Origin of the sequence: Shewanella morhuae (assembly GCF_900156405.1) — a bacterium.
GTDB lineage: Bacteria > Pseudomonadota > Gammaproteobacteria > Enterobacterales > Shewanellaceae > Shewanella > Shewanella morhuae.
Genome location: NZ_FTNN01000003.1, coordinates 1 through 115,343, shown reverse-complemented (window position 1 = coordinate 115,343; position 115,343 = coordinate 1). Strand labels below are relative to the sequence as shown.

Genomic DNA, 115,343 nt, shown 5'->3' with positions numbered 1-115,343 from the left:
AAACTGCATATTCTTACTGGTGGTCTAGTGATGACTCGTTACGGTCCAGTATTAATCGCGACTCGTACCGACAACTTAGCGACCTTAATTGATAAATTTATCAGCGCCGCAGCAACGGCGGTCATGCTTACCATAGTGCTGACTTTAGCGCTTGGCTATTTGTTTTCTAAGGCTATTTTACGTCGATTAGTACAATACAACCGTTTAAGTGAGCAGATTGAGCGCGGCCATTATGATACGCGTTTGCCCTTGAGTTGGCGTCAGGATGAGTTTGATATGCTGGCGCTGCAATTTAATAAGGTGCTCGATATCCTCGAAAATAACCTGATGGCAGTACGCGGCGCGACCGACAACATTGCCCACGATTTACGCACTCCACTTTCTCATATTCGTATTGGTCTTGAAGAATTAGCGAGCAAACCCAGTGATGAGATTAGCGAGGGTTGTGCCATTTTGACCGAGGAACTTGATCATTGTTTGGCGACATTTGATGCCATGTTGTCGCTCACTCGTATCGAAGAAGGCCAACAGACACTCGATTTACAGGAGTTGAGCCTAGCGCAACTTTGTACCGACTTATTGGATATGGCTGATGCCGTGGCTGAGTCCAATGAGCAAACCTTAAGCTTGTCGTTATTGTCTGACTATAAAGTATTTGGTGATAAGTATTTATTATTCCAAGCGTTATATAACCTTGTTGATAATGCGATGAAGTATTCAGGCCAAGGTGCACGCATAGAGATAGTTCAGTCTGGCCCGCAAGTTCAGATCCGCGATAATGGTCCAGGTATTCCCGACGACAGTAAAGAAAGAGTGTTCGAGCGTTTAGTACGCCTCGATCCTAGCCGGCATTTACAGGGTACAGGATTAGGATTATCTATGGTCAAAGCGATTATCTCACGGCACAATGCCAAAATTACTCTCACGGATAATCATCCTGGCTTAGTCGTTACTATTAACTTTTAAGCGGATATGCCACTTTTTAAGCGCCGAGCAACCCATGTATCGAATCATAGCCGATGAGGCTGATTTTATTATTATTTCTAAATCAGCCAATGTACATTTTCATAGTCAGGACGGCGCTGCTGGCGTGGTGGCGCAGGCAGAACAAGATTTCGGCATTAAGCTTTTTGCCGTGCATAGACTAGATACGCCTACCTCAGGCTTATTAATTTTGGCTAAAAGTGCTGTTGCTGCCAGACAATTTACCGAACTGTTTACTGCCCATAAAGTGCAGAAATATTACCTTGCCCTTGCTACAGGAAAACCTAAAAAGAAACAGGGCTGGGTGATTGGTGATATGGCAAAGTCGCGCCGCAGTATGTTTAAGTTATTACGGACAAAAGATAATCCCGCAATTACGCAGTTTTTTTCCTTGAGTGTTGGCGAGGGGTTACGCTTATATTTGCTTAAACCGCACTCAGGTAAAACCCATCAATTACGAGTCGCCTTGGCAAGTTTAGGCGTGCCGATTTTGGGTGATGCCTTGTACGGTGACGCGGCTGCTGATCGCTGCTATTTGCATGCCTATTGCTTACATTTTCGCTATGGCGATGCGATTACTGGCTGGCGTGATTATGCTTATAGGGATTTACCGACCCAAGGTGAGCATTTCGCCACTGATAGCATTACAGAAGCGCTAGTCGCGTGGTACAAGCCCGATACATTAGCTTGGCCAGCTAAAGGTGATTAATACGCCACCACTGTTTTAAAAGAAGTTTAACCTGCTTGGCAGATACGATCTCGACCCGCTAATTTTGCGCGATACATGGCTTGGTCAGCTTGAATTAATAATTTCTCGGGCTCGCACTCTGGATAAATAGTGGCATAACCTAAGCTGGCAGTTAGGCTGATGCTGTCTTTTTGCCAGCGTATGGGGTTTTCCCGCAATATTCGATGTAATTTCTCAGCAACGGCAAGGGCTTCTTGTGCATTTGTCGCGGGTAACAGCACTAAAAATTCCTCTCCACCGTGGCGGGATAAAACATCGTTTTCCCGTAATTTTGATGCAAACAATGTTGCGGCTGTCTGTAATGCTACATCTCCAACAGCGTGACCATATCGATCATTAATCGCTTTGAAATGGTCAAGATCTAATAGAATCACACTATATGGCACATGATCCCGCAGCCAGCGTTGATGGATATGAGTTAACATTTTATGCATCGCCCGCCGGTTCCATAACCCCGTCAGTTGGTCGCGGTCAGCTAATAAACGGATTTTACTTACTAGGCGTGTTATCGCATTGCCAATCATCACAATATTAATCAACAGAATTAAAAACACGTAAAACCACAGTACAGGTATGGCTTCTCGTGTATTTAGAGAAAGAAACGTATTGCTCTGCTCGGGTAAAAATAATGCAATAAACACTCGGATGATAAAAATACCGGCCATCGCGAGTAACGGCGTGACCATTACCATCGCAATGCGGCTCCCAACATCGCGTTTAATGGCAAAAAAGTTATCTTTAGTCAGCATTATAAAAAATAGCGCCGCAGTACTCGAGAATACCGCAGCAAGAAAATGTTCTGAGCTCGCATTTGGCGGTGCAGATAGCATGATGGCCGCAGTAATGATGAGTGCGATGGTGTCAAATTTAGTGCTGTTATGCAGTCTAAAAAGGTATTGGGTACCTCTACGTAATAGCATAAAGCCAAGTAACAGTGAGATATCGGAAACAAACCAGAAAAGATAACTGGATCCTTCACCACGCTGAGTATTCAAGATGACACCGAGCAGAACGCATAAATTCGCTAACGATAAGCGTATGCTGGCTTTGGAGGCAATATTAAGTGGGTGCGCAATTAATCCCCAAGCAATAGCAGATGTGCCTATAAGTAGGCAAATAAACTGAATTAAAAGTAAGGCTTGTGGATCAAATATCATTGGCAATAGGTCATATTTTTCTTTAACTATAGATGGTTTTTAACGCTTATGGCTAAGCTTATACACGTAGCAGGTAAACTGCTGCCTTAAGATACTTGATATCAGATGAGATCGGTGCTGAAAAACGTACATTTATCATTTTTCGGCTTTTGTTTGAAACATCAATATCACAAAAGTGATTGCAAATTCTGAGGCTTACTGCGAAATTAGACATGTATATTAGGATTTAAGTGATTTTAAGGAGACGCCATCATGGATACAAATAAACTACTTTTAGTGATTATTGCCATTCTACTGCCACCCGTAGGTGTATTTTTAAAGGCGGGAGCGGGAAAGGATTTGTTGATCAACATCGTCCTTTGTTTAATTTTCTGGTTTCCGGGCCTGCTGCACGCGCTTTGGGTGGTGACGAAGGACTAATTCCAATTGCTATGCAGATATAACGTTTGCGAACGATAGCGATATAAAATATAAAAAAGCGCAATAACATTGCGCTTTTTTTGCATTTAAAAACAGTAAATTAATTTAAAAAGGTAGTGTGTAGCCTATGGTCGCTGTGCGCCCCATGCCTTTAAAATAACGATCATTTGTACCCATAGTTTGTGAGTAATAGTTGAAATAATCTTTATTAAATAGGTTTTGTAATCCTAGGCTTAGAGTGCCGGTATAAAGCGGCATAGAAAAAGATGCATCTACTGTGGTGTAACCGTCAAATTCTGCATACTTGTTACCCGCGGCGTTTTTAAAGTCGCGATCCATGTAGTAATTGGCTTGCACACGGCTCGACATGTCATTGTCGAAGTTATGCGTCCAGAATAGGTTGATACGATTTGGCGAAATATTGGCACCATCGAGATCAGTGTCTACTTTGTTGTCACCGTTAGAATCATATTCACCCTGCTGAATAGCAATGTTCACACCTAAATCATCATTACTGCTGAGGTAAGCGGTGACATTAGCCTCAATGCCATCGATAACACTTTTTTCCCGTTTTACGTCGTAGAAACCATCATTATTTAACGCTAAACGTGAGCCAAAATCGGTAGCTGAGCGGTAATAAGCTAATTTAGCGCTCAAGTATTCACCTTGGTAATCGGCGCCGATTTCAACGTTGTCTGTGACAATTGGCGTGAGTGCCAGTGAATCATCGATGCTAGGGTTTGCATCAGGGAAACTCTTAGCATCACGTAGAGTTCGGCCAATATCCGGCATACCAAAACCTTGGTTATAACTGGTATAAACGCGAATGTCGGAAGTGATTTTGTAGGAAAGCCCAACGTTAACTAGGGTTTCATCGAAGGTTGCTGAGCCGCCTGCGATTTGTTTATTGCCCGCGCCCCAGAGGGTTTTGTAATCATCAACTGTCAATTCGGCATGTTCGTAACGGACACCGGTAGACAAGGTTAAATTTTCAATTAAATCATAATCTAACTGTAAATAAGGTGCGACATTGTCGTAGGTGCTTTCGGGTACCCATGAGAAGCCTGTTTTGACTAAATCTTGCTCTGTCGTGTCGCGGAAAATATCGACACCGTAGGCGGCATCAATTCCTAAACCAGCAATATCCTTAGCAATTAATGAGCTTTTTAAGCCCCATTTAACTGAAGAGTTGCGCGATTGGTCGTAGTACAAGCTTTCGCCTTTACTGCCAATACCACATTGGATCACTTGGTCGCTACCTTCGAAAGCTGGGTCATAAAAACTGTCGAAACAGCCGCCACCATAAACCGCTTTAAAATCTTGATTAAACAGTTGTAGGTTAAGTTGTTGACCGCCAAGGTTTGCGTGGGTATAAGTCAAACTGGTAGTGGTAACTTGGTTATTGGCCGCTTCCCAAGGTTGATTTTCTTTAACTGCGCCCGTGGGAACGCCATTGGGTTTGTCACCAGCAACCGCCATCCAGTCGCCATTGTTGTCTGCCTTGTAATGGTTAACCATTAACTCAAGACGTGACTCATCAAAATTATGCCCTAGCTTAATAAAGAAGTCGGTACTTTGGCTATCCATCGACTCACCCTGAGTCGTGTCTACTCCAATAATATTATGATTTGCGTCGTAATAAACCCCATTGTTGCGATAGCTGACCGAACCTATCATGTCGATAAGTTCAGACTCACCAGAAAACGCATAGCTAGCACCAAAGCTTATACCGTTAGATTTCATCGAATCAGGCACAGTTACATCAAAACTAGCCACGTGTTCGTTATCGCCCGTGGGCTTTTTAGTAATGTAATTAATGATGCCGCCTTGGGCACCTAAACCGTGCATGGCATTGGCGCCGTGAATGATTTCAATACGTTCAATCATGGCAGGGTCGATTGTTTGACCCGAGCGGCCACCACTACGTAATGGATTTGATTGAGGCACGCCGTCAATCATGATCAGCGGCGGACGACCGCGCAGGGTTTCGCCTGTGTTACTCATTTTTTGGCGGCTTGGTGAGAAGCTCGGGGCCAAGTTACCGATAATGGTCGATAAATCTTTAGTGGTGCGGAACTGTTCTTCTAATTGGGCACGGTCGATGATAGTGACAGTGTTGGGGATCGAGCTTGGCGATTTATCCATACGGCTCGCGGTAACTGTAATTTTTTCAATGTCTTTATTCTTGTTGGTATTGCTATCTAGAGCATCTTGAGCGGCTGCAGCTTGGGTTAGCGCTACAAATACGGCTAAGGCAACAAATGAGGTTTTGAATGGCATATAACTTCCAAATAAGGGCGAATGAGTTTGCTACACCGGCTCCTTTGGCATAAATAATATTCCATTAAACAGCATTGCAAATGATAATGATTTTCATTGTTGCGGATTCTAAGGCAGGAATTATTGCTTGTCTAGTCGCTGGTATTATAAATTTAACTAGGTATAGACCGCTCTTGTTGCTTTCGATTGTCTGCCCCGTAAGTGGAAGGCTATAATCGTGCTCCTTAATACTGCAATCCCATTGGCACCATAAATGAATCGCAAAAAGAAGATTAATCAAACCTTGAAAAACAAAGCGAAAAAGGCCAATGCTAAACTGCAATCGAGTAATAAACCTCAATATATTGCCAAGGCGGATAGGGCAGCATTAGCCAATACAGAGTCAACGGAGTTGCATGTTGTTGGCTCTGTCATCGTTGCATCTTAAGTGCGCTTTGTTATTGATTAAATAGCGGTTAGAGCAAAGCGGTTGCCAGTAGATAGCCGACAGTTGATGCTGTACCCACACCAATAAAGCCTGGAATAATAAAGCTGTGGTTAATGATGAACTTACCTATTTTTGTGGTACCCGAACGGTCAAAGCCGATACAGGCTAAATCACTAGGATAGGTTGGCAGTACAAAATAACCGTAACTTGCAGGAAGGAAAGCTATTAAGAGTTTTGGATCAACGCCAAGTGCTAGCCCCATAGGCGCAATGGCTGTGAGTGCTGCCGCTTGGCTGTTAACCAGTTTAGAGATTAAAAACAGCACTAACGCATAGGTCCAAGGCTGATTTTGTACTACATGTGACAGGTTCTCCTGCAACACATCCATATGGCTGATGAAAAAGGTATCACTCATCCATGCCACACCAAATACCGAAAATATCGCCACCATACCCGCTTTAAATACAGGGCCGTTAGAAATGCTCGTCGGTTTAACTTTGCAGGTCATCAGGATAAATGCCCCTGCAATTAACATCATCATCTGGATGACTAAGTTCATCGATAATAAAGTAGATTTACCTTTAACTTCAAAGGCTGGCCGCAGCTCGCTAAAGGAGCCTAGCAATACCACTGCGGCAATAGCCACAAAGAAAATCCCCGTCGCCCAGTAAGCTTCTTTCGGAAAGCGCTGATTTAACAGGGTTTCGCTTTTGTCATAAATAAAGGCTCTTTGAACGGGATCTTTAATGCGTTCTTGAAACTCCTCATCCTTATCTAAATCTTTACCGCGACGTAGGCTCCAAAGTGCCGCAGCTATCACGCCACAAAGTGATGCAGGTACTGACACCATTAAAATTTCGAGTAGATTGTAAGCGCGCCCTACACCTTGCTGTGCGGCAAGGATGGATACCATAGACACCACTGCGACTGATACGGGCGAGGCACAAATTGCCATTTGCGAAGCAATGGATGCCACGGCCATTGGGCGCTCTGGACGGATATTTTTCTTCAGCGCGATATCAGAAATAATCGGGAACATAGTATAAACAACATGGCCGGTACCGCAGAGGAAGGTCAGCGTCCAGGTTGTTAATGGCGCCAGTATGGTGATGTATTGTGGATGGCGGCGCAGTAGGCGCTCGGCAAATTGCATCATCACATCCAAGCCGCCAGCCGTTTGCAATACCGATGCGCAACCAATGACCGCCAAAATAGTTAACATCACTTGTACTGGCGGCTGTCCGGGTGCTAAGCCAAAGACAAAAATGAGTAAAAAAAGACCAATGCCGCTGATGAGCCCCAGTCCCATACCGCCATAACGCGTACCTAATAACAAGCAGCTAAGTACGATTATAAATTCCATTAAAATCATTTGATTTACCTCTGCGGAATCTACCGCTTAGCGAGTCATTGAGTGATTAAATATCCTTAGAATCATTCTGCTAAGTAAAAATGTAGAAAAAGTTGCGCTGGCGCATGCTGTCAATAAAAAAGTGTATGAGATTTGTTGGGAGTTTGATCTAGCGCTAGAAAATCACTGGGATGAGTGCATTCTGGTTAATAAATTTACTGGTTAGCAAGAAGGTGTTTACCCGCGGGTGAATTAGACGAATGCACTAACTAAAGTTGTCACACCGCTCGGATGATTAAAGCGCGAACACGCAGTGATGGATGGTGATGAGCTAAATTGATTTACTGTGGGGATATCTGTGCTAACTCACACAGTATAGGATCCATTTTTTGCTTAATCTCTAAAAACATGGACGATATCATGCTGTTGCTAGATGTAATAAAGGTTAATCAATAGCTAATGGATAATCGCTAAGTGATTAAATACCATGGCAAATCTAAATTTTTGGGCATGGTATTTATGCTGTTTTAGAGCCGTTTGTGATTGAGCCGCTCGATGATCTGGCAGGCGTTTAAATCGTGTACCACGTTAATCACCGTTGATGGTGCATCGGTAATCGCGCCAATCACCACTAAAATTGGGATGGTTTCCATCGGTAAGCCTAAGGTAGTGACGATAAAAATTTCCCCAAGAAAAGCACCGCCAGGCACACCGCCGATAATAAAAGCCGATAAAACTGAAATCAAAATAGTCACCATAAATACATCTACGGTGAAATCTAATCCGAGTAACGAGTAGATAAACACGATTTTTAAGGCCGTGATGATCGCAGCGCCGCCTTTATTTAAGTTAACCAACAAAGGCAAGCTGATATCGGCAATCTCGGGCTTGATACCCATCTTCAGTGCGGTTCTTAAGGTCACTGGTAAGGTCGCTAATGACGATGTAGTGCCCAGTGCCGTCACTGCGGGTTCTAGGGCGAAGCGCCAGAATTGTTTAATCCCTTGCGTGCCCCCGCCAACCCAAGCGTAAAAGGTGGAACCCACAGTGAGATAAATAAAACAGGCGACCATAAATAAGCCAACTGCGCGGGCAAAAGTAACCACAAGCTGCGGGTCTTGGCTGGCCATTGTCGAGGCAAAATAGGCACCCAACCCCAAAGGGGCGGCAACCATAATGATCGAGACAATCTTCATGATAACGGTATTAAAACTGTCGAGTAATGCCGAGACTTTTCTGCCGTCTTCCCCCGATTGACCTATGGCAACCCCTGCAATCACCGACATAATAATGAGTGCTAAAATATTGGATTTGGATAACAAACCTGAAAAGTCATTGGTAGTCAGCAGGCCGACAAAATCCATCGTCCCCGCAGTATCGCTAATGGTTTGATTAAGATCGAGAGTAACGCCTTGAGCGGGATCAAAAAATAAGGCCAGTCCGATAATGCCAACCGCGGGAATAATCGCCATCACAATCGACACCGCCATGATAGACACTAACAGCGCGCCGAGTTTCTTTAAATCCGTCATACGGGCAATCGATGAGGTCACGCTAATCGCGACCAGCGGCACGATAATCATAAACAATAAATTTAAAAAAATTTGCCCCAAAGGTTTGAGCTTAAGCGCCGCCTCTGGCCACACAACCCCCAGCGTACCGCCAAGTAGCAAAGCGCTCAGTAGCACTATCGAATCTTTATAAGGTTTTATCTTCTGCCACATAGGTAAACGCCTACTGTTATTTATAAATAAGATGCGTCCAAATGATAAGAATGAATCGTGCTGCATGGACATTCTCAAGCTAGCGAGTCGCGTGCTATAGCGCAAGAACTGATTGGTTATAAACCGCTTAAATCTACGAAAGGGAGTTGATAACCTTATCGCCGTCGGCCATTGATTCAACCCAGATTCATTGAAGCTTCCCACAAAGCTAGAACTTAAATACTGTCGCTTAGCTCGGCGTTAGTCCATGTAAACATTAATCTGAAATATGCCAAATAGAGCATTTACCCTCATATGTATTTTGTCTAAAAATAAGTTGTTTTTAAACTCGAAAAGTACCATTCAAGCTCACGTGAATAAACTCATACGAAGAAGCATTATCTAATGCTCGTGATATATAGCTAAGCTCTCAGAAATACTTAGTTATAAACACTTGGCTCAATTCAACATATTGCCTAATTGCCTAAATACATAAAAAAGCCCCGACGAGTCGGGGCTTAATCAATTTGCCAGTAAGGATTACAAGCTGTAGTACATTTCAAACTCTAGTGGGTGAGTGGTACGTGCTACACGCTCTGCTTCTGCCGTTTTCAGTACGATATAAGACTTGATAAAATCTTCACTGAACACGCCGCCTTTAGTCAGGTAATCATGGTTAGCTTGCAGATTTTCAAGGGCGTTTTCTAAAGACGTAGCTACTTGTGGTATTTCTGCCGCTTCTTCTGGAGGCAAGTCATACAAGTCTTTGTCCATTGCTTCGCCTGGGTGGATCTTGTTTTGAATACCATCAAGACCCGCCATCAACAGTGCAGAGAAACCTAAATAAGGGTTTGCATGTGGATCGGGGAAACGTGCTTCGATACGACGGCCTTTCGGGCTTGGTACCACTGGAATACGGATTGATGCACTGCGGTTACGGGCTGAGTATGCCAACATAACAGGTGCTTCAAAATGGGGTACTAAACGCTTGTAAGAGTTAGTGCTTGGGTTAGTGAAGGCGTTTAACGAGCGAGCATGCTTGATGATGCCGCCAATAAAGAATAATGCCATTTCACTTAAACCAGCGTATTTGTCACCAGCGAACAAGTTAACGCCATCTTTAGCTAAAGATAGGTGAACGTGCATACCGCTACCGTTGTCGCCAACGATAGGTTTTGGCATAAATGTCGCTGTCTTGCCGTAAGCGTGCGCCATATTGTGCACGACATACTTGAGAATTTGGATTTCATCGGCTTTTTTAGTGAGGGTGTTAAAGCGAGTGGCGATTTCGTTTTGACCCGCGGTCGCCACTTCGTGGTGATGGGCTTCAACCACTTGGCCTAACTCTTCTAATACTAAGCACATAGCGCTACGTAAATCTTGTGATGAGTCAACGGGTGCAACTGGGAAGTAGCCGCCTTTAGTAAATGGACGGTGGCCTGTGTTGCCGCCTTCGTAGCTAGTGGCTGAGTTCCATGCCGCTTCTTTCGCATCAATTTTCACGAAACAACCTGACATATCAGTGCCAAAACGCACGTCGTCAAATAGGAAGAATTCTGGCTCTGGACCCACTAATACAGTGTCAGCGATGCCAGTAGAGATAAGATAAGCTTCAGCTCTTTTAGCAATAGAACGTGGGTCGCGATCGTAGCCCGTCATGGTACCGGGTTCAAGAATGTCACAACGCAGTAGCGCAGTGGTTTCTTCGGTAAAAGGATCAAGCATGAAAGTGCTTGGATCTGGCATCATCACCATGTCTGATTCGTTAATACCCTTCCAGCCTGCGATAGAAGAACCGTCAAACATTTTGCCATCTTCAAAAAAATCGGCATTGACTTGATGGCTAGGAATAGATACGTGCTGCTCTTTACCTTTAGTATCGGTAAAGCGTAAATCGACAAATTTAACTTCTAACTCTTGAAGTTGCTGTAAAACAGATTCAACTGACGACATTCTCAAACCTCCGGTAGGGTAAAGGGTAAGCCCTTCTATAATCTTTTAACTCAAATGTTGATATTGAGCCAAACTGACAAGCTTTAAAGCGATATTTATGCCAACAATCTAAATCATTGATTAGCATTGACTATAATCTTTTTTGTTCGTTACTGATTTTGTGCTTGCACCTTAATGGTGCTTTCGTTTGTCGCATTTCAGTGCATAAGCCCATTTTGGTGCGCACTATACTGACTCATATCAACGGCATTCTTAGATAGACACTCCGATATAAACACTCTGAGCTGGCTAGACGCCTTTTGGCGATGATGAGTGCGGCTTCGTTTGTTCAACTATGCCACGTATTGCTAAGTGAATTAGAGTTTATCATCATGTTATCAGGTATTAATTGGTTCTGACGTGCGAAATGTCTTTGTAGTGTGCAAGCCGCGAGAAGTCAATAATGCCTAACCCGCCGTTAGGACGATAATCATATTCGTCTTTGTAAATACAGCGTGACTGAGCACTTTAGGCGCTTGATGTCACATCTGGGCCAAAGTTTATTACGATCGTGGGGTTGGATGATTGAAAAAAACCAAGATAGATTTAGTAGCTGTTTAAATTGTCGCCACTTATTTAGGCTTTGAGCATTAAAGATATCCAATTCATCGCCTTACCACCACTTTTTGTTATAGATATAGTGTTCTCCCTACACTTTTACTGTGGCTCTAAAGGATTTTACTCAATGGGATATTGAGGGAAACAAGCCAACGTTCGATTGATTTTTATATAAGTGTTCAAAAATAATCCTGTGCGCCAAGGCCGCGCTGGAGTAGAATGGCACGCTTTTTATTATGGAGGATCGAATTAGATCTCCATAACGAATTACTGAAATATCCCTATTTTGTTTGATGGTAAGAGGTTTATCCGTGCTAGAGAATTTACGTAACATCGCCATTATTGCACACGTTGACCATGGCAAAACGACCCTGGTAGACAAGTTGCTGTCACAGTCAGGTACCCTTGAATCCCGAGGAGAAGCCACTGAGCGGGTGATGGACTCCAACGATCTTGAAAAGGAACGTGGGATCACGATTCTGGCAAAAAATACTGCCATCAAGTGGAACGACTACCGTATCAATATCGTTGATACCCCTGGCCACGCCGATTTCGGTGGTGAGGTTGAGCGTGTTCTGTCTATGGTTGACTCAGTATTATTGATAGTTGATGCCGTTGATGGTCCAATGCCACAAACTCGCTTTGTAACAAGAAAAGCGTTTGCTCAAGGCTTAAAGCCAATCGTTGTAATCAACAAGATTGACCGTCCAGGCGCTCGCCCAGATTGGGTTATCGACCAAGTATTCGACTTATTCGACAACTTAGGCGCGACTGATGAGCAATTAGATTTCCCAATCGTTTACACTTCTGCGTTAAACGGTTACGCAACGTTAGATCCTGATGTCGTCAGCACTGAAATGACACCATTATTCCAAACTATCGTTGAAAAAGTATCTTTCCCAGATGCTGACTCGGAAGGCGCATTCCAGATGCAAATTTCGCAAATCGATTACAACTCATATGTGGGTGTTATCGGTATTGGTCGCATCAAGCGTGGTAGTGTAAAACCTAACCAACAAATCACTTTGATTGGCGCTGATGGCAAAACTCGTAACGGTAAAATTGGCCAAGTATTAGGTTACATGGGTCTGGACCGTACTGAAATTGGCATTGCTAACGCAGGTGATATTGTTGCGATTACAGGTTTAGGTGAACTGAAAATTTCTGACACTATCTGTGCCGTTGGTGCAGTAGAAGCGTTGCCACCATTGACTGTTGATGAACCGACTCTGACCATGACTTTCCAAGTCAACACTTCACCTTTCGCAGGTAAAGAAGGTAAGTATGTCACTTCACGTAACATTCTTGAGCGTCTGCAAACAGAATTAGTCCACAACGTGGCCTTACGTGTTGAAGAAACAGAAAGTCCAGATCGCTTCCGTGTTTCAGGCCGTGGTGAATTGCATTTATCAATCCTGATTGAAAACATGCGTCGCGAAGGTTTCGAGTTAGCCGTATCACGTCCAGAAGTTATTCTGAAAACTATCGACGGTGAATTGTGTGAGCCATTCGAAACGTTGACTGTTGACGTTGAAGAAGAAGATCAAGGCGGTGTGATCGAGAAGCTAGGTACTCGTAAAGCTGAAATGAAAGACATGCAGCTTGACGGTAAAGGCCGTGTGCGTATCGATTTCGTTATCCCAAGCCGTGGTTTAATCGGTTTCCAAACCGAGTTTATGACAGCGACTTCTGGTACTGGCTTAATCTACCATTCGTTTGATCACTACGGTCCGCACAAAGGTGGCGATATTGGTCAACGCGCTAACGGCGTACTGGTTTCTAACGCTACGGGCAAGGCTTTGACCTTCGCACTGTTCGGTCTACAAGACCGTGGTCGTCTCTTTATTGGCCATGCCGCTGAAGTATACGAAGGCCAAGTAGTTGGTATTCATGCTCGCTCAAACGATCTGACAGTTAACTGTCTGAAAGGCAAGCAACTGACTAACATGCGTGCATCTGGTACTGACGAAGCTCAAGTACTGACTACGCCAATCACCATGACACTTGAGCAAGCGCTTGAGTTCATCGATGATGACGAGTTAGTTGAAGTGACGCCAAAGAATATTCGTATTCGTAAGAGACACTTGACTGAAAACGATCGTAAGCGCTTTAACCGCGGTTAATGATTGCCTGACTTGCTTTAAGGTGAGTCAATCGGTTTAAAAGAAGCCTCGTATAGGAAACTATACGGGGCTTTTTTGTTGGTTTAATTTAGAGATAAGTAAGGCATTACCTCTCGTCCATAAAGCGTATACAGTTGCGCCCAGCCAATTTTGCGCGATAGAGGGCGGCGTCGGCTTGGCGAACTAACTCTAAAGGGTCTTGCTGGTTAGAGGGGGATAAATAGGCGACACCAACGCTAACAGTTACAATTCCAAGGTCGGTTTTCGCATGTGGAATAGCAATTGATTGGATCAGTTGATGAATATGCTGCGCTGCGTCGAACAAAGTTTGTTTGTCTATATTGGGCAACAGAATAACAAACTCCTCACCGCCGTAGCGAGCCACGAGTTCGTCGGCTCTTCGGCCCGACTGGGATAAAGTACTGGCCAGTTTTTTAAGGCAATCATCTCCCGCGAGGTGGCCATAGTGATCGTTAAATTGTTTGAAGTGATCAATATCTAACATGATGTGAGCCAGTAATGAATGGCTATGTAGTCCTCGATTTCATTCTGTCTGTAACATCAAATCAAACTGGCGACGATTGCCGATATTGGTTAAGCCGTCGGTATTACTGAGTATTTCGAGTTGTCTATTTGCGGCTGCTAATTCACTGGTGCGCGCTGTGATCATCGATTCAAGCTCAGAGTTACGCTTTTCTAAGCGCGTTATGGGGTAAATCTCCCCTTTGTGGGCTAAGCCGTAGGGGATAGATATGCCGCTATGGGCAATCATCCAGCAGTTATTTTCTAGATGGAATATCAACACGAGTCTCGCTGTTTCGTGTGAGAGTATTGGCTTTGGGATAGGTAAATGAATATGGAAAAAGGCCGTCACAACAACAATTTGTTCGGTAAGATCTTGTAAAGAAAGGTCTAGCATTTCGATATTTATACGATCTGGTACTTGTGCAAAATCTTGCCGAGTTATCCGTATCCATTCTTCCCTGTCGGTAACAAGTACGTCACTACTGCCCGCGTAACCGCTAAAATTGTGACTAAAGCGACACGTCAACCTATCATCACGGGATGAATACATTTCAATATATTCATCAAATAATGTACGGATCAGTTGCTGTCGGTCGGGCCGCATAGGCTAGCTCCATTGTGGAACATAAAACCACTTATCTGCTATTCACATAGGAATAGTATCAGCGATAAAATCGAGTGGTTGCCTGATTGTAATCAATGTTATGACTTATATATTTAAAATACTGCAGATAGTAGATAAGTCATTATCTGCAGTATTGTTAGTGCAACTTGCTAATGTCCAACCCTATCGATCACTTGAATAAGCTCCATGCGGATGTTATCTGGAGTTTGGCTATGCCAGAACCCTGATAAATAAGCGCCCAGAGGCAGAATAAATAGCGTGATTAGCACCAATGCGAGTAATCCTTTGTGGCCTAGTCTGTGACCCGATTTAAGCCCAAATCCGAGTGCAGCTGATTTTGGACAAGCCGCGACGCAGCGCATGCAGGCTTGGCACTCGTCAGTTCGTACTGTAGTTTTGGTATGTACTATGATGTTTGCTGGGCAAGCTCGAGTGCACTTGTCACATTTCATTCCTTTCGTTTCGATAAGGCAGTGCTGGGTATCTCGGCGGATTTTTAATGGGCTGGCAAAACTTAATATCCCCAGCATGGCACCATAGGGACATAAGTAACGGCAGAATCCCTGACGGCGCCATGCCGCTAACGCGAGGATCAGCGAAAATACTAATAATGCAATGAGGCTCGGTGTCAGGAAAAACAGTGCCATTTTTAAATCGGCAATCTTATGGTAATTACCGTCGAGGTAATTAGGGATTGACTGCGCGGGCATACCAATCACTATGTAGCATAGTGCTAATAGCAATAGATACTTAAGCATTCGTAGTGGCCAGTCTAACCAAGCCGGTGGTGTTAACTCAGCTTTGATAAAACGTTTTCTAAAGGCATATAGATATTCCCCAGCTAAACCCAAGGGGCAAGCCCAGCCGCAAAATGCTCGCTTGCAAAGTAGCCCAGTGATTAATACCGCCGCCAGCATTACCGCCGCCGCGGGATGTGTTTGATCCCATAAATTGAGGCTGATAATCGCTTTAAGCTCAATCCCGCCCGCTATTGGTAAAAAAGCATCAACCACGTCGGGGCGCATGAGCCAAGGAGTTATCCCTTGCTTAAGTAGCACGGTATTGATGGTGTATTGTACGGCAACCAGTAACAGCGATAGTGCCAACACATGCTGAGTCCCTTCACGCAGGGTATTGATTTTAATCTCCCCCTTGAACTCGTCGGGTGCAAATCTATGGACGAGTAATGCCAATGGCAGCGCAATAATAAGTCCTAGTGCTAACGGCCAATATAGGCTGATGGCAACCGCGCCGATACTCAGTAATAAAGTCACAACAGCGCCCCATTTTTTGCCGCTCCAATAACTAAGGGAGGCGAGATACATGAGTGCTAACATTAACGTTAGTGATTCGATAAAAGTCATAGTGGTTAGTACAGCAATGATCAACAAGTGCTAAGTCTGAGTGATTAAATGAGGATAAGTTTTTGAGTGCTAAGTGAAATTGTGTAGCAGATCTAATATTTTTATTAGCAATCAACTAAAGCGCGTTATAGCTCACAAAGCTAAGGATTCTGGGCTTGCACAAAAGAAATTTAGATTGCAGGGAAGATAAATATTATAGGTGAATAAAGCCCTAACAATCAGTATGGTTAGGGCCGACATGAGTTGGGCGTTTTTATCAACTCTTTGATTTTTCAAGAGACTCGATAAATTTATTGGATTCATCAATCGATGTGTTCATTTCTTTAATTAGCACTGAAATGTCGGTTTGTAGGCTGGCAAATTCACCTTTAATTGCGCCAATCGCTTGGGCGTTCAAGTTATGCTTGAGGTACAGCATGTTATCTTTCAAGGCTGTGAGTATTGGTGGCATTTTTGATTCAGCACGGCGCATCGTTTTAATCAATTGTTGATAAGAACGACGGGTTTCTTTCAGTTTGGTTTCGCTGTCTCGGCGTAAATTAGCTTTACTGATTTCGCTAATTTCAGTTTGCCATTCTTCAAATAAGGCATCGGCTACGCCTTCGACTTTATTGATACGATTACTGACGTTATCGGCGGCACTTTGGGCTGACTCATACTCATCTTTAGCCTTGTTATAGGCTTTCTCTAGATTGCCACCATCGTGATTGAGTAAGGCTTGCATCTCTTTGAGGGCATCACTAAATTCTTCTTGGGCTTCCTCTTGGGACTCTTTGGCTGCTTTAACTCTGTCGACCATAATATCGCGTTTATGGTAACCGACTTTTTCCATCGCGCCGTAGTAGGCACTTTGGCAGCCACTGAGCAAGAGGCTAGCGGCAATTAGGCTTGATATGAGCAGTTTTTTCATTTTGGGTTCCATTGCTGAGTAACATCGCCTTAATCGGCCTGAAATCGTGCAGCATCAATAATGCTCCACAAATGAAAAATAGCCCCGATAACAGCAGGTACAATCAACCACCAGAGGGCATAGCCGACAACCGTGATAACAAAAAACAGCAGCGCAGCCAGAATTCTACCTTGCAGCAGTTGGCCTAACCCAGGGAAAAATATGCTCGCAATTGCCGAAATAACGTTACCTGCAGATCCTTGTTGAGACATCAATTCACTCCTTAGACTTGTAAATTAAGTGTTTATTGTACGAAGATAACGAGTCTATACCCACAGAAGCAAGAGAAACCCGTGACTAAAAAGATAGAACTGGCTCAAATTCGCGTCCTATTCCTCGGGATCTGGCACTTTCTGCTGCATTTAAGACAGCGTCTGGTGGAAGACCAAATCAATATCCGTGCGGGGCATTTAGCCTATGTCACTCTGTTGTCGCTGGTGCCTCTGGTGGCGGTGACTATGTCGATGCTGTCAGCTTTTCCGGTATTTAAGGGCATTCGAGGGCAGATTGAAGGTTTTGTTTATCAGAACTTTTTACCCGCGGCTGGCGATACTGTACAAACGTATATTAATGAATTTGTGGGAAATGCCTCTAAAGGCACCGCCGTTGGGATCGCCGCGTTAGTTGTGGTCGCTATTATGCTGATTTCTGCCATTGATAAAGCACTCAATAATATTTGGCGTACTAAAGAAAAGCGCTCTATCGTAGTGGCTTTTTCTATGTATTGGATGGTGCTTACCCTCGGCCCTGTACTCGTAGGTGCCAGTTTAGTTGCCACTTCTTATGTGGTGTCGTTGAAGGTGTTTAATGGTCAGTTGTCGGGCGTTATGCCGTTGTTTATTGAACACTTACCTATGTTATTTTCGGTGGCAGCATTTTTACTATTGTACATAGTGGTGCCCAATAAAAAGGTGAAGTTTTTACACGCGTTATTAGGCGCGATTGTCGCCGCACTGTTGTTCGAGCTGGGTAAAAAAGCCTTTGCCTTGTATGTGACCCAATTTCCGAGTTATGAGGCTATTTATGGCGCTTTGGCGGTGATCCCCATTATCTTCGTCTGGGTGTATTTATCGTGGATGATAGTGTTACTTGGCGCTGAAATCACCGCTACGATGCCAGAGTATTTAGATTATGAATCGAGCTTTGATGATGAAACCGATCTTGATGGCCAGCCGTTAGCTAATTCAGGCTCAGTTGAGCCGTCGGCAATATTAACCCCAGCAGAGATGACGGCCATAAACGCAGTTGTGCAGTCAGATCAAAATGACGCGGCTAAATAATGAGAGTGTGGCGATAATATTAGATGATGGAATCAGTGCTTCAATCCTGCCCGCCTTTTATCCGCCGAGATTGGATTAGTGTTGGTAATGGCCAGCAATTACATCTGGCGCAATACGGTAATCCGCAGGGGATCCCCTTATTGTATTTACACGGTGGGCCGGGAGCGGGTTGTGATATTAGTGAGTTAGCCTTATTTAATGCTGAGCAATATTGGATTTTACTGTTAGATCAGCGCGGTGCAGGGCGGTCTTTACCTTTAGGCGATTTAACTCATAACCATTTAAATGGTTTGATCTGCGATATTGAAGCTATTCGTTTGAGTTTAGGTATTGAACGCTGGTGCCTAGTCGGTGGCTCTTTTGGTGCAACATTAGGCTTAATTTACAGCGGATTATTTCCTGAACGGGTGATAGCGCAAGTATTGTGGGCATTATTTATTCCCTCTAAAGCGGGCATCGATTGGCTTTATGGTTATGACGGTGCGGCTAAATTACAACCTGCGGCTTATGGTCTTTTTAGTGGCAATCCATCGACGATTACATCCTTGGCTGAACTGCTGGAGGATTATCAGCAGGGATTGTCATCGGTAGATACGGTGCCGCGACATTATTATGCTCGACGCTGGATCCAGTGGGAATTAAAGCTTGCTGGCGCTAGATTAGTATTACCAAGGCTGTTACCCGAAGCCGTATTGGCATTAGCCGATATTGAACTGCACTTTGCTAGGCATAATTACTTCAATGCTATGAGTGTATTACAGCGCGTGATGCCAAGGGTAACGGCGCGTAGTGTGTTATTGCAAGGCATGCAGGATGCAATTTGCCCAGCGGCGCTCTTACAGCATTTTTTGGCTGAACAAGAGCATGCTATAACGCTTATTACTGTTAACGATGGCGCACATATGCTCAATAGTGATAGTTTATTTTTGGCGGTTACAGCACAGATTCACGCCATGTGGATGTGGATACATCAAAGGGAAATAGCATGAAAATATTACTCATCAGTGCGGGTTTATTCGGGTTAACTGCCTGTGCAACTACGGCGCCATCTCAACCTGTTTCTATTAGTCAGTCATCCGCTCAGGAGGTCGTGAGTGCGCCTATAGCGCCTAAAGTGGTCGAACTAGGTGGCATGACTAATGAAGCCGCAGCAACGCATCTGTATCAAGCCCTGCTTAATGCAAATTATCTGGCCACCTTAGTTGCGCCAACGAAAGTGGCAGTACAGTTTGGCAATAATCAGTTTTTGCTTGAACCGAGTATTAATTCAATGGGCATTGACCGCATCTTAATGAATCGTTTTTATGCCGTACATCCACAATTGCAAGCCAGCCCAGAATTACTGGCGATGATTGGCACCTTAAACCAAAAGTTAAACTTTGCGAAGTTTGTCTTATTAGATCAAGGTGCTGTGATTCAAGTACAAGGTGTTGTGACCTTTGCCGAACGAGTTGAAATAGAAGAGTTACGCCGCTTTATGTTGTGGACTAATAACGGATTGGCCCAAGTTGCACAGTCATTACCTGAGGGTGTCGATCAACTTATTCGTCCTATTCCACTGATACCGCAAATGGTTCCCGTTAAGCCTTAATTTAGATCTAAACACGAAAAGGAAAAGTTGTGATTGCCTTAATTCAAAGAGTAAGTGGTGCCAGCGTAGTTGTCGATCGTCAAACCATAGGTGCAATCGACAAAGGATTGTTGGTTCTCTTAGGTGTTGAGCGGGAAGATACTCGAGAGAAAATGGAGAAGCTTGCCACTAAGGTAATGAGTTACCGTGTTTTTTCCGATGACAATGGCAAGATGAATCTTAACTTAGAACAAGTTGCTGGCTCCTTGCTGGTGGTATCGCAATTTACTTTAGCCGCCGATACTGACCGTGGTCTGAGGCCGAGTTTTTCGGGTGCAGGTACGCCCGAACAAGCATTAGTCTTGTATGAAGAGTTTGTAGCCTTTTGCCGTGCTAAGGGCGTCAATACACAAACTGGGCAATTTGGTGCCGATATGCAAGTGTCATTAGTCAATGATGGTCCAGTGACGTTTAATCTGCAGGTGTAGCCTTTAGTACAGGGTTTTATATTGGTAGTTAACTATCGAACCTCTTCAATATTGCAGTGCTCAAAGGCGGTAGCAAACTAATGGAACGAGATAAATTGCTTACTCACACAATCACGCAACTACTTAATCAATTAGGTCAAACATGGCATAGCACCATTCCCGCGAGCGCCTTTATGCAGATAACTCCGCTCAGTTATTGTGAGGGTGAGTTTCAAGCTACTGCGCCAATTGAGCCCAATATTAATCTGCACCAAACTATGTTTGCCGGCAGTATTTATACTTTGATGACCTTAACCGGTTGGGGCGCCGTATGGCTAAACCAGCGACTAGCCGGCGTTACGGGCGATATTGTGCTCGCGGATGCCCATATTCGCTATCTTGCTCCAGTGACGTGTAACCCTGTAGCCAAAGTGCAGTGGCCAGAAGTAGATCTGTGTCCATTAGAAAGGGGGCGCAGAATTAAGCTAAAGCTCGAAGTGCTGTTATATTGCGGTAATGGTTTGTGTGCGGTTTTTGAGGGCTTGTATGTGAGTGCGCCTAAAGTAGCCTTAGCTGTAAGCACTATAAAAGTAATTTAATACCTTTCTAAAAAATCGAAGTGAATCTCAAATTTTATCCACTTTATTTCTTTTTTATGGGCGAATACACTAGCGTTATAGAGTTGAGATATTCCATCTGGCTCTGAGTCATTTACCTATTTTCGGAGCAGATTATGTCTAAAGTCTTAATTTTAAAATCAAGCATTCTTGGCGGTTATTCTCAATCTGCCGTGTTAATTGACCACTTAGCTAGCCACTGGGAAAGCCAAGGCGCGGTTATCACTGTACGTGATTTAGGCGGCAAAGACGTACTGCCTATGGTAGACGGTGAAATTGCTTCTGGTTTACGTGGTGGTGCAGAACTATCAGATCGTCAGCAAGAAATGCTCGCAGTATCAGATGCCTTAGTTGCTGAATTACAAGCGAACGACACTATCGTTATCGCAGCGCCAATGTATAACTTTACGATTCCGACTCAGCTTAAAAACTGGATTGATTTTATTGCCCGTGCTGGTGTGACTTTCACATACACTGAAACGGGTCCAAAAGGATTGGTAGAAGGCAAACGCGCTGTGTTAGTGACTACTCGTGGCGGCGCTCACAAAGATGGTCCTACTGACCATGTGGTGCCTTACCTGAAAACGGTTTTAGCCTTTATTGGTATCACTAATGTTGAAGTGGTTTATGCAGAAGCACTAAACATGGGCCCAGAAGTACACGACAAAGGCATGAGCGAAGCCAAGCACAGCATCGATTTGCTGCAAGCTTAATGGTGTAGCCGATTTAGCAGAATAAAAAATGCCAGCCTTAAATAGGCTGGCATTTTTTTATGTTGATTTTAGGGCTTCTTAGCATGCTGTAAACTCAATCTTTGAGTGAACAGTCATCCATCAGACATTAAAACCCAATATGTCAAATGACAGGCTGGCATTTTGGGGCTATGTGCTGAATATTAGATTTTGTAGGCCGCCGCTTTAGTTTGGTAAGCCGTGGCGATTTGGCTCAGTGTGAGCGTCCCTTGGGATAGCTCTTGCACTTTAGCGGCTAATTGGTTAATTGCTGCAGCATTATCAATAATGTCCTCCCCTATATGCACTAACACTTTACTTTGGGATTGAGTGGTGTGGGCTACGCTCTCACTCGACACTGCAACATGGGTGATTTGTTCCGATCTTTGTGCAAGACCACTCGCAATTTCACTGGTGTGCTTTAAGTTTTCAATGGTGCTTTGCTTACTTAAATCCATTGATTCAACCGTTTTAATCATGCTGGTATTAAGGTGAGCTAACACTGTGGCAATATCATCAGTTGAGCGGCCAGTGCGTTGCGCTAAGGCTCTCACTTCATCAGCGACTACAGCAAAACCACGGCCGCTTTCTCCCGCTCTAGCGGCTTCAATAGCGGCATTTAGTGCGAGTAGGTTGGTTTGTTCAGATATGCTGCGGATAGCCTCTAATAATTTAGTAATCGCACTGACATCAGTGGTTAACTCTGTTAAAAACTCAGTCACCTCTGTGGTATTTTTCTCTAGCTTTTTCATATCGGCCATAATGTTAAGCGCACTTTTTCTATCTTCATCGCTCGAGTTAGCCGCTTGGCGTGCGCTTTGTGCTGAGTCGTTACTATCAACTGCGGCTTGGCTTATCTGCTGGATCACATTTTGTGCTGTATCGGCAATCTGTTGCGCCTGCTGGTTTTGGGTGTGTACGGCATGTTGGGTTTCATCACTAAGCTGCTTTAAGTTAGTAGTAGTTTTTGCCATATCGACGGCAATATCACGATAATCAGAGAACACCTGCGTCAGCTCTTCGAGCATAGTATTAAAGGCTATTTCAGCTTGCGTTTTTGCGGGTACTAATCGGATAGAAATATCTTTAAACTCTGAAATTTTCTGAATTGCATCAGCAATACGCTGATTCGCAGAGGATTCTACGCGCATCATCGAGGCAAGTAGGATTAGAATACCGGCTTCAGCAATAGCAAACAGAGCATGTACAAAGGTAATATCCCAAGAACACTGACCCGCAAAAAGCATAATAGCGACGTGATTTATTTCAATACTTTGCATTTGGATGTAGGTAAATAACACATGGTGTACAGCCACAGTGAGTAGTGCGGCAACGATCGGTTCCCAGCGTTGATAAATCAAAAATACGGCCATCGTAGCGAAGATATGGAAGTGCATTTCAAGCATACCCATTTGGGTCTGAATGAGTAGGGCTGACACTGTCATCATGATCACTGCTGCCACAATGGCAAACATTGGCGTATTTTTGAGTAGGCTGTAACTAATTTGAGTGATAAGCAAAACAGCGATGGCAGCCAGAATGGCAAAACTCATCATCTGAGCGCCAAAAAAACCACTCACAAACAGTATGGGGGCCTGCGCGAGGAGTATGCGATATAGGGTTTGATCGTTTTTAGCCGTTGTTGGTGTGTCGGGTATCTGATTCATGTTCGTTTGCCTAATTTGAAGACATCATAGTATTGAGATCGATGAGCAACTTTTCGGTAATAAGCTGCTGTTGAGTATAGGTTTGTTTTAGCTGTCCCGTAGGGGAAATTAAATAAAGATTGCCAGTATGTAGATTGATATCACTGCTTGCTGTCGATTTCTCTGCCAGTTTCCATTGCAGTTTTTCTAGTTGTTCTGGCGTTAATTCAGCACTAAAAAACTGTGCCGACTGGCTATCTATCATCTGTTGTCTAATCTCTTGTGTGTCATTTTGTGGGTCGATAGTGACAAACAAAAATTGAATATTTTGCTTTTCTGTTTCGGTCAGTTGTTCCATTAGCAGCTTCACCTGATGGGTCCGAATAGGACAAATCTGTGAGCAACTTAAAAAGCCAAGAAACAGATAACTAGGCCCTTTTTTCCAATCGCTAAATTGGTGCTGTGTGCCATTAACATCCTGCCAAGTAAAATCAATTGCAGTATTTTGGTGAGTTTGGATACCGTAACTGCCAGAGATGATTTGATTGAGGTAAGTCACCGCCGGAAGGAGTAGTAAAACTAAGATTACGATGAGTGTAGTGCTAACGAATACGCTAGGTTTTTTCATATACGTTTTATTTAATACTCTGAAATTGAATAATTGTGTCGACGAGCAATTCCATTGCATTAGATATTAATTATATTTAATTAACCAGTAGTGCTTTGCTTACAAAGTAAAGATACGTTTGAAGTTTTGAACTGGATCACTTAACGCGGATGGAGACAGTGTTAACGGAGCTTTCAGGCGGCTGACTCGGTTGTTTGTTATGAGCCGCCTTCAGGTATTGAATATCATCAAATATCGTTTTTAGTTTTTCCAGCGTTTAAAAATCAGCGAAGTATTAATGCCGCCAAAGGCGAAGTTATTGCTCATGACATAATCAGTATCAATGAGGCGAGGTTCGTGGCGGATATAGTCCAAATCGGCACATTGTGGGTCGATACTCTCAAGGTTGAGTGTTGGTGCAAACCAGCCCGCATTCATCATTTCGATACTCACCCAAGCTTCTAGTGCGCCACATGCACCTAAGGTGTGGCCTGTGTAGCTTTTAAGGGATGATATCGGTACATCAGCGCCAAATACGGCATGGGTTGCATGACTTTCAGCAATGTCACCACGCTCGGTTGCCGTGCCGTGGGCGTTAACATAGCCTATGGCTCTGGGCTCAATTTGTGCATCTTTGAGTGCTAATCTAATGGCAATTTCCATCGTTTGTGCATTGGGCTGGGTGACGTGTTGACCGTCGGAATTGGTGCCAAAACCCACTAGTTCGGCGTAAATTTTTGCACCACGGGCCTTGGCGTGTTCGAGTTCTTCGAGCACCAGTGTACAAGCGCCTTCGCCAATGACTAGGCCATCACGCGCGACATCAAAGGGGCGCGGTGTAAATTCGGGCGTCGAGTTTTGAGTGCTGGTGGCAAACAGGGTATCGAACACGACGGCTTCGGTGGGGCAGAGTTCTTCGCCGCCGCCGGCCAACATTAAAGTTTGCTGACCAAACTTAATGGCCTCATAGGCATAACCTATGCCTTGACTGCCCGAGGTACACGCGCTGCTGGTGGTGTGAATTCGGCCTTTTAAACCGAAAAAAACCCCCACGTTTACCGCAGTGGTATGTGCCATCATGCGAATATAGCTGGTGGCAGAAATACCTGACATATCACCAGTTTTTAGCATATCGCCAAAGGCACTGATAGGATCGGTACTGCCAGTTGATGAACCATAGGCAATACCCATTTCACCCGATGACACGATAGGATCATCCAGCAATCCTGCATCGATTAATGCCAGCTCACTGGCGCGGGTTGCCATGATTGCAACCCTGCCCATAGAGCGAATTTTCTTGCGCGAATAATGGTTGGGTAATTCAAAGTCAGTAATTGGCGCAGCTAAGCGAGTGTTGAGACCGTCGAATCTATCCCAGTCACTCATAGTGGCGACGCAGTTTTTTTGCGCCTTAAGGCTCGCTGCAATGGTCGGCCAATCATGGCCTAGGGCAGAAATGCCGCCAATGCCCGTGATAACCACTCGCCGCCCAAAACGGGTTTGATTTGTCGCCTCGCTCATTTAGATCATGCCTCCATTAACCGATATGACTTGGCGAGTGATATAGGCGGCATCGTCCGACATTAAAAATGCGGCTAACGCAGCGATTTCATTGGGTTTACCCATGCGGCGCATCGGCACTAATTGCTCAACCATGTCTTTAGGGATATCGGCCACCATGTCGGTTTCTATCAAACCGGGGGCGATACAGTTTACGGTGATTTTGCGTTTTGCCAGTTCTAATGACAGTGCCTTAGTTGCACCGATAATCCCTGCCTTTGAGGCACTGTAATTCACTTGCCCCCGATTACCCGCGATCCCAGAAACTGAGGCTAAGGTAATAATACGCCCGCCTTTTCGGCCTTGTACCATTGGCATTACGCAGGGATGGATCACATTATAAAAGCCATCTAAGTTTGTGTGGATCACGCTGTCCCACTCGTTTTCTGTCATGGCGGGAAAGGCGGTATCGCGATTGATGCCTGCATTAAGGATCACGCCGTAATAGGCACCATTGGCCTCAATATCGGCTTCGATGGCGGTTTTGGCGGTTGCGCGTTCGGCAACATCAAATTTGAGCAGGTTCACATTCACCCCAAGCGCGCGAACTTCAACGGCAGTTGCATCGGCAGCCGTTTGGTTGCTGTGGTAATGCAGGGCGATATCAAAGCCTGCTGCGGCAAGTTTTAGGGCAATGGCTTTACCTATGCCGCGGCTTGAACCTGTGACTAATACTCTGTTATTCATCTGTTTTCTCTACCTCATTTTATCTGTATGAGTTGGCATGAGGTTTCATTAATGGAAATATGTTGGGCTAAAAAATCTGTATTTAAATGCGCTTTATGCAAAAACTTTTATCTTTCGGCGGATTCGCTTTTGTCGTTATCTGCTGAGTATCGCTACCCAAGACTGTTGTTGCCAACATCTTGAGTTCCTTCAAGGTACGCTTGCGTATCTTGGGGTTGAAACACATTCACATTCGCTGTGGCCACTAAGGTTTTATTTTGTTCGCTTCCGGCTTCGGGTAACAGATAAATCTGACAATCGAATACCGCTAATCCCGAATCCTCTTGATAGAGGCGCTTTACGTGGGTGCGATAGGTGCGCCCGAGTTCATATCGCTTGGCGTGTAGCGCTAATTTGCGCGAGCCCAAAAGAAAACCCACGCGGATTTTATCATTACGTAACTTGGCCTCTACTCCGGCCAGTGCGGCAATACTTTGTGCCATATATTCGATACCCACATAGTTGGGTACCGCGTGGTGATTAGCATCAAAATAAGGACTTTGCGGCGTGATAGTGACTTCAGTAACTAAGGCCTCATGCTGATAGCTGATGATTTTATCAATCAATACCATAGGCGCTCGATGTGGGATGAAGTCAGTCACTTTTTGCTCGGCGAAGGGTAAATTGATGTTAAGAAATGACACCATTTTAGACTTCCTTACGGCAAAAAATTAGGCTGGCATTGCTGCCGCCAAAGGCAAAAGAATTACTCATCACATAATTAAGTGTGCCTTTGGCGGCGACTTGATGGCGTTCGACCAAGGAAATCGGTGGATTTTGCGGATCAGCTTGCCCATCCCAGCAATGGGGCGGCATCGCTTGGCGGTGATTATGGGCAGAAAGCAATAAATAGCAGAAGGCCGCTTCAATCGCACCGGCAGCGCCCAAGGTATGTCCGACCAAAGGTTTAGTTGAACTACAAGGCGGGGTGCTGGTGCCAAATATTTCAACAATAGCGCGGCTTTCCATCGCATCATTTTTAGGGGTCGCCGTGCCGTGTAAGTTAATGTAGCTAATTTCTTGCGCGGTAATATTCGCATCCTGTAAGGCTGCTTGCATGGCCGCGATTGCGCCAGTGCCTTCGGGGTGCGGCGCTGAAATATGGTACGCATCACTCGACTCGCCAATCCCTGCCAGCATGACATCAGATTCACCCAATGTTAGGGTAAATAACGCTGCGCCTTCACCGATATTGATACCATCACGATTGATACTAAAAGGATTGCAGTGACCTTTCGATACTGATTCTAAAGCATTAAAGCCATTAACGGTCAGTTGGCATAGGCTGTCGATACCGCCGACAATCACCATGTCGCAGAGATTAGCACTGAGCAAGCGTTTAGCGCTGGCAAAGACTTTTGCGCTGGAAGAGCAGGCGGTTGAAATTGTGTAGCAAGGGCCATCGAGCTGAAAGTATTGGCGTAAAAAATCGCTGGTGCTACCGAGCTCTTGTTGAAAATAGTGATAGTCAGATGGAAAGTGGCCGTGTTGATTGCGATACGCAAGGGCGGCTTCACCTTTGGAGATCCCTGAGGTGCTTGTGCCTAAGACCACACCGATGCGAGTAGTGCCAAAATCTTGTTTTGCCTGCTCAACGGTGGCGGCAATTTGCAACGCGGCGCAAAGCAGTAATTGATTATTACGACAATCAAATTGGGCAAATTGGTGTGGAACAGCAGGTAGCTCGACAGCCACGGGTGCGACCAGTGTTGGTTGTCCAAATAGCAGTGCATCACTGATCTGCATGGCGCTAGTATCGCCTGCGACTAAGCGATCTAAAACCTGCTGTGGATCTTGCCCTAGCGGGGTACACAATCCAATCTGTGTAATGGCGACTCTGTTCATCATTGCGTATCGTTTTTCTGCTATGGCACAGTCAAGTGCGGGTGTTAAAAGGTTAAATAGGTTCGATGTCTAACGCAAACTTAGCCAGTGGCATCGTTAAATGGATGCGGGCTTGCCATAGCGTATCACCGACCTGTTGTTGATAACGGATTTGCACCACATTGGTTTGCAGGGCACTTTTACTGTTCAAGCCATCTTGGCTATAGATCTGGCGACAGAGATTGGTATTCACTTGGGTATCGACAAGCGTATCACCGACCGTATCGCCGATCGCATCGCAAAGGCCAGCCATTAAATGGCCACCTTCCAAATGGGCACGAACGCTCTGCTCAGGCCAATAAATAAGTTGCATCATCGCCATTAAATACTCGGCTTTAAAACTATCACCCAGCAGTACGTTTTGCTCACTGCTGAGTGTATTGCCATCATAAACTAAGGTAAACAAAGCCTGTCCAAGTGGCGCTAAGCCCACGAGGGTCATGCGCTCGCCCTCTAATTCTACCTGAGTCAGCAACTCGTGGGACTTATCAGCCACTTTAATATTGACTTTTTGACTGAAGGATTGGGGTAAAAGTGCGGCAGCTTGGCTATACGATGGTTGGTTCGCGATGACGGTATTTGTTGTGATGTTACTTAATGGTTTAGCCAAGGGTTTATCCCTTGTATGGCTAAGCTCATTGGGCAGCGGGGCTAAACAGTAATGCACATTTTCAGTAAGAGCGACGCAGGTCTGTCGCTGTAAAAGTTGAGTACAGCCCATAAGCCCAATGCTGGTTAGCAATAGGATATACAGCGATACTCTTTGAACATTAAGGTTCAGTCGCATGGCGTTACCCCTCTTCGAGCTCTGGGATAGGCGTATTATTTTTACACAGTTCCACGACCATATTCAGGCGTCTCTCTGAGTCTTTGACAAAGGGATTATTCGTATCCCAAGCGTAGCCCGCTAGAATCGAGCTGATCATTTGTTTGATTCTATGGTTTGGATTTTCATAGAAAATCACTTCCTGAAAACGGCCATCATACCAAGCTTGCACATAAGTACGGAAGGTATTCACGCCCTGCATTAAAGGGGCTGAGTAATCGGCTTGCCAGTCAACCGTTTCACCATTGAGCTGTTTTGTCAGGCATTTTGCCGCCATCGATGCTGACTGCATGGCGATAGTCACCCCAGAGGAAAACACTGGGTCGAGAAACTCGCCCGCATTGCCGAGCAGGGCAAACTTATCGGTAGCAAGGCGCGACACATTAGCAGAATACCCTTTTAAAGTGGCGCATTCTTGCACCACTTTAGCATTGGCGAGCAACACTTTTAATGTGGGTTCTTCACTGATCATCTGTAGCAATTGTTGCTCAAGTGTACCCTCAAGATGCGCAAGTAATTCGGGTCTAGCAACCACGCCAAGTGAGCAGCGGCCATGGCTAAAGGGAATCAGCCAATACCAAATGTCTTTATGCTCTGGGTGGACACTGATCAAAATTTTATTACGATCAAAACTAGGATCGCTGATGTTATCTTCCACATGGGTGAAGATGGCGCTGCGTGAGGGTAAGCAGGAAGGGCTTTCTAAATCGAGCAAGCGCGGCAATACGCGACCAAAACCACTGGCATCAAGCACAAATTTGGCATCGATTTGATACAGTTCGCCTGTCTCATTACGTACCGTTAAGCGTGGGTTCTCGGTTAAATCGATCGCCTCGACCGTTTCGCCGTAGCGGATTTCGACACCTTGGCTTTGGGCGGTATCGGCTAACAGTTTATCAAAACTAGCACGCTGTACTTGGAATGTGGTGCCTGGCCCTGGGGTAAATTTATCGGTAAAGTCGAAGGTGGTATAAGTGCCATTGCGCCGAAATGCAGCGCCATTTTTATGCTGGAATCCCGCCGCATTAAGCGCCTCTAACATGCCAGCTTCTTCAATAAACTGCATGCAACAGGGCAGTAAACTTTCGCCGATAGAGAAACGCGGAAAATATTGCTTCTCGATGACCAGTACACGTTTGCCCTGCTGATGCAGTAAACTGGCCGCGATAGCGCCTGAAGGCCCTGCGCCGATAATGGCCACATCAACCGTAATTGAATTTGGCATAGTCGATAAAACGTGTGTAGATGTGGACATATAAAGTACGTTCCTTGTCGATATCAGGATTTTTGAGTCGTCAAAATCAGTGGCGAAAGTAAGAAGGTAAAACCGATACCCAGCGACAGCGTTAAGCCAAAATAATGAATTGCTTGTGTCTGGCTAAAAGCGAGTAAGCCAAAGGCCAGCAAGGTCGAGCAGGCCGACATAAATACTGCCATCATCACCGCGTTACCATGGCTTTTGGCCGAGGCAAAAAACAGGCTGTAGTCTACCCCAATTCCAAAAACTAAAATGAGTGCCAGTGCATGGAACAGACTCAGTGGCGAGCCGGTTAAGCCTAAGGTTGCTAGCGTCAGCAGAGCGGCAAGGGCCGGAACAGCGACTACGACAGTCGCTTTTTTAAAACCGAAATTCAGGCTAAACAGTAATAGTGCTATTACCAGTGCGAGGGCTAATAACTTTAGCGTTAATAGTCGGTAGTGGCCCATAACCGCAGAAATATCGGCCACTTTATCGATAATCTGTACGTTTGTAGTTGAGGTAAAACGCGCCTTGAGGGCATCGATATTGCTGATGCCGCCAAGTAAGACAATGGCACCATAGTTATTTGCCATACCAGAGTCACTTGTCGCGCTATCGCCATTTGGAATGCTGGCCTCATGTGGCGCGAGCCACAATGGCGCGAGTTGCTTGCCTGCCTCTAACTTAAAGAATCCAGCAGGCGTGATGTACTGGTTTTTCGCGGCTAAATAGGCGGCTTGTAGCGTTGGTTTTAGACTTTCATCTAGCCCTAGGCTTGCTAGCACAGTGTCTAATTGAGTTTGATAAAGCTGAGCTTGCAATTGGTAATCAATATCTTGTTTTTGATGGCTGGGCAGATACCGACTCAGGCTGACATAGTTGCCTAACTCTTGCTTAGCAATAGCGTCATCAAGCATGGGTGATACTCGCTCAAGCTGTTGTAGCAGTGCTTCTTCGCTCGGTGCGCGCACCAATAAAAATTGATTGTCAGTACCGCCACTGAGTAACGTTCGCAGCTGGTTTTCAGGCTCTGTCACGTTCGTAGGGCTTTGCTGTAAATGGCGAATATCGTCATCGACGTTAAGTTGAGTTAACCCTGCCACGCAGCAAACTAATATGGCTAAAACAAAACAACCTACGCCTAAAGGCGTGGTCAATCTTTTAGATAACGCAGTGAGACTAGCAAGATACTTCCCCGCGATAGCTAACGGGCGGGAGCCTGTAGGCAAGCGACTCCCCGCTAATAGCGGATAGGCGAAAATTAAAGTTAAGTAGGCGCCAAGTAAACCCGCAGCGCAGAAGGTCGCAACTTGCTGCATACCGGGAAACGGCGCTAAACCTATGCCGACGTAAGCCAAAGCACTGGTGACAAAGGCGAGTGTCACCGTCGGAAAAATGTACGCCACGGTAGCTTGTGCGCTACGCTCGGTATCGCTTAAGCGTTCGCAGTAAAAATGAAAACTGTAATCGATGGCGATGCCAATCAAACTAGTGCCAAACACTAAGGTAAGTAAATGCAGTTCGCCAAAAACGCTTAAGGTAAAAGTCACCGCCAATAATAGCCCGCTGGAAATAGTGACGATTGCTAATAACAGTGGCATCACAGAGCGAAACGCCAACCAGACCAAGGCTATCACCCCAAGTAAGGATACAAGACCAAGAATCGATATTTCACTCTTAGCGGTTTGCGTTGCCGCAAGAGCGTGAAACAGGGCACCGGCTTTTAGCATTGTGACATCGGGATAGCGTTGTTTTACTGAGTCTAAGGCTTGATTTAATTGCGTTATCTGCGCTAATTGTGCATTGGGATTAAAGGCGCTTTCTCGCCCCTTTGCTATAACAACCGCAGCAACCTTATCGCCTTGGTTAGCCAGCAGTATCCCTTGACTGGCTCTGACTGTTGAACTCGGTGCGAGGGCGAGTAAGTTGGCGGGGAATAACAATAGTGGATCTTGGGCAAGCAAGTTGCTATTGGCATAACCAAAGGCGTTGTAAAGCTGCGCAGTAGCCGCCTCAATCAGACTGCCCATATTTTGCGTTGTTAACGCTTTCGCTTGCGGCGCTGTCAGTAATTTAAATCTGTAGGGGAAATAATATTGTCCTAGCGCTTCACCGAGCTGCATATCGGCGCTGCGGATATCGGTTAGCGCGCCGTTATTATCAGCTCCAAGGCTGTCAGCTGCTAGTTGTTGCATCATTAGCTTCGCGGCGGCTATGGCTGTGGTTTCGTCTTTGGTAATGAGCGCAATATAGACTTGATCGGCGAGCGTGGCCTCAACTTGGTTAAGGGCGCGTTCAGTAAGTTTGTCCTGCTGTAAATGTGGCAACATCGCCAGAATATCGCTTTGTATACGTGCGCCATTTTGCCAAAGTTGTAGTGACCATAAACTGGCCGACAACATTAACAGCAGCCAAATAGCCAGACGCCATTTAGGGGAAGATTGCATTAGCGCTTGATTCGCGCGCGTAGCGAAATTAGAGGCCATGGCTAAGGTTTACTGGTATCGAAAGCCAACGAATACTGCGCCAATTCAGCCTCACTGAGTGTGCCTTGAGTGAGCTCACTAAAGTCGATACGGGTGATATCCTGCACGCTCACACTGGGCACAGCGCTTAACAACACTAAAGATTGCAACACATCGCTACCCTCTAACACCATATTGGCGACGGCTTTTTTCATTAAGGGATCTTTGGGGGTTAAGCCTAATTGCCATTGGCCATTTGTGCTTAACCTCTCTGGGCTTAAGCTTGCTGTATTTAACCTTTCAGTGCCTAAAAAGTGCAGCTCGAAGTTTTCGCTTAAACCAGAAATATCACCGCCGAGCATAGCGCGCACTAGGCTGGGTAATAAATCGCCCATCGCGGCAGCGCTCGGCGAAGTATCGGCCTTGCTGATTTGTACTCGACCTTGGCTGTCACGCTGAATAAGTTGTTTATCTTTTAAAATCAGTAGCGACTCAAAAGGCGTTATCTGTTGCCAAATAAGCCCTTGGGTTTGATCAAAGATAAACTGCCCTTGGCTGATTAACGGCTTTTTAAGCACCTTTAACTGCCGAGATTGCACAAAATGACCTCGCACTGTTTCGCCCAAGTTGAGCTTTTTACTCAGGGCGATAAGTTGGGTTTTATCTGCGTTTTGGCTGAAAAGCGCTTGATAATTACTGGCAGAAGCCACGGTTATCGACGTATCGGCTTTGACCTGTGCTGATAGCAAAACGCTAGTTAAACACAGGATAAAACCAAGCTTGATAAGTGTTAGCGTGGCGTTCATTAGTCTTCAACCTTCGCGAGCAGAGTGGCTATTTTGTCACGGAACACATCAGGGGTAACAAAGCACAATTCTTGGGTAGCCATATCGACCGCCGCTTGGATCGTATAACCCTTAGTAATGCGCGCCCCTGTTTCAATATCGCGAATTTGATAATTGATTTTTAAGCGGTTTTCCCACTCGACTAACTCGGCGTGTACGGTGACTTTTTGCTCGAAGGTGCTGGCTTTGACGTATTTAATCTGCAAATCAATAATCGGCCACGCATAGTTAGATGCTTGCATTTGGCGGTAGTTGTAGCCCAACTCATCGAGCAGTTTGCAGCGAGCAATTTCAAAATAGCGCAGATAATTGCCATGCCAAGTGATCCCCATGGAATCCACATCGTGGAAGGGGATTTGTATTTCTATGTCGACACTGAGTAGTGATTTCATCGGCATACTTCCCATTCTCCCGCTTGGATTTTAGCTATGGTTTGGCGTAGCACGGCTTCGAGCGGCCTATCTTCAATTAAGGTCTCAAAATCCTCGCGCACTTGGACGATGGTTTTCGCCAGTGATGGCGTGAGTGAAGCTTCATCTAACTCATTTTGCGCGATACGCAGGCCAATGCCTTGAGTCATGGCGAGCAAAGCAGCAGCGGCGACTTGCTCAGTTAATTGCAATACGCGCATACAGTCGCGGGCGGCGATAGTGCCCATACTCACCTTGTCTTGGTTGTGGCATTCGGTTGAGCGTGAGAACACGCTAGCGGGCATAGTGTGTTTTAGCGCTTCTGCTGTCCACGCCGATACGCCAATTTGCACGGCTTTAAAACCATGATTAATCGCGCTGCGTGGGCCGGTTGAACCAGATAAATTAGCGGGTAGACCGTTGTTAAACTTAGGATCCATCACCAATGCCACTTGGCGATCGATAAGATCGGCCAAGTTGGCCACCGTATTTTTCAGTGAGTCCATCGCAAAGGCGATATGGCCACCGTAAAAATGACCGCCGTGGAGAATATGCTCACCTTCGCCGTCAACAATCGGGTTGTCGTTGGCGCTGTTGACTTCGGTTTCAATAAATTGGCGCATAAACGGTAGAGCATCCTGCAGCACGCCGATAATATGCGGCGCGCAGCGAATCGAATACCTATCTTGTAGTCTGTCAGAATTACGCGGATGTTGGTGGTGATTCAAATCTTCCCGTATCCAAGTGGCGATTTGGTTTTGCCCCGGATGCGGTTTAGCGGCAAATAAGATTTCATCAAAATGGTTCGAGTTGCCTTTTAACGTTAACGAAGCCATTGCGGTAATGCGGCTCGCTAAACGGGCCAGATATTGGGCGCGATCAAAGGCTAAGCAGGCCAATGCCGTCATCACCGCAGTGCCGTTCATCAAGGCTAAACCTTCTTTGGGTCGCAGTACGTGCGGGGTAATATTGAGTTTGGCATACACATCTTGAGTCGCTTGGCGCTGACCTTGATACATCACCTCACGCTCACCGACTAACACGGCGGCCAGATACGACAACGGCGTTAAATCACCGCTGGCACCAACGGAGCCTTCCTCTGGGATCACTGGTACAATATTAAGATTGAGCAAGGTTTCGATACGCTTTAATAGCTCATAGGTGACGCCCGATTTACCAATGGCTAAGGAGTTTAAGCGGCACGCCATTACGGCGCGAGCCTGCATTATGCTTAAGGTTTCACCTAATCCGCAGCCATGGAAACGGGTTAAATGTAACGGTAATTCGTGGACTAAATCTAAGCTCACATTGACAGTGCAAGAGTCGCCGTAGCCTGTAGTAACGCCATAAACCACACCTTCTTCGTGCAGCAGACTGTCGATAAAGCGCGCACCTTTTTGAATATACTCTTGATAATCCGCATCGTCACAGAGCTTGACTGGCGCGCCTTTGGCAACGGCAACCACTTGTTCTAAGGTGATAAATTGACGGCCAAATTCAACAGTCTGTAGGTCTGATTGACTCTTTGAGTCGGCTGTTTTGGTGTGACTCATGGATGCTGCGTCCTGTCGGTCTTGTGAGTTTGCGCTGATGCTTCTACTTGGATTGAATGATTGCTAGTGTGTTGCGGTTCGCTGTCTTTTCGCCAAAAATCGAAAAAATTAAACCATTGTAGCGGTTCGCGTCGGGCGAAATATTCTAAACGCTCGCTATAGCGATTAACGGCCTGCTGTAACCTGTCCATCCTGCCCGCTCTTGGGCCTTTGAGCGTCTGGGCGAAGTGTTCTAAATGTACCCGATAACGCCCTCGTTCCCGCAGACAAAACATCAAAAACACTGGGCAATCAAGTAAGCCAGCCAAAATAAATGGCCCCTGTGGAAATGCCGCATCTTGACCCATAAACGGTGCGTATATGATGCGATTTTGTGTGTTCGATGAGGTTCTGTCGCCCGCGATCACGACTAACTCGCCGTCTTCTACTTTTTGTTGCAATAACATAGATGTCGCGGGGTTAAGCTCGGTCACTTGGATAAGATTGAGCGTACTATCTGGATTTAACTGTTTGAGTACCTTATTAAAGTTTTCTGCATGGCTGGTTAATACCATCACATTCACTTTGACCTTGCGCTGGTGGATGGAGATCGCGCGGCAAAGCTCTAAATTACCCAGATGAGACACCAATAACACGGCGCCTTTACCACTTTCGAGCTGGTCGACCAGGAGTTGGCGGTCTGGGAAATCGACTTGATTTAATTGGATCCGATCGCACCAAGCATCAATTCTATCGAGCGCTGCATTCCCAAAGGCTAAAAAGTGATTCAAGCTATCGCGCCAATCTACGGGGTTATTAAGTTTTGGCTGCTGCGGCTCAAGTTGTTGTACACGACGGAGAAAGTTTAATGATGCTTCGCGGGTAACTTTTCCGGTGAGAAAGAAATAACAAATCACCGGATACATAATAGCGCGGCATAACCAATGGCCGCCAATTCGATAGCTTTGCACTAACAGTTTTATGCCCCAATAACTGCCGCGCTCTTTTAAATCAGACCAATGTGCCGAAGTCGCTTTTGTGTCTAATATTGCATTGGGAATGGGTGCAGCTTGTTGCAGTAGCTTGCGTTTTAGCAACCAAGGCAGGCGTTTTAACATGCCAAAAAACAGCTTAGTGTGCAGTTTTGTGATGCGGACATTATCGGCCACAGCTTTAAAATGGCTGACTCCGCCTGCGGGATAGATCACTTTAGTCGGTTGGAATAAAATCTCTACGCCTTGCCAATAAAGTTTTACGAGGATTTCGATATCAAAATCCATACGTTCCGTTAATGCGTGTTGGCGTAGTAAATGTTCAGTGGCGGCGAGCGGATAAATACGAAAGCCACACATAGAATCTTGAATATCAAAGCTTAAGGTTTCTATCCATACCCAAAAATGGGTGAGATAACGACCATAAAAGCGCGCCTTAGGCACAGAGTCATCGTATTTTGGCTTACCTGATATCAATGCACTGGGTTTGGCCTGCGCCTTTGCCATCATCGCCGGAATATCGCTTAAATCATGTTGGCCATCGGCATCGACTTGCAATACATGGCTAAAACCATCGCGGTAGGCACGGCGTAGACCTGTGATGACTGCTGCGCCCTTGCCACGATTGTAGGGATGTTGCAGCAATGTCACCCAAGCATATTGTTGGGCTAAGGCTTGTAGTAAATAGCGAGTTTCGTCATTGCTGCCATCATCAATCAAATAACAGGACAAATTAAACGGGGCAAGCTCTGCCAAGGTTTGAGCTATAGCGGCGTTGTGATTGTAATTTGGGATCACCAAGACAAGCTTGATTGGCGCTGGCACAGTTAGGTCTTTGTTGCTGGATGGCGTTAGCACTGGCTCGCCCCATTGCTTTTATTGATATGAGAGGGCTCGATGTTTAAAGGCTGGTTATCAAAGGCAATACGGCCTGAAGCGTAACGCTTATCGCCATCGCGGTAAGCGAAGGTGAGTTTACCTTTAGCGGCATTATTGTGAATACTTAAGGTGACTTCTTGGCCTGGCAGAATGAGTTGCTGAAATTTCAACACTTCGAGGTTCGCCACCGCCTCGGCATAACCAAAATACTCACAGCCTAAACGCACCGCCCAATCTAACTGAGTCACGCCCGGCAATACGGCTTGCTCGGGGAAATGACCATTAAAATACTCAAGGTCGGCCGCCACTAATAGACGTAATTCAATATTATCAATGCCGATATCGGAATGCAGGATTGGCGGTAAATTCGATTTAATCATGGTTAAATAACTCGACTAACTCGGTAGTGACACGCTTACCCTGAGTATTCAGCGGCAAAATATCGGGATAACGCCAGCGACGTGGCAGTGTGACTCGTTCAAATTGAGTCAGTAAATGTGCCTTTAGGGCATTGTTAATGCTGAGCTTGCCTTGTTCTTGTAGCACCTTACGTCCGAGTTCTGACAGTGTTATAACCGCGCCCAGTTGGGATTTAAACTGTGGCACTATCACCAGTGCGGTTTGCTCAACATAGGCATGGCTGCACATAAGCGTTTCCATTTGCGCCAGCGACAGGCGTTTTTCTTCAATCTTAACAATGCGATCGAGTCGGCCTTTGAGTCTAAACTGACCATTTTCAGTTGGTTCGATTTTATCTTCGCAGCGTAGCCATTCATCATCCGCCAAATAGGGTGATTTAAGCAGTAAGGCTCCATCGGTAAGATCTTGATCTATCAATATTCTGTCAAACACTTGCCAAGGCTCATCTGCCTCATGCTGGCGTCGATAGGCGATGCCGCCAGTTTCTGTGCTGCCAAAAATTTCAATCGGCAGATGACCATAGCATTGGTTAATGCCTGTTGCTGCGGTAAAGCTTAATGGGCCGCCTGAGCTAAACACTAAGCTGGGTGAGTGCAGTTGTTTTTCGTGCTCTAAGGCTTTGGGTAGGCGTGATAGTTGGGCAGGACTACTGATCAAACACAGATTTGGCAGTAAAGCAGTGTAATAACTTAGGGTTTCTGGGTATTCAATCTGCTCGCTTAAAAATGGCCGACTGGCGGCTAATGGCCATAAAATTTTGAATAACAGACCATAAATATGTTGATGTGAAACCGTTGAAATTACGCTGCAATGGGGTAAATGCTCGGCAAAGGTATGTTCGAGCGCTGACACTTCAATATCTAATTGTGTCAGTGTTTTACGAATCGCCTTAGCTTCGCCGCTACTACCTGAAGTAAAAAGTACTAATTCGCCAATAGTTGCACTTGTAGGCCAAGGTTTATTGGGCAGGCTCAGCTCTTTTTTCAACAAAATAAAAGCGTGACTTTCGCACAAGGGCTTGTCAGACAATATGCCATCAAACTCGTGCGTTAACTCGCTAAGAGTGCCCGTTTGGGTATTGGATGGCAGGATGATTTCTTTGCCGGCTAACAGCGCCGCACACAACCCCACGGCAAACAGATCACTGGCATCATTGGCGAGTAGCCATTTTTTCTCGGGCGCTGCGAGCAGCTGCTCGTAAAAATACGCCACCTGATTAGTAAATAATGCACCAGTGACGAGGTCGTGGTGATTAAAGCTTATTAATTGCTGGGCAAAAGGCCCTTGGGTTAACCAGTTTTTGAGTAGCTGTGTCATGTTTTCTTCAACCAAAAGCTGCGATATAACCATTCCCCACCGAGGAGCAGTCCCATGAGTACGTATGCAATCAAACCGTTATACAAGGTCCAGGTTGCTAAGCGAGTAAAGCCAGCGGTATACGCCGCCATCGTGCCATTTAACACAAATAAGCCACACCAAAGCAGGGTGACTTTTTTAAGGTAAGGTATAGCCTCATCCGGTAAATCGGGCTCTTTTAAACGTGCTAAGCGCTCTATCATGCAAGGACCCTTGTGCAGCGAGTAACTGAACAGTGCCAACATAGTAAGATTGATAACCACAGGGTAATACAAAAGCCAGTCGCTGCGTTTTGCTAGATAACTGCCTGCAGTGAGCGCTATCCCCACCAGTAGTGGTAACACTAATGTCTTAACCTTTTGCTTTTGTATGATTAAGCGCACTGTCAGTAATAAACACAGCACTAAGGCTATGGTGCCAGCAGGTAAATAATTTAGCCCAAAATATACGGCAAGCGGATAGGCCAGTAAGGTTAGGGCAGTTAAGACCTGTAGCAAGGCGCGCATTAATCTTTTACTAAACCTTCGATGGCATTAACAACATCGTTGATGGTGCGCACTGATTTAAAGTCATCAGGTTTAATTTTTTTCCCTGTCAGTTGCTGTAATTTAATCACCAGATCGACGGCATCGATACTGTCCAGATCGAGTTCTTCATACAGGTTGGCTTCTGGCGTTATTGCACCAGCATCAATTTCGAATTCGTCCACTAGAATAGTGGTTAGCATAGCGAGGATTTGTTGACGATTTTGCATATTCCTCTCCTATGGACGCTGTGATTCGATAAAGCGAGCTAAGCTAGCGACACTGTTAAAATGGGCTTTAGTCGCATCGGAGTTCGCTTCGATTTTGATATCAAACTTTTTCTTGATGGCTAAGCCTAGCTCTAGGGCGTCGATTGAATCTAAGCCTAGACCTTCGCCAAAGAGCGGCGCATCGGTTTGAATATCATCGACGCTAACATCTTCTAGATCGAGACAATCGATGATTAACTGCTTTATTTCATTGTTTAAGTTCATAATTATTTTCGAGTTGTTGTTTATAATAATGTTCAAGATCCCGAGTTAATTGTCGGGCCATTTTTGCCTGTTCACCTAAAACCGCTTGGTACTTTTGGTAAGAAACGGTTGCACCGATTTCAACGGCCATCCCTATGGTTTGTCTGGGGATTTCATACCAAGGTTGTTCCTTTGTCAAACCGCGCACATTGGTACGTAGCACCACAGGTAAAATATCTGCCTCAACCCTCAGTGCAATATTGGCGGCGCCGCGAGCAAAGTTATTAATCGTTTGACCAGTAACCGTACGTGTACCCTCTGGAAAAATGATCAAATTAGTGCCTCTAGCAAGCACTTCGCGGCAATCTTCTAGCATGAGTTCGGCGCCGCGATTAGGAATATAACCCGCGCAAGATAAGACGCCACGTAAAAATGGATTACGCCACAAGCCCTGTTTGACGATGCAACCGGCATTGGGCATTAGGCTAATCAATACCACCACATCAACTAAGCTGGGATGATTAGCGATAACAATAATGCCTTTGGCAGCGTGCAATGTTGGCGCATTATGGCAGCTGACTTTGATCACGCCAGCCCAAGTGAGCATAGCGACAAAACCTTTGAACATAATATGCACTGCTTTTTGCACTCGAATAATCCGTGCTTCAGCTGTCCCCGGCCAAAAACGCAATAGTGGCAAAATAGTTAGCGAGCTGAATAAACCACCTAATCCAAAGGTAATATAACAACTTACGCCACCTAACCAACGTGGTAGATAATGTAACCCTGTGCGGCGAGGCTCTGGCAAACTCTCAGCCACGTTTACCCTTAAATGTACTTGATGACGCACTGGATTAGACATGTTCTAAACGCCAATACCAACGAGATAAACAGCCTGAAATATTTTGTGATGTCGCTAGGGCGTGAATAAATTCGCCATAGGTTAATGGATTAAGCTTTGATGATACATCACGGCATAATGGGCTTACTGTGAGTTTAACTGATGCTTTGGCATCAAAGGGTGCGAGTATAAAGCCGAGCGCCAAAGGAAGCTCAAATTCTTGAGTAAACTCATCATATACCGGCGGCACAGGATCGTCGCCAAACACCAATAACAGTGATTCAGGAGATTGGTGCAACTGTGCAAAAGCTTCAACCATCGCTTGTGATAAGGTTTCTTCTCCTGCCGCTATTGAAGTCGATTGGGTGGTGTTTTGCATCACTATGCCAAAGATACCGCTAGCCGTATTGTGTACTGATTGACTAAATCCTAAGGGAGATAATGGCTGTTTGGTAATAATGTCTTCGAGTAAACCAATAGTGCGGGGCAGTTCACCGTGACGCGAGGAAAAAATAGACCGACAATTAGGTGGCGCCTTGCATTGAAAGCTCACATCTAACATCATTTTAGTTAAGCGGCTAAAACGGCGACGCTGCATAGCAGGGATATGTGCTAGAGCAGGGGAGCGGGTGTCTTGTTCTGGTGAACCTATCGTCAATGTCGATTCAGCCGAGCTTTTACGCCAATCACGCCAGCTCTGGTGGTGCTGATATTGGGGAGCCCATGCGCCCCAAGATAGAATGCTGAATGTTAATTGCACTACTTTGCCTCGACACTTAATTTAAGCTGTCTTAGTTATCCCTAACTCATAAGTTAGAACATGGATGGTGACTCACCACCGTTAGGTGTAAGCGTGCTGTAAACGCGAGTTTTAACGCTCCACAAGGTGGCTATTCTACACTAAGACCTTCATTTTTATGAAGCCATTTGCATCGTATGAGTTAATGGATTGCAGATCTATGTTGCTATTTTCGACAGCTAAATGATCTTGCTCAACAATCTTTGCTGTGGTGACAACATTTAAAAATTTAGTCAGCATAAAAATAGAAAAGGCGCATGCAGCGCCTTTTACGGTTAACTCGATAATTTATGACAAAGAGTTCTACGGCGCGAGTTGGTTCTCTAACTTGCGCAATGCGACTTTGAGTTTGCGGGTATTTTCTGGCCCCATACGGATCAGTAATTTTTGAGCACTAGGTAATGCTTCTAAGTCAGGGTCAACAAATTGATAGTTAACGCTAATTGAGCTTAATTCAATCGGGTCTTCAACAATAGGTGCCGCCAGTAGTAATTTAATAGCTTGTAGCATTCTGTCGTTGAATTTGGCGTTGCTGTAGCCAAGTTCGCTAAAGGCTTCTTCTAGCATGGGCGTCATTTGCTTATAAGTAGCCATTAAGCTTTGCTCGTCCATTTTTGCAATTGAATCAACGTAAGCATCATATCGGTGGAAACCCTCAGGGTTCAAATACACCTTATTGGTGATTTCAGAAACCGTGAACAGTTTTTCTGGACCTTTGATTGGGCTAACCTTACGGGTTAATTCGCCTTGAGCTAAATTGTCTACAAATACGACAAATTGGCGGGCTAAATCTTGTTGTACTAATGAAGATGCGACCACATTATTATTAATCAGCGCAAGGGCCTTTTGTTGCACAAAAGTATCACTTTCAGCCAATGCGGGTACTGGCTCAGCTATCACTTCAGGCTCAGCCACGACAGGTGTATTGGTATTACTGTTGTCTGTTTCTGCTGTTGCTGGGGCGACCTCTTCGGTTTCTGGCTCAGGCGCACTTTCGAGCGTCATTGGCTCAGACGACGGCGTTTCAGGCAACACGATCGGCGCATTGGGGATAAGTTTGGGTGAGCCAGAATCATTACTGTAGTAATAATAGCCTCCAACAGAAAGTAGGATAACGAGCACTATCGCCAAAAGTGCAAAGCGATTACTGCTTGAAGATGTTTCTTTAGGATCTATTCTATCATCTTGATTAACTTGCATTTTACATCCTTAGCTTGAGTGTTAAGGTAACTTGGTGAATACATGTCGCTAATATTAACGTGCAAGAGCGGTATCATTCTTATACCACTGGTTTATTCTGCAAGTTTTCATGCGCTTGTCTATAGCGCTTAGCTGAACATTAACAATTTATTTTGAATCTCGAGTCACATTATCTTTTTTGGCCTTATCTTTGAAGCCTAAGTTAAAAACTTAAGCCTGCACATAATGTTGCCTATGGCCGAGCCAACGTAAGATAATTGCATCGACCTTTTCAGGTGTCTGTGCCATCACATGATTTGCCAGTTTTTGAATGTGTGGGATTAACGCTTGATCCCGCACCAAATCAGCAATTTTAAGCTCGGCGAGTCCAGTTTGTTTAGTCCCTAGCACTTCTCCTGGACCACGAATTTCTAAGTCTTTTTGCGCTATGATAAAACCATCATTACTTTGCCTGAGTACACTCAGCCTTTGGGTTGCAGTATGACTTAGCGGCGCCTTGTAGAGTAACACACAATGGCTTGCTATGGCGCCTCGCCCGACTCGTCCGCGCAATTGGTGTAGTTGCGCCAAACCCAAACGTTCAGGGTTTTCAATGATCATCAGGCTAGAATTTGGTACGTCGACGCCGACTTCAATTACCGTCGTCGCGACTAATAAATGGATAATTCCTGCTTTAAAGTCGGCCATGATCTGCTGTTTTTCAGCACTTTTTAATCTCCCATGAACCAGGCCAATATTGAGTTCTGGCAAGGCGAGGCGCAGTTCTTCGGCGGTGTCTTCTGCGGCTTGGCATTCGAGCACTTCGGATTCTTCAATCAGAGTACACACCCAATAGGCTTGGCGTTTGTCGGTGATGACGGCATTGCGCACCCGTTCGAGCACTTCGTTGCGACGCGTATCGGCAATCGCCACGGTAGTCACAGGCGTTCGCCCCGGCGGCAGTTCATCGATAATAGAGGTATCGAGATCCGCGTAGGCTGTCATTGCCAGCGTGCGCGGGATCGGTGTTGCCGTCATAATTAATTGATGCGGATGAAACCCCTGACTCACGCCCTTCTCTCGTAGACCTAAGCGTTGGTGTACACCGAACCTATGCTGCTCATCGATAATAATTAGTGCGAGTTTGTTAAAGACCACATGCTGCTGGAATATTGCGTGGGTACCAATCACCATCTGCGCCGCGCCCGATTGTATATCTTCTAATGATTGTGCTCTAACTTTGCCCTTGAGCTTACCCGCCAGCCAACCGACTTTAAGTCCAAGTGGCTCAAACCAAGCGGCAAAGTTAGTTGCATGCTGCTCGGCCAATAACTCTGTTGGCGCCATCATAGCCACTTGGTAACCATTTTCAATTGCTTGCAATGCAGCCATCGCCGCCACTAAGGTTTTACCTGAACCAACATCCCCTTGTACTAAGCGCATCATAGGGTGCGGTTTTTCTAAATCTTTGCCTATATCGGCCACCACTCTTTGCTGGGCGCCTGTGGGCTTAAATGGTAAAGCAGCGAGGAAGGGATTGAGCAACTGCCCTGTGGTGGGCATGGTAATCGCAGCGTCTAAATTACTACGCTGCCTTAGGCGTAACATGCTGAGATTGTGGGCGAGTAATTCTTCCTGCACCAGTCGCTGCTGGGCGGGGTGTTGGCCTAACTCTAAATCAAATTGTGATATCCCAGCAGGAGGACGATGCAGCGTTTGCAGCGCTTGCTTTAAGCTGATGTTATTCGGTTGCAATTGCGGTGATAGCAGTTCAGTTAGGCCACCATCATCCAATAATGCTAAGGCTTGCTCGGTCAGCTTGAGCCAACTCGCCTGTTTTAAGCCTTCTGTAGTAGGATAAATCGGCGTTAGTGTATCGCTTAGCTGAATATCTTCACCCGGATGTACCACTTTATATTCTGGATGCACTATCTCGGCTTGATGGCTGCCACGGCGGACTTCACCGTAGGCGCGGATCATTAAACCGTTTTGCATCGCATTACGCTGGGCGACGGAAAAGTTAAAAAAGCGCAGGCTTAAGCTGCCCGTATCGTCGCGCACATTGCAGACCAACATACGTTTGCGGCCTTGAATAATTTGCGTCGATTGGATTTGTGCTTCTACGGTGCCATAACCACCTTGGCTTAAGGCGGCAATCGGATAAATTTGGGTTCTATCTTCGTAGCGCAGCGGTAAATGAAACAGCAGATCTTGTACTGTTGTGATGCCGAGTTTTGCGAGTTTTTCCGCGACCTTTTTGGCGACGCCTTTGAGGTCGGTGATCGGAACAAGATCCAATTGCTGCAAGTCGTTAGCACTCAATCACTGTGAATTTATACATATATTAACAGAGAATAAGCGTAAGGCAATCTCAAGGGTTATAAGGGAGAAATCAAACGGTGTTTAGCAGCCAAGGCATAGAGAGCAAAACACCGGAATGATTCCGGTGTTTTTAATCGCTATTTGCTGGCTTTGCTTTTAAACCAAAGCTTGTGTGCTAGCTTGGTTAACTAAATAACCCATGTAACCTAAGTAGCCTAGTAATAGTACGGTGCCTTCGCGGCGGCCGATACGTAAACCTGTCCAAGCAAAAGGTAAAATGATGACTGCAAATGCTAACATCACGATAAAATCTATTGACTGAAACCCCAGCGCTGACACAGGTTGAACAATAGCGGTTACGCCTAAAATACCCAAAATATTGAATAAGTTAGAGCCTACAACGTTACCAATGGCGATATCACTTTGGCCCTTAAGTGCCGCAATAACAGAGGTGACTAATTCAGGCATACTGGTGCCAATTGCCACGATAGTTAGGCCGATAATGACTTCACTAACACCAAATGTTTTAGCTAAGTCTACTGCGCCATTAACAAACAAAATACCACCGCCGACCAACATACTAATACCAACAACAATAAATAGGACTGAAAGTAATGGGTTATTTGGACCCGCATCAATTTCTTCCTCTTCATTACTATTTTTTGAACTGATGTAACTAAAAGCTAAATAACCTACCAGCAGTGATAGCAATACTACGCCATCAATTAGGCTCAGCTCACCATCTAACAAGAGTCCCCAGAACAGCATTGAAGCCAATATCATCAAAGGGATATCGCGTTTCACGACTTGGGATTGTACTTGAATAGGGCGGATAAGCGCTGTGATCGCTAAAATCAAACCTATGTTAGCAATGTTAGATCCAATGACATTACCTAAGGCAATACCGCTGTTGCCGGCCAACGCTGATTTTACACTTACAGCCAATTCTGGTGCGCTAGTACCAAAGGCTACAATCGTTAACCCTATAATAAGAGGCGTAATACCTAAGCGTAGTGCAATAGAACTTGCACCGCGGACTAGGGCTTCTGCACCTAAGGTCAAAATAATGAAACCACCAAGAATAGATAACGTAATTAGCATTTTATAACTCTGTTAGACCTGTTTTAAGTAAGATGGTAAAAGGGCTGTAGGCCCTTAATCGACTGGCGGCATGATACTTGATTTTTTAGCACTTTGACAGATTATGTCATAAAAAAGCACGCTGTCAGCGTGCTCGATCATAATGGCGGGTTGATATTAGCCATGTCACTGTTTTGGTTTAACTATTTTTTAGGTAACTCATCTTCCCAGCGCACTTGTGCGCCGCGAACACCGTCTACTCGCTCGCTAAAGGCTTTTTCAAGCACATGGCGTTTGATTTTAAGTGTCGGTGTGAGTACGTCGTTTTCAATCGTCCAAGGCTCGTTAACGACCACAATCGCATCGACATGTTCGTGGGACTCTAAGTGTGGATTGACACTATCGAGTGTTGCCTTAAGTGAAGAACGAACCTCTTCACGTGCCTGTAAATTTGCGCCTTCGGATAACTGCACTAACGCAACGGGATGTGGCAAGCCAGAACCGATTACGCAGATAAGCTCCACATGCGGATCTTGGGCTAATTTACGTTCGATAGGTACCGGCGCAACATATTTGCCCTTGGCGGTTTTAAAGTTGTCTTTGACTCGGCCAGTAATGGTTACGCAACCATCGGCATCGATAGAGCATAAATCGCCAGTATGGAAAAACCCGTCGGCATCAAATGCTGCCGCTGTTGCTTCAGGTTGCAGATAATAAGCCGTCATTAAGCCGGGGCTTTTTAGTAGTAACTCGCCATCTTCGCCTTGGCGGATGTAGCAATCCTCAACAGGGCGGCCAACGCTGCCAATTTTACGGGCATCGAAGGGATAATTAATAATGGAATAGGCGCAGTTTTCTGTCATTCCCCATGCTTCACAGATATTAAGACCAATACTGTGATACCAGTGGATCAGTGACGGTGGAATGGGCGCCGAGCCAGAACCCAGTAAACGGCAATGATTTAACCCTAAGCCTTTATGGATTTTGTATTTCACTAAGCTGCTGATCAAGGGGATTTTTAACAGCAAGTTGAGTTTGCCCACGCCAATTTTGTCGATAATATTTTTTTGGAACAAGCTCCATAAGCGCGGCACCGAGAAGAAAACTGTCGGTTTTGCTCGTTGTACGTCGGCAACAAAAGAGTCTAGGCCTTCAACAAAAGCGACCACACTACCTGAATAGAAAGAGGATCCTTCAATCGCCACTCGTTCGGTAATGTGCGCTAAGGGTAAATAGGATAAAAGTCGGTCGTTACCGTCGGTACGTAAATCACGCACTACCGCTTGGCAAGTCCAACCATAGCTAGCGAAGGTTTGAATTGCGCCCTTAGGTTGACCCGTTGAGCCAGAGGTATAGATGAGTGTCATCACTTGATCTAGAGTGGGCTGCGGCGCATCAATTAAGGGAGAACCTAGCTTAAGTAATTGATCCCATCGATATTGAGCAGGCATTGTCTCGTAGGGCATCGCAAGGCGCAGTAACTCACCGCCGACACCTGCTTCTTGGTCGGCCCAGTGATCGAGCTTACCAAGAAAAATCGCTTTTGCACCGCTGTGCTGTAATACAAAGCGAATCGTATCGGTATTGGCTGTAGGGTATATCGGCACGCTGATGTAGCCACCGAGCATTAACGCAAGGTCAGTGATAAACCATTCAGCACAATTTTTAGAGAGTACGGCAACTTTATCGCCGTGCTCTAAACCGAGGTGGCGTAAAGCGCCCGCTAATTGTTGAACCTTTTCTTGAACTTCGCCCCAAGTGAAATCAAGGTATTGCCCCTTGATCGGTTGGCGTAAATAGACTTGATCTCCCTGAGTTTTTGCCCAGTGCGCCAGCATTTCAATTGGCGTCTTAATCGCTGTATCCATTGGCAATTCCCTGTTCTTTATTATTTTTTGGCTTGGCCCAGTATGGCGAGTTTTGTGATGCGGCGCAAATAGTTTGCAGAATTGTAAATTTTAATGTTTGAGCGCAAAGTCGACAAGCTGAACGTGAAATAATAATAAAGAATAAACAGGTGATATAGATGGTTTTTGTAAGGTAATAAAAAAGACGCCGTAGCGCCTTTTTGTTGAGTTGATGCGAAGATGAGCTACAGCTCCATCACGCCATCCATTTCAACTTGCGAATCTTTTGGTAATTGCTTCACGCCGATAGCTGCGCGCGCAGGGTATGGCTGGCTGAAGTAACGGCTCATGATTTCATTCACTTTTGCAAAGTGGCTTAAATCAATCAGGAAGATATTTAACTTCACGATATCGTTAATGGTGCCACCCGCAGCAGTACAAACCGCCGTTAGGTTGTCAAAGACTTGCACCACTTGTGCTTCAAAATCATCGCTAACAATTTGCATTGTGCTTGGCACTAGCGGAATTTGGCCAGATAAATACACAGTACTGCCAACTTTAACCGCCTGTGAATAAGTGCCAATTGCCGCAGGGGCGTTTTCAGTTGCGATAATGATTTTTTCTGCCATGACGCTCTCTCTATTCTTGAGTTAATTAACGATTACGCGATGTGCGCAAGACTTCGGGTAGTACCCTAATACGGCGCATCACGTTAGCTAAATGGACCCGATCTTTGACTGAAATCCGCAGATTAATCAAATAGACGCGGCCATCACGTTCTTCAGTGCTGAGATTATGAATGTTCGAACCTTCAGCAGCAATAATTGAGGTAATCTTCGCCAGTGCGCCATGGTGATTAACAATTTCAACCCGCAGATTAGCCTGATAGTCGACACCTTCGACATTATCCCATTGCACGGGAATATACTTGTCAGGTTCACCTTGGTAGCCGCGAATATTCGCACAGTTTTCCATATGCACAACCAGACCTTTACCTGGGCTCACGTGAGCAATAACCGCGTCGCCGGGAATGGGGCGGCAACAATTGGCAAAGGTGACCAACATACCTTCGGCGCCACGGATTGGCATCATATGGCCATCGCGGCTCTCTTGATTCTCAAGATTATCGCCAATCAAACGCTGGGCAATAACAATACTCATGGCATTGCCAAGACCAATGTCGGCCAATAGTGAATCGAGCGAGGTGTGTTTAGTATCACGAATAACTTTTTCAATCTGTTCAGGCGCAATGCTATCGAGCTTAGTTTTACCGAGCGCATGGTTAAGCAGGCGGCGACCGAGTGCAATGGCTTCATCACCCTTAAGGCTCTTAAGCACTTGACGGATTTTAGCGCGGGCCTTACCTGTTACCACAAAGTTTAACCAGGCAGCATTAGGTCGAGCGCCTTTAGCGGTAATAATTTCAACGGTTTGGCCTGAAATTAACGGCTGGCTAAGCGGGTAGGCTTGGCGATTAACGCGGGCACCGACACAGGTATTGCCTACATCTGTATGCACTTCGTAGGCAAAGTCTACCGCGGTGGCATTAACGGGTAATTCAAGAATACGGCCTTCAGGGGTGAACACATAAATCTCTTCGGGGAAGAGTTCGGTTTTCACGTTTTCAACGAATTCGAATGAGGTGCTGGCGCTTTGTTGTAATTCCAATAAGCTTTGCATCCACTTACGGGCACGCACTTGAGTTGTTGTGCCTTGGCCAGTTTGTGCACCGCCTTTGTAGGCCCAGTGTGCAGCAACACCTTTGTCAGCCATTTGGTCCATATCTTCGGTACGAATTTGGATCTCTACGGGCACGCCGTGTGGACCAAATAGTGAGGTATGGAGTGACTGATAACCGTTGGCTTTAGGGATAGCGATATAATCTTTGAAACGACCGGGGCGAGGCTTGTAAAGTCCGTGCATGGCGCCAAGCACGCGATAACAGGTGTCGATAGAATCGACCATCACCCTAAAGGCGTAGATATCCATCACCTCTTGGAATTGCAGCTCTTTACTCTGCATCTTGTTATAGATGGAGTAGAGGTTTTTTTCGCGGCCTTTGACTTTTCCCGGAATACCCGCATCGTTTAAGCGCGTATGTATAGCGGCTTCAATGCCTTGGATCAATTCTTTGCGATTACCGCGTGCAGCTTTAACTACTTCCTTAAGTACCCGATATCGCATCGGATAATAGGCTTGGAAACCTAAGTCTTCTAACTCAGTCTTGATATTATGGATGCCGAGACGGTTAGCGATGGGCGCATAGATTTCTAAGGTTTCACGGGCAATACGGCGACGTTTGTCGGGACGTAGTGCGCCTAAGGTACGCATGTTGTGGGTTCTATCGGCAAGCTTGATGAGGATAACGCGGATATCCTGCGTCATCGCCATCATCATTTTGCGGAAGTTTTCAGCCTGAGCTTCTTTCTTGTCGCGAAATTTAAGCTTATCGAGTTTTGATACGCCTTCAACAAGCTCAGCCACCGCGACACCGAAAAGTTCGGCTAAATCGTCTTTGGTGACATAAGTGTCTTCTATCGTATCGTGAAGCAGGGCTGCCATCAGCGTCTCATGATCAAGACGCATCTCAGCAAGGATGCGGGCAACCGCAACCGGATGAGTAATATAAGGTTCGCCACTCGTGCGCATTTGCCCTTCATGGGCATCACGCGCAATTTGGTATGCTTGCTTGAGCAACTCTACCTGTTCGGGTTCTAAGTAACCGGAAGCAGACTCCTTTAGACCTTCAAACAGATACAAGTGGCAGCTCTCCTTTACCTAAACAGGTATTTACTCAATTATGCTTATAACGATAATGAACGGCCTTCAGCAATAGCTGCAACCGCTGCAATTTCAGCGGCTTCACGTTCACGTACCGTTTGACGCTCATCGGCATCTAAGGTGTGAGCAGTGACTAAACCTAGTTCGATTTCACGCAGGGCGATAACCGTTGGCTTGTCGTTCATCTCTTCAACCATAGGGTCTTTACCCTGCACGGCGATTTGGCGAGCACGACGCGCTGCAACCAGGATCATATCAAAACGGTTGCCGATTTGTTCTACGGCGTCTTCTACAGTTACGCGAGCCATGTGTTGAAACTCCAGTTTATCTAGGGAAAAAATGACGCAAAATTGTACACTATGACAGGTTAGTCTGCCAACAGATCGTGAAGCATAGCATTTTGCGCGTGGATCTGACTAGCACCTGTTAAGCGCTTGCTGCGAATGATCGCACGCAAATCGGCTAAGGCGGTGTCAAAATCGTCGTTGACGATAATAAAATCGTATTCTCGGTAATGGGATATTTCTGATACGGCCTGTGCCATGCGGCTGGCAATAACATCGGCACTATCTTGTCCACGGCCGGTGAGACGGCGTTCAAGCTCGGCTTTCGATGGCGGTAGAATAAACACACTCACCGCATCATCCATTAGCGCTTTAACTTGCTGCACCCCTTGCCAGTCGATATCGAGGAAGACATCAATACCTTGGCTGAGCGTATGCTCGATGACATGGCGCGAGGTGCCATAGTAATTGCCAAAAACTTCTGCCCATTCAAAAAAAGCATTCTCAGCAATTAATGCTTTGAATTGTTCAACATTAATGAAGTGATAGTGTTGACCATCAACTTCACCTGGGCGTGGTGCACGGGTGGTGTGTGATACTGAAACCTGCATATCGGCTGGCTTGTCTTTAAGCAAGGCCGAAATCAGCGAGGATTTACCTGCGCCACTGGGCGCCGACACAATAAATAAATTTCCGCGTGCGGTCATGAGCTAAATATCCAATTGGTAACGCAAAAAGGGCCCTGAAAGCCAAGTATTATAGCGATTTTGACCACAGAATTACTAGGGTTTGTTGCTTGGCAATTTAAGCCAATTTTAGATTTACTTGATTATTATATGCATTTTTACCTGAGTGGGGTCGTAGGCGCTGACAATTGCGGGTAAATTAGTTACGCTCGTGCCTGATATGGCAATGATTGTCTTTTGCTACTTAGTTTTTATAACAATAAAGGAAGGGTCGTGCTGTTAAAATCTCTTTTTTGCCTTCACGGGCGTGATTCTCGTCCCCGCTTTGTCGCTATTAGTGTTGGTGTATATGTTTGTATTTCAATTGCCGCTGCGGCATTTGGGGCAAACTTTCTAATGTATTTGCTGGCATTGCTGGGTTTGCCTTTATTAGGGCTCACTAGCCTGCGGCGTTTAGTCGATGCCGATAAGTCAAAAGTGCTGACGGGTGCATTTTTATTACCGCTGCTTATTTTACTCGGCTTGTTCACTGCAGATGCACACATTGCGCTTATTGGTCTGTGCTTAGTTTTGGCGGCAGGACTCACTTTTTGGGGTTGGCGTTTACCTGCGCCTACAATAGTAGATTACCGCTACGGCTATTTTGGCCCAGAGCTGGATGCGCCAACATCGCAAGCCATGCCACGGCGCCGTGTGGAGCCCACAATTGTTCCTAAAACAGTAGACGTTAGTGCCAGCGATTCTAACCAAGCTGTAGCAAGACAGGCGGCTAAATCAAGTTCTGATGTGCAACTGCAGCCTCAGGTTGAACGCCATGAGCCGCATGTTGAGCAAACGCATGCGCAATCAGTCACTACGGTCACTGAGCCTGAAATCGCTATTTTTACCCATGAGCAACCCGTTACTCATCCCCCATTGGTTGACACTGAGCTTGAAGCCCAGCGCCAAGATGAATTGCGCTTTGATGCGTTAACGCGATTGACACAAAATCCTGCCGATTTTGTGGTACCTAATGCCCATGCCGATTTTCGTCCTGCCAATGCCAGCCGTATTGATCAAACCAATATTGAACTCGCCGATGTTGATGTGGTTAATGTGGATTTAAAGCATGTCGATTTTAATGCGCCTCAATTAGATCCCGCCGAGCGCAGTGCTGAACCAAGTTGGCGTTTGGCCGCCGAAGAAGATAACGAAACAGATAGCTTTAATGATGTAGATCATGCTGAAGAAGTACGTCAACGCCGCGCCGAAGCGAAAGATTCTGGCTCGATGACTGAACTGTTTCGCGGTTTATTTGAGTTTTTGGCACCGCTAAAGCGGTTCTTCGTGTTACCTAAAATTAAGCTACCTAAGATTAATCTGCCTAAAGTGGAACGCCGTTATTGGCGCCCAGCAGGAATCGGTGCTGGCGTGCTGGTGTTTATCGCTTTGGCATGGGGACTTTGGCCCAATGGCGATGTCGATACTGGCGATGGAGCACAGGTTGTCACGGTAAATGCAGTCGCGCCCTATGCGGGTGAACGAGTCACGCTTGCCTTGCCTGACGGCTTTTCGGTGGCGCTTGAAGACGATATTTTAATTATGCGTTGGCTCGGTGAGAAGGGGAAGGCGAAAAACCTTTGGTCCTTAGCGACGGCAAAGGGCGATAAAACCTGTAGTCTGCTGTCTTTCAACAGTGGCACTGATTATCGCCCTCTGACAGTGGATTTAAAAGCCGACTCGGCTACCGAGGCACGTTTTTCACCACTGGACACTCAAGCCATTATCGTTGACCTTGCTCGCCGTGGCAGCATTAGCCTGTGTGGTTATAAATTCAGCCTTAAGGGAAGCCAAGCGATACTGGAACAAAATCGTACCTTTGGTGATTATATTGCTCGCTAACGTACTTGAGCAGCTTAAGTCGATAAAAATTCTACTTAAATGCTAGTCACAATTAGAGGGGTAGATTACACTTTTGCTCCTCTTTTTCTCAAACTATGTTTTAAATGCCTCTGTCTTGGTATCTGGCGATGTAGTTTGTGGAATATCTTAAAATTTAAACAGAATATCAATCCAACATGAATACAGAATTGACCTTAGTCATTATGGCTGCTGGGCTGGGTAGTCGTTTCGGCGGCGATAAGCAATTAGCGGCGCTCGGCCCTGCTGGCGAACCCATGTTGGTGTTATCAATCATGTCGGCTATTCGCAGTGGTTTTCAGCGTGCTGTGCTGGTGATCCGCCCTGAATTAGAAAGTGAATTAACTGCAATACTGACCCAATTTTTACCTATCGATTTTGAATATCACTTTTGCTATCAGGTTTTAACGGATTTACCCGAAGCGGCGCAGTTAGTGGATCTTAGCCACAGGCTTAAGCCTTGGGGTACTGCCCATGCACTGTGGAGCGCGCGTCATCTGGTTAAAGGCCCCATGGCGGTTATCAATGCCGATGACTTTTATGGCGATAGTGCCTTTTTTTCGTTAGCAAAAGGCTTAAAGACAAAGCCGACACAGTGGATGATGGTGGCGTATCCCATAGAACTCACATTGTCGGAGCACGGCGGCGTTAACCGTGGTTTGTGTCAGGTAGAGAATGGACAGCTTAAATCGGTTGTCGAGTGGCTCAATATCGCTGAGCAAGCGGGCCAATTAGTGGGTGATAGCCCACAAGGGCATGCTAATTTGCCGGCGCAATCCTTGGTCTCTATGACATGCTGGGGCTTCTCTCCAAACATATTTGATGTTATTAAACGTGAATTAACCGAATTTATCGGGCAACAGGGTCAACAACCTAAGTCTGAATGTTACTTGCCCGCCATAGTACAAGCGGGCATTGAGCAAGGTTTGCCCGTGTATGTCGATGTGGCCTGTGAGCCTTGGCTCGGCGTGACTTATCCGCAGGACACTGTCTGGGTAAAACAAAAATTAACGGAGTTATTGAGTGATTAAACTCATTAGGCAGTTAGTCTTGCCTCATTTTGGTATTGATGCCGCCGAGGCTAAAATTTCTACCCTCGGTAATGGCCATATCAATGACACCCTTTTGGTGCGTTGGCCTGCGGGCGAATTAGTATTGCAGCGAATTAACACTGAGGTGTTTAAAACCCCCAGCGCTTTGGTTACCAATGCCGATAAAATTAGCCATCATCTATGCGCTAAGTCGTTGCAGCAGCAGTATGGCCTTAAAGTGGTTAGCCCTTGTTTAACTCAAGAGGGTGAATTAGCTATCGATTTAGGCGAACAAGGATTTTGGCGCGCGATAAGCTACTTGCCCCATAGCCTGAGTATTGAGGTGGTCAAGTCGGAGCAAGAGGCTGAAATGGCGGCCAAGGCCTTTGGTCATTTTGCTTCTGCTTTGAGTGACTTTGATGCCACTCAACTTGAAGATGTGATCCCCCAGTTTCATCATTTACCGGGACGGATGGCTCTGTTACAGCAGGCGGCAGAGCTCGATAGCCAACACCGTTTAGATGTTTGTCGTCATTGGGTCGATTACGCGTTATCTCAACAGACTTTGCTTAATGAACTGGCCGACATATCGCCAAAACTGCCACTGCGCATTTGTCATAACGATACTAAAATCAATAATATGCTTTTTGATAAGCGCGATATGTCCAGCATGGCGATTATCGATTTGGATACCTGCATGAAAGGTCATTTGATGTATGACTTTGGCGATATGGTACGTACTTTTTGCTCGCCAGAGGAAGAAGACTCTACAGCTTTGGATAAAGTCCAAGTGCGCCAAGATATCTTCGCCGCGATTTGCCGTGGTTACTTGAGCGAATTAGGCGACGTCTTAACAGAGACTGAGAAGCGCAGCCTTTGGCTCGGTGCGCGAGTGATTTGTTTGATGATAGGTGTGCGTTTTTTAACGGATTATCTTAATGGTGATGTGTATTTCCATATCCACCGCGAAGGCCACAATCTGGATCGCGCTGCTAACCAGTTTACCTTGTACCAAAGCTTGCTCGACCACGAAACTGAGCTTAAAGCTAATTTCTAGTGAGTAATTAATATTTTATTTAATATCAATATTTTGAGGTAGATTTATTGGTTCAACATCGAAATTAACGACAGCGCCCAAGGCTCAGCTTTGGGCGTTTTTTAAACTAAAACCTAGGCAGATGCTATTTCATCCGACATAATCGAGCAATAATTAATCCCTTAATATCATATGGATTTGTGCTTGGTATGGATTCACCTGTGGCCCCGCCGTTAGTCACTTGCTCACGGCGCAGCGAACGTAATTCGTGGTTAAGATGTACCCTGCGTCGCTCGCAGCAGGAGGCCGTTGCCTCGTCAATGATGACAGCGACCAGTGATAACTTTTTTAATGCTTATGCTATTTTTCTTGGTGCCAGCCTAGCGCAAATGGGATTTGTGACGGGTTTACCACAGCTTTTTGGGGCGATAGCCCAACTTTTATCCGTGTGGCTTGCAAGCCATTTCTCCCGTCGAACTTTTATCGTTTTTTGTGCGGTCTTTCAGGGCTGCATAGTGTTAGCTATGGGCGCGTTGGCTGCTTTTGGCTCAGAGCATGCCGTGTGGATCTTTATCGCCTTAGCCGTTGGTTACCATGGTTTTATTAATCTTATTCAGCCCCATTGGCGCGCGTGGATGGGATCTATCGTACCTGAACGGCGCCGAGGCGCTTTTTTTGCCGCTCGCACTCGGCTCACTATGGGCGCATCTTTAAGTGTGTTTTTTGTTGGTGGCGGCATACTCACGCTAACGGACTCGATGCAGATGGCGTGGTTGGGTTTTAGTCTGTTGTTTTCTATCGCGGCAATGGGGCGTTTTGTGTCGGCTTGGTTACTGCTACAGATGCATGATCCCGATCCGCGCGTGCCCAAACAGCGTGGCGTATTTTTGCAAACGATTGGTCATTTTCGTGCGGCGTGGAAAGATAAAACCTTTCGCCAGTACAGTTTGTTCGTTGCCAGTATGCAGGGAATGGTGGCAATCTCGGCACCATTTTTTGCCGTTTATATGCTGGAAGGCTTAAAGTTCACTTACCTCGAATTTGTATTTGCCAGCGTGGCTTCGATAGCGACTCAATTTGTGACCTTACGATTTTGGGGCCGCTTTAGCGATCAATTCGGCAATCGTTTAGTGATGATTATCACCAGTTGTATGATCCCAAGCTTACCGCTGATGTGGCTGTTCTCGGATAACTATCTGTATATCTTAGCTATCCAAGCTTTTTCTGGCTTGGCATGGAGCGGCTTCACCTTAAGCACGGCAAATTACCTTTATGATATCCGTCCCTTTCGCAGTGACTTTGCGACTTATGCTGCCCTGCAAGCGGCCTTAAGTGCGGCCTGTGTTTTTGTTGGTGCAATATTGGGCGGTACGATTGCCTCCCATGCGGCGGATTTTTTAGTCTGGACGGGTTGGGATAGCGTGTTATCGAGCCCAATTTTTGTGGTGTTCTTAGTCTCGACGGTGCTGCGAGCGTTAGTGACACTCTGGTTTATTCCGCGCTCGGTTGAACCTAAAGTGCGGGCAAGGCCGCAGCTACTAAAACTTATCTTCCGTATCCGCGGTTTTAATGCTATTTCGGGCGTGAGTCTTGATTGGCTTACTGTGGTTAAACGCCGCAAGCAATAGGGCGTACAGCTAAAGTGTATAGTCGAAAAACTTACGGCTTTGCGGGCCAGCGCTATTACTGTTGACCTTGTTTGGATGTTTATATTCATGCCAAGCCGCGACGTGAGTGCCAGCGTTTAATTTAGGAAAGTCCAGCCCATGTTCGCCGGTATTGACTCTGTCTTGATGGATTAGCGTGCTGTTTGTTTGAGTGTTGCTATGCGCCCTATCGGTCATTTGGCCTAAGGTTGGACCATTGGTGTCTAAGCCTAAAAATTGCAACAAACGACTCAAACTTCCCGCATGGCTGATGTCGAGCGAGATAAAATCTTCTCGACCATGAAAGTAAGCGAACACTTCGTTTTGATGCCTTTGATAACAATCAATAAGATGCGCCTCATCTACGGGATGCGTCACTTTATCGATAGCAAACGTATGTTTAAAGCTGCGTTTCATAATCGGGTGAAATCGCCCCGATTTTGCTTCTAAATGCGGCAGCATTTTACCTAGCAGCATCTGCATTGAAGGCACCCACTTAGCCATATCACGCTCGAGGTAGACAAATTTAGCCTGCGGGAAAAGACCATCGAGCTGCCGATAATCACTAAAACACGGCACATCAGAAATCGCATCGGCCAACATAAACGCCTGTTTAGTAAAGGCCATGTGCGCCACGTTAAGCCCTTGCTCCAACAATGCCACACTCACACTTGTAGTGCCCGTGCGCGGTAAACCTATGATAAAGACCTTCAATTTTTCCGCAGTTACCTGTTCGCCACCGAGTGCATTCGACAGTGAGGGATATGTCTCATCCGGTGTTGCTAGCTGTGAGTTGCCAGTATGCTGCGTATTGGCGGCATGCTCTGCATTGCCAATATGTTGTGCATTAGCTGTACTGTGTGCGTGGGTAGCGGTTGGTGAATTGTTGGCATTATCAGGCATAGATTGGGCTCAGAATGTGTGTGCAAGTGGTGCGGTGTAAGCTATGAGTTTTCACATCGGCGTGTCAAATCAGCGGCGGCAGTATATCTCAGCACGAAGGCTTTGTCGGTGGCTATACATAAAAGTCACGCACCACGGCAATGCACCCAGTAAAGGCGCACCGTGTATTGTGTGATAACTGAAGTGCTGCTGCACAATAATAGTAAGTGTGGAAGCCCATAAGGCTTAGAAACTGAACTCCCGGATTACCAACAAGGCTCATTTCCCTGCATTGCATAGTAATATTGGCAATGATGAGGTATTGATGAGGCGATTATTAGTGCTATTCGACTCATAATGTGAGGTGAATAAGTGACCCTCAATCAAAAGGTCGCTAATGTGAGTTGCCCGTCATCTAGCTCAATTAGTCGAGCTGCGTGATGTTGAATTCTGGAATAACTAGGCAATGCCTGCGGCCGAAGTACCAAATACTTATTGTCGAGTGGTTGGTAAGTAGATTGCGGAATCTGCTATCTAAATGTAATCAGCGGCAACAATCATTTTGCATTTTGTGAGTGATTACTCTGTGCGATGTTATGTCAAAATCATTAAGTGCTAGGTATCGAATGTGACTCATAGTCCGTAGACGTATTGTCTACAAGTAAAGATCATCATGAAAACTCTTCAAAGGATTATTCATGGAAGATCATTTGCTTACCTCATTCGGTACTCATCTAAAAAGTTTGCGACTTGAGAGATCTTTTTCTCAGGAGCAGCTTGCATTAAAAGCTGACATGGACAGAACCTATGTCAGCGGCATTGAACGTGGGCAACGCAATGTTAGTTTGATTAATCTTTTTAAGCTTGCCAGTGCTTTAGATATCCCGGCGAAACAACTTCTTGATTTTACCGTTGAGGGATCATTATGACTCAACGAGCATTTTATTCGGTGAGTTTTAAAGATTTTCTATCTGCAGAGCCCGATGCGATTACCGGGCAGATATCACGTTTCCATACTCAGCATTTATTGCATGCACAAACTCGTGCTTGGTGTACTGAAATTGAAGTTCTCAAACGTTCCTTGGCCGAGAGCCTTGAGCTGGAAGGGCATATTTTCATTGAGTTTATGATCCCCCGAATGGGACGACGTGCCGATGTCGTGATTATATTTAAAGGGATTGTTTTTGTTGTAGAGTTTAAAGTTGGCGCAAAAGTATTTACCGCTGCAGATATGAGGCAAACTCATGAATATGCTTTAGATTTAAAGAACTTTCATCGCGGTAGTCATGATAAATATCTAGTTCCTCTGCTTGTCGCCACCAAAGCGATGAGCCAATCGAAAAATCCAGAATTCGCCGACGATAATGTTGCTTCGACCTTGTGTATTTCACCCAGTGAATTGTTTTCAAGAATGCGCCAAATCGCTGAACGGTTGAATCAACCTACTTTTGATCCAAACTTGTGGGCTGATTCTGGCTATTTGCCGACACCAACAATTATCGAAGCGGCGCAAGCGCTATATGCGCAGCATAAAGTCGAAGATATAGCTCGTAGTGAAGCAGACACTCAAAATCTTGGACAAACGAGTCAGCAATTACTTCAGTTGATTCACGATGCTCGTATCAATAAGCGAAAAATAATTTGTTTCGTTACCGGTGTTCCGGGGGCGGGAAAAACCCTTGTAGGACTTAATATTGCGAGTATTCACGCAAACAGGGAAGAGAACGAGTATTCTGTTTTCCTCAGTGGTAATGGGCCTTTAGTGACGGTATTACAGGAAGCCTTAGCTAGGGATAGATCTTCTAGAACTGGTGATTCTATCAGCGCAACCAGAAAGGAGACTGAATCATTTATTCAAAATATCCATCGCTTTAGGGATGAATATCTGAATGGTGGTGTGCCGCCTGAAAAAGTGGCCATATTTGATGAGGCTCAACGGGCGTGGGATAAAGAGCAGGCAAGCGATTTTATGCGTCGTAAGCGAGGTATTGTCGACTTTGATAAATCAGAGCCTGAGTTTCTCATCGAAGTAATGGACCGTCGTCAAGACTGGGCATTTATTATTGCACTAGTCGGTGGTGGGCAGGAGATTAATAAAGGTGAGGCAGGTCTAGCAGGTTGGTTGGATGCACTTAAGGACAGGTTCTTAGATTGGGATGTCTATTTTTCCACCGCTTTATTGTCTGGTGAGTATGTCTCAATGGGCGTAGACCTGAATGCGGTTTCAAGGGCGAATATCTTACCTAACTTACATCTTGCCACATCCATGCGATCTTTCCGCGCTGAAAAGTTATCGAGCTTTGTTCATTACTTCATTTCTGGGCAATGCGGACTTGCAGTTAGCCTCTATAAAGAGATAGAGCATGTCTACCCAATCAAAGTCACTCGGGATATAGCTAAAGCCAAAGCTTGGGTTAATCTGCACAAACGAGCCAACGAGTCCATGGGGCTGCTTGCTTCTTCTAACGGTATTAGGCTTAAAGCTGAGGGTATTTTCGTTAAGAACAAGATAGACCCTGCTAAGTGGTTTTTAAGTGGGGCCGATGATATTCGTTCTGCCGAATTTTTAGAGGATGTTGCTACTGAATTTGATGTACAAGGGCTAGAGCTAGACTGGTGCGTTGTGGCTTGGGATGCAGATTACCGTTTCAATGCTCAAGCATTTGAGCACTGGCAGTTTGTAGGAACCAAATGGCAAAAACGAAGCCAATTTGTTCGGCAAAAATACCTTGAAAATGCTTATCGCGTATTGTTGACGCGGGCTCGTCAGGGCATGGTAATATTCGTTCCTAAAGGCGATAAATCAGATGAGACTCGAGATCCCAATTTTTATGATCATACTTATAAGTACTTGATAGATTGCGGGATTGGTGTGATTTAGTAAAAGAAATGGTCGGAATTTTTCGACCCTTTTGGTTATTTTGAAACGAAAAAACTAATAAATTCATCAAGGTCACCAAAGATCTTGATTTGTTTGTCTTGAATATTACTTGCAGCAGTTTTTATCCAATCAAAAGCTTTTTGTTTATAGCCTTTTCCACCTAGTAAAATGACTAAATTGTGCTCTGGCGCGAGGCGAAGAGACTCTAGGAGAAAAGGAGATTCTTGATCGGCAGAGCCGATTTACTCAGTCCAAGCTTTTGAATTGCCAGCGAAAAGTTACCGCATTCCACGACAGTGACAAAGATAGGTAGTGCCGAAAAGTGCTCCATAGTGTCCTTAGATTATCGCAAGCCCCTGCCATTATTGTGATGATAACTCAACAGTCAGTTTTTATTATCGTTGTTATCATCACCCTTGATGCAAGGTAAACTAATGCACTTGCTGATTGCGGGTGTCGACTGTGGAGGCTAGTTATTTTCGCGCTCATCGCTCATGTTTATCGCTTATCTTGATTACTGCTAGGCGGCTAGCCACAGCATTGCCGCAATCGCCGATGTATCATTCTCGATGCCACTGAATGGCATGGGGATGGGTCTTAGCTATTTTGTCAGAAAGAGAAACCTATGTCCTTGCCTTACCAATGGATTTTGTTTGATGCCGATGAAACCCTATTTTGTTTTGATGCTTTTGCTGGGCTTAAGCTTATGTTTCAAGGCTTTGGCGTGGATTTTACTCCAGCCGATTTTGATGAGTATCAGTTAGTTAACAAACCGCTTTGGGTCGATTATCAAGATGGCAAGATAACCGCTGCTGAGTTGCAGACCATACGTTTTGAGCCTTGGGCCGCCAAATTAGCCGTCACAGCATTAACACTCAACAGTGCTTTTTTATCGGCGATGGCCGAGATTTGTGCGCCGCTACCTGGAGTGCGTGAGTTATTAGCCGCACTGCAAGGTAAAGCCAAATTGGGTATTATCACTAACGGTTTTACTGAACTGCAAACCGTGCGATTAAAGCGCACAGGCTTACAGCATCATTTTGATATTTTGGTGATTTCAGAAAATGTCGGCATAGCAAAACCCGATGTGGGTATTTTTGAGCACGCACTTCACTTGATGGGTAACCCTGCGCGCGATACCGTGCTCATGGTCGGTGATAATCCACACTCAGATATTCAAGGCGGTATTAATGCGGGTATTCATACCTGTTGGTATAACGTTCATGACCATCAGGCGCCAGCGGGCATAGCCCCACATTATCAGGTTAGCTCACACCATACGCTGCAGAGCCTTTTACTTGGTGCATAAATGAGTATCAAAGTTAATATTCATAAAGTTGCTAAGTCAGTTAGTTAACTCTTCATGGGTCTGTCGTTATACTATCGATTTGCATCAACGCGGCTTCAAAAATCGGGTGAAATGACTTTGATATTTTCTGCTAGATTTGTTGGGTATAAGATGCGATGCCATTAGGCATTTATTATTCAGTATTGACCGTATTATTTAAGGGATAACATGTATTTTCAAGTTGTGACTTTGGCTTTATTGGCACTACTGCCAATGGTTAATCCGCCTACTACCGCCACCTTATTGCTAGGGTTGAGTAAGGGAATGTCGCGGGAACATGTGCGCCAACAGGTAAATTTAGCGGCTATTTACCTATTTTGTAGCCTGTGTATTTGCTTCTTTATTGGTTCTTCAATCTTAGAGTTATTCAGTATTTCGATTCCTGGTTTACGTTTAGCGGGCGGACTGATTATCGGTTTTATTGGTTTTAGAATGTTGTTCCCTGCACCAACAGAGGCCAATAATGTAGATATTAATCAGAGTATTGCTTTTGTTCCGCTGACGATGCCCAGTATGTGTGGACCAGGTACGATGGCATTGGTGATTAGTGGCGCAGCACAAATTGCTGCATTACCGGATGAATACAGCCGTTTTACCCTTTATAGCGGTATGGTGACGGCTTTTGCTTTAATGAGTCTTATTAGTTGGGGCGTGCTAAAACTTGCCGATCCGGTTTGTAAAGTCCTTGGCGCTACCGGCATTGATGCCATGACGCGGATCATGGGCTTTTTGCTGGTCTGTATGGGAATGCAATTTTGTATTAATGGTATAAAAGAAGTCGCACAGGATCCCGCTTTCCGTACACAGGTCATCCAACAAACAACACCTACAACGGAAAATACCCTACGCCATAACTGATAGATTCCCGGCGATTCACCGAAAATTATAGAAGTTGAAAGCGTTAAAAAAATGCCCTGATTTATCAGGGCATTTGTTCTTAAGTTATTCAAGTCACTACTTTAGTTTCGCTTTGTTAAGTATGAAGTAGCTAGTTGTGTTGATTCTGCATTTCTATTAATTTCAGCACACCCTGGCAATAACTCCCTCATTTCTTTTGTATTTTATAGTCAAACCACTATTTTTAACGCCTGTAGCGTGTGGGCGTGTTTTTAACGCCTAAAGCGTGTAAGTTTTGACTTACCTGTTTTAGCGTGTACAGTAAGTATTAAGAGCAGTTCAAAGGTAAAGCTATCATGAAGGTGACTAACGCAAAGCAACTGAGTACGTATCTAAAAGATGTGCGACTGAACGAGCATCTCTCGCAAAGTAAGGTAGCGAGTAAGGTAGGTATTCGTCAGGATACAGTTTCAAGCTTTGAGCTGAACCCTGATTCGACCAAGTTAGAAACACTGTTTAAGCTCCTCTCTGCATTAAACCTAGAGCTAGATGTAAAGGTTCGAAATACAAAGCTGATGGATGAACGTCACCATGATAATGCCATAGTGCCTGACAAAGAATGGAAGGAGGAGTGGTAATGACTGTGCTCGATATTTATATGAATGGCTACCTTGTGGGTGAGTTTACAAAATCATCCACAGGCTCTCATCAGTTTAGCTATTCACCACAGTGGTTAGCGATACCCGGTAGTCGTCCAATTTCTTTGTCCATGCTGCTACGAAAGCAAGCCTATAAGGGTGATGAAGTTTATAACTTCTTCGATAATTTACTGCCTGATAATCTTGAGGCGAGAAACAGAGTCGTTGCTCGTCATAATGCAGATTCTACCCAAGCGTTTGACCTACTGGCCAAAATTGGTCAAGACAGTGTGGGGGCACTACAGCTTGTGCCTCATGGTCAGCTACCCTTTGATATAAAAAAGATTGAGTCTAAAGCTTTATCTGATAATGCACTTGAGAAAATACTAAAAGGCTATCAGTCAAATATCCCCTTAGGCATGTTAGCCGATGATGATGAATTTAGGATTTCTATTGCTGGTGCTCAAGAGAAAACTGCGTTACTTAACCTTAATGGACAGTGGCGACTGCCTATCAAATCGACACCCACTACGCATATCATTAAGCTGCCCATAGGTGAGATAAATAGCCACTTCCACAGCATAGATATGTCTGATAGCGTTGAGAATGAATACCTGTGCATGATGATAGTCAGAGAGTTTGGCTTAGATGCACCCCAGTGCTCAATAATCAAAGTGGGTGATATTAAAGCGCTTGCAGTGGAGCGATTCGATCGCAAACTATCTTCCGATGGCAGATGGATTATGCGGCTGCCCCAAGAAGACTTTTGTCAGACATTAAATATTCCACCAGCGAAGAAGTATGAGAGTCATGGTGGCCCGGGTATTGAACAAATTATGGCTTACCTATTGGGTTCGATGAACTCAGAGCTAGATAGATATAACTTCATGAAGTCTCAAGTTTTGTTTTGGCTTTTAGCCGCAACTGATGGACACGCTAAGAACTTCTCGCTTTTCATCGAGGCCGATGGGGGATATCGACTAACACCTTTTTACGATATTTTATCTATGTACCCTGTCATTGGTGGCAAAGGCTTAAATATTAGTGATGCCAAGCTTGCTATGGGTCTCAAGGCTACTAAAGGTAAGAAATATCAAATCAGCCAAATTTTCCCACGGCACTTTATCCAAACCGCTAAAGCTGTGGGCTTTGATACTACGATTATGATGGAGATGATATGCGACATTGCTGACAAAGTAGAGGCCGTTGTTGTGAAGGTTAAAGCGCAGCTGCCAAATGATTTTCCACCACACATACAGGATTCAATATTGAATGGTTTAACTGACAGCCTTAAACGCATAGCTTAGAAACGGTAATGATTAGGTGACCAGACTGCTTTAATTTTTTACTCTAGTTTTAAATCAGCAGTACATGTCGATTAATTGCTTTTTTTAAATATGTTTGCATTACATGTTGATTGAATCGACATCAGCCACAACTTAGTTAAGCTAATTTTCTGTACTCATTTTCATCTTGAAGAGGTAAACATTGTAGCTTGGACTCCGTATTAATTTAAAATACGACATAGTCAATCATCTAGGGCTAGCTCATGGCTTCGAATAAAAGCTTTTATCTGTTTATCATTTATTACGTAAGTCTAAAACGGGTGGCTAAGCTGAATTTAAAGTGGTTACTAATTTGGTTTAGTAACCACTTTTTACGTAAAAATAGCAAACAATCACGAACCTGTAAAAACATAAAACCCAGCAAGTGCTGAGTTTTATTGGTTATTTTTAATCTATTAGAACAGGGTGAAACCTTATTCTACGTTCTGAATTTGCTCACGCATTTGCTCGATTAATACTTTAAGTTCAACGGCGGCTGAGGTGATTTCGGCGCTGATAGATTTAGAGGCGAGCGTGTTCGATTCGCGGTTAAATTCCTGCATCATAAAATCTAAACGGCGACCTTCGCTGCCGCCTTTTTTGAGGATGCGGCGGGCTTCGGTTACGTGGGCTTCTAGGCGATCCATTTCTTCGGCGACATCTTGTTTCTGTGCCAGTAGCACCATTTCTTGCTCGATACGGGCAGGATCAAGTTCACCTTTGATTTCGGCAAGGCGGTTGGTCAACTTTTCGCGTTGATACAACATCACTGTTGGCATATGCGCACGTACTACGGCGATTTGCTCGCTCACACCCTCTAAACGGCTTAATAACATGTCTTTGATGGCTTCGCCTTCACGGCCGCGGGCTTCGATAAATTGATCGATAGCTGCATCGAAAGCGGTCATCAGATCGGCGCCTATGGCATCCATATCTTGTTCACCGCTTGCTAGCACGCCCGGCCAGCGCAGGATGTCGGTAAGATTGACATCGCCTTGTCCCGCTTCTTGCTTGAGCCAATTGGCAGCGCCTAATAGCTGTTTGGCCAGCGCTTGGTTCAATTGCAGCTCGTTATTGCTGCTATCTGCCAATTCGTAGCGCAAATTAACTTCAACTTTGCCGCGACTTAAACGTTTACGTAGACGATCGCGTAGTACAGGTTCGAAACTGCGGAATTGCTCGGGTAAACGTAGATAAGTTTCGAGATAACGTTGATTGACTGAGCGAATTTCCCAGGAGGCAGTGCCCCATTGTGCTTTGTGCTCGATACGAGCGTAGGCTGTCATGCTTTGGATCATGGGTTGTCCTAATGGTTTAATCGTCATAATGAGAGCCGATTATAGAGTCAATGGCTTTAGGATTAAAGGCATACAGTAAATATACCCAAGCTACCTGAAGATACGAGTTTCAGAGCGCCTAGGGTGCTTCAATTCAAGGCGCAGCAATGACAGAATGTCGGCTACCTTTTGAATTGATGCAACACGGAAGTGAAGTGCCCTAGGCGTTCCGTCCCGGCGGCTGATGTTAACCACGGGGTAACGCACTTTATGCTGCGTTGGTTATTTTTAACTTAGTCCACTAGGTCCGCAAATAACCGCAATCGCCATGGATGGCGTGAATGCCATTTATGCAGGAGCAATAAATGGCCTTGCCTAAAGTGCGTTAAACTCCCGCTGAATTCTGCATCTTCAGGTTGTTTGGGTATAAGGACACGGATTAGGTGTTTGAGTGTGATGAGTTTGCTAGAGAATCACCCTAAGCATGGCATCCTAAGGCGCAAGCCCCTATAATATGCAGCCAAAATCGGTCAATGACTCAGAATACAGGAATCTCGCATGCGTCCAAGCAACAGAACGCCAGCACAAACTCGTCCCATCACTATTACTCGCCAGTTTACGGCCCATGCCGAAGGTTCTGTGTTAGTGGAATTTGGCGAAACAAAAGTGCTTTGTACCGCCAGTTTTACTGAAGGTGTGCCACGTTTCCTTAAAGGTCAGGGTCAAGGCTGGGTTACGGCGGAATACGGCATGTTGCCACGCTCTACCCATAGCCGTATGGATCGTGAAGCCGCTCGCGGTAAGCAATCTGGCCGTACGCAAGAAATTCAACGTCTTATCGGCCGTGCTCTGCGCGCTTGTGTGGATATGAAAGCCCTAGGCGAAAACACGATCGTGATCGATTGTGATGTGATCCAAGCTGACGGTGGTACGCGCACTGCTTCTATCACTGGCGCCTGTGTTGCTCTAGTCGATGCATTGAACTGGGCACGCGGTAAAGGCATCATTAAATCTAACCCGCTGAAATTCCTTATTGCTGCTGTCAGCGTCGGTATTTACAAGGGTGAAGCGATAAGCGATCTAGAATATATTGAAGATAGCGCCGCTGAAACTGATATGAACGTGGTGATGACTGAAACGGGCAAGATTATCGAAATTCAGGGCACCGCTGAAGGCGAGCCATTCAGCCACGAAGAATTACTCGAACTGTTGGTTCTCGCCAAGAACAGTATTCGTGAAATTGTTGATGTGCAAAAAGCCGCATTAAATTAAGTCTGTTGTTATTAAGCCCCGTCAGGGGCTTTTTATTAGCTGTAATTTTTTAGTTGTAGCAAGATATGTACGTTAAGAAAGCCCTATACCTAATAAAAAATCACCAATAAAAATATCAAGTAGAAAATCGTAAGGAGAAAGTGTGAAAGCCTATCAACGTGAGTTTATTGAATTTGCCCTAGAACGTCAGGTGTTACGATTTGGCGAATTTACGCTTAAATCGGGCCGTATCAGCCCTTATTTTTTTAATGCGGGTTTGTTCAATACCGGCCGCGATTTAGCGCGTTTAGGCCGCTTCTATGCTGCTGCGTTAGTGGATTCTGGCATTGATTACGATTTGCTGTTTGGCCCCGCTTACAAAGGTATTCCGATTGCCACTACGACAGCGGTTGCTCTGTGTGAACACCACGATATCGACATTCCATACTGTTTTAACCGTAAAGAGAAAAAAGATCATGGCGAAGGTGGCAGCTTAGTTGGTAGCGAGCTTAAAGGCCGCGTAATGCTGGTTGATGATGTGATTACTGCCGGTACTGCGATTCGTGAGTCGATGGAAATTATCGAAGCCCATAAGGCACAATTAGCGGGCGTGTTGATTGCATTAGACAGACAAGAGAAAGGCAAGGGCGAGCTATCGGCGATTCAAGAAGTTGAGCGTGATTTTGGTTGCGGTATTGTAGCTATTATTAAATTAGCCGACTTAATCAGCTATCTGTCTGAAAAACCTGGCATGGAAGTGCAACTTACCGCCGTGAGCCAGTATCGCGAGCAGTACGGCATTTAAGCTGTAATTTTTTATTCACCTTGAGCCACTTAGCGTGATGAAGTTAGGCTCAATAAAAACGCTGCCTTCTTTATAAAAGAATCGCAGCGTTTTTTATTCATGCGTTTTGATTGGTGCGGATTTAGGCAGGCTTTAAATCGTCTTAAGCTTCAATGCTCTTATTTAGACTGATGCAAAAACTCGGCACGGGTCGCAGGGTTTGATTTAAACACACCGCCAAGTGCTGTGGTGGTGGTTGAACTGGTGGAATCCATCACGCCGCGGGATTTAACGCAGTAATGCACCGCATCCATTTTAACCGCTACGTCTTTGGTTTCAAGCAAGGTTTGCAGCGCGACTAACACTTGCTGAGTCAAACGCTCTTGCACTTGTGGACGTTGGGCAAAGAAACGCACGATACGATTAATCTTTGATAAACCAATGATTTTTTTGCGTGGCAGATAAGCGATGGTCGCAGTGCCATCAATGGTCACTAAATGATGTTCGCAGGTGCTGGTGAGGCTAATGTCTTGCACGCGCACCATTTCATCGAAGCCCATTTTATTGTCGATAACCGTGATCTTAGGAAAATTCGCATAATCTAAGCCGGAGAAGATTTCGTCGACATACATTTTAGCGATACGGCGCGGTGTATCGGCAAGACTATCGTCTGAAAGGTCCAATGACATTAACGTCAGGATTTCTTTCATATGATGTTCAATTTTGTCTTTACGTTCTTCACTGCTGTAAACGCTTGGGAGCATTGGGGTTTCAAGTCCACGTTCTGATAATGCGGCTTGTACTTTTACTGCTGCTTCACTTAATGACATCTTATCCTCCACTACCTTGTAGCGGCTATAACAGAAAACCTATGCTGAACAGTATGGGGTATTTGGGCTGTCCTGCACTAGATACAAATTATTGTTATTCTCGCTAGAGCAAGAATAGGCTGATGAGAATAGCGCGAATAGCGGCTGATTCATACCGAAAAACGTTCATCGCAAACATGAAAAAGCCGATAGTCCTTATCGGATATCGGCTTTAAATCTACTGTGGCTAATCTTATTCAACGATAAACGTTGGCTAACGTCGCCGAAGTTTACAGTGTTAGATTTGTTTTTAGGAAACTCAGCATCTTTTCGTAGTATTTTGCTCTGTGTTCATCGTTATAAAAACCGTGGCCTTCATTGTCCATCAACAGTTTTTGGTACGGATATTGGTGAGCTTTTAAGGCCTTTTCGAGTGATTCTAGTTGCTCAATTGGCGCTCGCTCATCTTCGCCGCCATGAACCAGTAGCAAGTTCGCTTTGAGTTTATTGACGTTTTCAGAAGGAGACATTGCTTTGAGCACCGCTTCATCTTGCCCTAGTACTTCTTTGAGATAGCTTGTCCCTGCACGTCGACTGGCGACATCGCCTTCATTAAACATTAATTCTAAATCGTATACACCAGCTACACCTACCGCGCATTTAAACATATCCGGTGCAAGTACGGCGCTCTGTAGCGCGCTATAGCCACCAAAACTGCCTCCTACAATACAAATACGCTCTTTATCGGCAAAGCCTTGATCAATGACATATTGAGTGGCATCTATAATGTCGTATTGTATTTCAGAGCCCCACTTTTGATAGCCAGCATGCTCGAATTGTTCGCCGTATCCGCCAGAGCCACGGAAGTTAACCTGCAGAACCGCAATGCCTTGGCTTGCTAAATATTGGTTTTGTGGATCAAAGCCCCACCAGTCACGGATACCGTGTGGGCCACCGTGCGGATTGACCACTAATGGTAGGTTTTTAGCTTCTTTACCAATGGGAAGTGTTAAATAACCATGGAGTTTTTTACCATCACGACTGGTGAAGCTGATAGGTTTAACCTCGGCCATCTTTTCTGGGTCGAGCCAGTTTCTAGCGGCGGCAAGATGTTCGAGTTTGAGTTTTTTCGTATCGAATATGTAGTAATCGCCTGGGTTACGATCATTAAATGCAAGTACGATGAGCTTTTCTGCATCTCGAGTTTCGCTCACGATGCGTACTTGATGGCCGGGCAGCGCACTTAATAAATCTTTTAGCAATTTAGCGTGCGAATCTTCATTATCAACAAAAGCATAGCTAGGATAGCCATTTTCGAATTCGACAGCGTAAAGTTGCTTATTAGTGCCGTTAATCCAAAAGTTGCTGGGATCAACGATTTCATCTTGAATAATTTCAGTTTTATCACCTGTTTCGAGATTTATTTTGTAGATACCTAAGGTTGTACCTTGTGAGCGTCCTGCGGCATAAATGGTATTCTTTTTATCGGTGAATGAAAGTGGGCTAAAGTCTGTAAGGTCTAAATTTAATTTATCGGTATTTATCCATTTACCTTCTTTACGGTAGAAGACTTTGGTGGTGTTTTTACTGTCTTCACCTGCAACGAAACGAACCTCTCCATCATGATCGGTCAGAAAGCGCGCCTGGCCTATCGGTGAGCCCGTGATACGTTTGCGCGTACCATTAAATAAGTCTACGCGATAGACATCCTGCAATAACTCAACATCAAGATTTATTTTGTCGTTCCATGGGATGACGTTAACGAGCATATAACGCTCATCATCTGGTAGCGGGTCGAGGATAAAGGCACTTGCTCGCATCGGGGTATTTTTCTTGATATTTGAACCCGTTTGTTGCTCGCCACTATTGTAACCAAAGAGGTAAGCTTTACGTGAACCATCGGCATTAACCGCCAGTAGTTCACCATAATAAATGGGGGTGTCCTGCCAGCCTTTTAAGTATTCTTTTGCTAGCACTAGTCGCTCACTATTGGCCCATTCATAAGTGCCTACCTGAGCATTACTGGGGAAGTGAATCGCATTAATCAGTTTTTTTGTTTGAGCATCCAATACTAAGAGAACTTTTTTACCCTCAACATGGGTAATCGCGCTTAGGTACTTGCCCGTGGGCGAGATTTTTACATTTGAGTATTCATCACCTTTAGTGAATAACTGTGCCTGTGATAGGGCATTAGCTGTACATGTTGAGATGGGTAATATTGATAAGCAAAGCGCTGCTAAAGCAGATAATTGAAAGAGTTTCACCTGACATCCTTGTAAACTATTTGTAACTTTTGTTTTGTAAATGTATTTCTAGGATAAAACAAAAGTCATAGTGAGACAAGGAAAGTAAACTAAAAAAAAGGACGGTATTTACCGTCCTTTATGCTGAAAAATCATTAGCTTTGCAATAGTTGGTGTTGGATGAAATACCATTGTTCATCGAAGTGTGTAGTCGGTTTTAGTTTGAATTCACTGCGTACAAATTGGGCAATTCTACCTTCGGCAAAGGCTAGCAGTAAATTAGCCAATATGGCTTCATCTAGGTTAAAACCTTTACCCTCGCGGAGCATTTTTTCACGCAATATTTGCTTCAATTGAGTTTCAATTTTGGCAAATAAGCTGCTGATCCGGCTCCGTAGACGTTCATTTTCACCCAGCAATGCATCACCATTGAGAACGCGAGAAATGCCAGGGTTACGTTCGGCAAAAATCAACAATAGTTGCAATACCAACTGGCAACGTTTCATGGTGTCTTTCTCGTCATCCATGATTAAGTTGATGCGCGATAATAACGACTCTTCGATAAATTCAATCAAGCCCTCAAACATCCGCGCTTTACTGGGAAAGTGGCGGTAGAGTGCGGCTTCCGATACGCCGACTTCTGAGGCCAGTTTCGCGGTGGTGATCCTTTGTCCCGGGTGGGTTTCTAGCATCTGCGCTAGGCATTGTAATATGTGTTCACGACGATTAATTTTTGGGCTTACAGCCATTACAGTATCCTTGGCTCAATAACGACTTAGGAGATTATTTAGTGCCTGAATGGCCAAATCCGCCTTCACCACGATCTGAGCTATCGAACTCATCAACGAGTTTGAATTGTGCTTGTATTACAGGAACAAACACCAGTTGTGCCAGACGGTCACCAATTTCTAAGGCGAAGGGTCTGTCGCTGCGATTCCAGCAAGACACCATTAACGCTCCTTGATAGTCTGAGTCGATGAGTCCAACCAAATTACCAAGTACGATACCGTATTTATGACCTAGGCCTGAGCGCGGTAAAATAACTGCCGCCAGTCCCGGGTCTGCAACGTGAATGGCTATTCCTGTGGGGATCAGCACGGTTTCACCCGGAGCGATCGTCAAAGTAGTGTCTATCATGGCGCGAAGATCCATGCCTGCGCTGCCTTGCGTAGCGTAAGCGGGCAGAGGAAATTCTGAGCCAATACGGGAGTCGAGGATCTTTAATTCAATCGGTGTTTTCATGTATTTGTTTTTTCTTTCACTATTAACGAAAGTAATTGCCGTGCCAGCGTGAGCTTATCCGTTGCTGGCAAATCTTGACTCCCCTGCGGCCAGAACACACGCAGGGCATTGGCATCGGCATTAAAGCCTATACCTGCAATGGAAACATCGTTTGCGGCAATCATATTCAAGTTTTTACGTTTGAGCTTATCGCGCGCATAGGCTTCTACATCATGGGTTTCAGCGGCAAATCCTACCATAAAAGGACGGTTAGGTAAGCTTGCAACCGTGGCTAAGATATCAGGATTCCTCACTAGCGCAAGTTGCATTTCTTCTGCTGATTTTTTGATCTTACAGCTGGCTATCTCACTAATGCGATAGTCGGCAACGGCGGCGCAGCCAATAAAAATATCTTTATTATCAATGTTATTCATTACGGCATCGAGCATATTTTGTGCCGATTCAACGTCAATGCGTGTCACGCCTTCTGGCGTATTTAAATTCACTGGACCTGAGACTAACGTAACCGCTGCGCCCATATCGGAGGCCGCTTTGGCTAAGGCAAAGCCCATTTTCCCTGAACTATGATTCGAAATATATCTGACCGGATCAATGGCTTCTCGGGTTGGCCCCGCCGTTATAAGCACTGATTGTCCGGCGAGAGGCTTAAATTCAGCGCTGTCATTTTTGGCAAAAAATTGTGTCGCCAGCTCAGCAATTTCTAATGCTTCTAACATGCGCCCAGGACCGACTTCGCCACAGGCTTGACTGCCACTGGCGGGTCCCCAAAGTGTAAAACCACGGGATGCAAGGTTAGTTAAATTTGCTTGCGTTGCCACATTGCGATACATCTGTTGATTCATCGCCGGACACAGTGCAATGGGCGCCTCAGTTGCTAAGCAAGTGGTAGTGATTAACTCATCGGCCATGCCGGCATTAATCCGCGCCAATAGGTTTGCGGTCGCAGGCGCGATAATAACCAGATCTGCCCAGCGAGCGAGTTCTATATGGCCCATTGCCGCTTCTGCAGCAGGGTCGAGTAAGCTCGATGCGACGGGATAACCCGATAACGCTTGCAGTGTGAGCGGGGTGATAAACTCCATCGCACTTTGGCTCATCACTACGCGCACATCAAAGCCACGCTCCTTCAAGCGCCTGACTAAGTCAGCACTTTTATAGGCTGCAATGCCGCCGCCAATGCCCAGCAGGACGTTTTTATTTGTCAAACTCACAGACATCACCTGAGATAGAAATAATGTCGCAACGATAGCACAAAGTGGTGAATTTTAGTGACCCTCCCGGTTCAAAAAATCTCGTCCATACTTTGTAAAGTAAAATTATGTGAGGTGACACGGAGGTCGTATGGGTATTAAAGATTGGCCAGAGGGCGAAGGGCCTAGAGATAAGCTATTACAAAAGGGGGCGGCCCAGCTGTCGGATGCTGAGTTATTAGCGGTATTACTGCGTAACGGTTTGGCGGGATTAAATGCAGTTGACCTTGCGAGGTCGCTTATTCGCGAGTTTGGAGGCCTCAGAAATTTGCTTTGTGCTTCTCGAAATCAGGTATGTCGACTTCCGGGCGTAGGACCTGTAAAATACGCTCAGCTTCAAGCTGCGGCCGAATTAGCGCGGCGTGTAGCGCAAGAAAACTTGCAAAGAGGTCAAATTTTGACAAATCCCGATTTAACTCGGGACTATTTAATGAGACAATTGGCTGATCGCCCCTATGAAGTGTTTGCAGTTTTACTGCTAGATAGCCAGCATAGAGTGATTCAGTTTGTCGAATTATTTCGCGGTACAATAGACTCAGCCTCAGTGTACCCACGTGAAGTGGTGAGCTTAGTGTTGGAGAAAAAGGCCGCAGCAGTTATCGTTTGTCATAATCATCCGTCTGGTATTGCCGAGCCCAGTCAGGCTGACCGACGAATAACTGAACGATTAAAAAATGCGTTAGCAACCATAGACGTATCCTTATTGGACCATATGGTTGTAGGTGATCAAGAGATAGTTTCTTTTGCAGAACGAGGCTGGATTAATTAATCTAACACTTGATCTTCACTCTGTGATCGTGTATAAAATGCGCCCTCTTTGTGCCTCGGGCGACGGCCATACGAGGCACATTAATGCTCGAGCGTTAAAATTGTTTTTGGAGAAGATTGACATGTCAAGAGTATGCCAAGTTACTGGCAAGAAGCCTATGGTTGGTAACAACCGTTCGCATGCAAAAAACGCGACCCGTCGTCGTTTTTTACCTAACCTACAAAACCACCGTTTTTGGTTAGAAGAAGAAAAGCGTTTCGTACAGTTACGTATATCTACTAAAGGTATCCGTCTGATCGACAAGAAAGGTATCGAAGTTGTTGTTGCTGAACTTCGTGCCCGTGGCGAGAAGGTATAATAGATCATGGCTAAAGCTAAAGGTAATCGTGAGAAGATCAAATTAGTTTCTACAGCTAAGACTGGTCACTTCTACACAACTGAAAAAAACAAGCGTAACATGCCTGAGAAAATGGAAATCAAGAAATTTGATCCTGTTATTCGCCAGCACGTTATCTACAAAGAAGCCAAAATCAAGTAATTCTTGGTGAGTGTTTCGAGAAAAGCCCCTTATTTAAGGGGCTTTTTTTTGCATTTTTTTCGCGACGAATCATCAATTTGAAGGCATTGCATTACATACCTAAGTCGCATGAATCATACCTGGTAAAGTCAAAACGTTAAGCGAAATGTAAAAAGTGCTGTTTTAAGCATTTAAAATCATTAAAACTGTTATTTGGTGAGAATAAATTCTTTATATGTGAATTAAAATGCAATACCATACGCAAAAGTTAGCGATTCATTCCTGGTATGTCGCCGTGACATTGCCAGCTCAAAATGAGGTGTATATAACGCGTGCGTACCACTGAACTGGTTGATGGATTTCGTCACTCTGCCCCCTATGTCAATGCTCACAGAGGTAAAACCTTTGTGGTGATGCTTGGCGGTGAAGCTTTGGCTCAAAATCAATTTCGCGCCATCTTAAATGATGTCGCTTTGCTGCACAGTTTAGGGATAAAAGTGGTTTTGGTTTATGGCGCTAGGCCGCAAATTGATGCTGCATTAGCGAACAACGACATTGAGCCTATCTACCATGAAGGCGTACGTATCACCGATGAAGAGTCGCTCAAAGTGATCAAACAAGTTGCGGGTGCACTGCAATTTGATATCACAGCGCGTTTATCCATGAGTTTAAGCAACACACCGATGCAAGGGGCACAAATTAACTTAGTTAGTGGCAATTTTGTCATTGCTCAGCCGCTTGGTGTGGATAACGGTATCGATTTTTGTTTAAGCGGTAGAGTGCGTCGTATCGATGTGCAAGGCTTAAAACGCCAGTTAGACAATCACTGTATTGTGTTGATGGGGCCGATTGCGGCTTCTGTTACTGGCGAGAGTTTTAATTTAACGGCTGAGGAAATTGCTACTCAGGTGGCGATCAAACTCAAAGCTGACAAGATGATCGGTTTTAGCTCGCAAAACGGTATTCTTGATCGTAACGGCGATGTGATTGCAGAATTGATGCCTAATGATGCGCAAAACATTATGGATAAGCTGAGTGAGCAAGGGTCTGCTTGCGTTGGCACTATGGCTTTCTTGAAAGCAAGTATTGATGCTTGCCGTAATGGCGTGCCACGTTGTCACTTAGTCAGCTATCTCGAAGACGGTGCTTTACTGCAAGAGTTGTTCTCGCGTGAAGGTATTGGTACGCAAATCGTAACTGAGAGCGCTGAGCGCCTGCGTAGTGCGTCTATCGCCGATATTGGCGGCGTACTGAACCTGATTCGTCCATTGGAGGAGCAAGGCATTCTGGTGCGTCGTAGCCGTGAGCAGCTCGAGATTGAAATCGAACAATTTATGCTGATTGAACGCGATGGTTTAGTGATTGGTTGCGCCGCGCTCTATCCTTTTGAAGAGGACAATGCGGGCGAGTTTGCTTGCCTAGTCGTGCATCCTGATTATCGTGATGCTGATAGGGGTAGCTTGCTGTTGAAAAACATCATCAATAAGGCGCGAAATCGGGGTTATTCACGTTTATTCGCGCTAACAACCCGTAGCATTCACTGGTTTTTAGAGCATGGCTTTATGATTGAAGATGTTGAAGCGCTACCACAAAAGAAAAAGCAGCTGTATAACTATCAACGTCGTTCAAAAATCCTCGCACTCGATCTGTAGATTATTTTAAATCATCCCTATTAATGCCGGCCTAGTACTCATATTTAGCGCTGGCATTTTTGTTGATATAATCGGTGTTTATTGGCAAATTAAGGTTTAACCGCACAGGAGATGCTGCCGATGAGCCCCCAAGTATTCGAACTCGCCCCGTTAACCCAAACCTCTATGTTAAGTTTTCTTGTTTTGCTATTAGGCTTAGCCGGTATTTTACTGATGCTATGGTTAAAAAAGATGCCGAATATCGCTAAATCTGCCAGTTTAGGGATACTACTTGTGATGATGGGCGGCTTTTCTTGGGTATTCTATCAATCTAGTCATGCGGAGTTAGTGTTAACTGACACTGGGCTCACATTGGATGTCCCCTTCTACAAAGTGCAGCTATCGCGCGCGGATTTATTAGTTACCGAGGCGCGCATAGTCGATTTACAACAAGAGGTAGGTTTAACGCCGAGCTTTAAGGCGAACGGCATAGGTATGCCAGGGTTTCAATTGGGTTGGTTTAATCTACAGGGGAAAGGGAGATCATTTTTAGCGATAACAGATAAATCACAGTTAGTGCTAATCCCTACAACCAAAGGATATGATCTATTGCTGACGGTACCTCGAGGTGCAGAGTTAATTGCACAGCTACAAAAGTGAATCTTTGGCCGCTGTGCAAAGGGTAAATCCTTACGTTTTTTTGCGCTTGTAGGCCATATCTAAGGTGAAAATAAGTAATGCCGCCCAGATAAAAGCGAAAGTGACGCCTTTTTCTGCATCGAAGGGCTCATTAAACAGGCTTACAGCTAAGATAAACATAATGCTTGGGCCAATATATTGGAAAAAACCTAGCGTAGATAAAGGAATACGAACAGCAGCACCCGCAAAACACAGTAGTGGAATGGAGGTAACAATACCCGCAGCCATTAATAAAAGGTTCAATTGCCAATCGTTGGTTAGCATACTGGCTGTAGCGGTATCTGATGTAGCAACAAGATAAATCAGCGCAACGGGTAACAGTACCGCTGTCTCAACTAATAAACCTGCCTTAGCATCGACATTGACCTTTTTACGTAGCAGCGCATAGAAACCGAAGGTGCCCGCCAGTGCCAAAGAGACAATTGGAATTGAGCCGAAAGAGATTAATTGGAGTAACACGCCCGTACTGGCAAGAGTGACGGCAAACCATTGTAATTTACGCAGTCTTTCACCTAAAAACAACATACCAAGCAAGACGTTAAGTAAAGGGTTAATAAAATAACCTAAGCTGGCATCGAGCATATGGTCATTATTCACTGCCCAAATAAACAGTAGCCAGTTTCCAGCAATCACGATCGAGGTGATAGTGAGCACCATTAGTTGCTTAGGCTGTTTAAGCAGTAAACGTAAACGAGAAAATCCGCCAATAAACAGCATGATGATCAACATAAACACAAATGACCAAATTACACGGTGAATTAAGATTTCGGTAGCGGATACATGGTTGAGTAATTTGAAATATAAAGGCGCAAACCCCCACATACAGTAAGCACTGACAGCGAGCAGGATCCCTTTGCGGTATTCACGATCTGACATGAGACATCTTCGAAGGACAATAAGATGGCGATTGTAGGTGTGTCTGCTAGCTGACTCAAGATATTAACCGCGCTATTTTCGTTACAGAATATCTCAATAAACCGTTAAACAGAGAATAAATGTTAGTAAAACAGCTTGTTAATCAAGCTGTGTACTTTGCTGATTTTAACGTAGTAGGTGACAGTTAAGCCGTTAGCCGACCATATAGGTGCCGGTTCCAAAAGCAATGTGAGTACCTTGCTCGTTATGTAGCTCCATGCGGCACACCGATACCCGATTACCCGCACGGATCACGCTACCTGTGCCCGTAAAAGTGACTCCGCGGCCGGGACGTAGGTAATCGACCCGCATATCAATAGTCCCTAAGGTTTGAAGACGTTGCTGTAATTCTTCAATGCTCCAATCTTCACCGCTAGCGACAAGGCCGGCAAAAGCTGTTAGGCCACCAACAACATCCAAAATAGTCGCGGTCACGCCACCATGGAGAATTTGTTGGTGAATGTTACCAATTAATTCGGGTTTCATATTGACCACAACTTCGACACCATTAATGTCATAGCGTTTAATCTCTAGTCCCAGTAAATTATGAAAAGGCACATGTTTATCAAATACGTCAGCCACTCTTTTTAATATTTCGGCTTGAATAGGGGTTGTCATTAGGATTGTCCTTGTCACGAAGTGACTGTGAGAGGCTTTATTGGATTTATTATCAACGCTAATTTTATAAAATATTGCTTAGAGCAATTAATCTACAGTGAAGCAAGCGGCGAATGCAACCCTAGCCATGCAAGATAGGCTAGTCAGATAGATGATGTTGCATTGGCGCAAGACAGAAACGGTTCACTGCTTTAGAATAGGCGCCCTCACTTTTGACATAGAAGATCCATGCAAACGCCTGCACTCGAAATACACGATGATCCCCTTTCACAACGCCTTGCACAGGTGTTTGGTTACCGCAACTTTCGGGACGGTCAACGTGAGGTTATTGAGCGTGTTTGTGGTGGTCAAGACTGTTTAGTTATTATGCCTACGGGCGGCGGTAAGAGTTTATGTTACCAATTGCCTGCACTGCTGATGGATGGCATTACTATCGTCGTTTCACCCTTGATTTCGTTGATGAAAGATCAAGTTGATAGTTTGTTGCAAACCGGCGTTGCAGCCGCCTACCTTAACTCTTCTTTGCCACGAGAGCGCAGCGCCGAAGTACTAAAACAGTTACGCCATGGCGAACTAAAACTGCTGTATGTGTCACCTGAGCGTTTGTTAAGCAGCGATTTTATTGAACGAATGCAGTCGCTACCGTTAGCCATGTTCGCGATTGATGAGGCCCATTGCATTAGTCAGTGGGGGCATGATTTTCGCCCTGAATATGCCGCGCTCGGGCAATTGAAACAACTCTTTCCCTATGTGCCCATGATGGCGCTGACTGCAACGGCAGATCAGGCGACCCGCCAGAGTATTTGCGAGCGGCTCGGTATCGATCCTTTCCGTTTACTCTCCAGTTTTGACAGGCCCAATATTCGCTATACCGTCGCCGAAAAACTCAATGCGGCTAATCAATTACGGCATTTTCTCACTCAGCAAAATGGCACTAACGGTATTATTTATTGTAGTAGCCGTCGACGAGTCGATGAGGTAGCCGATCGCTTATGTCTGCAAGGCTTTAATGCTAAGGCCTATCATGCGGGTATGACGCAAGAAGATCGCGGCGCCGTACAAGATAGTTTTCTGAAAGATCAAATTGATATCGTCGTGGCGACGGTGGCTTTTGGTATGGGGATTAACAAATCGAACGTACGTTTTGTGGTGCATTACGATATCCCTAAAAGCATCGAAGCCTATTATCAGGAAACGGGTCGTGCTGGCCGTGATGGGCTAGACGCGGAAGCATTTATGCTATTTGATCCTGCTGATATTGGCCGTGTGCGGCATTTAATTGAGCAAGCAGAGCCAGGACCACAGCAACAAGTAGAATTCCATAAACTCAATACCATGGCCGCCTTTGCCGAGGCGCAAACTTGTCGTCGCCAAGTGTTGTTGCATTATTTTGACGAGAGTGCGCTTGAACCCTGTGGTAACTGCGATATTTGCCTTGACCCACCTAAACGTTATAACGGCACTGAAGATGCGCAAAAGGTGCTGTCGTGTATTTTTCGTTTAGGGCAGCGTTTTGGTATTAATCATTTAATTGAGGTATTGCGGGGCTCGAAAAGCGCGCCAATAGTCGATCGCGGCCACGATAAACTTACGACTTGGGGGATTGGTAAAGATAAGAGCCATGAATATTGGCTGAGTGTTATCCGTCAATTGATCCATTTAGGATTAGCGAGTCAGGATGTGACGCGTGGATCTTCTATTACGTTAAATCCTTCAGCAAGACCAATATTAAAAGGTGAGGTGGTGCTAATGCTGGCCGAGCCGCGGATTCAGCTAACGACAACCAAACGTAAGGTGAGTCAATCCAAAACTCCGCTCAATTACGACCGTAAGTTATTTGCACGACTAAAATTATTACGTAGAACCATTGCCGAGCAGCAGGATGTACCACCGTATTTAGTGTTTAACGATGCTACGCTGGCTGAAATGGCCGCGATGATGCCGACTAGTGCGGGTGAAATGCTCGCTGTAAATGGCGTTGGTGAGCGTAAATTGAGTCGTTTTGGTAACGATTTTCTTGATGAAATAGCTGCTTACTTAGCAGGAGAATAATGGGATTAATTATTCTCACCACTCTTAATTTTACTCAGTTGATTGATGCTAGCCCGCTTTATTAGTGACTCTAACGTATCAAATTGTTGCATAGCAGCGACACCAATGTTGATCTTGCTCGAGCCTTGCCAAGGTTGAATGCACGCCACTAATTGAGTAATCACTTTTTGGGCCCCCTCAGTCGAGGTATGCGGTAAAACAATGACAATTTCATCCATCGAATAGCGGATTAATTTGTCTTGTTCTCGCAGTCGATGTTGTAACTCATCTTGCAATGAGGGTAAATCGACTTGACGGATTTGACTGGCATTAAAGATCAATAAAGATAGCGGGTAATTACCTTGTTTAGCATTATTTAATACCGATAGTATCTGCTGAACCAGTGTCTCAATGGGCTCATCACCGTCAGCATGGGATGCGCGATTATTCTGCTTATCAATCAAATACCAAATCATCCCACCGAGTAAGAGTATGGCTATTAAAAATAGTGTGCTATAGAGCCAATCAACATTTAATTCTTGTAAAATAGAGGTTGATTCTGGCGTATTATCATTGCTAGTCGGCCCCATATCTTGTTGATTTAGGCGTGCTTTAAATTGCAATATTCGCGCATTATTCATCTCTTGATTCGCGAGTTCTGTTGCTCGATAGCGTTTAAGCAAGAAGGCATAAGCTTGTTTAAAATCATCTTGCTCTAAGTAATAATCGCTGATGATCCCATAAAATCCTTTGAGATCTGAGTATTGATTAAGGCTTTCCCCTTGTTCAATGGCTTGATGCATGAGAACTAATGCTTCAGCATCTTGGTGTTGGGCAAAACGTATTTGAGCTAGTAGACGGTTGGAGCGCATTATCGCTACTTTTTGATTTTGTTTTTTAAATGTATTGATTGCTATCGCAATATACTCTTCGGCAGTATCAATACGGCCTTTATCGAGTGCGATTGAGGCCAAAATGGCATAGCTGTAAGCAAGCTCTAACGGCGAACCTAGTTCAGGTAGCAGTATTTTTGCTTGCATTTCGAGTTGGTCGCTGTAATCGAATTCTTGATTGTCGAGCGCTATTCTGGCCGCATTTCGTAAAATGATATGTAAAACTTTCCCTTTAGCATCTGAGCTCTGTATCCCTAGATTGGTGTAATACATCGCTTGGGGGAAATCATGGGTCGCATAGAGTAAATTACCCATAGCGGCATAGATGTAAGCCTGTGGTGGCCAAACCCAATTTTGGGTTTGAGTATGAATATCGGGGTAAATATCGATAGCTAAACGTAAATCTTCGATGGCAGAAGAAAAATTATCGGTATCGGTGTCGAGTTGGCCACGCAAGCGTAAGGCATCGACCAAGGCTTGGGGTTGCTGATAGCGCCTAGCTAAAGTAATCGCTGAGTCGAGTAAGGGTAGGGCATTTTGAACATTGTTGTTATTAAGATTGGCATCGGCTTGGCAAATTAAAAAGTAAGGGCGTGCTTGGTCTAGCTTAAGTTGCTTAGCGCGCGCGTCACCCAGTTGGGCGACGTTGATTGCCGCTTCATTTTCTCCGAGTTGTAGCAGGTTTTGGCACTTCAACACGCTCAATCTGAGTTGGTTGATATCAGAGTTTATATGGCTAGCTGCGAATGTTTTTTCTAAGAGAGCAAGTTGAGAAAATGCTTTGCTGGGATATTGGTAAACGAGCTCTGTCAGTTCATCTAACTGGTCTATAGCACTGGCCCCAAAGGGAAACAGCCATAAAAATAGGCTCAGCACCATGACGCGAAAATCCATTTTGTACTCCATAAAATACGTAAGTTCTACTATCCGTAATCACTGAAACGGGATTATAACTTTTCTTCAATATTGTTTGCATAAAAAACTATTTATCCGAAGATAGATAAGTTAACACATTTATATAATTTCTGAATCCAAACAGTTGGTTAATTCTATAGTATCGGTCACTAATATCAGTATAAAACCAGTCTAGATTAGCTTTATAAGCCACTAAACCCATTAAACATGAAAAAATTAGGGTTGACACTCATGGCTAGGCAAGTTAAATATTAACCGTCCTAAATAATTTGAACAGAATAAATATTTAAATTAAATGAATAGAATTAACCGCAAACTCGACCTCCTTCTCTCTCTCCTCGCGAAATATACGCGGAGGTCTTAGTGTTGCACGCTCGATAAATTAAGCAAAGCATTCACAAACCCCGCACAAATGTTGCGGGGTTTTTTGTATCTGAATACGGTTAAAAATTAAATAACGAACGGAAACGTTCCATGGAGAAGCGAAATGTCTAACAGAGTCATTATATTTGATACGACCTTACGTGATGGCGAGCAGGCGTTAGCCGCCAGCCTTACGGTCAAAGAAAAGTTACAAATCGCTATCGCGCTGGAACGTCTCGGTGTTGATGTGATGGAAGTCGGTTTTCCGGTTTCCTCACCCGGCGATTTTGAGTCGGTACAAACTATCGCGCGCACCATTAAAAATAGCCGTGTTTGTGCTTTAGCTCGTGCACTTGAAAAGGACATTGATGCAGCGGCGCAGGCGCTGTCTGTTGCAGAGCAATTCCGTATTCATACGTTTATCTCTACATCGACCATTCATGTGGAAAGCAAGCTAAAGCGCTCCTTCGATCAAGTGTTAGAAATGGCGGTGAGTGCAGTTAAATACGCCCGTCGCTTTACCGACGATGTGGAATTTTCCTGTGAAGATGCGGGTCGCACGCCCATTGATAATCTGTGCCGTATGGTAGAGGCCGCGATTATTGCTGGCGCGCGCACCATTAACATACCCGATACGGTTGGTTACACAGTGCCAAGCGAATTTGGCCATATTATTCAAACCTTATTTAACCGTGTACCTAATATTGACCAAGCGGTGATCTCAGTGCATTGCCACGATGACTTAGGTATGTCTGTGGCTAACTCGATAACCGCAGTGCAACACGGTGCTCGTCAAATCGAATGTACCATCAATGGCATAGGTGAACGTGCGGGTAACTGTTCATTGGAAGAAATCGCGATGATTTTAGCAACGCGCAAGGGGATGTTAGGGCTAGAAACCGGCATTAACGCTAAGGAAATCCACCGTACTTCTAATTTAGTCAGCCAGTTATGCAATATGCCAGTGCAGGCGAACAAGGCGATTGTCGGTGCCAATGCGTTCACTCACTCGTCGGGCATCCATCAGGATGGCATGTTAAAAGCGCAAAATACCTATGAAATCATGACGCCAGAAAGCATAGGCTTAAATCGTAATAACTTGAACATGACCTCGCGATCAGGCCGCCATGTCATTAAGCATCGTATGGAGGAAATGGGTTATAGCGAGCACGATTACAATATGGACTCCCTGTACGAAGAGTTTCTAAAATTAGCAGATAAGAAAGGCCAAGTATTTGATTATGATTTAGAGGCTCTAGCTTTTATGGAAGCTCAAGCCGAAGAGGATAACCACTACCAATTGCAGCAATTAGTGGTGCAGTCTGACTCTACAGAAGGCGTTGCCACTGCCACAGTGCGTATCGAAGTGGATGGTGAAATTAAAACTGAAGCTGCAACGGGCAATGGTCCTGTAGATGCTGCCTATAACGCCATTGCCCGTGCAACGGATCGCCGCATCGACATCATCAGCTATAAGTTAGGTGCTAAGGGCGTAGGTCAAGATGCCTTAGGCCAAGTGGATATTACTGCGGTTTATCACGAGCAAAATTTCCATGGCGTGGGTTTAGCTACCGATGTGGTTGAAGCTTCGGCGCGCGCTTTAGTGCATGTGATGAACTTAACCTGTCGTGCAGACAAGGTCGCTGATTACAAACAAAACATGCAAAAAAGTCGAGAGCTAGGCGGCGTGTAGTCGCTAAAGGCTTCCAAAGAATAGCAAGGTCGAGCATAAAGTATTCACATTTAAAGGAGTTGGCTGGCGTATGAGTTATCAAATAGCAGTGTTAGCAGGTGATGGTATTGGCCCAGAAGTCATGGCAGAAGCGCGTAAAGTGCTGCGTGAGGTGGAAGCGCGTTTCAATCTGGATATCGAATACACGCAATACGATGTCGGCGGTATTGCCATTGATAACCACGGTTGCCCATTACCCGATGCCACGCTAAAGGGTTGTGAAGCAGCTGATGCAATTTTATTTGGTTCAGTCGGTGGCCCTAAGTGGGAAAAGTTACCGCCGAATGAACAACCTGAGCGCGGCGCGCTATTGCCTCTACGTGGTCACTTTGAACTATTCTGCAACCTGCGCCCGGCTAAATTGCACGATGGCCTAGAGCATATGTCCCCGCTGCGTAGCGATATCTCGGCCCGTGGCTTTGATGTTTTATGTGTACGTGAGCTAACCGGTGGTATTTATTTTGGTAAGCCAAAGGGCCGCCAAGGTGAAGGCGAGAATGAAGAAGCCTTTGATACCATGCGTTATAGCCGCCGCGAGATTAGCCGCATCGCGCGTATTGCCTTTGAAGCCGCCCGTGGTCGCCGTAAAAAAGTGACTTCTGTGGATAAAGCTAACGTACTGGCTTGCTCAGTGTTGTGGCGACAAGTGGTTGAAGAAGTCGCAGTCGATTTCCCTGATGTTGAGCTTGAGCATATCTATATTGATAACGCGACGATGCAGTTGCTGCGCCGCCCCGATGAGTTTGATGTGATGTTATGTTCTAACCTGTTTGGTGACATTTTATCTGACGAAATTGCCATGTTAACGGGTTCTATGGGCTTGTTATCGTCGGCAAGTATGAATAGTAGTGGCTTTGGTTTATTTGAACCAGCAGGCGGTAGTGCACCAGATATCGCGGGTAAAGGAATCGCGAACCCTGTCGCGCAAATTCTGTCGGCAGCATTAATGCTACGTCATAGCTTGAAACAAGAAGAAGCGGCGGGTGCGATTGAGCGCGCTGTAAGTAAAGCCTTGAACTCTGGCTATTTAACCGGTGAATTGCTGAGCAGCGACAAACGTAGTGCAGCGAAATCGACGGTAGAAATGGGTGACTTTATCGCCAATGCTGTAAAGGAAGGTGTGTAATGACAAACGCAAAGACCTTGTATCAAAAAGTGTGGGATGCTCATATCGTTGCTTCTCCTGAGGGTGAAGCGCCAATCATTTATGTCGACAGGCACTTAGTCCATGAAGTGACCTCTCCACAAGCATTCAGTGGTTTGAAGGTGGCGGGCCGTAAACTGCGCGCACCGGAAAAAACCTTTGCCACTATGGATCACAACACATCGACCCGCAGCGCCAGCTTAGACGCCCTAAGTCCGATGGCACGCACCCAAGTTGAAACGTTAGCGCAAAACTGTAAAGACTTTGGCGTACGCCTATACGACATTCATCATCCTAATCAAGGAATAGTGCATGTAATGGGCCCAGAGCTGGGCATTACCCTGCCCGGAACGGTGATTGTTTGTGGCGACTCCCATACCGCAACCCACGGCGCCTTTGGTGCATTGGCATTTGGGATTGGCACATCAGAAGTTGAGCACGTGTTAGCAACGCAAACTTTGCGTCAGTTAAAAGCTAAGACCATGAAGATTGAAGTGCGTGGTCAGGTGACTGATGGCGTCACCGCTAAAGATATTGTGTTGGCGATTATTGGTAAAATCGGCATGGATGGCGGCACAGGTTATGTAGTTGAGTTTTGTGGTGAGGCGATTGAAGCTCTGTCTATGGAGGGCCGCATGACAGTGTGTAACATGGCGATTGAAATGGGTGCCAAGGCAGGCATGGTCGCGCCAGATCAAACTACTTTCGACTATTTAGAAGGTCGCGAGTTTGCGCCAAAGGGCGAAGATTGGCTTGAAGCCGTCGCTCACTGGAAATCGATTAAAACCGACGACAGTGCGGTGTTTGATGCGACTGTGATACTCGATGCCGCCGATATTGCGCCGCAACTAACCTGGGGCACTAACCCCGGCCAAGTTGTGGCAATCGATGGTAAAGTGCCAGATCCTAGTCATGAAGCCAATCCAAGTACCCGTGCGAGTATGGAAAAGGCTTTAGAATATATTGGCCTAAATGCAGGCACTCCGATGACGGATATCAGTATCAACAAGGTGTTTATCGGTTCTTGCACTAACTCGCGTATTGAAGATTTACGCAGCGCAGCTATGCATGCTAAAGGCCGTAAAGTGGCGAGTGGCGTCACCGCGATTGTGGTGCCCGGTTCTGGTCAAGTGAAAGCGCAAGCTGAAGCCGAAGGCTTAGACAAAATCTTTATCGAAGCGGGATTTGAATGGCGTTTACCAGGGTGCTCTATGTGTTTAGCGATGAACGATGACAGATTAGAAGCGGGCGATCGCTGCGCCTCGACCAGTAACCGTAACTTCGAAGGTCGCCAAGGCCGTGGTAGTCGCACCCATTTAGTGAGTCCAGCAATGGCCGCTGCCGCTGCGGTGGCTGGGCATTTTGTTGATATTCGCAAACCTTACTAATTACCGTAACCCCAAGAGGAGAAGTAAATGCAACCTTTTACCACGCATACCGGGCTTGCGGTCATGATCGACAGCAGCAATATCGATACGGATCAGATCATTCCGAAACAGTTTTTATCTAAGGTCACGCGCGATGGCTTTGGCGTGCACTTATTCCACGACTGGCGTTATTTAGATGATGCGGGCGATAAGCCTAACCCTGAGTTTTCATTGAATCAAAACCGCTATAAAGGTGCATCGATTCTGTTGTCGCAGGAAAACTTTGGTTGTGGCTCAAGCCGAGAACATGCGCCTTGGGCACTGGCTGACTTTGGCCTACGGGCGATTATTGCTCCCAGTTTTGCCGACATTTTTTACGGTAACTCAATCAATAATGGCTTATTACCGGTGGCATTAACTCACGCGCAGGTGCGTCAGTTGATGGACGAAGTGGCGGCGCAAGAAGGTGCAGAGATCACGGTTGATCTTACTGCCTGTAAAGTAATTTCACCGTCGGGCGCCGAGTTTAGTTTTACGCTGGCAGAATCGGCAAGGCATAAGCTGCTAAACGGTTTAGATGCAATTGGGCTGACCTTGTCCCATGTGGCGCAGATAAGTGAATACGAAACGCGAATCCAAGGCTGGTGCCGTTAGAATTTCAGCGTACATTTGTACTGTTGTTATGTGAACTTTTTAGTGCCTAAGTGTATGCTTAGGCTCTTTTGTTTTAAACCTCAATACGATAAAATCATAACTACCTGTATTTAAACTAATAAAATGACCAACATTATTTTCATATTTTTTATTTTGTAAGTGGCAGTGATTTATGCTGAATTTATTAACTTTGAATACGTTACAAGTGTTTTAGTTTTTTATGTGTGTATGCGTATGTTTATGTTGTTTATTTTTTAATTTATGAGTTTTGCACCAACCATTCCTGCGAATAAATATTGAGCTAAAAAAGGTTAAATCCTGTTTAAATGGTGATGTCGGTCACTAAATCTGTTTTAAAGCTGTGGCTTGTTAGTGTTTTTATCTGTTTTATCTCCTTTGGTTGCAAACATCTTCTGCATAAGTAAACTGCTTCGCATTCAACATGGAGTGTTTACTCTATTTTGCCTGAACGCCACAGTACTCATTCAAGTAGTACAGATAACAATAATATTATTAGAGAATAACAATGCAAAAACGTCTTCTAACTTTAGCTGTTACTGCAGCTTTGTTAACTTCAACGACTCAACTCCACGCCGCTGGTTTTCAATTAGCCGAATATTCTGCCACAGGTTTAGGCCGCGCCTTTGCCGGTGAAGCCGCTATGGCGGATAACGCCTCCGCTCAAGCGCGTAATCCTGCCATGCTGACTTACCTTGAAGGGCGTCAGTTATCTGCGGGAGGCATTTATGTAATGCCAAACGTTGATGTGAAAGGTGATGTAAGCCTAAGCTCTCCACTACTTAGCCCAACCCCGGTAGAAATGAAAGGTGGTGATGCGCTGGATGTCGCCGATAATGCGCTTGTACCTAACTTTTATTATTCAAATCAGTTAAATGACCAATGGACTTGGGGCTTAGCCATTAATTCAAACTATGGTTTAGCCACTGAGTTACCAGCAACCCATGCCGCCGCTATTTTTGGTAATAAGACTTCGGTCACCACAGTTGAATTTAATCCTAATATTGCTTACCGTATTAATGATGCTGTCAGCGTAGGCGGTGGTGTACGTATTGTTTATGGTGAAGGTGAAATTGGTGCATCGTTACCAGGTTGGGTTGATGGTATTAAACCTGCGCTGCCGCCTCAAGTGGCTGGCATGTTACCTGCTGGTGGCACTGAGCTAAAAAGCATGAAAGGTGATGATGTCGGTTATGGCTGGCAGTTAGGGGCAAGCTGGCAGATTAACTCTATTCACCGTATCGGTTTTGCTTACCACAGTGGCGTTAAGCTGGACTTAGATGGTCATGCTTCTGGTGTGTTGTATACTGGTGGGCAGGATGTTTCTATTGAAGGCTATTTACCGCTTGAGTTACCAGCGTTTGCTGAAATTGCTTCCCATCACCAATTGACCGATAACTGGGCCATGCATGCTAGCGTAAACTGGACAGATTGGAGTGTATTTGATCAACTGGTGGCTTATTTCCCTGGAGATGTTAAACCTAAAGGTGATTTAGAGTCTGATTTAGTTAAGGAAGAACATTTCAAAGATAACTGGCGTTTCGCGTTGGGAACGACTTATCAAGTGAATAATGATTGGTTAGTCCGTGCGGGTGTGGCTTTAGATCAAACCGCCGCGACGGATGAGTGGCGTACTACTACGATCCCAGACTCTGACCGTCTGTGGTTCTCTGTTGGAGCAGGTTATCAGGCAACTAAAAACCTGAATGTTGATTTTGCGGTGACTTACCTCAAAGCCACGGGTAATGCACCTATCAACGAACAGCAAAACTTACTGAACTTAGCGACAGTTAACTTTAACGGTGACGCGAGCGGTGATGTATGGCTTGCGGGTATCCAAATGAGCTACAAGATGTAATCTTTATTACTCATAAAAAAGCCCTGAATTTTCAGGGCTTTTTTGTGGGTGTTATTTTATTTGGTAAGCATATTTATACAACACGCTGCTGGTCATGGGGTTCAATTACAAATATATTTATAAGATAAGCAACCTGAGTTCGGGATAAGCTCTGCGTCTCTATAGGTTAAGTAGTCCGTCATTTCCTCGGTCGTGCAAAAGTGGTAGCTCGATAATTTAAGTAGGGTAACAGTGTGCAGAAAAAATACGTGGTGGCCTTAGATCAAGGTACGACAAGCTCTAGGGCGATAGTGTTTGATCATGACGCTAATATTGTCAGCATGTCTCAGCGGGAGTTTACTCAGTTATACCCTAATCCTGGTTGGGTTGAACACGATCCTATGGAAATCTGGGCAAGTCAAAGTTCAGTATTGGTAGAAGTGTTAGCGCGAGCGGGTATTCATAGTGATGAAGTGGCTGCTATTGGTATTACCAATCAACGGGAAACCACTGTCATTTGGGAGAAGGCCACAGGTAAGCCTATCTATAATGCGATAGTGTGGCAGTGTCGCCGTAGTGTGGAGATCTGTGAGCAGCTCAAAGCTCAAGGGCTTGAAGAGTATGTTCGAGACAACACCGGTCTATTACTCGACCCTTATTTTTCAGGCACTAAGATTAAATGGATACTCGACAATGTTCCCAATGCTCGTGCGCAAGCTGAGCGTAGAGAATTGTTATTCGGCACTATTGATACGTGGTTGGTGTGGAAGTTAACCGAAGGCAAAGTGCATGTTACCGATCCCACTAATGCGGCCCGTACACTGTTGTTTAATATTCATAATCTGGCTTGGGATGATAAATTACTTAAAGCCTTAGAGATTCCTTTATCTATGCTGCCTGAGGTTAAACCATCTTGTAGTGTATATGGCACCACTCGGATTGCCGGTGAAGGCAGTGAAATCCAAGTAGCAGGAATTGCGGGCGATCAACAGGCGGCGCTTTTTGGTCAGTTATGTGTCGAGCCTGGAATGGCGAAAAATACCTATGGCACAGGTTGTTTCCTGCTGATGAATACAGGGACAAAAGCGGTACGTTCGAACCATGGTTTACTGACAACTGTTGCAGTTGGTCCTATGGGGGAAGTTAATTACGCGCTGGAAGGTTCAGTATTTATGGGCGGCGCGACGATTCAATGGTTACGGGATGAACTGGGTCTCATCCGTGATGCTAGCGATACCGAGTATTTTGCCTCTAAGGTTGTAGATACTCATGGTGTATATCTCGTTCCTGCCTTTGTGGGGCTTGGTGCACCTTATTGGGATCCCAATGCGCGCGGCGCACTGTTTGGATTAACCCGTGGCGCGAACCGTAATCATATTATTCGGGCGGCGTTAGAGTCGATAGCCTATCAGAGTAGAGATTTGCTCGATGCCATGACCAAAGATAGTGGTGTGAGTCTTAAGCGTTTAAAGGTTGATGGTGGCGCGGTAGCAAATGATTTTTTAATGCAGTTTCAAGCCGATATCACTAATGTTGAAGTACTCAGACCCAGTGTTTGTGAGACAACGGCTTTGGGCGCCGCATTTTTAGCAGGGCTTGCTGTGGGCTTTTGGGACAGTGCTTTAGAGCTTGAGCATAAGGCTTGTATTGATAAACAGTTTATCCCCAATATTGACGTAGAGACTCGGGCGCGTTTATATACCGGTTGGCAGGATGCAGTCGCCAGAACTCGTACTTAACGTATTTAGCTTTTATAATATGGTTCGCGTCGCTGCTCGAGCGTAGGCATAGTTTTTTGTCGTAACTAGATTGCTGCTTTTATGTTAATGCTTATAAAGCAGCTATTTTGAGTGGATAGCGCCACTGAGCATATTTTTATACTTCTATATCAATAATGTGTCGGCTGGATTGTTTTTGAATGTCAGCGACATCGTCCGTTACTTCAAGCACAACACCTTCTTTTAATACCTCAGGTTCATCCGATGCGCGGCGTTGCTTATTCTTATTACGATTAGAATCTTTGCGCCGTTCTCTAACCTTAGTATCGCGACCTTCTAATGTGGGTGGTAATTGTGATTGCGGGCTCTCGTGGCTATCAGCGGCATTTGCCGTAGCACTGCTAACTTGGTCGACGACCCGTTTGGGGTGCAACACCGCTTTGACTGGCTGAGCCAGCATGGCATAAATGCTATCTAATCCACTCATAACGCCTCCTTGTTTTATCCCTGTTACCATCATATCGGCAAACTTCGGTTAATATGTAGGCTATGTGCTGATTGTTGCCATTATTAGAGAATAAAGACAAAGGTCCATCAAGCGATATTGTTATAATTATTTTGCTAATATTGTCTATTTTTTGATCTTCACCCCTTTTGTCACATTAATTTTCCATTACCTACAAATTTATAACGTCTTTAGTTAGAATTTAAATTTAGCTGTTATGCTCTTTTTTACTCTTTTTTGACTAACGAAGAAGGCCAAAGTGAGGCTTATTTTATCATTTTGTACGCTTTAGATTATTTATCCACCGGTAAAACTCTCTACCAATAGAAATAATCCGCGATTTATTTCATCGCAAACGTCTGAAAAGTAAAGGTTGCTGAGTATATCAGCGTACTTATTGCTGTACTTCCTTCTGTTTAGCTCGTTTCTAGTGTTTTTTCTTGGCACTCACTTAAGTGCCCAACATGCTGCTAACCCGCTTGCCTACTGGATTTATAAAAGGATCCCATCCCTTGACATTGCTTGTCGACTGTCCCTAAACTTAGCAGTTGTGGGAAATAGTGGATATTTGTGGATCAAAAACCAAAGGATAGGATGAATTAGCGTGTTTCGTGGAGCCAGTGCGATCAACTTAGATACAAAGGGACGGATCGCTATTCCAGTGCGATACCGCGAACCTTTGCAGCTTGAGCACCAGGGCCGCATCGTGATTACTGTCGACATCCAATCCGCTTGTTTACTCTTGTATCCAATCCATGAATGGGAATTGATCGAAGCTAAGTTGTTAACGCTTTCCGATACCGATAAAACCCAGAGATCGTTAAAACGTCTGTTACTCGGTTACGCCCACGAAGTGGAGCTGGACGGTAATGGACGGATATTATTGCCACCACCGCTAAGACAATATGCCAATTTAGATAAGCGCATCATGCTGGTGGGACAATTGAACAAATTTGAGCTGTGGGATGAGCAATCTTGGCTGCAGCAAATTGATGAGTGTCAGGAAACGATTCGAAGTGAGGAGCTTGCCAATAACGAGCGTCTTGCAGATTTTTCACTTTAACGAGTCGTGCTAACTAAATAAGAAGAGAGTAATGAGTCAAGAATTTGCCCATTTATCCGTGCTGCTTGCAGAAACGGTTGGCGGTTTAAACATCAAAGACGATGGCATCTATATCGATGGTACGTTCGGCCGCGGTGGTCATTCAAGACAGGTATTACAGCATCTTGGTGAGAATGGTCGATTGATCGCAATCGATCGCGATCCTCAAGCGATCGAAGCGGCAAAACAGTTTAGTGATGATCCGCGTTTTCAAATCGTTCATGGTGGTTTTGGTCAATTAGCCGATTATGTAGAAGAGCTTGGGCTTGTGGGTAAAATTGATGGCGTATTACTCGATTTAGGCGTGTCTTCACCGCAACTTGACGACGCTGAACGTGGTTTTAGTTTTATGCGTGATGGACCACTTGATATGCGTATGGACAATAGCCAAGGTCAAACAGCCGCTCAGTGGTTGGCTCGTGCGGAAATTGAGGATATGGCGTGGGTATTCAAAACCTATGGCGAAGAGAAAAATGCTCGGCATATCGCCCGTTGTATCGCAGCCGACCGCGAAAAAACACCTTTTTTACGCACTAAAGATTTAGCCGATTTAATTGCACGCATCACTAAAAATAAAGAGCGTAATAAGCACCCTGCGACTCGTGTATTTCAGGCTATCCGTATCTATATCAACAGTGAGTTAGACCAAATCGAGCAAGCGCTTGAGGGGGCCGTTAATGTACTCGCTCCCCAAGGACGTTTGTCGGTTATCAGCTTTCATTCTTTAGAAGACCGTCTCGTTAAACGCTTTATTCGTCGCCATAGTCAAGGCGAGCAAGTGCCATACGGCTTGCCTATCACTGAAGAACAAATCAATAAGTCGCGTAAATTACGTGCCGTAGGCAAAGCAGTTATGCCATCTGACGAAGAAATCGAACGCAATGCCAGAGCGCGCAGCTCAGTGTTACGCATTGCTGAGCGTTTAGATTACTAAGGGGCACACTGTGAGTAAGCCCTCAATTAATCTGCCACAAATCGTATTGCACGATTTATGGCTGCACAAATGGATATTGTTATTAGCACTACTCGTGCTCTGCAATGCGGTCGCTGTTGTCTATGGTAGCCATACGACTCGTCAACTAACGACCCAGTGGGATCAGCTGCTGCAGGAGCGCGACAGATTAGATATTGAATGGCGTAATTTATTATTAGAAGAGCAATCGCAGACCGAACATAGTCGCATTACGCGTATTGCCTCAAAGGAACTCAACATGAGTCGTCCATTACCCAGCGAAGAAGTTGTGGTAAAGGTGCCGTGAATATAGGGAAGATATGATTAGGCAAGCGAAAACTAAACGGGCAAGCAAACCGCAAAAACCACAACAGATCCATTGGCGTTTATACGTGGTGGTGGGGTTTGTGTGTGCGTTATTTTGTAGCCTAGTGGGACGCGCAGCTTACATTCAAATTATTGAACCTGACAAATTACGCCATGAAAGTGATATGCGTACCTTGCGCACTACCAGCCGTGAGGTGCAGCGCGGTTTGATTACCGACCGCAATGGCGACATGCTAGCGGTAAGTGTGCCTGTGCGTGCTGTCTGGGCTGACCCTAAACAAGTCAATGATAACAACGGTTTTGCGGATATGCGCCGTTGGCAAGCTTTAGCCGATGTGCTGCACGAACCTGTTGAAGATGTTCTTGATCGTGTACGCAGTAATCCCACTAAGCGTTTTACCTACTTAAAACGCCAAATTACTCCCGCTGTGGCAGATTACATCACTCAACTTAAGTTACCTGGTGTATTCCTTAAATCTGAATCCCGTCGTTATTATCCCGGTGGTGAAATTACCGCTCAGCTTATTGGCATCACTAACATCGATGACGTGGGGATTGAAGGTGTTGAAAATGCTTATAACAGTTGGCTAACAGGTACGCCTTCTAAGCAAAAGGTGCGTAAATCACGCGATGGCCATGTGGTTGAACGCCTTGATATTATACAAGAAGGTGAAAGCCCCAACGATCTTGTGCTGAGTATTGACCACCGCATTCAGCAGCTTGCATACCGTGAGCTAAAACGCACTACCGAGATGAACCAAGCAACCTCTGGTTCAATCGTTGTGCTCGATGTTCACACTGGCGAAGTTTTGGCGATGGTGAATACGCCTTCATACAATCCTAATGCGCGCGACAACCTACAAACTTTCAGAATGCGTAACCGCGCCATGACAGATACCTTCGAGCCGGGATCAACCATTAAGCCATTTGTGGTAGCTGCTGCGCTTGAAGCTGGCACGGTAAAATCAACCGATATAATTGCAACGTCTCCAGGTTGGATGCGTTTAGGCGGCCGCCAAGTGCGCGACCCTGCAAATTATGGCGATATGAGCTTGGCGCGTATTTTGGCTAAATCTAGTAACGTTGGAATTAGTAAATTAGCTTTATCCATTCCCGTACAGCAGTTACTCGGCACATATCAATCGATGGGACTGGGCAGCTTTTCTGGCATAAACCTTACCGGTGAAAGCGCTGGTGTGATTCAAGACCGCCACCGTTGGTCAGACTTTGAGCGAGCCACTCTGTCTTTTGGTTATGGCTTAACTGCGACCACACTGCAACTTGCACGTATGTATGCCACCTTGGGTAATGGTGGCACTTTATATCCAATTTCAATAATGAAACTGAAAAAGCCCCCCGTAGGCGAGCAAGTTATTTCACCAAGTGTGGCTCACGATGTGATGCAGATGATGGTAAGTGTGACGGAAAAAGGCGGTACAGGCACTTTAGCGCATATTGATGGATATCCAGTTGCAGGCAAGTCTGGCACGAGTCGTAAGGCGGTTGCTGGCGGTTATGGCGATGATTATGTGGCTTTATTTGCCGGTATTGCCCCCGCGAATAATCCAAGGTTAGCGATAGTAGTGGTCGTGAACGAGCCTAAGGGCGATCTGTATTATGGTGGTTCTGTTGCGGGGCCAGCATTTGCCAAAGTGATGTCAGGCGCACTGCAAATGTTAAACGTTGAGCCCATTACCGATAAAGAACAAGTGCAATTGGCGGGTATTGCTGCTGGGAGAGCAGAATGATGTTATTACGAGATCTGCTCGCGCCTTGGCTGCATTATGCCGGCGCACAGTTCATCAACGATTTGACCTTAGATAGCCGCGCAATACGTCGCGGCGATGTGTTTTTGGCGTTGCCAGGACATAAGGTCGATGGCAGACAATTTATTGAAAAAGCCCTGGAGTTAGGTGTGGCAGCCGTATTGGTCCACACGGATGATGCTGACCAGCATGGCAAAGTGTTGCTGCGCGAACCAATACAGCAAAGCGATAACGTTGAGCAAGGCGTGCAGATGTATTTCTTTCAGCTAAATCGTCAGGTGTCGGCAATCGCGGCCCAGCGTTACCCCTTAGCGCACAAGTCAGCCGCGACGCCATCACTTGGGATTATTGGCATTACTGGCACCAATGGTAAAACCTCAACAAGCCAGCTGATTGCACAGCTAACAACCTTGCTCGGCCGTAAAGCCGCCGTTATGGGTACCCTTGGTAATGGTCTCTGGGGTGAATTAGTCGATAGCGGCAATACTACCGCCGATGCAATTACCTTAATGCGTCAACTGCAAGAGTTTGAGGCTCAAGGCGCGAGTGTTTGCGCTATGGAGGTATCGAGCCACGGTTTAGTACAAGGCCGCGTCGATGCCGTCCCATTCGATGTTGCCGTATTTACTAATCTGACGCGCGATCACCTCGATTACCACGGCGATATGGAAAGCTATGCCGCCGCTAAGCAAAGCCTATTTCGTTTCAGCAGCTTAGGTCACGGTTTGTTGAATATTGACGATGCAGTTGGTGCGTCTTGGTTGACTGAACTTAAACACATTCCAGCCCAATTGTGGGGCTTTAGTATTGAAGGTAATCAAGCTGCGGCTTTTTATACCCAAAATGCCAAGTTTGACGATCAAGGCGTTAATGCAACCTTAGTGTGGCCCGAGGGCGAGACTCAAATTCAGTCACCACTACTTGGTGCTTTTAACCTATCAAATTTACTCGCGGCGCTATCGGCCTTATATCTGCAAGGTTTTGATATGAAAGCGTTAGCCGAGCAAGTGCAATACCTAACACCCGTAGCGGGTCGTATGGAGCGTTTCACTACAGTGGATAACATCACCTTAGTGGTCGATTATGCTCATACACCCGATGCCATTGAACAAGCCTTAAATGCGCTACGCCGTCATTGTGCGGGTGATTTATGGTGCGTATTTGGTTGCGGTGGTGACCGAGATAAGGGCAAGCGTCCTTTGATGGGCAGAGCGGCTGAGCAATTTGCTGATCGCATTATGATCACCAGTGACAATGCGCGCAGTGAAGATCCTGCACAAATTATTACCGATATTATCCAAGGGCTTATTCATCCTCAGCAAGCGTTGACTCAGGTTGACCGTATCACAGCGATTAAAGACGTGGTGGCACTGGCTAAATCTGGCGATGTTATTTTGCTGGCGGGTAAAGGACACGAAACTTACCAAGAGGCGGCAGGTGTGCGTCATGACTATGATGAGCGCGCTCTGGCACGTCAATTATCGGAGCAATCAAGATGATCCCTCTTTCTCTCGAGACACTAAGTCAACACTTAAGTGCGTATCGAGTTGGTGACGATGTCACTATTGAAGATTTAAGCAGCGATAGCCGCAAAGTCGGCGCTGCAACCCTGTTTGTTGCCCTAAAGGGTGAGCGTTTTGACGGCCATGATTTTGCCGCTACGGCAATTGAGAATGGCGCCGCGGCGTTAATGGTCGAGCGCGAGTTAGCCTTTGATATTCCACAGTTGATCGTGGCTGATTGCCAAAAGGCTATGGGTGCGATTGGCGCCTATGTGCGCGATCAAATCAATCCGATTTGTGTGGCTTTAACCGGTTCAAACGGCAAGACCAGCGTAAAAGAAATGATCGCGACCATTTTGTCGGCGAAGCATCAAGTATTGTATACCGCCGGCAACTTTAATAATGAAATCGGTGTGCCCTTAACGTTATTACGCTTAACGCCAGCGGATGAAATTGGTGTGTTTGAGCTCGGAGCGAATCATAAGGGAGAAATTGATTACACCTCGGGGCTTGTGCGGCCAAATGTTGCACTGGTTAATAACGTTGGCAGTGCTCATTTAGAAGGTTTTGGATCGCAAGCGGGTGTCGCGCAGGCCAAGTCAGAAATATTTAATCACTTACAAGCCGATGGCACTGCCATTATTAACGCCGATGATGCTTTCGCCGATGTGATGAGCGTAAAAGCGAGACAATATAAGCAGTTAAGTTTCTCTCAGCAAGATGGTGCGGCTAAACGGCATATTGATGTGATTGCAACAGGCCATAAAGCTAATGGAGAAGGTTGCTATCGTTTTATGCTCAATTACTCAGGTGAATCTTGCCAAGTGGTGCTCCCGCTGGCTGGACGTCATCAGGTGAGTAATGCGCTTGCTGCTGCAAGTGTATGTATTGCATTGGGATTAAGTTTGGCAGAAATATCAGAAGGCTTAAGCCAGTTAACGCCTGTTAAGGGACGAATGCAGCCAAGCCAATTGGGGCGGGTACGCCTAATCGATGATAGCTATAACGCAAATCCTGTTTCTGTGGGTGCCGCCATTGCTTGGTTAAAGGAAATTTCTGAAAATCGCTGTTTGGTACTGGGAGATTTGGGCGAATTAGGCGACAATGCGCCCCTTTTGCACGCTGAGTTGGGGCAACTGGCCAAACAACAGGGGATTGATGCCTTGTTTTGTACCGGAATCTTAAGCCAGCACACGAGCCAAGCTTTCGGTGCGGAGCACTATGACAGCGTGGCAACGTTAGTCGAAAAACTCATAAAGCATATCAACCAGTTGCCGGGACAGGTAACGGTTCTCGTTAAAGGTTCACGTAGCGCCGCCATGGAGCGGGTCGTGGATGGCCTAACAATAGCCTTTGGGCGTGGGGAGTTAGTGTAAATGCTAGTATATCTGGCGGAGTATTTAACCCGTTTTTACACCGGGTTTAACGTGTTTTCCTATGTGACATTTCGAGCCATTTTGGGCTTATTAACTGCATTGATTTTCAGTCTATGGTGGGGGCCTAAAATGATCGAGCGTCTGCAATTACTGCAGATTGGTCAGATTGTACGTAACGACGGTCCCGAATCTCATTTTAGTAAGCGTGGCACGCCGACTATGGGTGGTTTACTGATATTAGCGGCAATCTTTATCAGCGTATTGTTGTGGGGTGACCTCGGTAGCCGTTATGTGTGGGTGATGTTATTTGTGCTCGCCAGTTTCGGTTTGATCGGCTTTATCGACGATTATCGTAAAGTGGTACGTAAAGATACTAAAGGTTTGATCGCACGCTGGAAGTACATTCTGCAATCTTTAGCTGCGCTATTAATTGCTTTTTTCCTGTATGTCACAGCGGCAAACCCAGGTGAAACCCAGCTAGTTGTGCCTTTCTTTAAAGACGTGATGCCGCAACTCGGCGGCGTGTTTATCGTACTGGCCTATTTCACTATTGTGGGTTCAAGTAACGCAGTCAACTTGACTGATGGCCTAGACGGTTTGGCGATTATGCCGACTGTGATGGTGGCTGCGGCGTTTGCCTTGATTGCATATTTATCGGGTCACGCCCAGTTTGCCAATTACTTACATATTCCACACTTGCCAGGTTCTGGTGAGTTAGTAATTGTCTGTACGGCGATTGTGGGTGCTGGCTTAGGCTTTTTGTGGTTCAACACTTACCCCGCGCAAGTCTTTATGGGTGATGTGGGTTCACTGTCTTTAGGCGCGGCACTTGGTACTATCGCTGTACTCGTACGCCAAGAGATTTTGTTAGTGATTATGGGCGGCGTATTTGTGATGGAAACTCTGTCGGTGATCCTGCAAGTGGGTTCGTACAAGTTACGCGGTCAACGTATTTTTCGTATGGCGCCAATACACCATCACTATGAATTAAAGGGCTGGCCTGAACCGCGAGTTATTGTACGTTTTTGGATTATCTCGATATTCCTCGTTTTACTTGGCTTAGCCACGTTGAAGTTAAGGTAGCAGAATATGCAAAATCAGTATTCACATATAGTGTTAGGTTTAGGGGCGACGGGTTTGTCTGTCGTGCGCTATTTATGTGGAAAGGGCATTACACCACTGGTAATGGACAGCCGCAGGCAGCCTCCTGGTGCTGAGACGCTCTTAACATCTTTTCCTGATGTGAAACTGATTTCTGGCGGATTTGATTGCCGTTATTTAGTGCAGGCAAGCCAAATTATTATTAGCCCTGGTATTGCCATGTATACCCCTGAAGTACGTGTTGCTTTGGATATGGGTATCGAAGTGATTGGCGATATCGAGCTATTTGCCCGAGAAATTGCTGACCGTACACCTTGTGTTATCGGTATTACTGGTTCTAACGGTAAATCGACCGTCACGACATTAGTCGGCGAGATGGCAAGAGAGGCTGGTATTGCCGTTGCCGTCGGTGGGAATATTGGTTTGCCAGCGCTGGATTTATTGCATGAAAATGCAGACTTATTCGTACTCGAATTATCGAGCTTTCAGCTAGAAACGACTCATAGCCTTAAATGTGTGGCGGCAACCTGTTTAAACATCAGTGAAGATCACATGGACAGATATAGCGATTTAGCCGCCTACCGCGCGGCTAAATTACGTCTATATCAGCAGAGCCGTGCAGTGTTATTTAATCGTGATGATAAGCTAACCATACCGCCAGAGCCTATGAACCAAAATAGTTTCGGCTTAGCTGCGCCTGAGTGTGACGAATGGGGTATTAGCGATGGCAAAATTTGTCATGGCAGTAGTGAAATAGTACCAATAGCTGAAGTTTCATTACTTGGCAGCCATAACCACGCAAATCTGATTGCCGCTATGGCGTTGGTCGATTTTGTTGATGTGAGTAAACAAGTCATGGCCGAGGTGGCGCGTACTTTTACTGGGCTATCCCATCGCTGCGAAGTGGTGGCAATAAAGAATGGCATTACCTATGTCAATGACTCTAAGGCAACCAATGTCGGTGCTACGGTAGCGGCTATTGATGGCTTAAGTGATCACTTAGGCGATATTATTTTAATTGCGGGTGGTGATGGTAAAGGTGCTGATTTTACGCCTTTAACTGCCGCTTTAGCTAAGGTAACGCATCTTATTACTTTGGGTCGTGATGGTAACAAAATAGCGGCATTAAAAGCCGGAGCTATCAAAGTGGACTCTATGGCTGGTGCGGTTTCGAAGGCAACGGAGTTAGCGACCTCTGGCGATATTGTTTTATTATCGCCTGCCTGTGCCAGTTTAGATATGTACAGTAACTTCATGGCTCGAGGTGATGATTTCCGTGGCCTTGTGGAGCAACTCAATGGCGAGTGAGGTAAGGCAACTTAACCTCTTGGGACGTTTACGTTTAGCGATACCCAATTGGCAACGTGATACCGAAGTGCCGGGCGTGCAATTATACGACCGCGCTTTACTCACTGCGGTGTTGTCTTTGATTGGTTTTGGTTTTGTGATGGTAATGTCAGCCTCTATGCCAGAGGCGCAAACGCTCACGGGAAACCCGTTTTATTTTATGACTCGTCATATGGGTTATTTAGTCGGTTGCTTAGTGATTGCTGGATTTGTGCTTAGAGTTGAAATGCAAACTTGGCAGCGCTGGAGCCCAATGCTGTTATTAGTTGTTGGCTTGATGTTGTTAGCAGTTTTAGTGGTCGGTACTACAGTAAACGGCGCAACGCGCTGGCTATCCCTTGGGCCTATTCGTATCCAAGTGGCTGAAGTGGCTAAGTTTGCCTTTGCTATTTATATGGCTGGTTATTTAGTACGTCGTCATCAAGAAGTGCGTGAAAACGCGAAAGGTTTCTATAAACCCATTGCAGTATTCGCTATTTATGCCGTGTTGATTTTGATGCAGCCAGACTTAGGAACTGTGGTGGTATTGTTTGTTGGCACTGTGGGTTTATTGTTTTTGGCCGGTGCACGTTTGCTCGACTTTTTTGCTTTGATTTTTGCTGGTGTGTTAGCGTTTGTTGCCTTGGTATTGTTAGAGCCTTACCGCATGCGCCGAGTAACGTCGTTTATGGATCCTTGGCAAGACCCTTTCGGTAGTGGTTATCAATTAACACAATCTCTGATGGCCTATGGCCGTGGCGACTGGCTTGGCCAAGGTTTAGGTAACAGTATTCAAAAATTAGAATACTTGCCCGAGGCTCATACCGACTTTATCTTTGCCGTTATTGGCGAAGAGTTAGGCTTTATTGGTATTATCGCCGTGTTATTCGTGTTGTTATTTGTAGCATTAAGAGCGATTCGTTTAGGTAATTTGTGCTTGGCTATGGATAAACCTTTCGAGGGTTATTTGGGTTATGCGATTGGTATTTGGGTTTGTTTTCAGACTGTCGTGAATGTCGGTGCCAGTATCGGTATGTTACCGACCAAAGGACTGACCTTGCCTTTTATCAGCTACGGTGGCAGTAGTTTATGGGTCATGACGGCAGCAACCATGATGTTGATACGCATTGATTACGAGCGGCGCATGACGTTAGTTCAGGCCGTGCAAGGGAGATTGAAGTAATGACCCCAACAGGAAAACGTATTTTAGTCATGGCAGGTGGTACGGGAGGACATGTGTTCCCGGCACTGGCAGTGGCGAAGTATTTAGCGCAGCAGGGTTGGCAAGTGCGTTGGTTAGGCACGGCTGATCGCATGGAGGCGCGTTTAGTCCCTCAATATGGATTTGATATTGATTTTATTGATATCAAAGGTGTGCGCGGTAATGGTTTACTCCGTAAGCTTGCCGCACCCTTTAAAGTGGTACGCTCAATATTGCAGGCTAAGGCCGTGATTGCGGAGTTTAAACCTGATGTAGTGCTTGGCATGGGCGGATTCGCCAGTGGTCCTGGTGGCGTGGCTGCAAGATTGGCCGGTATTCCGTTGGTGTTGCATGAGCAAAACGCCATTCCAGGCATGACTAACAAATTGCTGTCGCGCATTGCGACGCAAGTGTTATGTGCCTTTAAAAATACCTTTACCACAGTGAAAGCTAAGGTTGTAGGCAACCCGATTCGCCAAGAGTTGATTGCCTTAGGTGCGCAGCCTAAACCAGAGGCTGATGAAGCTTTAAAAGTGCTGGTTGTTGGCGGCAGCCTTGGGGCTAAGATATTTAACGATCTTATGCCAGAGGTAGTTGCGATACTGAGCCATCGGCAGTCGGTTACAGTGTGGCACCAAGTAGGTAAGGATAACCTCGCTAGTGTCAAAGCCACTTATCAACAACAAGGCCAAGATGGCGGCGTGAATATCGCTGAGTTTATTGATGATATGGAAGCCGCGTATCGTTGGGCTGATGTGGTATTGTGCCGAGCTGGCGCGCTGACGGTCTCTGAGTTAGCGGCGGTAGGACTACCGAGTATTCTGGTGCCTTATCCCCATGCGGTGGATGATCATCAAACACGTAACGCACAAGTATTGGTTGAGGCTGGTGCGGCTTTCCTATTGCCACAGGCCATCTTGGACGTGAATATACTGGCGAGTAAATTACAGTTGCTGGCCAATGACAGAACAGAATTAGCCCGTATGGGCCAAAGAGCGAGAGATGTTGCGGTACTGGATGCGACTGAACAAGTTGCCGCAGTGTGCATCAGCCTTGCTGAGAAAGGATAAGCATGACTAAGACAGAAAGATACGCACAACTGAGAAGCATGATCCCAGAAATGCGCCGTATTAAGCGTATTCACTTCGTCGGTATTGGCGGCGCGGGCATGGGCGGTATTGCCGAAGTATTAGTAAATGAAGGCTATCAGGTGAGCGGGTCGGATATCGCGCAAAATGCGGTGACTGACAGATTGTGTTTACTCGGTGCCAAGATCCAAATTGGCCATGCCGCTGAAAACGTACAGCAAGTTGATGTCGTCGTCGTTTCAACGGCGATTAATCTGGAAAACCCAGAAATCATCGCGGCTAAAGAATTACGCGTGCCTATTGTTCGCCGCGCTGAGATGTTGGCCGAGTTAATGCGTTATCGCCATGGTGTGGCGATCGCGGGCACTCACGGTAAAACGACCACAACCAGTCTTATCGCCAGTGTGTACGCTCAAGCAGAGCGGGATCCTACCTTTGTGATTGGTGGCTTGCTCAATAGTGCGGGAACCAATGCAAGGTTAGGCACTAGCCGTTACTTGATCGCCGAAGCCGATGAGAGCGATGCCAGCTTCTTACATTTGCAGCCTATGGTCAGTGTGGTGACAAACATTGAAGCCGATCATATGGATACCTATGGTGGCGATTTTGAAAAATTAAAATCTACCTTTGTGGATTTTCTGCATAATTTGCCGTTTTACGGTGTTGCTGTGGTGTGTATCGACGATGCTGTAGTGCGTGAAATCATGCCACGTATTGGCCGTAAACACGTGACCTATGGTTTTAGTGACGATGCGGATGTGCAAGCGCTGAATTTCAGCCAGAAAGGGCATCAGTGCAGTTTTACGGTGAGGCGTAAAGGTAAAGAAGATCTTGATCTGGTATTAAATTTACCGGGTCAACATAACGTGCTCAATGCCTTAGCTGCGATTGCGGTCGCGACCGAAGATGAAATCGATGATAGCGCGATGATTCAGGCGCTAGTGGAGTTTCAAGGTATAGGTCGTCGTTTCCAGCATTTAGGTAAGTTTGCCACGCCAAAGGGTGAAGTTATGTTGGTTGATGATTATGGCCATCACCCCAGTGAAGTTGCTGCGACGATTAAAGCGGCCCGTGCGGGTTGGCCTGACAAACGTTTGGTCATGGCATATCAGCCGCACAGGTACACTCGTACTCGTGATTTGTACGAAGATTTTGTTGAAGTGTTATCGCAAGTTGATTGCCTGCTGTTACTCGATGTTTATAGTGCGGGTGAAACGCCTATTACGGGGGCCGATGGCCGAGCCTTATGTCGCTCAATTCGGCTGCGCGGTCAGTTAGATCCGATTTTTATTGCCAGCCCAGATCAACTCGCCGAAGTGTTGCCTGATGTATTGCAAGAAGGCGATTTATTACTCACTCAAGGAGCAGGTAATATTGGCGCCCTATCGCGACAATTAGCTTCCACAGAGTTAGGTTTTGCTGTTATAGAGTTACCCGCACAAGCGAGCTAAGTATTGGTGGTGGTTCTGTTAGAAAAGGAAATTTTGACCAAAGGATTTTGGTCTATATAATGGCCAGTTTTTTGTGGTTTTTCATGGGTGTCGTTAAAGGTGGAATGAAGCGTGTCTTGGAGTGATAAGCGGCGGCACTGGCGGGCAAAAATGTCACGGGTTAATTGGTATCTGTGGAGTGGAGCTGGCTTTTTATTCTTCATCGTGGCCAGTTTTTTGTTTGGTGGTTATCAGTTACATAAATTTTTAAATGATGCTACCACCTTGCCAATTGAGGCGGTTGCCATCAAAGGTGAGCGGGCTTACACCTCAGATAAAGATATTCAGATTGCATTACAGGATTTGATGCAACGGAGTTTTTTTAGTGCTGACATCACCTTAGTGCAACAAGCATTAGAAGCCTTACCTTGGGTATATCGCGCATCGGTAAGACGTGAGTGGCCAGCGAAGCTCAGGGTATATTTGCAAGAACAGCAACCGGCGGCTCGTTGGAATAGCACCTCGTGGTTGAATGTACACGGTGATGTTTTTGATGCGCCAGCGCATCCGGGACTTGAGCATTTACCACAGTTATCTGGACCAGATGATATGGGGCTTGAGGTATTGACAGTCTATGCACAAGTCAATTCTCTATTAAAGATTAATGGTTTTACCTTAGCGAGTTTGAATTTATCGCCACGACATGCGTGGCACGCGACCCTAGCAAACGGCATTGTTTTAGATCTAGGTCGAGAAGATAAAATTGCACGGATACAGCGATTTATTACTGTTTATCCGGTGTTGGCAAAACAAGACAAAACTGTTGCCAGAGTTGATTTACGCTACGACACAGGGTTGGCCGTAGGCTGGGGCGATGGACAAACAAGAGAGCCGATAATTAATGATCAAAAACCAAGATAGAAACCTTATCGTCGGGTTAGACATAGGCACCTCTAAGGTCGCAGTGATCATAGGCGAAGTGCTGCCCGATGGTGAAATCAGCATAGTCGGCCTTGGCAACCATCCCTCAAGGGGCATGGATAAAGGTGGCGTGAACGATTTAGATTCGATAGTTCGTAGTGTGCAACGTGCGCTCGATCAAGCTGAATTAATGGCAGATTGCCAAGTCGCATCAGTTTATTTGAGCATTTCAGGTAAACACATCGCCTGCCAAAACGAAAATGGCATGGTATCGATCAACGATGAAGAAGTGACACAGGAAGATGTCGATAACGTAATCCATACGGCTCGCTCGGTGAAAATCCCGACCGAACGTCGCATTTTACACGTGCTACCGCAGGAATATGCTATCGATGTGCAAGACGGTATTCGTAGCCCAATCGGTATGTCTGGTATGCGGATGGAAGCCAAGGTGCATATAGTGACCTGCGCCAATGATATGGCGAAGAACATCACTAAGAGCGTCGAACGTTGTGGTTTAAAAGTCGATGATTTAGTGTTCTCGGGGATTGCTTCGGCCGATGCCGTGCTGACCTTCGATGAGAAAGACTTAGGTGTGTGCATCGTTGATATTGGCGGTGGCACCACGGATATTGCGGTATACACTAACGGCGCCTTGCGGCATTGTGCCGTAGTACCAGTTGCTGGCAACCAAGTGACGAATGATATTGCGAAAATTTTCCGCACGCCATCGTCACATGCCGAACAAATTAAAGTGCAATTCGCCTGTGCGCGTAGCTCCATGGTGAGCCGCGAAGATAGCATCGAAGTGCCATCGGTAGGTGGTCGTCCATCGCGCAGCATGTCACGTCACACGCTCGCTGAAGTGGTAGAGCCAAGATACCAAGAGCTGTTTGAGTTAGTGCTCAAAGAATTAAAAGACAGTGGATTAGAAGATCAAATCGCCGCAGGTATTGTGCTCACAGGTGGCACAGCGTCGATACAAGGTGTGGTTGATATTGCGGAAGCGACATTCGGCATGCCAGTTCGCGTAGCGTCACCGCTACCGATCAAAGGGTTATATGAATACGTGGACCAGTCTATTTACTCCACTGGAGTTGGACTGCTTCATTACGGTGCTAGACGGGTGATCGAACGTCAGTTCGAGCGTCCTGAGCGCCAAGGGGTAACTAGCGCTTGGAATCGGGTCCAAAGTTGGTTTAAGGGCGAATTTTAATTTTCATAACGCAGGCAACACGGAGATCAGACAGTGTTTGAGATCATGGATACTCACTCAGACGACGCGGTGATTAAAGTCATCGGCGTTGGCGGCGGCGGCGGTAACGCTGTCGAACATATGGTCAAACACAACATTGAAGGTGTTGAGTTTATCGTTACCAATACAGACGCTCAGGCCCTGAGAAAATCAGGTGCTGGATCAACGATTCAATTAGGACGTGATGTTACTAAGGGTCTCGGAGCAGGGGCAAACCCAGATGTGGGTCGTGCAGCAGCAGAAGAAGACCGCGAAAATATTCGTGCGGCGATCAAGGGCTCTGACATGATCTTTATCGCAGCCGGAATGGGCGGTGGTACAGGTACAGGCGCAGCACCCGTTGTGGCTCAGATTGCTCGCGAAGAAGGTATTCTGACCGTTGCAGTCGTGACTAAGCCTTTCCCATTTGAAGGGAAAAAACGCATGGTTTATGCCGAGCAAGGTATTGCTGAGCTGGCTAAGCATGTGGATTCGTTAATTACGATCCCAAATGAAAAGTTATTAAAAGTATTGGGCCGTGGTACTTCATTGCTTGATGCGTTTGCCGCAGCAAATAATGTGTTACTTGGTGCTGTACAAGGTATTGCCGAGCTTATCACTCGCCCTGGCCTGATTAACGTCGACTTCGCCGATGTGAAGACCGTGATGTCTGAAATGGGTAATGCCATGATGGGTACAGGTGTTGCTCGTGGTGAAGATCGTGCTGAAGAAGCGGCCGAAGCGGCTGTTGCCAGCCCGTTATTAGAAGACATCGACTTAGCCGGTGCACGTGGGGTGTTAGTAAACATCACTGCGGGTATGGACATGAGTATCGAAGAATTCGAAACCGTGGGTAATCACGTTAAAGCTTACGCCTCTGACAATGCGACTGTAGTTGTTGGTGCAGTCATCGACCCTGAAATGAGTGATGAGCTGCGTGTAACGGTTGTTGCGACCGGTATTGGTGCTGAAAAACGTCCTGATATCCAGTTGGTTTCTAAACCGGCACCTCGCCCAGAGCCTACACCAGTTGTCGTTGAACCAAAAGTTGAAGCCTATGTCGAAGAAGCAGTACATGTAAATTATGCTGCGCCAAAAGGCAACGTCGTACCTGCGGCGCAACCTGTATCTACGCCTGCGCCGTCGACAAAGCATGAGTTGGATTATCTTGATATTCCAGCATTTTTGCGCAAACAAGCCGACTAATGTTAGTGCTTGAGCTCAGCATAATTGTGCGGTGTTGTTCAGTTTAGACAATGCCACAACAATGCTGAATTTGTGTGAAATAATAAAATGATGTTATTATGTGGTACCAGTGCGGCTATTTAGTCGCCGCTGAGTGTAAAAATATTAGGTTTAATAATTGAAATTTAAACGGGTAACTGAATGATATTTCAAAGAACTGTTCAAAAAATGGTGAAAACAACTGGTGTCGGATTGCATTCTGGCAACAAGGTCACTTTGAGCATTATGCCCGCGCCCGTTAATTCAGGGATCGTACTCGTGCGCACCGATTTGAGTCCTGCTGTTGCTATTCCAGCGAAGGCGGAACAAGTTCGTGAAACCACAATGTGTACGGCACTTGTCAATGACGACGGTATTCGAATTTCGACTATTGAGCATTTATTTGCAGCACTTGCGGGTTTAGGCATAGATAACGCTGTAATCGAAGTGGACGCGCCTGAAATTCCGATAATGGATGGTAGTGCGAGCCCATTCGTCTTCTTATTGCAGTCTGCTGGTATTAAAGAGCAGGCAGCGCCTAAGAAGTATTTAAAGATTAAACGCCCTGTGCGTGTTGAAGATGGCGACAAATGGGCTGAGTTAAAGCCGTTTAAAGGTTTTAGAGTTAATTTTAAAATTGACTTTGCACATCCTGAAATTGCTCGTAGTCAACAGCATGTGGTGATGGATTTTTCAACATCCGCTTTCGTAAAAGATATCAGCCGTGCTCGTACGTTCGGGTTTATGCGAGATATCGAATATTTACGAGCCAACAATCTAGCGTTGGGCGGTAGCATGGAAAACGCAGTTGTACTTGATGAATATCGCGTCCTTAATCCCGACGGCCTGCGTTATGAGGATGAGTTTGTTAAGCACAAAATTTTAGATGCGTTTGGTGACTTATATGTGGCTGGACACGCTATCTTGGGTGAGTTTACGGCATATAAAACCGGCCATGCACTGAATAACCAATTAGTGCGTGCTTTATTAGCGCAGCAAGATGCGTGGGAGTTGGTCAGCTTTGAAAAAGAAGCCGATGTCCCTGTTAGCTTTACGGTACCTGGTGGCGCTGTATTTGCTTAAAAAAATGCTGAAGTTATTTATTACGGCTGGCCAATGAGGCCAGCCGTTTTAGTTTTTCACCCAATGAGCCACCAATATTTTCTGCTAATGCAGTAATATGTTCCGCAGACTCCATGCTTAATTCTTTATGTCCCTGTTTAGGCTTTGCGTCATACATTGCTAATCTTGGGTTGACTTTAACCTCAATTGCGGTAAGGATTGGGAGCGTTTCTGCTTGGAGCTGCGTGAGTAGCTTAGGCTTTTGGAAATTAATTCGTGCAGCCCAGGCCGCCGAAGTCGTTTCAATCACAAGAACACCCTGACGGAAATTAGCGACTTTTAGTTGCTCCGCAACAGGACCTGCAATAATCTGCTTCACATGCTGATCCAGATACAACAGTAGTTCCGCTTTCTCAGCAAGATCGGGTAACTTTCCCGATTGGTGCAGTAATTTGCTGAGATCTTGAGGGGGCTTTTTCATATGATAATAAGATGGCTGAATTAGGCTATGAGTGTAACAGTATTTATTCAAGGTCGGAATGGCGTCACACGCTGGCAGCCCAGTAAACGCTGGTTGCTACTTCCAATGCTATTGTTGGCGACGGGATCGGGTGTTTATCAATACAGTTCTGCTCTATTTCAAGATCAGCAGGCCAGTGTCGATAATGATCGTCTTGTACGCGAGCAACAGAAAAAACAAGTCTTAGAGCTAAAAAGTGCTACAGAGTCACAGCTAACCATGTTAGTAACTCACGTTGCACGTATGCAAGCTAAGATCACCCGTCTCGAAGCTTTAGGTCAACAGGTCGCCCAGCAAAATAAACTAGATGAAGATTTTGATTTTTCATCTGAAGTTGGTGTCGGTGGTTTGAGTGAGTTAGGCACTAATATCGAGCTCGGACAGCTTATCGTCGATATGGATAAGCTCGCATCACGCATTGACAATAATAATGTTCAGCTTTCACTCCTTGAAACCGTATCATTTAACCACCATATAGATGATGAACGTTATATATCAGGTGTCCCACTCGATAAAGGTTGGTTATCATCATCCTACGGATTACGTAATGATCCTTTTAACGGTCGCAGGACTGTACATAAAGGGATTGATTTCACCGGGCGAGAAGGGGCTAAAGTGATTGCAACTGCAGCAGGCGTAGTCACCTTTGCCGGTAATATGTTCGGTTATGGCGAGTTGGTTGAAATTGACCATGGTAACGGTTTACATACGCGTTACGGCCATAATAAAGCTTTGTCAGTGACTGTAGGTGATGTGGTCGCAAAAGGCGATGCTATCGCTAGTATGGGAAGCACGGGGCGCTCAACTGGGGCTCATGTGCATTATGAAGTGTTGCGCGACGGACAACAAATAGATCCACAAAAATTTGTCTATCGTAAAGCAAGTTAATTGAAACATTGGCTTCTAGTTCCCATCATGGACTTGGCCTACAGAAAATAAGTGATTCAGATGTTTGGTAAATTACTGACAAAAGTATTTGGTAGTCGCAACGACCGCACTCTTAAAGGGCTTCAAAAGATCGTTATTAGTATTAACGCATTGGAAGCTGATTATGAAAAATTAACCGATGAAGCATTAAAAGCAAAAACCGCTGAATTCCGTGAGCGTTTAGCTGCGGGTGCTACATTAGATAGCATCATGGCTGAAGCGTTTGCTACAGTGCGTGAAGCGTCTAAGCGTGTATTTGAGATGCGCCATTTCGATGTGCAATTACTCGGCGGTATGGTACTTGATAGTAATCGTATTGCGGAAATGCGCACGGGTGAAGGTAAAACATTAACGGCGACTTTACCGGCTTATTTAAACGCATTGACAGGTAAAGGTGTTCACGTCATTACTGTGAACGATTATCTGGCACGTCGTGATGCCGAGAATAACCGCCCTCTGTTTGAGTTCCTCGGTTTAACCGTGGGTATCAACGTGGCTGGCCTTGGTCAGCACGAAAAGAAAGCCGCTTATAACGCCGATATCACTTACGGTACCAACAACGAGTTTGGTTTCGATTATTTGCGCGATAACATGGCGTTTTCACCGCAAGAACGCGTGCAACGCCCATTGCACTACGCCCTTATCGATGAAGTGGATTCAATCTTAATTGACGAAGCGCGCACACCACTGATTATTTCCGGTGCAGCTGAAGATAGCTCTGAGCTTTATATCAAGATCAATACACTGATCCCAAATCTTATCCGTCAAGATAAAGAAGACACGGAAGAGTTTGTGGGTGAAGGCGACTACAGCATCGATGAAAAAGCCAAACAAGTGCATTTCACCGAACGCGGTCAAGAAAAAGTAGAAAACCTATTAATCGAGCGCGGCATGTTAGCTGAAGGCGATTCTCTCTATTCTGCTGCTAATATTTCACTATTACACCATGTTAATGCTGCACTGCGTGCGCATACGCTGTTTGAGCGTGATGTAGATTACATCGTACAAGACAACGAAGTCATCATAGTCGATGAGCATACGGGTCGTACTATGCCAGGTCGTCGTTGGTCAGAGGGCTTACATCAAGCTGTTGAAGCCAAAGAAGGCGTGCACATTCAAAACGAAAATCAAACATTGGCGTCGATTACTTTCCAGAACTACTTCCGTCAATACGAGAAGCTGGCCGGTATGACAGGTACTGCTGATACTGAAGCGTTCGAATTCCAACACATCTATGGATTAGACACCGTTGTAGTACCGACAAACCGTCCAATGGTGCGTAAGGACATGGCGGATTTGGTTTATCTTACCGCTGATGAAAAATATCAAGCCATTATAAAAGATATTAAAGATTGCCGTGAACGGGGTCAGCCAGTATTGGTGGGTACTGTATCAATCGAGCAGTCTGAATTACTAGCACGCTTAATGGTGCAAGAAAATATTCCACATAAAGTACTGAACGCTAAGTTCCATGAGAAAGAAGCTGAAATTGTTGCTCAAGCAGGTCGTCTTGGTTCTGTAACCATTGCCACTAACATGGCTGGTCGTGGTACTGATATCGTGCTTGGAGGAAACTGGAATATGGAAATCGATGAGCTCGATAATCCAACTCCAGAGCAAAAGGCTAAGATTAAGGTCGATTGGCAAATTCGTCATGACGAAGTAATTACAGCCGGCGGCTTACACATTTTAGGCACTGAACGTCATGAATCACGCCGTATCGATAACCAATTGCGTGGCCGTGCCGGTCGTCAAGGCGACGCGGGTTCATCACGCTTTTACCTGTCGATGGAAGATAGCTTAATGCGTATCTTCGCCTCGGATCGTGTTTCTAGCATGATGAAAAAACTGGGTATGGAAGAGGGCGAAGCCATCGAGCATCCATGGGTGTCTCGCGCTATTGAAAACGCTCAACGTAAAGTGGAAGCACGTAACTTCGATATTCGTAAGCAATTACTTGAATTTGATGACGTAGCCAACGATCAACGTCAAGTGGTTTATGCCCAACGTAACGAATTAATGGATGCTGAGAGTATTGAAGATACTATCAAAAACATTCAAGACGATGTGATTGGTGCTGTTATCGATCAGTATATTCCACCGCAATCTGTAGAAGAACTATGGGACGCCCCTGGATTGGAGCAGCGTCTGCAGCAAGAGTTTATGCTCAAGTTACCTATCCAAGAATGGCTAGATAAAGAAGACGATCTGCATGAAGAGAGTCTACGCGAGCGTATTATTACTGCTTGGGGTGAGGCTTATAAGGCAAAAGAAGAAATGGTTGGTGCGCAAGTGCTACGTCAATTCGAAAAAGCCGTTATGCTACAAACGCTCGATGGCTTGTGGAAAGAGCACTTAGCCGCGATGGACCATCTGCGTCAAGGTATCCATTTACGTGGCTACGCACAGAAGAATCCAAAACAAGAATATAAACGTGAGTCGTTCGAGTTGTTCCAACAGTTGTTGAACACCTTGAAACACGACGTCATCAGTGTGCTGTCAAAAGTGCAAGTGCAAGCTCAGTCAGATGTGGAAGAAATGGAAGCGCGTCGTCGTGAAGAAGATGCCAAGATCCAACGTGACTACCAACATGCTGCGGCAGAGCCACTTGTTGGCGGTGGCGATGAGCATGAAGCTGTCACTGCGCAAGCACCAATGATCCGTGATGGTGACAAAGTGGGTCGTAATGATCCTTGTCCTTGTGGCTCAGGCCGTAAATACAAACAATGCCATGGCAAACTTAGTTAATCTGCATCTTACAGATTAAGCCTACTGAATAAGTAGAATAGACCGAACACTAAAGGCAACTTATCTAAGTTGCCTTTTTATTTCCTCTTTAATACAGTGCCATTTGGATTAGCTTCTAGCTCTGCTTATATCGCTAATCTGCTTAATTCTTCAATGGACTCTATTGCACTCATCTGACTAACCTCTAAAACAGCACTCTTATTAGCAGTAAATTTAACCATCAAACACCATTTTGTGGATAAGTCTGAGGATAAGTAGTGGGTATGGTGTTGCTAACTTAAACAATTGAAAAAATAACACAAATATGCAAAAAATCCCTTGCGCACTTTCTCAATCTCCCTATAATGCGCATCCACTGACACGGCGATGAGCGTAACTCAAGTTAAGCAAATCAAACTAAGTCAGTTCATCGGTTAGCAAGCTAACGATGGGTGTTGAGAAAGTTGAAAAAACTACTTGACGCACTAACGGGAATGCGTAGAATACGCAGCCCTGACCCGCTGAGAAATCAGTGTGTGGTCAACGCTCTTTAACAATTTATCAAGCAAATCTGTGTGGACACTCACAGGTGTTGAGTTAATCGAAACTGCTTAGCCTTCGGGTTGGCAGTCAAAAATTTAAATCAATGTAACAATGAGTGTTCATAGCAATATGTACAGTTTGTTTCTGCTTCCTTTATAAGGATGTGGAAACAAAAAAATCAGAATTCATTGAGCCGCTGATTGGCTTCTTATTTATAAGAAGTTGAGAAGCAAA

The 115,343-nt window shown here is 45.5% G+C and carries 101 protein-coding genes and 2 pseudogenes (1 of these 103 running past the window's edge); 52 read left to right on the top strand and 51 right to left on the bottom strand.

Annotated elements, in window-relative coordinates:
* Together BW947_RS04745 and BW947_RS04740 are read left to right on the top strand one after the other, a co-directional pair.
* On the top strand, nucleotides 1-966 hold the 3' portion of the coding sequence (locus tag BW947_RS04745) for a sensor histidine kinase (RefSeq protein ID WP_076497178.1). The gene continues 291 nt to the left of window position 1, outside the view; the window shows 966 of its 1,257 coding nt (coding positions 292-1,257); the start codon falls outside the window, past its left edge; it ends in the stop codon at nucleotides 964-966.
* Between the two features lie 34 nt (nucleotides 967-1,000).
* The gene (locus tag BW947_RS04740; protein WP_076497177.1) at nucleotides 1,001-1,693 is read left to right on the top strand and encodes a TIGR01621 family pseudouridine synthase; all 693 of its coding nucleotides are present in this window, start codon (nucleotides 1,001-1,003) and stop codon (nucleotides 1,691-1,693) included.
* A gap of 26 nt (nucleotides 1,694-1,719) precedes the next feature.
* Here BW947_RS04740 and BW947_RS04735 read toward each other — a convergent pair whose 3' ends face one another.
* Nucleotides 1,720-2,889: a GGDEF domain-containing protein gene (locus BW947_RS04735; RefSeq protein WP_076497176.1), complete on the bottom strand. Its 1,170-nt coding sequence runs from the start codon at nucleotides 2,887-2,889 to the stop codon at nucleotides 1,720-1,722.
* Nucleotides 2,890-3,141: 252 nt separating this feature from the next.
* Here BW947_RS04735 and BW947_RS04730 point away from each other — a divergent pair, with 252 nt between their 5' ends.
* Nucleotides 3,142-3,309, top strand: a complete 168-nt coding sequence (locus BW947_RS04730) for a YqaE/Pmp3 family membrane protein (protein WP_076497175.1) — start codon at nucleotides 3,142-3,144, stop codon at nucleotides 3,307-3,309.
* A gap of 105 nt (nucleotides 3,310-3,414) precedes the next feature.
* Here BW947_RS04730 and BW947_RS04725 read toward each other — a convergent pair whose 3' ends face one another.
* A complete protein-coding gene (locus BW947_RS04725; RefSeq protein WP_076497174.1) occupies nucleotides 3,415-5,589 on the bottom strand; it encodes a TonB-dependent receptor in 2,175 nt (724 codons plus the stop codon).
* A 253-nt stretch (nucleotides 5,590-5,842) separates the two neighbouring features.
* Between BW947_RS04725 and BW947_RS04720 the strand changes: the two genes are divergently transcribed.
* Entirely contained in the window at nucleotides 5,843-6,016 is a 174-nt protein-coding gene (locus BW947_RS04720; RefSeq protein ID WP_076497173.1) for a DUF2986 domain-containing protein, read from the top strand.
* Between the two features lie 28 nt (nucleotides 6,017-6,044).
* Here the strand turns inward: BW947_RS04720 and BW947_RS04715 are convergent, their stop codons facing one another.
* From BW947_RS04715 to glnA, 3 genes are all read right to left on the bottom strand, one after another.
* A complete protein-coding gene (locus BW947_RS04715) occupies nucleotides 6,045-7,388 on the bottom strand; it encodes an anaerobic C4-dicarboxylate transporter (protein WP_076497172.1) in 1,344 nt (447 codons plus the stop codon).
* Between the two features lie 506 nt (nucleotides 7,389-7,894).
* Nucleotides 7,895-9,091 (bottom strand): dicarboxylate/amino acid:cation symporter, encoded by a 1,197-nt coding sequence (locus tag BW947_RS04710; protein ID WP_076497171.1) that lies wholly within the window; start codon nucleotides 9,089-9,091, stop codon nucleotides 7,895-7,897.
* A 519-nt stretch (nucleotides 9,092-9,610) separates the two neighbouring features.
* Complete coding sequence (gene glnA / locus BW947_RS04705) at nucleotides 9,611-11,023, bottom strand: glutamate--ammonia ligase (protein WP_076497170.1); 1,413 nt, start codon at nucleotides 11,021-11,023, stop codon at nucleotides 9,611-9,613.
* Nucleotides 11,024-11,931: 908 nt separating this feature from the next.
* On the opposite strand from glnA, the gene typA reads away from it, so the two are divergent.
* Nucleotides 11,932-13,743: a translational GTPase TypA gene (gene typA / locus BW947_RS04700; protein ID WP_076497169.1), complete on the top strand. Its 1,812-nt coding sequence runs from the start codon at nucleotides 11,932-11,934 to the stop codon at nucleotides 13,741-13,743.
* A 106-nt stretch (nucleotides 13,744-13,849) separates the two neighbouring features.
* Here typA and BW947_RS19030 read toward each other — a convergent pair.
* From BW947_RS19030 to BW947_RS04680, 4 genes and pseudogenes are all read right to left on the bottom strand, one after another.
* Nucleotides 13,850-14,872, bottom strand: a pseudogene (locus BW947_RS19030) (diguanylate cyclase domain-containing protein).
* A 170-nt stretch (nucleotides 14,873-15,042) separates the two neighbouring features.
* Nucleotides 15,043-16,257 (bottom strand): 4Fe-4S binding protein, encoded by a 1,215-nt coding sequence (locus BW947_RS04690; RefSeq protein WP_076497168.1) that lies wholly within the window; start codon nucleotides 16,255-16,257, stop codon nucleotides 15,043-15,045.
* A gap of 256 nt (nucleotides 16,258-16,513) precedes the next feature.
* Nucleotides 16,514-17,167, bottom strand: coding sequence for a DUF2959 domain-containing protein (locus BW947_RS04685; protein ID WP_076497167.1), 654 nt, complete (start codon nucleotides 17,165-17,167; stop codon nucleotides 16,514-16,516).
* A gap of 29 nt (nucleotides 17,168-17,196) precedes the next feature.
* Nucleotides 17,197-17,418: a hypothetical protein gene (locus BW947_RS04680; protein ID WP_076497166.1), complete on the bottom strand. Its 222-nt coding sequence runs from the start codon at nucleotides 17,416-17,418 to the stop codon at nucleotides 17,197-17,199.
* Nucleotides 17,419-17,499: 81 nt separating this feature from the next.
* Between BW947_RS04680 and BW947_RS04675 the strand changes: the two genes are divergently transcribed.
* The 6 genes from BW947_RS04675 to azoR all read left to right on the top strand — a co-directional run bounded on the left by BW947_RS04675 (nucleotide 17,500) and on the right by azoR (nucleotide 21,853).
* Nucleotides 17,500-18,486 (top strand): virulence factor BrkB family protein, encoded by a 987-nt coding sequence (locus BW947_RS04675; protein WP_076497165.1) that lies wholly within the window; start codon nucleotides 17,500-17,502, stop codon nucleotides 18,484-18,486.
* Nucleotides 18,487-18,509: 23 nt separating this feature from the next.
* Nucleotides 18,510-19,475, top strand: coding sequence for an alpha/beta fold hydrolase (locus tag BW947_RS04670; protein WP_208606964.1), 966 nt, complete (start codon nucleotides 18,510-18,512; stop codon nucleotides 19,473-19,475).
* Nucleotides 19,472-20,077, top strand: coding sequence for a hypothetical protein (locus tag BW947_RS04665; RefSeq protein ID WP_076497164.1), 606 nt, complete (start codon nucleotides 19,472-19,474; stop codon nucleotides 20,075-20,077). The genes BW947_RS04670 and BW947_RS04665 overlap by 4 nt, the downstream gene beginning before the upstream one ends.
* Before the next feature lie 29 nt (nucleotides 20,078-20,106).
* On the top strand, nucleotides 20,107-20,544 hold the full coding sequence (dtd, locus tag BW947_RS04660) for a D-aminoacyl-tRNA deacylase (RefSeq protein WP_076497163.1): 438 nt from the start codon (nucleotides 20,107-20,109) through the stop codon (nucleotides 20,542-20,544).
* Between the two features lie 80 nt (nucleotides 20,545-20,624).
* Nucleotides 20,625-21,122: a thioesterase domain-containing protein gene (locus BW947_RS04655; protein WP_076497162.1), complete on the top strand. Its 498-nt coding sequence runs from the start codon at nucleotides 20,625-20,627 to the stop codon at nucleotides 21,120-21,122.
* Nucleotides 21,123-21,256: 134 nt separating this feature from the next.
* Entirely contained in the window at nucleotides 21,257-21,853 is a 597-nt protein-coding gene (azoR, locus tag BW947_RS04650) for an FMN-dependent NADH-azoreductase (protein ID WP_076497161.1), read from the top strand.
* A gap of 182 nt (nucleotides 21,854-22,035) precedes the next feature.
* Here azoR and BW947_RS04645 read toward each other — a convergent pair whose 3' ends face one another.
* The 28 genes from BW947_RS04645 to gmk all read right to left on the bottom strand — a co-directional run bounded on the left by BW947_RS04645 (nucleotide 22,036) and on the right by gmk (nucleotide 52,096).
* On the bottom strand, nucleotides 22,036-23,538 hold the full coding sequence (locus BW947_RS04645) for a methyl-accepting chemotaxis protein (protein ID WP_244153227.1): 1,503 nt from the start codon (nucleotides 23,536-23,538) through the stop codon (nucleotides 22,036-22,038).
* 10 nt (nucleotides 23,539-23,548) lie between these two features.
* Nucleotides 23,549-24,145 carry an SCO family protein gene (locus BW947_RS04640; RefSeq protein ID WP_076497160.1) on the bottom strand — a complete coding sequence of 199 codons (597 nt, stop codon included), beginning with the start codon at nucleotides 24,143-24,145 and terminating at the stop codon, nucleotides 23,549-23,551.
* 240 nt (nucleotides 24,146-24,385) lie between these two features.
* Nucleotides 24,386-25,645: a beta-ketoacyl-ACP synthase gene (locus tag BW947_RS04635; protein WP_076497159.1), complete on the bottom strand. Its 1,260-nt coding sequence runs from the start codon at nucleotides 25,643-25,645 to the stop codon at nucleotides 24,386-24,388.
* A complete protein-coding gene (locus tag BW947_RS04630) occupies nucleotides 25,646-26,371 on the bottom strand; it encodes a 3-ketoacyl-ACP reductase FabG2 (RefSeq protein WP_076497158.1) in 726 nt (241 codons plus the stop codon).
* A 152-nt stretch (nucleotides 26,372-26,523) separates the two neighbouring features.
* Nucleotides 26,524-27,057, bottom strand: a complete 534-nt coding sequence (locus tag BW947_RS04625) for a hotdog family protein (protein ID WP_076497157.1) — start codon at nucleotides 27,055-27,057, stop codon at nucleotides 26,524-26,526.
* Between the two features lies 1 nt (nucleotide 27,058).
* Nucleotides 27,059-28,258 (bottom strand): beta-ketoacyl-[acyl-carrier-protein] synthase family protein, encoded by a 1,200-nt coding sequence (locus BW947_RS04620; protein WP_076497156.1) that lies wholly within the window; start codon nucleotides 28,256-28,258, stop codon nucleotides 27,059-27,061.
* Nucleotides 28,259-28,307: 49 nt separating this feature from the next.
* A complete protein-coding gene (locus BW947_RS04615; RefSeq protein ID WP_076497155.1) occupies nucleotides 28,308-29,081 on the bottom strand; it encodes a DUF3261 domain-containing protein in 774 nt (257 codons plus the stop codon).
* Between the two features lie 4 nt (nucleotides 29,082-29,085).
* Entirely contained in the window at nucleotides 29,086-30,375 is a 1,290-nt protein-coding gene (locus BW947_RS04610) for an NAD(P)/FAD-dependent oxidoreductase (protein ID WP_076497154.1), read from the bottom strand.
* 23 nt (nucleotides 30,376-30,398) lie between these two features.
* On the bottom strand, nucleotides 30,399-32,846 hold the full coding sequence (locus tag BW947_RS04605) for an MMPL family transporter (RefSeq protein WP_076497153.1): 2,448 nt from the start codon (nucleotides 32,844-32,846) through the stop codon (nucleotides 30,399-30,401).
* A gap of 2 nt (nucleotides 32,847-32,848) precedes the next feature.
* Nucleotides 32,849-33,631, bottom strand: a complete 783-nt coding sequence (locus BW947_RS04600) for an outer membrane lipoprotein carrier protein LolA (protein WP_076497152.1) — start codon at nucleotides 33,629-33,631, stop codon at nucleotides 32,849-32,851.
* Nucleotides 33,631-34,062: an acyl-CoA thioesterase gene (locus BW947_RS04595; protein WP_076497151.1), complete on the bottom strand. Its 432-nt coding sequence runs from the start codon at nucleotides 34,060-34,062 to the stop codon at nucleotides 33,631-33,633. Before BW947_RS04595 ends, BW947_RS04600 begins: the two co-directional genes overlap by 1 nt.
* On the bottom strand, nucleotides 34,059-35,633 hold the full coding sequence (locus tag BW947_RS04590; RefSeq protein WP_076497150.1) for an HAL/PAL/TAL family ammonia-lyase: 1,575 nt from the start codon (nucleotides 35,631-35,633) through the stop codon (nucleotides 34,059-34,061). Before BW947_RS04590 ends, BW947_RS04595 begins: the two co-directional genes overlap by 4 nt.
* Nucleotides 35,630-37,462 carry a glycosyltransferase family 2 protein gene (locus BW947_RS04585; protein ID WP_076497149.1) on the bottom strand — a complete coding sequence of 611 codons (1,833 nt, stop codon included), beginning with the start codon at nucleotides 37,460-37,462 and terminating at the stop codon, nucleotides 35,630-35,632. The genes BW947_RS04590 and BW947_RS04585 overlap by 4 nt, the downstream gene beginning before the upstream one ends.
* Complete coding sequence (locus BW947_RS04580; protein WP_076497148.1) at nucleotides 37,456-37,863, bottom strand: ApeI family dehydratase; 408 nt, start codon at nucleotides 37,861-37,863, stop codon at nucleotides 37,456-37,458. Before BW947_RS04580 ends, BW947_RS04585 begins: the two co-directional genes overlap by 7 nt.
* A complete protein-coding gene (locus BW947_RS04575) occupies nucleotides 37,856-39,220 on the bottom strand; it encodes an AMP-binding protein (RefSeq protein WP_076497147.1) in 1,365 nt (454 codons plus the stop codon). The genes BW947_RS04580 and BW947_RS04575 overlap by 8 nt, the downstream gene beginning before the upstream one ends.
* Nucleotides 39,217-39,765 carry a COG4648 family protein gene (locus BW947_RS04570; RefSeq protein WP_076497146.1) on the bottom strand — a complete coding sequence of 183 codons (549 nt, stop codon included), beginning with the start codon at nucleotides 39,763-39,765 and terminating at the stop codon, nucleotides 39,217-39,219. The genes BW947_RS04575 and BW947_RS04570 overlap by 4 nt, the downstream gene beginning before the upstream one ends.
* Entirely contained in the window at nucleotides 39,765-40,013 is a 249-nt protein-coding gene (locus tag BW947_RS04565) for an acyl carrier protein (protein ID WP_076497145.1), read from the bottom strand. Before BW947_RS04565 ends, BW947_RS04570 begins: the two co-directional genes overlap by 1 nt.
* Nucleotides 40,014-40,022: 9 nt before the next feature.
* Nucleotides 40,023-40,277, bottom strand: a complete 255-nt coding sequence (locus tag BW947_RS04560; RefSeq protein ID WP_076497144.1) for a phosphopantetheine-binding protein — start codon at nucleotides 40,275-40,277, stop codon at nucleotides 40,023-40,025.
* A complete protein-coding gene (locus BW947_RS04555) occupies nucleotides 40,261-41,118 on the bottom strand; it encodes a lysophospholipid acyltransferase family protein (protein ID WP_076497143.1) in 858 nt (285 codons plus the stop codon). The genes BW947_RS04560 and BW947_RS04555 overlap by 17 nt, the downstream gene beginning before the upstream one ends.
* On the bottom strand, nucleotides 41,111-41,857 hold the full coding sequence (locus tag BW947_RS04550) for a beta-ketoacyl synthase chain length factor (protein WP_076497142.1): 747 nt from the start codon (nucleotides 41,855-41,857) through the stop codon (nucleotides 41,111-41,113). The genes BW947_RS04555 and BW947_RS04550 overlap by 8 nt, the downstream gene beginning before the upstream one ends.
* A 342-nt stretch (nucleotides 41,858-42,199) precedes the next feature.
* Nucleotides 42,200-43,096, bottom strand: coding sequence for a DUF3014 domain-containing protein (locus BW947_RS04545; protein WP_076497141.1), 897 nt, complete (start codon nucleotides 43,094-43,096; stop codon nucleotides 42,200-42,202).
* Nucleotides 43,097-43,306: 210 nt separating this feature from the next.
* A complete protein-coding gene (recG, locus tag BW947_RS04540; protein ID WP_076497140.1) occupies nucleotides 43,307-45,382 on the bottom strand; it encodes an ATP-dependent DNA helicase RecG in 2,076 nt (691 codons plus the stop codon).
* A gap of 171 nt (nucleotides 45,383-45,553) precedes the next feature.
* A complete protein-coding gene (locus tag BW947_RS04535; RefSeq protein ID WP_076497139.1) occupies nucleotides 45,554-46,498 on the bottom strand; it encodes a calcium/sodium antiporter in 945 nt (314 codons plus the stop codon).
* Between the two features lie 182 nt (nucleotides 46,499-46,680).
* Nucleotides 46,681-48,345, bottom strand: coding sequence for an AMP-binding protein (locus tag BW947_RS04530; RefSeq protein WP_076497138.1), 1,665 nt, complete (start codon nucleotides 48,343-48,345; stop codon nucleotides 46,681-46,683).
* Between the two features lie 224 nt (nucleotides 48,346-48,569).
* Nucleotides 48,570-48,953, bottom strand: coding sequence for a RidA family protein (locus BW947_RS04525; RefSeq protein ID WP_076497137.1), 384 nt, complete (start codon nucleotides 48,951-48,953; stop codon nucleotides 48,570-48,572).
* A gap of 25 nt (nucleotides 48,954-48,978) precedes the next feature.
* Nucleotides 48,979-51,084, bottom strand: a complete 2,106-nt coding sequence (spoT, locus tag BW947_RS04520; RefSeq protein WP_076497136.1) for a bifunctional GTP diphosphokinase/guanosine-3',5'-bis pyrophosphate 3'-pyrophosphohydrolase — start codon at nucleotides 51,082-51,084, stop codon at nucleotides 48,979-48,981.
* Nucleotides 51,085-51,128: 44 nt separating this feature from the next.
* Nucleotides 51,129-51,413 (bottom strand): DNA-directed RNA polymerase subunit omega, encoded by a 285-nt coding sequence (rpoZ, locus tag BW947_RS04515; protein WP_076497135.1) that lies wholly within the window; start codon nucleotides 51,411-51,413, stop codon nucleotides 51,129-51,131.
* Between the two features lie 59 nt (nucleotides 51,414-51,472).
* Nucleotides 51,473-52,096: a guanylate kinase gene (gene gmk / locus BW947_RS04510; protein WP_076497134.1), complete on the bottom strand. Its 624-nt coding sequence runs from the start codon at nucleotides 52,094-52,096 to the stop codon at nucleotides 51,473-51,475.
* Nucleotides 52,097-52,348: 252 nt separating this feature from the next.
* Between gmk and BW947_RS04505 the strand changes: the two genes are divergently transcribed.
* The 4 genes from BW947_RS04505 to BW947_RS04490 all read left to right on the top strand — a co-directional run bounded on the left by BW947_RS04505 (nucleotide 52,349) and on the right by BW947_RS04490 (nucleotide 57,669).
* Complete coding sequence (locus tag BW947_RS04505; protein ID WP_076497133.1) at nucleotides 52,349-53,956, top strand: hypothetical protein; 1,608 nt, start codon at nucleotides 52,349-52,351, stop codon at nucleotides 53,954-53,956.
* A gap of 176 nt (nucleotides 53,957-54,132) precedes the next feature.
* Nucleotides 54,133-55,005 carry an NTP transferase domain-containing protein gene (locus BW947_RS04500; protein WP_076497132.1) on the top strand — a complete coding sequence of 291 codons (873 nt, stop codon included), beginning with the start codon at nucleotides 54,133-54,135 and terminating at the stop codon, nucleotides 55,003-55,005.
* On the top strand, nucleotides 54,998-56,062 hold the full coding sequence (locus tag BW947_RS04495; RefSeq protein WP_076497131.1) for a phosphotransferase enzyme family protein: 1,065 nt from the start codon (nucleotides 54,998-55,000) through the stop codon (nucleotides 56,060-56,062). The genes BW947_RS04500 and BW947_RS04495 overlap by 8 nt, the downstream gene beginning before the upstream one ends.
* A gap of 188 nt (nucleotides 56,063-56,250) precedes the next feature.
* Nucleotides 56,251-57,669, top strand: coding sequence for an MFS transporter (locus BW947_RS04490; RefSeq protein ID WP_076497130.1), 1,419 nt, complete (start codon nucleotides 56,251-56,253; stop codon nucleotides 57,667-57,669).
* A 9-nt stretch (nucleotides 57,670-57,678) separates the two neighbouring features.
* Here BW947_RS04490 and BW947_RS04485 read toward each other — a convergent pair whose 3' ends face one another.
* On the bottom strand, nucleotides 57,679-58,590 hold the full coding sequence (locus BW947_RS04485; protein WP_076497129.1) for a sulfotransferase family protein: 912 nt from the start codon (nucleotides 58,588-58,590) through the stop codon (nucleotides 57,679-57,681).
* 677 nt (nucleotides 58,591-59,267) lie between these two features.
* Here BW947_RS04485 and BW947_RS04480 point away from each other — a divergent pair.
* Together BW947_RS04480 and BW947_RS04475 are read left to right on the top strand one after the other, a co-directional pair.
* Entirely contained in the window at nucleotides 59,268-59,498 is a 231-nt protein-coding gene (locus BW947_RS04480; RefSeq protein WP_076497128.1) for a helix-turn-helix domain-containing protein, read from the top strand.
* Nucleotides 59,495-61,450: a DUF2075 domain-containing protein gene (locus tag BW947_RS04475; protein WP_076497127.1), complete on the top strand. Its 1,956-nt coding sequence runs from the start codon at nucleotides 59,495-59,497 to the stop codon at nucleotides 61,448-61,450. The genes BW947_RS04480 and BW947_RS04475 overlap by 4 nt, the downstream gene beginning before the upstream one ends.
* A 35-nt stretch (nucleotides 61,451-61,485) precedes the next feature.
* Here BW947_RS04475 and BW947_RS19025 read toward each other — a convergent pair whose 3' ends face one another.
* Together BW947_RS19025 and BW947_RS18855 are read right to left on the bottom strand one after the other, a co-directional pair.
* The gene (locus tag BW947_RS19025) at nucleotides 61,486-61,692 is read right to left on the bottom strand and encodes a PD-(D/E)XK nuclease superfamily protein (protein ID WP_341865387.1); all 207 of its coding nucleotides are present in this window, start codon (nucleotides 61,690-61,692) and stop codon (nucleotides 61,486-61,488) included.
* Nucleotides 61,683-61,781, bottom strand: a pseudogene (locus BW947_RS18855) (helix-turn-helix domain-containing protein); the annotation flags it as partial. The pseudogene BW947_RS18855 and the gene BW947_RS19025, both read right to left, overlap by 10 nt.
* A 294-nt stretch (nucleotides 61,782-62,075) precedes the next feature.
* Between BW947_RS18855 and yjjG the strand changes: the two are divergent.
* The 4 genes from yjjG to BW947_RS04450 all read left to right on the top strand — a co-directional run bounded on the left by yjjG (nucleotide 62,076) and on the right by BW947_RS04450 (nucleotide 65,580).
* Nucleotides 62,076-62,759, top strand: a complete 684-nt coding sequence (yjjG, locus tag BW947_RS04465; protein WP_076497126.1) for a pyrimidine 5'-nucleotidase — start codon at nucleotides 62,076-62,078, stop codon at nucleotides 62,757-62,759.
* A gap of 207 nt (nucleotides 62,760-62,966) precedes the next feature.
* Nucleotides 62,967-63,656 (top strand): MarC family NAAT transporter, encoded by a 690-nt coding sequence (locus tag BW947_RS04460; RefSeq protein ID WP_076497125.1) that lies wholly within the window; start codon nucleotides 62,967-62,969, stop codon nucleotides 63,654-63,656.
* 335 nt (nucleotides 63,657-63,991) lie between these two features.
* The gene (locus BW947_RS04455) at nucleotides 63,992-64,273 is read left to right on the top strand and encodes a helix-turn-helix domain-containing protein (RefSeq protein ID WP_076497124.1); all 282 of its coding nucleotides are present in this window, start codon (nucleotides 63,992-63,994) and stop codon (nucleotides 64,271-64,273) included.
* Nucleotides 64,273-65,580 (top strand): type II toxin-antitoxin system HipA family toxin, encoded by a 1,308-nt coding sequence (locus BW947_RS04450; protein WP_076497123.1) that lies wholly within the window; start codon nucleotides 64,273-64,275, stop codon nucleotides 65,578-65,580. Before BW947_RS04455 ends, BW947_RS04450 begins: the two co-directional genes overlap by 1 nt.
* A gap of 452 nt (nucleotides 65,581-66,032) precedes the next feature.
* Here the strand turns inward: BW947_RS04450 and BW947_RS04445 are convergent, their stop codons facing one another.
* A complete protein-coding gene (locus BW947_RS04445; RefSeq protein ID WP_076497487.1) occupies nucleotides 66,033-66,896 on the bottom strand; it encodes a YicC/YloC family endoribonuclease in 864 nt (287 codons plus the stop codon).
* A 537-nt stretch (nucleotides 66,897-67,433) separates the two neighbouring features.
* On the opposite strand from BW947_RS04445, the gene rph reads away from it, so the two are divergent.
* On the top strand, nucleotides 67,434-68,147 hold the full coding sequence (gene rph / locus BW947_RS04435; RefSeq protein WP_076497122.1) for a ribonuclease PH: 714 nt from the start codon (nucleotides 67,434-67,436) through the stop codon (nucleotides 68,145-68,147).
* Between the two features lie 142 nt (nucleotides 68,148-68,289).
* Nucleotides 68,290-68,931 carry an orotate phosphoribosyltransferase gene (gene pyrE, locus BW947_RS04430; RefSeq protein WP_076497121.1) on the top strand — a complete coding sequence of 214 codons (642 nt, stop codon included), beginning with the start codon at nucleotides 68,290-68,292 and terminating at the stop codon, nucleotides 68,929-68,931.
* Between the two features lie 158 nt (nucleotides 68,932-69,089).
* Here pyrE and folE read toward each other — a convergent pair whose 3' ends face one another.
* The 5 genes from folE to coaBC all read right to left on the bottom strand — a co-directional run bounded on the left by folE (nucleotide 69,090) and on the right by coaBC (nucleotide 74,424).
* Nucleotides 69,090-69,740, bottom strand: a complete 651-nt coding sequence (gene folE, locus BW947_RS04425; RefSeq protein WP_076497120.1) for a GTP cyclohydrolase I FolE — start codon at nucleotides 69,738-69,740, stop codon at nucleotides 69,090-69,092.
* Between the two features lie 269 nt (nucleotides 69,741-70,009).
* On the bottom strand, nucleotides 70,010-71,983 hold the full coding sequence (locus BW947_RS04420; protein ID WP_076497119.1) for an alpha/beta hydrolase family protein: 1,974 nt from the start codon (nucleotides 71,981-71,983) through the stop codon (nucleotides 70,010-70,012).
* A 134-nt stretch (nucleotides 71,984-72,117) separates the two neighbouring features.
* The gene (gene slmA / locus BW947_RS04415) at nucleotides 72,118-72,711 is read right to left on the bottom strand and encodes a nucleoid occlusion factor SlmA (protein WP_076497118.1); all 594 of its coding nucleotides are present in this window, start codon (nucleotides 72,709-72,711) and stop codon (nucleotides 72,118-72,120) included.
* Between the two features lie 34 nt (nucleotides 72,712-72,745).
* Nucleotides 72,746-73,204 carry a dUTP diphosphatase gene (dut, locus tag BW947_RS04410; RefSeq protein WP_076497117.1) on the bottom strand — a complete coding sequence of 153 codons (459 nt, stop codon included), beginning with the start codon at nucleotides 73,202-73,204 and terminating at the stop codon, nucleotides 72,746-72,748.
* Nucleotides 73,201-74,424 (bottom strand): bifunctional phosphopantothenoylcysteine decarboxylase/phosphopantothenate--cysteine ligase CoaBC, encoded by a 1,224-nt coding sequence (gene coaBC, locus BW947_RS04405; RefSeq protein WP_076497116.1) that lies wholly within the window; start codon nucleotides 74,422-74,424, stop codon nucleotides 73,201-73,203. Before coaBC ends, dut begins: the two co-directional genes overlap by 4 nt.
* Before the next feature lie 121 nt (nucleotides 74,425-74,545).
* Here coaBC and radC point away from each other — a divergent pair, with 121 nt between their 5' ends.
* From radC to BW947_RS04380, 5 genes are all read left to right on the top strand, one after another.
* Nucleotides 74,546-75,223: a RadC family protein gene (gene radC / locus BW947_RS04400; protein ID WP_076497115.1), complete on the top strand. Its 678-nt coding sequence runs from the start codon at nucleotides 74,546-74,548 to the stop codon at nucleotides 75,221-75,223.
* A 121-nt stretch (nucleotides 75,224-75,344) separates the two neighbouring features.
* Nucleotides 75,345-75,581: a 50S ribosomal protein L28 gene (rpmB, locus tag BW947_RS04395; protein ID WP_076497114.1), complete on the top strand. Its 237-nt coding sequence runs from the start codon at nucleotides 75,345-75,347 to the stop codon at nucleotides 75,579-75,581.
* Nucleotides 75,582-75,587: 6 nt separating this feature from the next.
* A complete protein-coding gene (rpmG, locus tag BW947_RS04390) occupies nucleotides 75,588-75,761 on the top strand; it encodes a 50S ribosomal protein L33 (protein ID WP_006079871.1) in 174 nt (57 codons plus the stop codon).
* Nucleotides 75,762-76,072: 311 nt separating this feature from the next.
* The gene (gene argA, locus BW947_RS04385; RefSeq protein WP_076497113.1) at nucleotides 76,073-77,392 is read left to right on the top strand and encodes an amino-acid N-acetyltransferase; all 1,320 of its coding nucleotides are present in this window, start codon (nucleotides 76,073-76,075) and stop codon (nucleotides 77,390-77,392) included.
* A gap of 120 nt (nucleotides 77,393-77,512) precedes the next feature.
* On the top strand, nucleotides 77,513-78,031 hold the full coding sequence (locus tag BW947_RS04380; protein WP_076497112.1) for a PH domain-containing protein: 519 nt from the start codon (nucleotides 77,513-77,515) through the stop codon (nucleotides 78,029-78,031).
* A 30-nt stretch (nucleotides 78,032-78,061) separates the two neighbouring features.
* Here BW947_RS04380 and rarD read toward each other — a convergent pair whose 3' ends face one another.
* Nucleotides 78,062-78,946: an EamA family transporter RarD gene (gene rarD / locus BW947_RS04375; protein WP_076497111.1), complete on the bottom strand. Its 885-nt coding sequence runs from the start codon at nucleotides 78,944-78,946 to the stop codon at nucleotides 78,062-78,064.
* 192 nt (nucleotides 78,947-79,138) lie between these two features.
* Nucleotides 79,139-79,603: a thioesterase family protein gene (locus BW947_RS04370; protein ID WP_076497110.1), complete on the bottom strand. Its 465-nt coding sequence runs from the start codon at nucleotides 79,601-79,603 to the stop codon at nucleotides 79,139-79,141.
* Nucleotides 79,604-79,831: 228 nt separating this feature from the next.
* Between BW947_RS04370 and recQ the strand changes: the two genes are divergently transcribed.
* On the top strand, nucleotides 79,832-81,655 hold the full coding sequence (gene recQ, locus BW947_RS04365; protein WP_076497109.1) for a DNA helicase RecQ: 1,824 nt from the start codon (nucleotides 79,832-79,834) through the stop codon (nucleotides 81,653-81,655).
* 5 nt (nucleotides 81,656-81,660) lie between these two features.
* Here the strand turns inward: recQ and BW947_RS04360 are convergent, their stop codons facing one another.
* Nucleotides 81,661-83,421 carry a tetratricopeptide repeat-containing diguanylate cyclase gene (locus tag BW947_RS04360; RefSeq protein ID WP_076497108.1) on the bottom strand — a complete coding sequence of 587 codons (1,761 nt, stop codon included), beginning with the start codon at nucleotides 83,419-83,421 and terminating at the stop codon, nucleotides 81,661-81,663.
* A gap of 508 nt (nucleotides 83,422-83,929) precedes the next feature.
* On the opposite strand from BW947_RS04360, the gene leuA reads away from it, so the two are divergent.
* The 6 genes from leuA (at nucleotide 83,930) to glpK (ending at nucleotide 92,296) form a co-directional block, all read left to right on the top strand.
* Nucleotides 83,930-85,498: a 2-isopropylmalate synthase gene (gene leuA, locus BW947_RS04355; RefSeq protein WP_076497107.1), complete on the top strand. Its 1,569-nt coding sequence runs from the start codon at nucleotides 83,930-83,932 to the stop codon at nucleotides 85,496-85,498.
* 70 nt (nucleotides 85,499-85,568) lie between these two features.
* Complete coding sequence (gene leuB, locus BW947_RS04350) at nucleotides 85,569-86,663, top strand: 3-isopropylmalate dehydrogenase (protein WP_076497106.1); 1,095 nt, start codon at nucleotides 85,569-85,571, stop codon at nucleotides 86,661-86,663.
* Complete coding sequence (leuC, locus tag BW947_RS04345; RefSeq protein ID WP_076497105.1) at nucleotides 86,663-88,069, top strand: 3-isopropylmalate dehydratase large subunit; 1,407 nt, start codon at nucleotides 86,663-86,665, stop codon at nucleotides 88,067-88,069. The genes leuB and leuC overlap by 1 nt, the downstream gene beginning before the upstream one ends.
* Before the next feature lie 27 nt (nucleotides 88,070-88,096).
* Entirely contained in the window at nucleotides 88,097-88,702 is a 606-nt protein-coding gene (gene leuD, locus BW947_RS04340; RefSeq protein WP_076497104.1) for a 3-isopropylmalate dehydratase small subunit, read from the top strand.
* A gap of 526 nt (nucleotides 88,703-89,228) precedes the next feature.
* Nucleotides 89,229-90,578: an outer membrane protein transport protein gene (locus BW947_RS04335; RefSeq protein ID WP_076497103.1), complete on the top strand. Its 1,350-nt coding sequence runs from the start codon at nucleotides 89,229-89,231 to the stop codon at nucleotides 90,576-90,578.
* A 233-nt stretch (nucleotides 90,579-90,811) separates the two neighbouring features.
* A complete protein-coding gene (gene glpK, locus BW947_RS04330) occupies nucleotides 90,812-92,296 on the top strand; it encodes a glycerol kinase GlpK (RefSeq protein WP_076497102.1) in 1,485 nt (494 codons plus the stop codon).
* Nucleotides 92,297-92,432: 136 nt separating this feature from the next.
* Here the strand turns inward: glpK and BW947_RS04325 are convergent, their stop codons facing one another.
* Nucleotides 92,433-92,762, bottom strand: a complete 330-nt coding sequence (locus BW947_RS04325; RefSeq protein WP_076497101.1) for a hypothetical protein — start codon at nucleotides 92,760-92,762, stop codon at nucleotides 92,433-92,435.
* Nucleotides 92,763-93,384: 622 nt separating this feature from the next.
* Here BW947_RS04325 and mraZ point away from each other — a divergent pair.
* The 15 genes from mraZ to lpxC all read left to right on the top strand — a co-directional run bounded on the left by mraZ (nucleotide 93,385) and on the right by lpxC (nucleotide 110,413).
* A complete protein-coding gene (gene mraZ, locus BW947_RS04320) occupies nucleotides 93,385-93,843 on the top strand; it encodes a division/cell wall cluster transcriptional repressor MraZ (protein WP_076497100.1) in 459 nt (152 codons plus the stop codon).
* 31 nt (nucleotides 93,844-93,874) lie between these two features.
* The gene (gene rsmH, locus BW947_RS04315) at nucleotides 93,875-94,816 is read left to right on the top strand and encodes a 16S rRNA (cytosine(1402)-N(4))-methyltransferase RsmH (protein ID WP_076497099.1); all 942 of its coding nucleotides are present in this window, start codon (nucleotides 93,875-93,877) and stop codon (nucleotides 94,814-94,816) included.
* Between the two features lie 10 nt (nucleotides 94,817-94,826).
* Nucleotides 94,827-95,141 (top strand): cell division protein FtsL, encoded by a 315-nt coding sequence (ftsL, locus tag BW947_RS04310; protein WP_076497098.1) that lies wholly within the window; start codon nucleotides 94,827-94,829, stop codon nucleotides 95,139-95,141.
* Between the two features lie 13 nt (nucleotides 95,142-95,154).
* Nucleotides 95,155-96,909: a peptidoglycan D,D-transpeptidase FtsI family protein gene (locus tag BW947_RS04305; RefSeq protein ID WP_076497097.1), complete on the top strand. Its 1,755-nt coding sequence runs from the start codon at nucleotides 95,155-95,157 to the stop codon at nucleotides 96,907-96,909.
* Nucleotides 96,906-98,426: a UDP-N-acetylmuramoyl-L-alanyl-D-glutamate--2,6-diaminopimelate ligase gene (gene murE / locus BW947_RS04300; protein WP_076497096.1), complete on the top strand. Its 1,521-nt coding sequence runs from the start codon at nucleotides 96,906-96,908 to the stop codon at nucleotides 98,424-98,426. Before BW947_RS04305 ends, murE begins: the two co-directional genes overlap by 4 nt.
* Nucleotides 98,423-99,805, top strand: a complete 1,383-nt coding sequence (locus BW947_RS04295) for a UDP-N-acetylmuramoyl-tripeptide--D-alanyl-D-alanine ligase (protein WP_076497095.1) — start codon at nucleotides 98,423-98,425, stop codon at nucleotides 99,803-99,805. Before murE ends, BW947_RS04295 begins: the two co-directional genes overlap by 4 nt.
* The gene (gene mraY, locus BW947_RS04290) at nucleotides 99,806-100,888 is read left to right on the top strand and encodes a phospho-N-acetylmuramoyl-pentapeptide-transferase (RefSeq protein ID WP_076497094.1); all 1,083 of its coding nucleotides are present in this window, start codon (nucleotides 99,806-99,808) and stop codon (nucleotides 100,886-100,888) included.
* Between the two features lie 6 nt (nucleotides 100,889-100,894).
* A complete protein-coding gene (murD, locus tag BW947_RS04285) occupies nucleotides 100,895-102,214 on the top strand; it encodes a UDP-N-acetylmuramoyl-L-alanine--D-glutamate ligase (protein WP_076497093.1) in 1,320 nt (439 codons plus the stop codon).
* Nucleotides 102,204-103,415: a cell division protein FtsW gene (ftsW, locus tag BW947_RS04280; RefSeq protein WP_076497092.1), complete on the top strand. Its 1,212-nt coding sequence runs from the start codon at nucleotides 102,204-102,206 to the stop codon at nucleotides 103,413-103,415. The genes murD and ftsW overlap by 11 nt, the downstream gene beginning before the upstream one ends.
* Complete coding sequence (murG, locus tag BW947_RS04275) at nucleotides 103,415-104,503, top strand: undecaprenyldiphospho-muramoylpentapeptide beta-N-acetylglucosaminyltransferase (protein WP_076497091.1); 1,089 nt, start codon at nucleotides 103,415-103,417, stop codon at nucleotides 104,501-104,503. Before ftsW ends, murG begins: the two co-directional genes overlap by 1 nt.
* Before the next feature lie 2 nt (nucleotides 104,504-104,505).
* Entirely contained in the window at nucleotides 104,506-105,972 is a 1,467-nt protein-coding gene (gene murC / locus BW947_RS04270; RefSeq protein WP_076497090.1) for a UDP-N-acetylmuramate--L-alanine ligase, read from the top strand.
* A gap of 150 nt (nucleotides 105,973-106,122) precedes the next feature.
* A complete protein-coding gene (locus tag BW947_RS04265; protein WP_076497089.1) occupies nucleotides 106,123-106,872 on the top strand; it encodes a cell division protein FtsQ/DivIB in 750 nt (249 codons plus the stop codon).
* Nucleotides 106,853-108,088, top strand: a complete 1,236-nt coding sequence (ftsA, locus tag BW947_RS04260) for a cell division protein FtsA (RefSeq protein ID WP_076497088.1) — start codon at nucleotides 106,853-106,855, stop codon at nucleotides 108,086-108,088. The genes BW947_RS04265 and ftsA overlap by 20 nt, the downstream gene beginning before the upstream one ends.
* Nucleotides 108,089-108,121: 33 nt before the next feature.
* On the top strand, nucleotides 108,122-109,312 hold the full coding sequence (gene ftsZ / locus BW947_RS04255; RefSeq protein WP_076497087.1) for a cell division protein FtsZ: 1,191 nt from the start codon (nucleotides 108,122-108,124) through the stop codon (nucleotides 109,310-109,312).
* 180 nt (nucleotides 109,313-109,492) lie between these two features.
* Nucleotides 109,493-110,413, top strand: a complete 921-nt coding sequence (gene lpxC, locus BW947_RS04250) for a UDP-3-O-acyl-N-acetylglucosamine deacetylase (protein WP_076497086.1) — start codon at nucleotides 109,493-109,495, stop codon at nucleotides 110,411-110,413.
* 13 nt (nucleotides 110,414-110,426) lie between these two features.
* Here the strand turns inward: lpxC and BW947_RS04245 are convergent, their stop codons facing one another.
* Entirely contained in the window at nucleotides 110,427-110,873 is a 447-nt protein-coding gene (locus BW947_RS04245) for a DUF721 domain-containing protein (RefSeq protein ID WP_076497085.1), read from the bottom strand.
* 27 nt (nucleotides 110,874-110,900) lie between these two features.
* On the opposite strand from BW947_RS04245, the gene BW947_RS04240 reads away from it, so the two are divergent.
* Together BW947_RS04240 and secA are read left to right on the top strand one after the other, a co-directional pair.
* The gene (locus BW947_RS04240; RefSeq protein WP_076497084.1) at nucleotides 110,901-111,800 is read left to right on the top strand and encodes a M23 family metallopeptidase; all 900 of its coding nucleotides are present in this window, start codon (nucleotides 110,901-110,903) and stop codon (nucleotides 111,798-111,800) included.
* Between the two features lie 60 nt (nucleotides 111,801-111,860).
* A complete protein-coding gene (gene secA, locus BW947_RS04235) occupies nucleotides 111,861-114,587 on the top strand; it encodes a preprotein translocase subunit SecA (RefSeq protein WP_076497083.1) in 2,727 nt (908 codons plus the stop codon).
* Nucleotides 114,588-115,343: the final 756 nt, after the last annotated feature.

Bases quoted from the DNA above. Each gene is read 5' to 3' on its own strand.
- BW947_RS04740 (WP_076497177.1), top strand. From the start codon at position 1,001: ATGTATCGAATCATAGCCGATGAGGCTGATTTTATTATTATTTCTAAA.
- BW947_RS04735 (WP_076497176.1), bottom strand. From the start codon at position 2,889: ATGATATTTGATCCACAAGCCTTACTTTTAATTCAGTTTATTTGCCTA.
- BW947_RS04730 (WP_076497175.1), top strand. From the start codon at position 3,142: ATGGATACAAATAAACTACTTTTAGTGATTATTGCCATTCTACTGCCA.
- BW947_RS04725 (WP_076497174.1), bottom strand. From the start codon at position 5,589: ATGCCATTCAAAACCTCATTTGTTGCCTTAGCCGTATTTGTAGCGCTA.
- BW947_RS04720 (WP_076497173.1), top strand. From the start codon at position 5,843: ATGAATCGCAAAAAGAAGATTAATCAAACCTTGAAAAACAAAGCGAAA.
- BW947_RS04715 (WP_076497172.1), bottom strand. From the start codon at position 7,388: ATGATTTTAATGGAATTTATAATCGTACTTAGCTGCTTGTTATTAGGT.
- BW947_RS04710 (WP_076497171.1), bottom strand. From the start codon at position 9,091: ATGTGGCAGAAGATAAAACCTTATAAAGATTCGATAGTGCTACTGAGC.
- glnA (WP_076497170.1), bottom strand. From the start codon at position 11,023: ATGTCGTCAGTTGAATCTGTTTTACAGCAACTTCAAGAGTTAGAAGTT.
- BW947_RS04690 (WP_076497168.1), bottom strand. From the start codon at position 16,257: ATGACTTTTATCGAATCACTAACGTTAATGTTAGCACTCATGTATCTC.
- BW947_RS04685 (WP_076497167.1), bottom strand. From the start codon at position 17,167: ATGAAAAAACTGCTCATATCAAGCCTAATTGCCGCTAGCCTCTTGCTC.
- BW947_RS04680 (WP_076497166.1), bottom strand. From the start codon at position 17,418: ATGTCTCAACAAGGATCTGCAGGTAACGTTATTTCGGCAATTGCGAGC.
- BW947_RS04670 (WP_208606964.1), top strand. From the start codon at position 18,510: ATGATGGAATCAGTGCTTCAATCCTGCCCGCCTTTTATCCGCCGAGAT.
- BW947_RS04665 (WP_076497164.1), top strand. From the start codon at position 19,472: ATGAAAATATTACTCATCAGTGCGGGTTTATTCGGGTTAACTGCCTGT.
- BW947_RS04655 (WP_076497162.1), top strand. From the start codon at position 20,625: ATGGAACGAGATAAATTGCTTACTCACACAATCACGCAACTACTTAAT.
- azoR (WP_076497161.1), top strand. From the start codon at position 21,257: ATGTCTAAAGTCTTAATTTTAAAATCAAGCATTCTTGGCGGTTATTCT.
- BW947_RS04645 (WP_244153227.1), bottom strand. From the start codon at position 23,538: ATGAATCAGATACCCGACACACCAACAACGGCTAAAAACGATCAAACC.
- BW947_RS04640 (WP_076497160.1), bottom strand. From the start codon at position 24,145: ATGAAAAAACCTAGCGTATTCGTTAGCACTACACTCATCGTAATCTTA.
- BW947_RS04635 (WP_076497159.1), bottom strand. From the start codon at position 25,645: ATGAGCGAGGCGACAAATCAAACCCGTTTTGGGCGGCGAGTGGTTATC.
- BW947_RS04630 (WP_076497158.1), bottom strand. From the start codon at position 26,371: ATGAATAACAGAGTATTAGTCACAGGTTCAAGCCGCGGCATAGGTAAA.
- BW947_RS04625 (WP_076497157.1), bottom strand. From the start codon at position 27,057: ATGGTGTCATTTCTTAACATCAATTTACCCTTCGCCGAGCAAAAAGTG.
- BW947_RS04620 (WP_076497156.1), bottom strand. From the start codon at position 28,258: ATGATGAACAGAGTCGCCATTACACAGATTGGATTGTGTACCCCGCTA.
- BW947_RS04615 (WP_076497155.1), bottom strand. From the start codon at position 29,081: ATGCGACTGAACCTTAATGTTCAAAGAGTATCGCTGTATATCCTATTG.
- BW947_RS04610 (WP_076497154.1), bottom strand. From the start codon at position 30,375: ATGTCCACATCTACACACGTTTTATCGACTATGCCAAATTCAATTACG.
- BW947_RS04605 (WP_076497153.1), bottom strand. From the start codon at position 32,846: ATGGCCTCTAATTTCGCTACGCGCGCGAATCAAGCGCTAATGCAATCT.
- BW947_RS04600 (WP_076497152.1), bottom strand. From the start codon at position 33,631: ATGAACGCCACGCTAACACTTATCAAGCTTGGTTTTATCCTGTGTTTA.
- BW947_RS04595 (WP_076497151.1), bottom strand. From the start codon at position 34,062: ATGAAATCACTACTCAGTGTCGACATAGAAATACAAATCCCCTTCCAC.
- BW947_RS04590 (WP_076497150.1), bottom strand. From the start codon at position 35,633: ATGAGTCACACCAAAACAGCCGACTCAAAGAGTCAATCAGACCTACAG.
- BW947_RS04580 (WP_076497148.1), bottom strand. From the start codon at position 37,863: ATGATTAAATCGAATTTACCGCCAATCCTGCATTCCGATATCGGCATT.
- BW947_RS04575 (WP_076497147.1), bottom strand. From the start codon at position 39,220: ATGACACAGCTACTCAAAAACTGGTTAACCCAAGGGCCTTTTGCCCAG.
- BW947_RS04570 (WP_076497146.1), bottom strand. From the start codon at position 39,765: ATGCGCGCCTTGCTACAGGTCTTAACTGCCCTAACCTTACTGGCCTAT.
- BW947_RS04565 (WP_076497145.1), bottom strand. From the start codon at position 40,013: ATGCAAAATCGTCAACAAATCCTCGCTATGCTAACCACTATTCTAGTG.
- BW947_RS04560 (WP_076497144.1), bottom strand. From the start codon at position 40,277: ATGAACTTAAACAATGAAATAAAGCAGTTAATCATCGATTGTCTCGAT.
- BW947_RS04555 (WP_076497143.1), bottom strand. From the start codon at position 41,118: ATGTCTAATCCAGTGCGTCATCAAGTACATTTAAGGGTAAACGTGGCT.
- BW947_RS04545 (WP_076497141.1), bottom strand. From the start codon at position 43,096: ATGCAAGTTAATCAAGATGATAGAATAGATCCTAAAGAAACATCTTCA.
- BW947_RS04535 (WP_076497139.1), bottom strand. From the start codon at position 46,498: ATGCTAATTACGTTATCTATTCTTGGTGGTTTCATTATTTTGACCTTA.
- BW947_RS04530 (WP_076497138.1), bottom strand. From the start codon at position 48,345: ATGGATACAGCGATTAAGACGCCAATTGAAATGCTGGCGCACTGGGCA.
- BW947_RS04525 (WP_076497137.1), bottom strand. From the start codon at position 48,953: ATGGCAGAAAAAATCATTATCGCAACTGAAAACGCCCCTGCGGCAATT.
- rpoZ (WP_076497135.1), bottom strand. From the start codon at position 51,413: ATGGCTCGCGTAACTGTAGAAGACGCCGTAGAACAAATCGGCAACCGT.
- gmk (WP_076497134.1), bottom strand. From the start codon at position 52,096: ATGACCGCACGCGGAAATTTATTTATTGTGTCGGCGCCCAGTGGCGCA.
- BW947_RS04500 (WP_076497132.1), top strand. From the start codon at position 54,133: ATGAATACAGAATTGACCTTAGTCATTATGGCTGCTGGGCTGGGTAGT.
- BW947_RS04490 (WP_076497130.1), top strand. From the start codon at position 56,251: ATGGATTCACCTGTGGCCCCGCCGTTAGTCACTTGCTCACGGCGCAGC.
- BW947_RS04485 (WP_076497129.1), bottom strand. From the start codon at position 58,590: ATGCCTGATAATGCCAACAATTCACCAACCGCTACCCACGCACACAGT.
- BW947_RS04480 (WP_076497128.1), top strand. From the start codon at position 59,268: ATGGAAGATCATTTGCTTACCTCATTCGGTACTCATCTAAAAAGTTTG.
- BW947_RS04475 (WP_076497127.1), top strand. From the start codon at position 59,495: ATGACTCAACGAGCATTTTATTCGGTGAGTTTTAAAGATTTTCTATCT.
- yjjG (WP_076497126.1), top strand. From the start codon at position 62,076: ATGTCCTTGCCTTACCAATGGATTTTGTTTGATGCCGATGAAACCCTA.
- BW947_RS04460 (WP_076497125.1), top strand. From the start codon at position 62,967: ATGTATTTTCAAGTTGTGACTTTGGCTTTATTGGCACTACTGCCAATG.
- BW947_RS04455 (WP_076497124.1), top strand. From the start codon at position 63,992: ATGAAGGTGACTAACGCAAAGCAACTGAGTACGTATCTAAAAGATGTG.
- BW947_RS04450 (WP_076497123.1), top strand. From the start codon at position 64,273: ATGACTGTGCTCGATATTTATATGAATGGCTACCTTGTGGGTGAGTTT.
- BW947_RS04445 (WP_076497487.1), bottom strand. From the start codon at position 66,896: ATGATCCAAAGCATGACAGCCTACGCTCGTATCGAGCACAAAGCACAA.
- rph (WP_076497122.1), top strand. From the start codon at position 67,434: ATGCGTCCAAGCAACAGAACGCCAGCACAAACTCGTCCCATCACTATT.
- folE (WP_076497120.1), bottom strand. From the start codon at position 69,740: ATGTCATTAAGTGAAGCAGCAGTAAAAGTACAAGCCGCATTATCAGAA.
- slmA (WP_076497118.1), bottom strand. From the start codon at position 72,711: ATGGCTGTAAGCCCAAAAATTAATCGTCGTGAACACATATTACAATGC.
- dut (WP_076497117.1), bottom strand. From the start codon at position 73,204: ATGAAAACACCGATTGAATTAAAGATCCTCGACTCCCGTATTGGCTCA.
- radC (WP_076497115.1), top strand. From the start codon at position 74,546: ATGGGTATTAAAGATTGGCCAGAGGGCGAAGGGCCTAGAGATAAGCTA.
- rpmB (WP_076497114.1), top strand. From the start codon at position 75,345: ATGTCAAGAGTATGCCAAGTTACTGGCAAGAAGCCTATGGTTGGTAAC.
- rpmG (WP_006079871.1), top strand. From the start codon at position 75,588: ATGGCTAAAGCTAAAGGTAATCGTGAGAAGATCAAATTAGTTTCTACA.
- BW947_RS04380 (WP_076497112.1), top strand. From the start codon at position 77,513: ATGAGCCCCCAAGTATTCGAACTCGCCCCGTTAACCCAAACCTCTATG.
- rarD (WP_076497111.1), bottom strand. From the start codon at position 78,946: ATGTCAGATCGTGAATACCGCAAAGGGATCCTGCTCGCTGTCAGTGCT.
- BW947_RS04370 (WP_076497110.1), bottom strand. From the start codon at position 79,603: ATGACAACCCCTATTCAAGCCGAAATATTAAAAAGAGTGGCTGACGTA.
- recQ (WP_076497109.1), top strand. From the start codon at position 79,832: ATGCAAACGCCTGCACTCGAAATACACGATGATCCCCTTTCACAACGC.
- BW947_RS04360 (WP_076497108.1), bottom strand. From the start codon at position 83,421: ATGGATTTTCGCGTCATGGTGCTGAGCCTATTTTTATGGCTGTTTCCC.
- leuA (WP_076497107.1), top strand. From the start codon at position 83,930: ATGTCTAACAGAGTCATTATATTTGATACGACCTTACGTGATGGCGAG.
- leuB (WP_076497106.1), top strand. From the start codon at position 85,569: ATGAGTTATCAAATAGCAGTGTTAGCAGGTGATGGTATTGGCCCAGAA.
- leuC (WP_076497105.1), top strand. From the start codon at position 86,663: ATGACAAACGCAAAGACCTTGTATCAAAAAGTGTGGGATGCTCATATC.
- leuD (WP_076497104.1), top strand. From the start codon at position 88,097: ATGCAACCTTTTACCACGCATACCGGGCTTGCGGTCATGATCGACAGC.
- BW947_RS04335 (WP_076497103.1), top strand. From the start codon at position 89,229: ATGCAAAAACGTCTTCTAACTTTAGCTGTTACTGCAGCTTTGTTAACT.
- BW947_RS04325 (WP_076497101.1), bottom strand. From the start codon at position 92,762: ATGAGTGGATTAGATAGCATTTATGCCATGCTGGCTCAGCCAGTCAAA.
- rsmH (WP_076497099.1), top strand. From the start codon at position 93,875: ATGAGTCAAGAATTTGCCCATTTATCCGTGCTGCTTGCAGAAACGGTT.
- BW947_RS04305 (WP_076497097.1), top strand. From the start codon at position 95,155: ATGATTAGGCAAGCGAAAACTAAACGGGCAAGCAAACCGCAAAAACCA.
- murE (WP_076497096.1), top strand. From the start codon at position 96,906: ATGATGTTATTACGAGATCTGCTCGCGCCTTGGCTGCATTATGCCGGC.
- BW947_RS04295 (WP_076497095.1), top strand. From the start codon at position 98,423: ATGATCCCTCTTTCTCTCGAGACACTAAGTCAACACTTAAGTGCGTAT.
- mraY (WP_076497094.1), top strand. From the start codon at position 99,806: ATGCTAGTATATCTGGCGGAGTATTTAACCCGTTTTTACACCGGGTTT.
- murD (WP_076497093.1), top strand. From the start codon at position 100,895: ATGCAAAATCAGTATTCACATATAGTGTTAGGTTTAGGGGCGACGGGT.
- ftsW (WP_076497092.1), top strand. From the start codon at position 102,204: ATGGCGAGTGAGGTAAGGCAACTTAACCTCTTGGGACGTTTACGTTTA.
- murG (WP_076497091.1), top strand. From the start codon at position 103,415: ATGACCCCAACAGGAAAACGTATTTTAGTCATGGCAGGTGGTACGGGA.
- murC (WP_076497090.1), top strand. From the start codon at position 104,506: ATGACTAAGACAGAAAGATACGCACAACTGAGAAGCATGATCCCAGAA.
- BW947_RS04265 (WP_076497089.1), top strand. From the start codon at position 106,123: ATGTCACGGGTTAATTGGTATCTGTGGAGTGGAGCTGGCTTTTTATTC.
- ftsA (WP_076497088.1), top strand. From the start codon at position 106,853: ATGATCAAAAACCAAGATAGAAACCTTATCGTCGGGTTAGACATAGGC.
- lpxC (WP_076497086.1), top strand. From the start codon at position 109,493: ATGATATTTCAAAGAACTGTTCAAAAAATGGTGAAAACAACTGGTGTC.
- BW947_RS04245 (WP_076497085.1), bottom strand. From the start codon at position 110,873: ATGAAAAAGCCCCCTCAAGATCTCAGCAAATTACTGCACCAATCGGGA.
- BW947_RS04240 (WP_076497084.1), top strand. From the start codon at position 110,901: ATGAGTGTAACAGTATTTATTCAAGGTCGGAATGGCGTCACACGCTGG.
- secA (WP_076497083.1), top strand. From the start codon at position 111,861: ATGTTTGGTAAATTACTGACAAAAGTATTTGGTAGTCGCAACGACCGC.